Here is a 115,343-nt window from a genome sequence, read left to right on the forward strand (position 1 = left end):
CTACATTGGCATTTGCATTGTCACTTACTTATCTAACCAATGCCATAGCAGATACGCAGACAAAACTTGATAATCAAGATACTGCAAAAAACACATTACAAAATATTTCACTTAATCAACCAGCTAAAAGCACTAACAACGAGAATCAAGCAACCGTTTTTAATCAAATTATTGCAATTGTTAACAATGGCGTCATTACTTCTGAGCAATTAAATCAAGCCGTTGAACAAACCAAAGCTCAAATACAAGATCAAGGTTTATCACTACCTGGTGATTTAACATTAAAGCGCCAAGTACTACAACAATTAATCAATCAAGCGATTATTCTTGAATTAGCTAAAAGAAACCATATTACCGTGACAGGTGATGAAATTAATCAAATGATTAAAATGATTGCTGATCAAAACCATATTACCGTAGCACAATTAAAAGATAAATTAAAATCAAGTGGCCTTAATTATCAACAATATTATGATACGATGCATAAGCAGCTTATCGTTCAAAAAATGCAGCAAAAACTCGTTGCTGGCTCTATTTTTATCTCACCACAAGATATTAATCAATATGTAGAAAAACACCTTAAACAACCAGCAGTTAAACGTTATGATCTTTCCAATATCTTGATTCCTCTACCTAACGATAAAACACCTGATTCTATTGAAAAAGCCAAAGCCTCTGCTAGCAAATTAGTTAATGAAATCAAATCCGGTAAAACCACTTTCTTTGAAGCTGCTCGCAAATACTCTCAAAGTGGTAATGCTTTATCTGGTGGTGAGCTTGGCTTTAAAACGCTAGATGAGTTACCAACTATTTATGCAGGTAAAGTTACATCAATGAAAAAAGGTGAAATCATAGGCCCATTTGAAGCCAATGGTGCTTTACAAATTTTACAATTAAATAATATTCAGGTGAAGGACAACCAAAAGCACTGGATTGAACAGTATCATGTTGAACAAATATTACTTAAATTAACACCAATTCTTAATACACAACAAGCTAAAGCTCAATTAGAACGAATCATTATCGCATTGGATAATAATAAATCATTTTCAGAACTTGCCAAAGCCAATACACAAAACTATGATGTTGCATCAAAAGGAGGCGATCTTGGCTGGGTTAATTTAAACCAAGTAGCGCCAGAATTAGCTCATATGATTGAAACAACACCAATTGGTAAAGTAAGTCAACCATTTCAAGTTGGAGATACATGGCAAATTATTAAGGTTTTAGCCAAACGTAAAACAGATGACACTAAAAACTATTTACATATGCAAGCAGCTAATATTTTATTTCGCCAAAAAGCAGAGCAGATGGTAAAAAACTGGCAATTATCATTAAGAGGTGAAGCCTACGTTAAAATATTAATTCCTGAATTAAATATGCCGGAATTAGACAGTTAATGAAACACCAAGCTAAAAAACGTTTTGGACAAAACTTTTTAGTTGATCCATATATTATTAATCGAATCATTGATGCTGGTGAATTTAAACAAGATAATAACGTTACTGAAATTGGACCAGGGCTGGGTGCTTTAACTAAACTTTTATTAGCTAAGCTTAAGCATCTCAATGTAATTGAAATCGATAAAGATGTTATTCCTTACCTTCATGAAATTGATAACAATAATCAAATTAACATTTTGAATCAAGACGCACTAAAAACTGATTACAGTCAACTTATTAATACCACAGTGTCTACTCAAAATAAATTAATTGGTAATTTACCCTATAATATTTCAACACCATTATTAATTCACTTAATGCAGTATACCCACCTATTTGAATCAATGATTTTTATGCTGCAAAAGGAAGTTATCGATCGATTATGCGCATCACCAAATAATAAAACTTACGGCCGTTTAAGTGTTATTATCAGCTATTTTTGTCATATTGAGCACATAATCAATGTACCACCAAGTGCATTTAAGCCTCAGCCAAAAGTAGATTCTGCTGTTATTCGACTAAAACCTAAAAAAAATCGCCTAAAGTTAGAAGATTATCATATATTTGAGCGTGTTGTATTCCATGCATTTCAACAACGTAGAAAAACTATTAGTAATAGCTTAAAATTATTCTTAAATGCTGATGATTTTAAACAAGTCAATATTAACCCTAAATTAAGAGCAGAAAACCTAGAACTTGAGTCATTCGTAGCAATTAGTAATTATGTGGCAAATCTATGAGTGTATATGCAATTGGTGATATCCAAGGTTGTTATCGTGAATTTATGGCACTATTAGAGTTAATTGAATTTAACCCTAAGAACGATCAACTATTACTATCAGGTGATTTAGTTAATCGAGGCCCTCAATCACTTGAAGTTCTTCGTTTTGTTACTAAAAACCATCAAGCAATCCATTGTGTTTTAGGTAATCATGATTTACATCTCCTTGCAATTGCTTATGGATATGCCAATCATAAACCTTCTGATACATTAATGCCGATCTTAAACGCTAAAGATAAAATTGATCTAATTGAATATCTAAGACATTTACCACTTTATTTAAACCATGCAAACTATCATTTAACACATGCGGGCATTCCTGCCTTTTGGAGTACCTCTGATACTCAAGCATATGCCGATGAAGTAACCGAAGCGCTAACATCTGAAAATATTCATCAATTATTAAAGCATCTCTACGGAAATAAACCTGATTTATGGAATGACCAATTAGAAGGTGTTGACAGACTTCGATGCATTATTAATTATTTAACTCGCATGCGATTATGTGACCATGCAGCTCGACTTGATCTTAATTTTAAAGGTCCAATTGATTTAATTCCTAATCATTTAGTTCCTTGGTTTATAATTCCTAACTTTCAATTAGATGATTTAGATATTTTGTTATTTGGTCATTGGGCTGCACTGGAAGGTAAAACAGGCTTATTTAGTGTAATTGCTTTAGACTATGGATGTGTTTGGGGTGGTAAGCTTGCTGCCTATCACTTAGAAAAACAGCGATTTTTTTATATTAATTCAACTAATCGGGTATAGCATTCTAATCATTTATTGATTTCTTTAGCTGTATCTTTTGTAGCATCCCAAGTATTACCAGCTGCTTGTGAGGTTGCACTAGCAGCTTTTTTCGACGCTGACACCACATCATCTGATGCTGACTTAAATTTATTCGAAACAGATGAGTTATCATCGCTAGAACAAGCACTTAAAAGTAGCCCTAATATGGCTAAAAAAGTCAATCGACAAATCAATTTCTTCATTACAAACTCCACTTAACTGAATATTAGCTTAAATTATATTAATCATATATCAATTTCAGCTTAATTTAAGTATAATCACTGTTTATAAATTTAAACATTATATTGGCTAGAAAAACTAAAAGCTAAGAGTATTTATCATGAATTCTACTGTCAAATCAATTTTAACATTAATCGCAATTATTGTGCTTGCTGCTGTTTTCTTTGTTGTTTTTTTTCCGCTATTTTTAGCAATTGCCGTTGTTGGTGTTATTTATGTAATCATTTTACGCTATCGTATTATGAAGCATTTAAAGGCAATGCAAGAAAAGCAACAAGAATATAATCAGCAAAATAATGAAGAACATCATGGCAGGACAATTGATCATGATGAGATCAAATAAGCCTATAAAAAAGTTGCAAAAAGAAGATTTATCAACTATTTATAAATTATCAGCAATAAAAAAAGGGTTGACCTATGAGCAGTAACTATGTGACAAGATCTGAGATTATTAAAAAGCTCAGTCATCAAGTTCAAGTGCATAATGAACAAGCTGCAGAAGCAGTTAAAACAATCGTTAATGTTATGTCACAAGCTTTAGCTAGAAATCGTCGTATTGAGATTAGAGGATTTGGTAGTTTTGAAGTGCATGAACATAAAAATAAAGTTGTACGCAACCCTAAAACTGGACAAGTTATCCCTGGTGCTACACAATATGCCATCCATTTTAAGCCAGGTAAAAGTTTACGTGAAAAAGTACTTCATTTAAGATAGCATAGATAAACTTAACATTATCCTTTTTATTAATTCTCTAATTCGTTACAATTTCTCTAATCCTTTAACCATAATAGTTTTGAGTAGTTGTAATTTATGCTAAAACAAAAAGAAACCATTGTTGCTTTAGCAACCCCACCTGGAAGAGGAAGCATTGGCGTTATTCGCTTATCTGGCAATACTGCTTATACAATTGGTTGTCAATTAACTCAAACTAAGTTAGAAGCACGTCATGCTCATTACCTAAACTTTTATGATCATAACGAACAAGTCATTGACCAAGGTATTGCCATCTACTTTAAAGCACCTAATTCATTTACTGGTGAAGATATTGTCGAGCTTCAGGGCCATGGTGGTCCTGTTGTTATGGACTTAATCATTAAAACAGCCCTTAAACATGGCGCACTACTTGCTAAACCTGGTGAATTTTCAGAACGTGCTTTTTTAAATGAAAAGCTCGATCTTACTCAAGCTGAAGCAATTGCAGATTTAATTGCCGCTTCATCTGAAAATGCTGCCAAATCGGCAATGCGCTCCTTAGAAGGTGTTTTTTCTAAACAAATTAATCAATTAGTTGAGCAGTTAATCTATTTAAGAACTTACGTAGAAAGTGCGATTGATTTTCCCGATGAAGAAATTGACTTCTTATCTGATGGCCATATTGAAGGTAAGTTAAAAAATTTGCAAAAGCAAGTTGATGAAATTATTGATACTTCCCGCCAAGGCGCCATACTCAGAGAAGGTATGACGGTTGTTATTGCTGGAAAGCCAAATGCAGGCAAATCAAGTCTTTTAAATACATTATCTGGTAAAGAGTCAGCCATTGTTACAGACATTGCAGGCACAACACGTGATGTTTTAAAAGAACATATTCATATTAACGGTTTACCATTACATATTATTGACACTGCTGGCTTAAGAGAAAGTTATGACCTAGTTGAACAAGAAGGTATTAAACGTGCATTAACCGCAATAGAAGAAGCTGACTGTATTTTATTAGTTAATGATGTTAATGAAATGGCTGAACCAACTGCTAAATCTAAAATACCAACTAATCTAGCTAAATTTGACACATTAACTGATAACATCCCTACAATTAATATTTATAATAAAATTGATTTACTCAGTGAATTACCTAAAGACAGTGATAACAGCATCCATATCTCTGCTAAAACTGGCTATGGTATTGAAAAACTAAAGAATAAACTCTTAGAAATTATCGGATTTAAGGCAACCAATGAAAGCCTTTTTACTGCACGATCACGTCATATTCAAGCATTAGAATCTGCTTTAAACCATTTAAATAGTGGCTTTGAACACTTAACATATCATCATGGTGAATTATTAGCTGAAGAATTAAAATTAGCACAAAATGCTTTATCATCAATAACCGGTGCATTTACAGCAGATGACCTATTAGGTGAAATTTTTTCATCCTTCTGTATTGGCAAATAACTCTAACTTTAATGCAGTTTCAATCATTTTCTTAGCTGGTTTTGATAACACAATATCTTTTCGATAGATAATGCCTGCACTTATTTTTAATGGCTGATCTAAAACAGGAATTTCTTTTAGTCGATCATTAAGCATATAATCGTGTAAAATTGACCAACCTAACCCTGTTTCAACTAACTGCTTAATCGCTTCAATCATATTGATATTTGTAATCTCTGGTGGCTGAATGTTAATTTTTTCAATGAGTTGATGTAATTTACTATGGTATTGATTTTGCTTTTTAGGCGTAATTACTGGTACTTTAGCCAACCTGGATAAATAACTACCTTTTTCATTCCAAAATGGATGTGATACTGCTATTGCAACCAACATATTGGATGTTCTTATTTTTGTATATTCAATTTCCTCAGGCAGTTTATCTAATAATGTAATTAAGCCTATTTCTGCCTTATAATCAATTACTTCTTCAATAATTGAATATGAGTCATTAAAATCCATCTCTAAATTAACTTTGGGATAACATGCCATATACTCTTTCATAATCTTAGGAAATACATATAAGCCTAAATGATAGTTACAGCGCAAGACTAATGTTCCTATTACATCCTTATTATATTCAGCCATTAAATTAATCGTATCTGTCCAGTTTTGTTGAATTTTTCTTGCATAAGGTAAAAAAGCCTCACCTGCATCGGTTAAATATACTTTATGACCAACTCTCTTAAATAGTTCATTATTAAGCTTTTCTTCTAATTGAGCAATACGCTTTGTAATCGTTGGCTGAGTTAAAAATAAGCGTTCAGAGGCTTCGGTAAACGAACCATAATCAACAATAGCTAGAAATGTTTCAATATATTTCATATAGATACCTCTTATTATTCTATTTTGGAATGTTATATATAATTTTAATTCATTTGAGTAATTTATACAAACACAATAAACTGATCATCATCAATTAACAACAATAATAAACAATAATAAAATGAGGATTGTTAAAATGATTTTAATTACCTATATCATAGCTGGAATTATTGCAGGCATCCTAGCAGGCTGGATAGGTGCTGGTGGTGGTGTCATCATCATTCCATTAATGCTTTGGATCAGTCAATATCAACATATCCCGTTTCCAATTGCCATGCATTTGGCTGTTGCAACGTCACTAGCCTTTATTATGGTTAATGCTTTATATAGTTCTTATAAGCATCATCGTCAGAGAAATATCATCTATCCAATTGTAAAATTTGCTATTCCAACCATACTAATTGGAGCCATTGTTGGTGCTTTATTAGGAAAAATTATTCCAAGTGAAGCAATAAAAATTATATTTTTATTGGTTATTATTTCTGTATTTATCAAAACTTTTATTAACCTTGACAAGCATCATCATAACCCAATTATGCCATCTAAAGTATCTTGTGCAACCATGGGGGCTGCAACAGGTATGTTAGCTAGTTTAGTCGGCATTGGCGGCTCAGGTGTTGTTAACCCTTATATGCAACACTATCATTATCCTATGAAAAATGCAGCTGCTATGTCTGCAACGCTCGCATTTCCAATGGGATTTTTTGCAACTGTTGCCACTGTCGCTACTAGCTTACATGCTTCTAGTTTACCCGCTTACAGCTTAGGTTATCTTTATTTGCCAGCTTTTATTGGTTTATTAGTTGGCTCTTTAATCGGTACACCAATTGGTGTTAAAATCGTCAAGAAATGTCCAGAAAAAATATCAATTTGGGTCTTTCGTATCGTACTTATCTTCGTTATCATCGAAATGATTTAATTTATTTTTAAGTCTTAACTGATATACTAATAAGTAATTTATAATCATATCCTTATCCATCATGCCTAAAAGCAACCCTAAATCAGTTTATCAATCATATAATCAAATTGCTGACTGGTTCTCCAAACATCGCTCAAATGAATTATTTGAAAAACCTTATCTCGATTGGATTATTCAACATATTAAACCTTCTGCAAGGATTCTTGATCTTGGTTGTGGTAATGGTAAGCCTATCTTAGCGTATTTCTATGATCAAGGATTTGAAATTACAGGGGTAGATGCCAGTATAAAAATGATTGAAATTGCCAAAAAAGCGTTTCCAAAGTGCCAATTGATTTTAAAAGATATGCGAGTACTTAAACTAAATCAAAAATTTGATGTTATTCTTGCCTGGCATAGCTTTTTCCACTTGCCACCTGAAGATCAAAAGCTTATGTTTGGTGTTTTTGAACAACATATCAAAAAAGACGGTTATCTACTTTTTACTGCCGGACCAAGTGAAGGTGAAGTATACAGCGATAATGGCGGTATTGAACTGTATCATGCATCCCTTTCACCAAAGGCTTATGAAAGCTTACTTAAAAAGCATCATTTTAAAATTATTCAACATAAAAAAGAAGACCCTCAACTAAAAGGTGCTACGTTTTATTTAGCGCAGTATAATTAAAAAAGCTATTGATCTGGCGATAATGGAGTTCTCTGTTGTTGATTTTTAGCTAATTCAGCTGCTATTTCACCTTGCTTATGGAATGGTTTATTTGTTTCTTCTGATTTAAATTCTTGTTTTCCAATTGGTGTTTCAGCCTTTTGTGCTTGAGCACTTGATCCATTATATTTAACTTTTAATTCATCGTAAGTTAATATATTAAACTCTGAAAGGTAAGATTTATCATAATACATAATTGGTTTTTTTTCCTTATAATAGTCAATACCTAATATATCTTCAGCAACTTTTAAAAAATCCTGACAAGCAATATATGACGGTGCGCTTGCAGCCCACATATACCGATTGGAAGGACTGTGCGTTACTACACGTAATATTTGATAATAAGTTTCCTTAAGACTATCTAATGTTAATGTTTTTGAATTTTCCAACTCTAAAGCCGTTTCATCAATAAATTGGTTTAAAACATCATCAAGTGTGCCATTTGCTTGCTCACGAACATTATATAATGCTACTTTTAATGCATTAGCAACAAAGCCTACTTGTAAATCAGATACCTTAACCTGATTTTTATTTACATAATAATTTAATAAATTTTTAGCCGTTTGTATTTCCAAATTATGTAATGATTCAATCTTTGGACCAGCTTGATCAAACTGATGGTCTAACAGCTCAAGTTCGTCTAATTGAGACAATAATAAAAGTAGCTCATTTCTATCCAAACACTTTGAATTAATATCTTTAAATAATTGCTTATATAAATTAGTTTTGACATTATTAGCTTCACTATCTGGGCTGTCATAAGCTAATTTCCTTAGGCCAGTTTTAACTAAATTTTGTATAACAATTAACTTATCATAGTCATTTTCTTTTGGTTTATGTGCATCTTTTAAAGTTACATTTGCTGTACATGTTGGTATTTGAGCAAATAATGATTCTAAAAATTTCTGATTAATCGCGCCTTTTTCTGTTTTATAAGCATTAACAATGATAGTTCTTATCTCATCATTATTATCAAGTACCTCCTGCTGGCTTGGATGAAGCTTAGCACCTAACTGATGATTTATTATTAAATTAACAATCATTCTATCTATTAGAATAGTCATTTTTTGCTGACCCAACATTGATTGCTTTACTCTCAGTAAGCTATCAATGATTTCATCGATATTAATTTCCTGCTGTGAATTAGTTACGTTTATCGCACTATGTTTTTTATGCTTAAACAAAGTAGCAAATAGTGACTCTAAAAAAACTTGATTAATATTATTTTCATCTATTTGATACATGCTAATTATAAGCTCTCTAGCTATTGAAACTTTTTCTAATGCCATTTCTTGGTCTTTACTTAGATAAATACCAAATCTTGTATTGATTAAACCAATAATTACAAGGTCAATATGATTAGATAAACCAGCATTTTCAAAACCAAATATTTTAGCAATAGATATAATGTTCTGTTGTTGATCTTCTATTTTTTTACTTTTCTTTGCTTCTTCAAAATTAATAAAATGAATATCCCCTTTAGGGTCAATCATTATATTTTCTGAATTAATACCTTTGTGAAGAATACCCATATAGGCTAACTCTCTTAATTTAAGATATATATCAATAACTAACTTAGTTTCATCATCATCAGTCACTTCACTCTGTTGTTTTTTAGTTTTAAAACTTTCTAAATATTGATCCAATCGTTGACCATAGGGATATAAAAATCCAATCTGCTTCTCTTTTTTTTCTGGATCATTAATTTCAGTTGAAGGTGCAATACCAATTGATGCAGCATAATCTGTATGTACAACATAACTTTTCTCTACTGGTTGAGCCTTTAGCCAATAAAAATTTCCATCCTTTTTATCTTGTGCTAAACATATTTTTGTACTTTCACCTAAGCTGTGCTTTAAAGTAATTGACTCATCAACGACTAGACTTCTTTCTGCAAATTCTATTTCTTTAATATATTGTGTTTTTTTTGGATCAGATAATTGATCCCTAATTGACTTTGGTTTATTAACATTTGGTAATGGCATTTTATCTCTCCTTGTTTATTCTAAATCTAACGTCCCATCCGTTTTCACCAACTGACGTTCTTCATCCTTTTTCTGAAAAAAATTCAATGCTCCCCAATAGGAAGAATTTTCTTTTTCTTCTTGTGGGTGTGTTTGATCCCATTGTTGATAAGTCATTAAATTCATTTCTGAATGTCGTTGTTTTAATTCATCCAGCTTGCCACTTTGCGCATTTTGCCAATCTTCATCTGAGAGCTTAATACCAATAGAAGCACCATTAATCGTATTCTTTAAAGCAGTAAACATTCTTTTTGATTCTTTATATGCAGTTGTCTCATCTGAACTAACCCAGCCAACTTGATGATTAAAAATAATAAGCGCCTGTAAAATTACTTCCTTTATTTTAGAAATAGACTCTACTGTATTAGGTAATTCTTTCACTTGTTTTAAAGTCATATTAGCGTAATGCTTTTTAACTTTATCTGATGTGAATTCTAATACTTCTTCTAAAGCTGTTTGCATAAACCCTTTTAAGAGATTAACTAAATCAGCTACTTTATGATTAACTATTTCTAATAAGTTTTGATCTATATGACTTTCTTCCTCTAAATGAGATGGGCCTAATACATGTTTAACTTCTTTTTCATTTACTCCAGTCATATAACGTGGCATATATTCTTGCATAAATAAATCAAACTGTTGGCCATATATTTCAGACATATTGGATAAAGCACTTGGTATTTGATTGATAAACTTTTGCGCTTCACTTGAAAATGTTGCCTCCAGCCAATAATTTTGCAATAACATCATATCTTTAATTACATCATCTATTGTATCACCAACAGGTAATGTTAATTGCATTCCTTTAGCATAACTTACAACAGCACTAGCTTCATTATAGCGAAATATTGTCCCAACATGATCTGACTGATTGCGATGAAAATTGATATCAATACTAATATCATTAACTATTTTTTCTATATGAAATTTTTCAGGCAACCCTATCATTCTTAAAATGCTATATAAATGAGATTTCCATATATTTTCAGCATCATAATTAGATCTTGCATAGAAAATTGGCTTTTCATCCCAGTTAGGACTATATTCTTGACCCTGATCCTTTAAACTAATTTTTCCTTGTGCATTTATTTTAAAACTACCAGGGCAAACTATTCTTAATCTAGCATTAGCTCCCTCTCTTTTATGTAAATCTCTAACAATAAATAGTAATTGAAATGCTAAATTAAATTGATGTTCTCGAGTAAGCTTTCCTTTATTTTCTTTTAAATAAGTTCCAAAGTCTTGAAAACTATCTTCCTGCTCTTTTTCCTCTTTCTTTGTTTCTGTCTTTTCTACTCGACTTTCTAATAGCATTAACTTAGCTTTTAACGCCTCTATTTCTCTAGCTTGTCGCTCTATAATACTTTCATGACGCTCATTTTGTATACCTTTATCTTTACTGTCATTTTCTAATCCCATTAGATTAATCCTCCTTTATTAATTAATGAAAATTGATATAAAAATTAGACTTTCAGTGATAAATCTTCTTTCAATTCAGTATTTATCTCTTCAGTAAAAAAAATTAAATTAGCTGTTTTACATTCCATCAATGTTTTAATTTCAGCAAACCGTTTAACTCCCAGTCTTTCTAGTGCTACAAAATCATTACCTTTTGCTATTTCTATCTCTTTAGCATCGATATTTAATAGTTGACTTGCTAAGTTAAAATATGGATCTGACTCTTGTGAAGAGTTTGTTATTGTTGAGAATGACCTACCAAAACTAAACATACCATCTTGATGACTAGCTACTCGATATGATGTTAAAAGTATCAAACGTAAGGTTTCTCTAGTTAAGTTTTTAAGGTTTTTTAATTGTGAAATCGTTTCATTAGCATAGTCTTTCTTATCATCACCTTGTGCTGTTGTTCTTATTTTTTTTAAACCATTAATGATTAAATCAGCAATAATTTTTAAATCATTCTGAATAAAAAATATATTTTTTTCAGTATCTACAAAAGCACACTCAAGTAACTTTTTCGTTGAAACTAGAGTGCTTATTCCTGCACGTTCACTTGCAGAGCTAATTTTTGTTGAAAACTCATCTTCATCAATTCTTTGCCCACTTTTTAGCGCTTCTTTCATATACTGTGTCAACAATACACCATAAGGGTGGATAATAGGCTCGCCTTGACAGCCACTAAAATCAATTAAATAAGGATTACCTTCTTCATCCTCTGCTAGTTTAATTGATCTTTCTAAGTCTTTATATTCCCCTGTAATATCATAATAATCACTAATTAAATATCGCCTAGTATTAATGATTTCAAAATAATAAAATTGACTTTGTAATTGATCTTTATCTTCACTCTTATAACAAAGCTTATATTTTTTTTCATTTAGATTTCTTTCAAAGTAAAGATTGGCATCTTGCCAAGCATCATTTCGCTTTTGTTCACCCCAAATTACTCGCCTTACAAATATATCAGGCAACCCTTTAACCCAATTTTCTTGTAACTGAGGCATTTTAAATGAATTTTCACTATTATCACTTAAACCCATAAAATATCCTTGTCAATAATTATAATGAAATTCCATTTTCATTAAGTATTAAATAAGAATAGCTTGACAGCTATAAAAAATAAATATTGAAATTATTTCAAAAATATTAAAAATAAAATGACCATTTCAATGGCTAAAATGGCAATAAGTAATCAAAAATTTAAGAACTGTATTACAATTACCCATACTTAAACCTTAAACTAAAAACGCCCAACACCCTATGACTATATTGGTATATTTGGCCCTCTGACATTAAGATTAACCCATAAAACTATCTTTAAGATGAATATTTAACTACAATAATTAACAAATTAAAAGGGATTAAAGATAAAAAACGATGCTAAATTCACTAAGTATTGATCATTTCGCTATTATTGAATCGGGACATATTCATTTTAATCATGGTATGACTGTCATTACCGGGGAAACGGGTGCTGGTAAATCCATTTTACTTGATGCATTAGAATTAGCGCTTGGTGCTCGATGTGATAAAGCACTTTTAAATGAAAAAGAGAAAACAACCATTACTGCGGTCTTTGATATACAATCAATACAAAACGCCAAAAAATGGCTTAAAAATAATGAGCTTAATACTAATAATGATGAATGTATTTTAAGGCGCGTATTAAAAAAAGATGGTTTATCCAAAGCCTATATTAATGGATTTCCTGTAACACTATCTCAAGTTAAAAATTTATCAAGGCTGTTAATTGGTATTTATGGTCAGCATGCACATTATGATTTATTAAGTCCGAAAGAGCAGCTAATTAAATTAGATACTTATATGAATGAACCTAAGTTAGTTGATTCAGTTAAATCGAATTTTCATGCAATTGGATTAATCAACAAAGAACTTAATAAACTCTATTTAAAACAAAAACAGGCAGAAACTGAACAATCATTATTAGCTTATCAATTAAATGAACTAGATGAACTATCACTTAATGCTGATGAAATTGAAACACTTAATCAACGCCAAAATGAGTTAGCACATGCTACAGAGCAACTCGATAAGCTACATCATATCTGTACTAATTTATATGAAAATGATGAAAATTTAATTGGCCAACTAGATGAAATTATTTATTCACTTTCTCAAGCAAATTTCAATCAAAAAGCCATTGAAAGCCCGCTACAAATGCTTGAACAAGCAAATTTACTCACTAAAGAAGCTTATGCTGAACTCAATCAATTAAAAAATAATATTGAGATTAATCCTGAAGCATTAGAAACCATCAATGAACGCCTTTCACAAATCCATAATATTGCCAGAAAACATAAAATAGATATTCATCAACTTTACGATCATCAAAATCAGTTACAAAATCGTCTCAATCAACTAAATACCATTGATAATGAAATTAAACAGTTACTAGATAAAAAAACACAAGCAGAAAATGAATATGACAAGGCTGCTAAAGTACTTTCTGATAAACGTAGAAATGCTGCCAAATCATTTGCAAAACGAACGAAAGATCATATACGCAAGTTAAATATCCCAAAAGCAGAATTTGAAATTATCTTTACACCATTAAGTGACCGAAATGAAACTGGTATAGAAAACTGTGAGTTTATGATCTCATTTAATCAAGGGCAGCCTTTAATGCCAATTCAAAAAATTGCATCAGGTGGTGAGCTATCACGCATTGGATTAACTATTAATGTCATTGCTTGTGAAAAAGTAGCCCCACCTACTTTAATATTTGATGAAGTTGATGTTGGTATTAGTGGTGCAACTGCTGAAATCGTTGGTCAATTACTATCAATTTTATCTAAAAAAGCGCAAATTTTATGTATTACACATCAAGCACAGGTTGCATCACAAGGCCATCAACATTTGCATGTTTATAAAAAACAAACAAATAATAAAACACGCTCCTTTATTAAAGAACTAGATAAAGATGAACGCATTAAAGCCATAGCTAATATTATTGGTGGTATTGATTTAACAAGCCAAACCATTGCCCATGCTAAAGAGATGATTGATAAATTTTCAGATCAAACCAACCCACAATGAATCACTCTGTGCTACAATACGCCGATAGAATACAAATAAAAATTTATCTTAAACTTAATACTATATAAGGTTTATCTATGCATTATGATACCATTGTTATCGGAAGTGGCCCAGCTGGTGAAGGTGCTGCACTGAAATTGGCAAAATCTGGTAAAAATGTTGCAATCATTGAAGAGAAACGCTCCGTTGGTGGCAACTGTATCCACCGTGGCACCATTCCTTCAAAAGCATTACGCCATGCAGTAAAAGAATATGCATTTCACTCTAAATACCATGACTTTAGCTACACACAAATGCTTGAAAGCGCAAAAGAAGTTATCAAACAACAAGTTGAATTACGAGTTGGCTTTTATAAACGTAATGATGTGACCATGCACCATGGTCATGCACAGTTTATTGATGCCAATACAATTCTAGTTACTGCCGATGATCATCAGACTGAGACATTAACAGCTGATAGCTTTGTTATTGCAACTGGCTCGCGTCCTTATCGACCTGAGGGTGTTGATTTTGATCATCCAAGAATATTAGACAGTGATAAAGTACTTAACTTAAAAGAAAGCCCTAAGAGTATTACTATTTATGGTGCTGGTGTAATTGGCTGTGAATATGCTTCTATTTTTAGAACGCTAAAAATGCGTGTCAATCTAATTAATACACGCAGTCAATTATTATCTTTTTTAGATGATGAGATTATTGATGCTTTAAGTTACCACTTAAGAGAGCAAGGCGTTAGAATTCGTCATAATGAGTCTTATAAATCTATTGTTGCTGATGATCATGGCATTACTCTAACTTTAAAGTCCAATAAAGTAATCCACTCAGACTACTTTTTATTTGCTCAAGGTAGAACAGGTAATACAGATCGTATGGGATTAGAAAAAATTCATATCAAAACTGACTCTCGGGGCTCTGTAGAAATTAATGAAAACTATCAAACATTAAATCATTCACATATTTACGCTGTTGGTGATGTGGTTGGTTATCCATCTCTAGCATCTGCTGCTTTTGATCAAGGTCGTTTTGCAGCAACGCATATTTTAGAAGGTCATTGCGACGCACATTTAGTTAAAGATATACCAACAGGTATTTACACACTGCCAGAAATATCTTCAGTTGGTAAAACTGAAAAAGAATTAACCGCTGAAAAAATACCCTATGAAATTGGTCACTCTTTTTTTAAAGATTTAGCCAGAGCACAAATTGCTGGTAGAAAAACAGGTATGTTAAAGATTTTATTTCACAGAGAGAGTTTAAAAATTCTTGGTATTCATTGCTTTGGCAATCAAGCATCTGAAATTATTCATATTGGCCAAGCAATTATGTCACAAAAAGGTAAGGCTAATACATTAATGTACTTTGTTAATACTACCTTTAACTATCCAACAATGGCTGAAGCCTATCGCGTTGCCGCGTTAAATGGTTTAAATCGGTTGTATTAGATCCTATTGATCTTTCAATTAATACTGATTATCTAACAAGAAAAACCTCACGCAAATTTATACCATTTGTAGAGACGTCGATTTGATTGAATGATTTGTTCAATCTTATCACTATCTAATGCATCAATATATTCATCCAATGTCACAATATCTAAACATGGAAAAGCACCTGTCTTTATTGTATTGCCACGTACTAGTTTTTTAGCACAAATAATTGCTGGTGTAGTAGGTATTTTTATTATCAAACAAATTAATTATAGAAATATCAAGACAATCCTAAAGCCATTTCGATATTATACTTTATTTCACCTATTAAATATTATTGTTATAGTCAGCTTATTAATTGTCATTTATATGATGGTAACAAAACTTCAAATGCAGTATCCTCAATTAAAATGATGAATTGGAAATTTAAATGCATTTATTAGACTATGAGATTTGGATTCGCTTAGGCGCATTTTTTAGTATTTTTGTTATTATGGGCATGTTAGAGATCATTATTCCAAAGCGTCAATTAGCAATTAAAAAACCAACACGCTGGTTTAATAATATTACGATTGTCATTTTAAATAGTATTATCTTAAAAATTCTCTTTCCCACTGCAGCTATAGGGGTTGCATTATGGGCAAATTCACAACAATTTGGTTTATTTTATTATCTAAATCCACCCTTTTATCTATCAGTTATTCTATCTATTATTTTTTTAGATTTTGTCATTTATTTACAACATGTTATCTTTCATGCTTTACCGATTCTATGGCGCTTTCATCGTGTACACCATATTGATCAAGATATTGATGTAACCACAGGTTTACGATTTCATCCAGGTGAGATTATTCTGTCATTATTAATTAAATTTGCAGCAATTATATTTATTGGTGCGCCAGCTGTTAGTGTGCTTTTATTTGAAGTAATCTTAAATGCAACTTCAATGTTTAATCATAGTAATATTCATTTAAATCGCTTATTTGATAAATTACTACGTAGTTTTATTGTAACACCTGATATGCATCGCATTCATCACTCGGTCATTACCAAAGAGACGAATAGTAATTATGGTTTTAATCTATCGATATGGGATCGCCTATTTGGCACTTATCGCAAACAACCTAAAAAAGGCCATCAACAAATGCAAATTGGTCTAGCACCTTATAGAAACCCACATCAAACACAAAGAATACTATCAATGCTTTGGTTTCCGTTTGTGAAATAAGTTCTATACTCTCTAAGGCGCGATGAATCGCACCTCTACAACCCTAACTATGCAAGACCACACTTTAGATTTAATGGTACTGCAATATCCATATACTTTGGATTTGCTAAATTTAGATTGTTCATAATTTCAGCATATTCATCAGCTGAATTCACTTGAAGCCTTGGATTAAAGTTTTTCTCTTCCCATATTGTACTTGAAGTACTTCCATTATAATCATGTGCGGGATAGACAAGCGTATTTTCATCTAATCTAAATAATTTATTAGTAATGCTATCATACTGAACATAGGGGCAACCATTTTGAAAATCCGTTCTTCCAGAGCCTCTAATCAATAATGTATCTCCCGTAAATACTTTATTATCAATTAAATAACTATATGAATCATCAGTATTCCAGGTGTATAAATTGACTCTAATACAATGCCATCAAAATTGATTTTTTCAGCATCTTTTAATTTCAAAGAAACCAGTTCTACTTGAGCTTTTTCGCCCATATAATATTATGTTAATTTCAAAATTAATATGAACTTGAAGTTAACATATTGCAAGTGGTATGTCTTTGAAAAACAATTTGACAAATGATACGCATCACCGTATCGTCAACTTAATTTAATTATTTCATCAGAAAGGAATTTAACCGATGAAATGCTTTAAAAATTATACCTCTATCATACAAATAGCGCTAATTAGCATTACGTTTATTCCGCTTAATATCAATGCATCCCCCTTATCTGGTACATTTGATGTCACAGCTGAATCTTGTCCCGCCTACGTATCAAAAAATAAACAAACAAATCCAGGAGATATCACTATCTCAAAAGGTGAAACATATGATATTACTGAAGGTAATACTGACGAAAACCCATCCTGGTATCGCTTATATATTGTTAATGCACCTGAAAATACTTTACGCTGGGTTAGTCAATCTTGTGGTATTGCACATGTTGATCCAACTTCAAGCTGTGTACAACAACCTGGTAAAGCAGATAGCTATGTACTCGCTTTAAGCTGGCAAAGTGGTTTTTGTCAAACTTATGGTTATAAACAAGGTAAACCTGAATGTTTAGATTTTCCAAAAGATAATTATAATGCAACACATTTTAGTCTGCATGGCTTATGGCCCAATCAAAATGCTTGTGGTACTAATTATGGTTTTTGCAATACAAAAAAAGAAAGTAGTTTTTGTGACTACAACCCATTACAACTTGATAATGATACCTCAACTAATCTATTACGGTTAATGCCAAGCTATGCACATGGTTCATGCCTTGAACGTTATGAATGGAATAAACATGGTAGCTGCCAATTACTCAATCAAAATGACTATTATGATCAAGCTATCGAACTAATTGATGAAATCAACAATTCAAAAAACTTAATGCTATTTATTGATAGTCATATCGGTAAATCTATGACAATTTCTGAATTTAACAATGAGTTTGATCAAGCATTTGGAAAAGGTGCCAGTGACAAAGTCTATCTTGGTTGTCAGAATAATATGTTAGTTGATGTCTATGTCAACCTACCATTACTCAATGGTATTAATTTACCACATCTAGCTGAATTATTACCATTAGCTAATCATGCAAAAAATGATAATTGCCCTGAAACATTCATGATTTCTGACTTTCATACAAGCTAGCTTCAATACTTTTAAAAAGGAATAAATATCAATATGAAATATCTATATAGCATTGTATTTGCTTTAGTATTTTTTAAACCATTATTTGCACAAACCATTGATTTACAGATACTAGAGACAACTGATTTACACAGCTACTTCGATAATTATGATTATTATCAAGATAAATCATCAAATCAGTTTGGCTTAGCATTAACCGCCAGTTTAATTAAACAACAACAAGCTAAAAACAAAAATACCATCCTAGTTGATAATGGCGATATTCTACAAGGTAATCCTATGGGCGATTATGTTTACCATAAAGGCCTAGATACAGAGGGGTTACATCCAGCTTATAAAGCACTGAATCAACTGAATTATAGTGTTGCAAACTTAGGTAATCATGATTTTAATTTTGGGCTTGACTATTTAAATAAGGCAATATCTGGCGCTAATTTTCCCTATATTAATGCTAATGTCTACTATGATGATGGTCACAGAAAACCATTAAAACCTTATTTCCGACAATATTTAATTAAATCTATACAGCTGATAGATACAAAAGGCAAAAAGCATACGCTTAAAATTGGTTTTATTGGTTTTGTACCGCCACAGATTATGCTTTGGGATAAACAAAATTTACAAGGAAAAGTTGTTGTTCGTGATATAATTGAAGTAGCTAAAGAATTAGTACCTAAGATGAAACAACAAGGTGCAGATTTAATTATTGCAATCCCTCACTCTGGCTTATCCAATGAGCCTTATCATAAAGGTATTGAAAACGCCGTATACTACTTATCTCAAATTAAAGGCATTAATATCATCCTATTTGGTCATAGTCATGGCGTATTTCCATCTAATGACTTTAAAAATATACCTAATGTGAATCTTAAAAACGGAACAATTAATGGTGTTTATGCAACCATGCCAGGCTATTGGGGTAGTCATCTTGGCGTTATTAATCTTATCTTATCAAATAAAGATGGTAAATGGGTAATTCAATCAGGCAAAGCTCAGTCTATTTCTGTTGCTAAAAGTAAACTTAAACCCAACAAAGCCATTCTTTTAGCATTACAATCTGATCATAATGGCACTGTCAAGTATATGAATCAAGCCGTTGGTTATAGTCATATTCCTTTAAATTCATTTTTAGCATTAATACAGTTTTCGCCTTCAATTCGCATCATTAATGATGCTCAAATTAGCTATATCAAATCAATCATTAAAAAAGATAAGCAATATAAAAATCTACCAATATTAGCTGCAATGGCACCTTTTAAAGCAGGTAATCGCCATAATGATCCTAATGGCTATGTTAATGTTGCTCAAGGTCAGTTATCACTTAAAAACATCTCAGATTTATATGCATACCCTAATACATTAGTTGCGCTTAAAATTAATGGCCAACAATTAAAAGAATGGCTTGAGTGTGCAAGTGGTCAATTTAACCAAATTAACCCTAATATAACCAAAAAGCAAAACCTGATTAATTGGCAATATCGAACTTATAATTTTGATATTATCGATGGTATCAATTATCAAATTAACGTTACTAAAGCACCTCGCTATGATAATGAGTGTCATGTAATCAATCCAAATAGCAGCGAATTGAAAAGCTAAGCTATCATGGCAAACCAATTAAAAATGATCAATTATTTATTTTATCAACGAATAATTATCGTGCATTTGGCAAATCGTTTGCTGGCACTAAAAAACCTATTATCGTTTATCAATCTGCTGATAGTCTACGTGAAATAGTAAGTCATTACATTACTGAAAAATCTAAAAAACACCAAAGCCTAGTATCATCATTAAAACCCAATTGGTCTATTGCACCTATTTATAGTCAAGCTAACTTAGATATTATATTTGAAAGTGCACCAACTAAAGAAGCCAAAAATTATATTCTCAAACATGCTCAATACCCAGTTACTGCTCAAGGTATTAACCAATTAGGCTTTGAGGTTTATAAAATTGATTTAACTAAGCCTATCTAAAGAGCTATTAGCATAAGCATCGAGGCACAATAAATTAATGCCTCTACACTTAAAATGTATAAATTTTTTCTTTTGACTGCTCATCAGGCATTAAGTTTATTTGCTTTATTTCACTATCATTTTTAGTTTGATAGGTTCTTTTAGCTGCAACTTTGCGTAAATATTGGTTTGGGTCACGTATCGAAAATGTACACGTGACTGTATCATCTATATATTTTTCAATAAATGGGTAGTATTGAGCCAAAACTGTAATAACTTTATCATATTTTTCTGGATGCAAAATTTCGTTTAAAGAGTTCATTTTATGATCTAATTGAATTTCAAACTGGTAATCAGCCCATGGATCAGAAATAATCACAGACTGCTTATCTAAGCCTAAAACAATTGTCACATCATGATAATTTGTAATACCAAAAAGCCTTGTTTCTAAACCTGCTTGTTCTAATAAATGGCATAAACACATTGCTTGAGATGTACAATTTGCATAGCTAAGTTCTACCACTTGATTATAAAATTCAGCTAAGCTTAAACAATTTAGCTGTAGATACTTTATCCTTGCATCTAATTGATGGAAATCAAAACATAGATCACTTGCTTTACGCATCCTATCTTTAGCAATTATTTTTTCTAATAAATAGTCTACTTTATCATCAGAAATCAAAATTTTTGCTTGCTTAATTGTTTGCTTTAATTGCTTTTGATAAGCTATTTGATAACTATTTTGACGCTCAGCTGTTAAACAAGTTTGTTCACTTAAACCATTAATATAACCTATTCGACTTAACTGAATATTATAAATTACTTCATCTTTTTTACGAAGAACAAATTGATTTAAGTCTCTGTAATCCTTTGGCATTTTACAACCCAACCTATTGTTATATAAAACTCACACACCTACACAAAATACAGCCACACACTGTATAAATTTGATTTCAAAATGTACTAATTATTTTTAGTTACGTCAATTTTTATTTAGCAATAATTAATTTATCTAAGTTTTTACAGTTACATTATAACTTAAAGTTGATACAATCAAAGCGCTTAACTAAATGATTAAAAAATGGATTTTCAACAATGGCAATTAGTATCTGGTGTATTGTTATCGCCTGTTTATTACCGTATCTATGGATTGTAATAGCAAAATGCAAAAAAGGTTATCTTGCACACAATCATGCACCGAGGTTATTTTTACAAAAGTTACACGGTTATAGACAAAGAGCGCATTGGGCAAGTCAAAATAGTTTTGAAGCATTACCTATTTTTGTAGCTGCGATTTTATCAGCTCACATACTGGGTAATATAAATCTATCAACCCTTAATATGCTCGCGATCAGTTATCTTATATTTCGAGTAATTTATGGTGTTTTATATCTACTTAATTTAGCCACATTAAGATCTTTAGCTTGGACGATCGCCTTGGTAATTAATATTGTGATTTTTTTGATACCGCTTATATAAAAATTTAAAATTAATTAATACTATTTTCTCGAGCTTGGTCAGACAGGCCCTGATTCAAACTAGCTACAGAAGAAAAGGGTTGATCAAGTGTTTTAACGTAATTATAAATTTCAGTTTTTGCAACCTCATATTTATCAGACTTGTTATATGTTACCTCAAAATATCAAACATTATTTTTATTGTGCATCTTAGTACCATAAATTTTCTCGTCAAATTAGACAAAATCCGTTATTATTGAGCAAGAATTTTTATCATAAATAAGCTTAAAACTACTTTTTTGAATTAAATGAAAATTACAGCGAAAGAAATTGACCAATTATTACCACAAACACAGTGCACCCAATGTGGTTATAAAGACTGTATGGACTATGCTCATGCGATTAGTGAAGGTACATTGCATAACCAATGCCCACCAGGAGGAAAAGTTGGTATTGAAAAACTATCCAAATTACTTAATCGTGAAGTTTTAGAATTAAATCCTGATAATGGCATTGAAGAACCAAGGCATGTTGCTGTAATTAACGAAGATTTATGTATTGGTTGCACTAAATGTATCCAAGTATGCCCTGTTGATGCAATAAGTGGTGCTAATCGCCTAATGCATACTGTCATTGAGGCAGAATGCACTGGCTGTGAACTATGCATCGAGCCTTGCCCAATGGATTGTATTGATTTAATCGAGTTAGCTAATTACAAACAACCAACGAATTTAGCCTATGATGAACAAGAAAAGCTAAAAAATCACTATCGTAGTCGCCATGATGCTAGAATCAAACGTTTAAACTTAGAAGAACAATATCAGCGTCAAAAGCATATTCAAAATAAAATATCTGTAACTTCAGAAAAAAATAAGCTTGATGATAAACAATCAAAACAAGATTATATTCAACAAGCACTGGCACAATTTCGCGCAAAAAAGAAGCAGCTAAAAAAGTAAACTTTATGAATAAAACTAAAATTAAACGTATTTTTGAGCTATTTAAAGCAAATAATGAAAAGCCAACAACCGAGTTAACTTACCAATCAACATTTGAACTATTAATTTCTGTGATCTTATCAGCTCAAGCAACTGATGTTAGCGTTAATAAAGCAACGGATAAACTTTATCCTATTGCTAATACACCGGAAAAGATTTTAGCCTTAGGCGAAGATGGTTTAATCAAATATATAAAAAGTATTGGCTTATATCGCTCTAAAGCTAAAAATATTATTAAAACTTGTCAAATGCTCATTGAAACGCATAACTCACAAGTGCCTGATAATCGAAAAGCACTTGAAAGCTTACCAGGTGTCGGTAGAAAAACAGCTAATGTCATTCTAAATACTGCATTTAACCAACCTACTATGGCGGTTGATACACATATTTTCAGATTATCCAATCGTTTAAATCTAGCACCAGGCAAAACAGTTAATCAAGTTGAAGATAATCTATTAAAAGTAATCCCTAAAGCATATCTTCAAGATGCCCATCACTGGCTAATACTTCATGGCCGCTATATCTGTAAAGCTCGAAAACCATTGTGTGATCATTGTATTATTTATAAAGAATGTGAATTTAAAGATAAAATTTTATATAAAGGTGATCAATAATGTTTTATGGCAATAATCGCCAATCATTAAGAGCTCAATTTTTTGATGCTTGGAAGAAATATCAAAATCATTTGCCCCTAACACCACTTGAGAATGAAATTGTTCAAGTAATTAGTGAACACCCTGAATATCAAGCAGTTATTGAAAACCCATCTAAATATGAAGATTATGATTACACACCTGAAAAAGGACAAACAAATCCATTTTTACATTTAAGCCTGCATTTAGCGATTCGTGATCAAATTAAAACTGACCGTCCGAAAGGTATTCAACATTTTTTCAATGAACAATTAAGCAAAAAACAGTCACAAGAACAAATTGAGCATCAAATGATGGAAATTTTAGCAGAGATGATCTGGCAATCTCAAAAAACAGCGCAAATGCCAGATGAATTAAGTTACTTACAATTGCTAAAACATCATTTTAAATAAAATATAAATCAATAATCATATTTTGTCTCAAAGTCTTATTTGTTAAACTTAGAATAAATCAACTAGCTATAATTCATAAAATTTTATGAAAATTAAAACATCATACCTTTTAACCCTGTTTATCACTATTTTAGTGATTTTTATTGCTATTTTTTTCTATGTAACTTTTTTTGGCCATTTTACTCGTGATGCTTATCTTTATAGCCGTTTTTCCAGAGTTAATGCCCTTCAAAGCAATCAGGTTGAAAAAATTTTTATTCATGATAATACCATCGTTAAAAAAGGCGATATTTTATTTAAGTTGGATGATAGTTCATTAATTTTAGAAAAAAATATTCTACAAGCTCAAAAACAACAATTAGAGCTACAAAAAATAGACATTCAAAGACAATTAAAATTAGCTAAAGCACAAATGGCTGTAGGCAAAAAACTATTTGAAATACAGAAACGAAAAACAAGTCGCTATACTGAACTATCCAAAGCAAATGAAATTTCACAAAATCAATATGATCAAAGTTTAGAATCACTAGAGCAAGAACACTCAAAATATATTACAACTCAAACACAAGTAGCCAATATCACGGCTAATTTAAATAATACCATCTCACAAATTAAAGTAATTACAGCCAAAATTAACCAAGTGTTACACAATATTGAACAGTGTCAAGTCAAAGCTAGATTATCAGGTATCGCTTCTAACTTTCATCTAGAGCCTGGTGATTACATAACCAAAGGTGAGCCACTTTTTTCAATTATCAATACTGATGAATGGGTTGTCATTGCTAATGTAAAAGAATCAGATTTAAGTGATATTAAAGTTGGTCAGTCAGTCACAATAATGACTAGTGTAACAGGCTTTCATCTATTAAAAGGCACTGTACTATCAGTAGGCAAAGGCGTTAATCGACCTGAATATTCAGCCTATAAAGCCTTACCTGATATTAGCCCGCTAGTTGATTGGATTAGACTTGATTATCGCTTTCCTGTCATTATTAAGCTTGATCCCACAGAGCTTAGCAAAGAATTTAGATTAGGCTCTGATGCAAATGTCTGGTTTTAAAGAACTTTTATTCAAAGAACACTCATTTGTAAATTTAATTGTTGCCTATCGAACTGCTTTTGCTGCTTTAGTAGCTATTATTATCACTTTTTATCTACATATCGGTTTATCCTTTTGGGCACCTATTGCTGCATTTGCCATTGCAGCGAATGTACAAGAAGGTATTGTTTATAAAAGCTGGCGTCGAATTTTAGGTACACTTACTGGATGCTTCGCAGCTTTAGGCTTCGTTTTAATTGTTCCTCCCCTTGTCTGGGGGTCTGTTATTATTCTGATTTTAATAAGCTTTATGGGGTTTTATTTATCAAAAAAAACAACTGAATTTTATTTTTTACTATTTATAGTCGTACATATGATTATCATTGGCACTTCCTTTATCCTCTCTCCTGGTGATGGATTAATGATTGCAAAAGATCGTATTTTCACCAATATCATCGGTGTACTATGTATTGTCATCATACAGCTAGCATTTTTTCCAATTAAAAAAGCTAATAAAAAACCACAATTTAAAATTCAATCAACTTATCATGCATTACGTTATGCTTTATTTATTAGTATTTCTATTATACTAGCAATCTATCTGTGGCAGTTATTTGATATTCCAGGCGGTATTTTGAATATGGCAATTACTATTTTAGCAATTACTCAGCTTGATTCAGGGGAAACCGTATTAAAAGGCTCACAACGATTGATTGGCTGCTTAATTGGCATTTTATTTGGTAGTTTACTAATTTTTATTGCTACTTATGGTTTATTTTATCTATTATTAGGATTCTTTCTAATTAGTGGTTTTTTTATTTACTATCATTTTCAACATCATAAGCATGGCTATGGTGGCTTACAAGCTGCGATTGCTTTATCAATTACAGCGTTTCCTAGTTTAGGTCCAACAACAGTTATCACTGATGGCTTGTTAAGAGCACTTGGTATTTTAATTGGTATCTTAATTACTTCTCTCATGCATTTTATTTTTAACAATATAGAGAATTTATTTAAACTGAGACCACAAGAGACTGTATAAATTAATCAGTTTATTTAGATGTTTTTTTTAAAAAATATAGATTAATAATAAATAATATCAAGGCAACTGAAATAATTATCACTTGTTGAAAAGAAATCTGTTTCATTAATTGATAACCACTAAAATGGCTAATCAAATAACTCGCTAAGCCTGCTATAGCAAACTTAATTAAATTATTAATGGCATTACCTGCCCCAAACGCATGCGTTAATGCATTTAATGACCTTGAAGTTAATAAACTACTGACTAGTGCAAAGCCAAAAGTTAAACACATAATACCCAACATAAAGCCAAATAAATTTGTTATAACATAAGTAAATAGCATGCTAATAGCCACACCAATGTAACACATAATAAAACCTATGCCTATTAAGTATTGATCTGAAATATCATCCACTTTTTTCTTAATCAAAAACTGCCCTGAAATAATACCAATAAAATTGATACCAAATATCGTACAATAAATCACATAACCATAGCCAAAATAGCCAATAATTAAAACTGAAGATGAGCTAATATAGGTAAAAAAAGCAGCAAAGCTTAAGCCTGAAGATAGAGAGTACAGAATAAAGCGATAATTTTTCAAATGCTCGAAATAAGAAATAACCGTTTTAAATAAATGGCTTGTTTTTTCCTCATCTTTTAATGTCTCTGGTATAAAAAAAGCAAGAAAAAACAGTATCACACCATAAATGGTTAAAAAATGAAAAATATCCTGCCAGCGTCCAAAAAATGTAATAATTAAACTACCAACAATTGGTGCAATAATAGGGGCTGCCATCATTATAATAACCATTGATGCAATCACTTTTGCTAGTTTCTTACCACTATAACAATCTCTTGCTACTGCCATCGCAATTACAGCACCAGAAGAATCGCCTAAACCTTGAATCAATCGCATAATTGTCAATGTTTTAAAATCTGGGCTTAGTGCACACAGTATGGTACTAACCATATAAATAAACATACCTACAATGATTGCTTTCTTTCTACCCACTCGATCAGATATTGCCCCCCAAATTAACATGCCCACACTAAAGCCAATAAAATAAGTTGTAATCGATACAATAACTTTTTCTATTGGCATATCAAAGTAATGTGCTATCTGGTGAAAAGCTGGCATATAAGTATCAATTGCAAAGGGCGGCAATGCAGCATACATCGCAAGTATTACGATTAAATATTTAGGATTTTTGACTTCGGGCATGGGTATGTTTTAGCCATTTAAACTAGAGTTACATTATATTAAAGGCTATTGATGAGAAAATAAAGACAAGTTTAAGCCTCTAGCATTTGTCGTTTAATATCTTTTCTGTTAGCTTGTGCAATATCTGCAAAAAGTATCTCTGGCTGCTGAATTAAAAGGCCAGAATCATGACAATAGCTTATCCTCGATTTATCTTCTAAATTAGAAGAACAACCAAAAAGGCCATAACCTCTAATCCAATTTTGCATCTCTTGTTTAATTTTATTACTAGTTTTTTCATCTAGTTGCATTAACTTTATAATAAATTTAATCGCTTGCTCTCTACCATGCGCCCCATGCTTAGTCCCTTCTCCAAAAGCGCCAGATGTCATATAATCATAAAAGGCTGTGACTGCTTTTTGCATATTTTCATTATCTTTTACCTGCAACCAAACATCTTCAAGACCTATACCAGTTTCATTAAATGCAACAATAACTTCGTTTAAATAAAAAATTGAAATTGCTTTTTGTAAATTATTACTACTTTTTAAAATATCCCATCGATCTTTAAAATCTATTGAATTAAAATACAACATTGAAACACTATCACGTAATAATTCACTATTTTTTAATTCATCTGCTTGAGGGTCATTAATTCCTAGTTCATTTAAAATAGCTATTAACAATAACCCACTCTTAATTTGACTCGATATAACTTGATTTAATCTTGCCTTAGCATTAAAGTCCAATAAATCAACATACCTGTCATCTATATATTTTCCTCGGTTACTCATATGAACTTGCATAGAGTAATCCATAGGTTTTTGCACCAAGTATGAAAGATCACTGGGTATTTCAGCTCTTATGCCAAAGTCATTGATAGGTGAATTTTGCCAGTAAACTCTTTCAATATAGCCTTGATAGTTAAATAAATCATCTCGACAAGTTGGATCTGTTTCTATCCTTAGCGCATAAGATATAATTAACTGATCCTCTTGTGGATGCAGTTCACCATTTTCTCTTTTTAAGGCTACTTTAAATAAAAAGCGCATATAATAATCTTTAGTTAAATTATGTTGAAATTTAGAGCCATTACCATTATAACCCAAACTTATCGCTTCACCTTGAGAGACTAACGTTATCCCTGGTATCAGTATATTATCTTGAAAAGACTTCATGCTCTCTGGCATCATAAACTCATTTAACTGCATTTGTATATTAGCAACATATTTTTTACTATCATCAACTGTTTTAAGATTTACCACGTCAAAACATTGTGTAACGTTACTATATTCTAATGCAAACTGGTTTAAATGACCTTTACTACCATCAAGTGAATTTATAAAATTTGTATATTTTTCCATACTACTATTAGGCAAACCACAGAACTGTGCCAGCTGTTTAAGGCTTTCTATATTTAGAATATCATCTATCTTATTAATAGCATCTTTATGATTTACTTCTGAAAAATTGTTCAATATTAGATCAAGCTCTGGAATAACCAAAGCTTCATGAATATAACCTGCATTGCGTTTAGGGTCAAATTCGCAGCCTTTCATTATTGCACCTTTTCTTCGTAAACCACAAAATGCTCGCCAATGTGATTCGCTGTTAGATTTATAAAATCCTCTTAATACAAATTGTCCTTGCATATCTTTTGTTATAGCAAACACCATCGGATAATCCCCCCATTGTAAATTCGCCACAGGAATAAACGCTTGTATAGTTGATGGGCTTATTTGAATAGTTATTTTTGTACTATGAAACATTCTGAACGTCATTATTAGCAAACCGTCATTAAAATTCCAAAAAAGAAATTATAATGAAATAAAAGTTACAAATAATATAATTTTAATAAAAATAACGCTATTCAATTAAATGAGAAATAAATAATTTGAAAAAGATATTCCCAAAAGTTAATAATATTCCCCTTGCATTTTAAAAGTTTGCCCTAATATTTACCTTATAAGCGGTTTTCTGGTATACTTTATAGCAGGTAAGCTGTATATTTAATAATCATCATAACAGGAGAAGCGTCGATGTTTAATAAGCCTAACAACGGTTGGGATCCAAATAAGAACCAGTGGAATCAGAATCAAGCACAGGTTAAAACAGATTTTCATACTGCTGGCCGTGGTCAGTCTGTACTTTCACAAAATCGTATACTTAGAAGTACGTATATGATGCTATCTGCTACACTGATATTTAGTGCTTTAATGTCGTTTATTGCTATGGCAACACAAGCTGCACCAATTAACCCGATATTTACGTTAATTGTTTATTTTGCATTATTATTTGGTATTAGTGCAACTCGTCGCAGTGTTATGGGTATTGTCTTAACTTTCGCATTAACAGGCTTTTTAGGTTGGACACTAGGCCCGATCCTTAACTTCTACATTGCTGCGTTCAGTAATGGTGCTGAGTTAATTATGATGGCTTTAGGTGGCACTGGGTTAATTTTCTTTGGACTTTCTGCACTTGCGTTAAACCCAAATAGAAACTTCACCGGTATTGGCTCATTTTTAGCCATTGGTGCTATTGTCGCATTGGTTGGTATTGTGGTTAATTTATTTTTACAAATGCCTGCTATTTATATGGCATTATCAATATTAATCGCATTTATCTCTGGTGGCTATATCTTATGGCAAACTAACATGATTGTACGCGGTGGTGAGACTAACTATATCATGGCAACTGTGACACTTTATATTTCAATTTTAAATATATTCTTAACACTATTACAGTTCCTTGGCATGTTTATGGGCAACCGTAACTAATCTTTTTTTATATTTCTTTATATAATTTATTCATTCTAAAATGGAACTTTGGTCTTTAAATTATGATTTTTACACTAATTATTCGATCTCATCCTTTAACAGACCAAGGTAGCCAATCTGCTTATCACTTTGCAAAAGCACTTTATAGCCAAGGTCATAGGATTCAGTGCGTATTTTTCTACCAAAATGGCATCTATCATGCACAAAATTACAGTTTACCTGCAGATGAACCAAATATTACCCAACTATGGCTACAATTAGCTAAAGAATATGACTTTGAGCTAACCGCATGTACGACAGCCTGTCAAAAGCGTGGTATTACAAATGAGCACTTTCCAGTTGCAGGTCTTGGTCAATTATCATCGAGTATGTTAGCCTCAGAGCGTGTTATAGAGTTTTAATGATTATGAAAGTATTAAGCGTTATTATTCGATCTACCCCTTATCAAAATTATCTTGCTGAGATACAAGATCTTATTCTTGCGCAGTCAGCTTTTTTTGATCATTTAAACATCCTATTTATCCATCAAGGTGTATTACAACTGATTAATCAGCAAAACCCACCTAAATTAACACATAAGAACTTCTCCAATATCTATAAGACTTTTAGATTATATGATATTGACTCAATCTATGTGGATGAGCAATCTCTAAAGCAATTTAATCTTCAAAGTAATCAACTTTTACTTGATAGTAAAATAATTGCAAATGCAGAAGTTAAACAAATTCTCGACCAAAGCAATTTTATTCTAAACTATTGATCAATTGAACAAGAAAACACCGTTAAGAATAAACGATGAATCTTACTTACTGACTCTATTAACATCACTTCTGATTGCTGATTTTCATCATATACAAGTGAGTCAACATCAATAATTTCTTTTAGCGGCTGCCCTGTTACAGATTCTGTTTGATAGCAATGAATTAAACTTTGAAAAATTTGAATATTTTTATTATATAATCTCTTTAATTGATCATGATAAAATTTAGCTAAATAATGTATCACTGATAATTCAACCCTAATCTCATGAAGTGAGTTTTGAATTTTATCTAGCTTTCTCTGACTAAAACTTGCTTTATAAAATCGATATTTAGACAAGTCAATTTGCTTTTGAAACTGCATAATTGACTCATTAAATCGATTAACATGTTCAAATGAAATTTGTTCATCCTTTGCTAAAGATTCCAAAAGATGTGCTAAATGAGCACTATAGGCTTTTAGTAAATCTTCTATTGAAATCTTAATGGTTTGTGCAGTTAATTTTGCCGGGCGAAACATTACTTCAAAACCAACACAAATGATGCCCGCAATAACCGTATCAATCATACGATCAAAGCCAAATTGTAATGGTGAAGTATCTTGCGGATTAATCATCGCAAAAATAAAAATCACCATAATGGTAACAAAGGCGCAAGCAATGACATAATTACTGATAATAAAGTAAGCAACAAAAAATATAATCAACGGTAATACATACAATAACAACTCACTAAACTGTAAAAGAGAAACAAGTAAGATGCCAAATAAAAGCCCAATTAATGTCCCAAGCATTCGCTCTTTAACGCGTATAGCTACAGTACCTTCTTCAAATGGGCCAAACATAATCATTACTGTCATTGGAATCCAATAACTTCTCTCAAGATTAAAAAATAATGAAATCCAAATGGCAAATGCAAAAGCAAGTGAAATCTGTATATATCGAATTAAGGTATAGTATTTTAATTCAGACATGAATTGACTTCCCCACATTATGCTTAATTAATTCATAATCTGAAAAGAATGCTTCAAAGTTCTCTTGTATATTGACCATAGCATCAATTAGAATGGGTGAGTATACACCTTTTTTAGTTTCAATATGAGGCGAATCTTGCTGTTTAAGACAATCATTAATTAGATGATGTAATAATACGATTAATTGTTGATTGTTTTCACATTTTGCATAAACCATATGAATGGATAACATGGCAAGACGTAAATAATAAAATGCACTTTCTAAATCTACTCTTAATTGATCATTTTCAGGTAATTTTTTAACTAAATTGCTAACGGTTAGCGTATGCTGTGATAATTGATAAAAGTGTTCTTTACAAATACTTAATTCATCAAACTGTGTTAAATTTTCTATACCTTCTAATACATGCTGTAATCCCAAACAAACCCGTTGTACTTCACGCTCTGGATAAAACCGTGTTAATAAAAAGGCGATAACTGTTACTAGTGTTACGTTAATAATCACCGTATTAACTTGATAAAAACTACCATCAGCTAAATGGGTTAATACTGCAGATAACGTTAGAACTAGTGAAACATGTAATCGATATAATGGTTTTTTTAAGGTTCCCAAATACATAAAAAATGCTAGAAATAAAAAAAAGCTAACCGTACCAATATAGCTAATTGCAAATAAAGTACTGCCAGAAAAACCTAGCAAACTCATCGCATACATCATAATCAAAGCTTGATATTTCTCAGTCTTATTCTGATAAAAAGGAATATTACAAAGTAATACCATTAAACAGCCCAAAAGCATAGGCATAAAAAAATTATCTAACTGAAAATAAAGATAGATAAAACCATTAATTATAACGGCTAAAACCGTTGCTGAAGCCACATGCAAAATTTCTAAATATGGATCACGTTTAGCTTGAAATTGATGAAACCATTGCCTTAGCTTAAGTATCAATTGAAACATAGGCACTCGCCCCCATATGCAATGGATAGTTTTTATCTGGTTGATCAATTTTAATTAACACAGGAAAGCGTTGTGGTAATAAAATCCACTGATTCTCATTCGGTACTTCTTGTAAATAATTCGTTGGATTAATATATTGACGTGAAACAGCCCAATTGGTAGAGACTACTTGCCCATAATAAATTTTACTACCTAAGTACATCCGCAATCGAATAGCAACTTTTTGACCGACCTTGACATGCGCCAAATCTGTTTCTTTAAAGTTTGCTTGAACCCACCAATGATCTGTATCGATAAATGAGAAAATTGGTTTTAATGCGGTGACTGGATAGCCTTTTGAAATGAATAAGTTAGTAACAATACCATCTGTTTTAGCATAAACTTTTGTCTCTTTTAGGTGATATTGAGCTAGTTGTAACTCTGCTTGTGCTTGGTCTTTCTTCTGCTGTAGCTGCTGTAATTTTATTTTAAATAAATCAAGTGCGTTTTTACTAATTTCTAACTTAGATAATTCTGATTGATAACTTAATGATAAATCATCGTACTTGGTTTTTGTCACAGCACCCGATTTAACTAATACTTGAGCATGTACATAATCTTCTCTGATTTTGGCAACAATATTTTGCTGTATTTTAATACGCTCTTTTAAATCTCGTAACTTTAATTGTCCCTCTTGTAGCTCAAACCCTGCAATTGCTAATGCATGTTTTTTGCTATTGACTGCTAATTGATAAGGTGTTGGGTCAAGTTCAAATAAAAGATCACCAACTTTAACTTTCTGGGCATTTTTGACATAAACCTTCTCAACAACACCAGAGACTTCAGAGGCAATAGGCCTTACATTAGCAACAACAAAAGCATTATCTGTTATCGGTGAAAAATAAAAATAAAAATAAATACAATAACCAATTAAAAGCGTTAACAATACACCAATAACAAATCGATATTTATTGATAAAACGAACGAATGACTGCATAAGAATCTCCGTATAGTACACTTGTGTTTAATCATACAATGTCGTGAAAATTAACTAAAGCATTGCCAATGGCATAAGTAAATTATTTTATTTAGCTTTGAAAAATAGCAATACTATTTATTTAAGCTATCCAATTTGCAACATCAATTGCCGCATAAGTAATAATAAGTTTTGCCCCTGCACGCTTTAATCCATAAAGTGTTTCAAGCATAATGGCTTTTTCATCCACCCAACCTTTTTCAGCTGCAGCTTTAACAAGCGCATACTCTCCACTGATATGGTAAGCAACCATAGGTAAATTGGTTACTTCGCTAACTCGATAAATAATATCCATATAAGCTAATGCTGGTTTTACCATTAAAAAGTCCGCACCTTCAATCTCATCAAGAGATGCTTCACGTAATGCTTCTTTAGCGTTTCTAAAGTCCATTTGATAGGTTTTTCTGTCACCTTTAGGCGAAGAATCACAGGCAGCACGAAATGGGCCATAAAAAGCTGATGCATATTTTACTGCATAGGACATAATTGCAGTATCAACGAAACCTACCTTGTCTAGGCCTTCACGCATCGCTTGAATCATACCATCGATCATACCACTGGGCGCAACAATATCAGCACCAGCTTGTGCATGTGATATGGCTGTTTTTGCTAATAGCGGTAACGTTTCATCATTTAACACAACATCATGATGATGATCATAAATACCACAGTGACCTTCTTCGGTATAGGCACATAAACACACATCGGTAATCACAACTAAATTAGGTGCTTGTTTTTTTATTGCCTTAATTGCCTGTTGAACAATTCCATCATCACTATAGTTTTCAGATGCATTTTTATCTTTAATTTTTGGAATACCAAATAAAATTACAGCTGGAACTTTAGCACTAACAACTTGAGCAATAATCTCATCTAGGCGATCAACAGACCAATGATACTGACCCGGCATTGGTTTGATTTCATTTTTTACATTATTACCATGAACGACAAAAATTGGATAAATTAAGTCATTAACTGAAAGCACAGTCTCTGAAACCATATTGCGTAATGTATGACTACTACGTAGCCGTCTTGGCCGCTCTAGTGGAAATACCATGATTTTTATTAATCCTTTTTATTCTTTTTCTTCTCTTTTCTTTTGCGGTATAAAACAACAATACGACCAATTTGTTGAACTAATTGGCAATGTAGTTTCCCTGTTATTTCCGTAGCAATTAGTTTTCTATCATCACGTTCAGCGGCTATTTTTACCTTAATTAACTCATGATGTTCTAGGGCTTGGTCGATTTCTAATAATACATTCTCAGTTAAACCTTTATCACCAATCCAGATAATTGCATCTAAATGATGTGCTTTTGCTTTTAGTTCTTGTCTTTGTTTTGGGGTTAATATCATTAATATTTCCTTTAATTTTCTTAAATAGTGTTAATATTATTTCTAGTGCGTTTTTAATTCATAATTAAACCAATCTTCAAGCCAAAGGGTTTTATTTAAATGAAATCCTTTATAAATTGCTTCATTAAGTTGGTTAAGTTTTTGATAACAGCTCATTAACACATCATACGAATAAAATTTTGATGCCATCTCAATTTGTTCTATACAATCTTTATGGATAATTGCATCAAACGCACTTAATTTGAGTTTTATTATATCAGTAATCAGTGTATATAACCAAAAAACAATTATCTCAAACTGATCATCTTTTATTGACTGAATAAAATCAAATAACTGCTTGCGTGATAATAATAAACTAATTAACTGATCTCTTAATTGTAATTGACTTGTATCTTCAATTAGTTTTCTAATAACTAAAGGCTTACCATAAGCCATTAACCAAAGTGCTGAAACATCTATATCCGTATTAATCAATTGGCCCTGTGACTGTAGCCATTTAACTGTATCATCAAGTGTAATATGAACAACTATTTTTTCACATCGACTGGCTATCGTTGGTAGTAATTGATCTATATAATCTGTCTCAAGTAAAAAGAATGTATTCTCTGGTGGCTCTTCAAGTAACTTTAATAAGGCATTTGCAGAAGCTTCATTTAAGCGTTGTAGTTTTTCTATGATAATAATGCGCTTACCTTTTTGATTAACACCGACTTTACTATACGATGTTAAATAAACCCGTGACTTAAGCGCTCTTATCGCATCAACACGAATCACCGCATCATCTTTTGCAATCTCAAATACATCAGGATGTACTTGCTGAGAATTCCATAATTGACAGTCTCTACAGTTATTACAAGCAACTAAACTATCATTAGCATTACAGGTTAACCCTTTCGCTAACTCAACTAATAATGCCTCAATTCCACTACCTGATTTAGCTTGAAATAATAAAGCATGTGACAAGCGGTTTGCTTTTAGTGCTTTATCTAAGTTTGTGATAACTGATTCAAACCATGGATAAATCATAATTCAGGCTGCTTCATTAACCATGACTGTGTTTTTGAGGTTATTTTTTTCATTGCTGATTGTTTTTGTTTATAAGTGACTTCATAAACTGATTTACCTTCTGTATTAAATAAACCAAATAAATAATCGTCACTCGTTGAGATATGATCAACTAAGCCCAATTGATAAGCATCATCACCCAGCCAATATTCGCCAGTTGCTACTTTGTCAACATCCAACTGCGCCCTAAAGGTTTGAATATGTTTTTTAAATAAACGATGAATTTCTTCTAATTCAGCTTTAAATTTTTCACGACCTTCTTGAGTATTTTTACCAAATACAGTTAATGTTCTTTTAAACTGGCCTGCTGTATGCTGTTCAAAATCAATACCACGACTCTCAAGCCAACGATGAAAGTTAGGTAATTGACTAATAACACCAATTGAACCAATAATTGCAAATGGTGCAGCTAAAATCTTATCAGCAACAGATGCCATCATATAACCACCGCTAGCTGCTACTTTATCAATGATAATCGTTAAAGGTATATTTGCTTTACGAATACGTTCAAGTTGAGATGCTGCTAAACCATAACCATGTACCGTACCACCTGGTGAAGTTAATTTAATAACCACTTCATCGTCACTTGTTGCAATACTTAAAATAGCCGTGATTTCTTCTCGTAGTGATTCAACTTGAGAGGCATGAATATCTCCATCAAACTGCAATACAAATACACGTAGCTTTTGCTCATCTTTTTTAGATTGTGCTTTCTTTTGACGTTTATCTTCTTTCAGTAATGCTTTAATTTCTGATTTAGGTAATACTTCAGTGACTATTTTTTTCTTAGTTTCTTTATATTGCTCATCTAATGACTTAATATGTAACTGACCTTTTTTGCGTACTTTATTCTTAGCTGCAATTGCAACAATACCTGCAAAGACAATTAAAATTGCAATAACAAGGGTTATCACTTCTGCTAAGAAAAAGACATAGTCTGTTAAATGTGCTAACCACATAAACGTTCATCCTTTATTTTTTTCGATAAATACTTCTTATATCATCACCTAAGGGCGATACCGACTCAAGTGTGAACTGACATTTTTCAGCCATTGTATTATAACTTAAATCAAATAATGGCTTCGCTGTTTTACCCATCACACATGGTGCTATATAATACCAGAATTCATCAATTAAACCAGCTTGTAAAAAGCTTGCTGCAAGCTTATGCCCTGTTTCAACTAATACATCATAAATAGCATATTTTTCTTTTAAAATAAAAAGTAAGTTTACTAATAAACTTTCATCAAATGCTAATTTTACAATGTCTACATTTTTATTTTCTAACATTGCTATTTTTTCTGCATCTTCAGATGCACTGACGATGGCACATTGCCCCTGAGCATGGATAATATTAGCATCAACTGGTATCTTCAATTTACGATCAATTACAACCCTTAAAGGTTGATCTATCGCTATATCTTCAGTTAACTTTCTGACTGTTAATGATGGATTATCTGCTAGTACGGTACCAATGCCTGTAATAATTGCACCACTTCTTGCTCTAAGCTTTTGAACATCATTCCGTGACTTTTCAGAAGTAATCCATTTACTTTCACCTGAGGCCATTGCTGTACGCCCATCAAGGCTTGCAGCAAGTTTTAAACGCACATAAGGTTCAGATGTAGTCATCACCTTTAAAAAACCTTTATTTAAATTATCAGCTTGATCGGTTAAACAACCGCTAATAACTTCAATACCTGCATCTTTTAGTATCTTAATACCATTAACCTCTGGATTAGGATCAACCGAGGCAATAATAACACGTTTAATGCGAGCTTTAATCAGTGCATTGACACAAGGTGGTGTTTTACCATAATGAGAACAAGGTTCTAGGGTCACATAAACTGTTGCATTTTCAGGACTAAAGCCTAACGCTTTACAATGATTTAATGCATTAATTTCTGCATGAGCAAAACCTGCCTTTTGATGATAGCCTTGGCCAATAATCTGATTATCTTTAACGATAATACAACCAACAGCAGGATTTGGCCGTGCCGTATAAATTCCTTTTTCAGCCAGTGTAATTGCTTTTTGCATCACCCATTGATCAAAAGCATTTAAAACATAGGTACTCAAAAATTACTCTTCTTCTAAAACAAAAGGTATTTGTTTTTCCGCTTTAGATAATGATTTTTTAAATGAATCACGTGAGAATAAACGCTCTGCATAAGTTTTCACTGCACCAAAGTTACCATTAAGCTGAATTCCTAATAAAGGTAAGCGCCATAATAAAGGCACTAAAGTACAATCAGCTAACGATAGCTCATCAGCCATAAAATACTCACTTGATGCAAAAATAGGCTCAATGGCTTTAAAGCTATCAATCAGTGCTTTTTTAGCAACATCCGCATCTTTATCGGCATTTAAAATCATATGCATCATTGCATACCAATCTCGTTCAATCCTTAAAATTGCAAGCCTTGTTTTAGAGCGCATAACAGGATAGCCCGGCATTAAGGCAGGCATTGGATAACGCTCATCTAAATAATACATAATCACATCAGCATCATAAAAAGTCTGATCACGCTCTTGTAAAACAGGCAGACTACCATATGGGTTTAATGCTTTAATTTTCTGCGCATCTTTTTTAGGATTTAATTCCACTAGTTGAAAAGGAATCTTTTTTTCAGCTAGAATATAACGAATTCTGTGACAATAAACACATTCGCTATTAGAATATAAAATCAACGACATAATAGCTCCAATTTCTTCAATAAAAAGTAAGATTAACTTTTACCATCTCAATAATAAAGCAATCTTAATCACTTTAATGGCAGCGGTCAACTGAATATGATTATGCATATCATTTAAACTAACATGCTTAATTGTGATTTATATGATCTCTGTTATAATCTTGTCACTTTTATTGTAATTGATTTTTTGTAAATGTAATTGCCAAAATTGGGAACCAACCATGATTGAGGTCATTGGAGCATATAGTTTAAATATTTCACTTATACTCTATTGTGTTTATTTTATTCCACAGATTGTTTATAACCAAATCATAAAAAAAACCGATCAAATTAGTCTTGTGACACAAGGTTTAATGGTTATAGCAAATTTATGTGATTTTATTTATGGATTTTATTTATTTATGCCGTGGCAGTATAAATTAGTAACGATTCTTTCATTAAGCTTTTTAGCCATTCAACAAATTCAAATTGGGCTAAAACAATATAAAAACTTTAACTTTATTGCTCTAAGTATCCTACTTGTTATATTTTTAGGAATCGTTATCAATACCATTGATAAAATGAATCTTCCGCCTAGTTCAATTAATTTATTTGGTCTTATAACTGATATTATTTATTGGGTATATTGGATACCACAAATCCTATTTAACTGGAGACATAAAAAAGCCGATGGATTTAGCCAAGTTTTTCTTTATTTAACCTTATTTGCCAGTATTTGTGATGAAATTTCTGCATTAACCTTAGGTTGGAACTATCCAAGTATCATTGGGCCATTGGTTATTATTGCGATGATTGTTACTATTTTATTCCAACATAAACTATATAACAAGCATATTTTTGGATAAAAAACCTAATAAAATTGAATAATTTATAACCGATCAAATCGAAAACAGCGATATCGCAACAATCCTGCAATACTGATAAAAATAACACCGACAATCAACCCCCATAGCAAATGAGTATTCATTAATACTTCTTTAAATGAACCAGACTGTATATTAACAATTTGGTCATGATAATTTATTGATTCAAACAAACTACCCCAAACCATTACTGCATCAGTAAAGCACATACTAATTGCATTGGATAAATAGGCTGTATGAAAAAATAAACTCTCGATGATCATAATTAAAATGACCGGTAATATCGCAGTTAAAAATGGTGAGCGTTTTGCAAAAGCTGAAGCTAACATACACCAAGCAAATAATGGAAATAACCAAATACCTTGTATATAAAATGCAAAGAGCATTTTTACCCAAACAAGTACAATACTACCGACTGGCCATAAGTGACTAATCGGTCCAATACCTAATATCAAAGCCACAATAGTTAATAAAACCAAACAAATAAATTCAGTAATAATAATACAAACCCAAGTAAAAATAGGTGCAATAAAAATCCCAGCAATAATTTTAGCGATAATACTTTCTGTGTGTGTAATTGGCATTGATAACCAAAATAATAAACTACGATCTTTGCGATCATTGTATAACGAACCTAAAAAGAAATTAAATACCACAAGCCACATAATCAGCATTAGAGGTGATGCAATGACATAAAATACATTTTGTACGAACCCATCTGAAAGTGTTGATAAATCAGATACGTTTCCCTGATTCATGCCATTAATTACTTCATCACCATTATATAGAAATAAAGAAAATGAACAAAACGCTATAAAAAGAATTATAAATGCCAAAACTAAAGGTGCTTTTAAAAAGGCAACTTTATTTTCCCAATACTCACGCTTAATTAAAGTATAAAGCTTATTTAATATCGCCATAATTGCCCTCCTCACTTAGAACTTTTGCCTGGAAGATATCACTAATCGATGGGCAATATACTTCTCCATAAGGTATTAAAGTTTCTTTTACAATACCTTCAAATATATACTCGACTTCATTGAATTTTTTCTGCGTATATAATGGGTTTAAAGCCATTAATTCTTTCTGATTATTCACTGATTTAACTGCATAAAACTTTGTCTCTAATTCATTAACAGGTGAGTTTAACAAAATTTTACCACTATTTAACATCATAATATGACTTAATAAACCTTCGACTTCTTCTATCTGGTGTGTTGTTACAATAATGGTTCTATTTTCATTAAAATAATCATTTAATAAGCTTTGATAAAAACGTTTACGATAAATAATATCTAAGCCTAAAGTCGGCTCATCTAAAATTAATAACTCAACATCAATTGCCATAACTAGGGCTAAATGCAATTGAACAATCATACCCTTTGATAATTCACGTACCTTTTGCTTTGGTTTAATATCGGTTTTCTTTAGAAATTCACGCGCCCTTTCTTCATTAAACTTTGGGTGCACCCCTTTAACAAATTCAACAGCATCATCACAAATTAACCACTTAGGTAATATTGCCACATCGGCGATAAAGCACATTCTTTGCATTAGTTGATGGCGTTTATAAGCTGGATTTAATCCTAAAACATTTAAACTTCCCTCATAATGCGTCAAACCTAATAAGGTTTTTAAAAGTGTTGTTTTACCAGCGCCATTAGGGCCAATTAAACCAACAATCTGCCCTTTAGCAATTTCAAAATTTACACAGTTCAATGCTTTATGATTGCCATAAGCTTTGGTTAAGTTATCTGCTTTAATTAAAGCGCTCATTATTCAAGCTCCTTAAAACTAATGTTAAGCCTTTGGATTTCTTTTTTAATCTTAGGCCACTTTTCTTCTAAAAAATGTTGTTTTTCTGTAATTAATAATTGTGCTTTTGCATTTGCTTTAACCTGCATACCAAGTCCACGTTGCTTTTCAACAATATTATCTTCTACTAAACGTTGATAGGCTTTAGAGACTGTTAGTGGGTTAATTTGATAATCCAAGCTTAATTGACGTACTGAAGGTAAAAAATCATTTTCTTTAATTTTATCATCTAAGATATTAGCAATGATGATCTCTTTAATTTGTAAATAAATTGGTTTATCGTTTTGCCAATTCATGATTAAGCTTAAGCCTTATAATATTTAGACATTTTAATTGTTCAATTGCAACTATAGACAATATTGGTGTATTAGTCAAGTAATACAGTGATCATATATTAATAGAAATCATAGATGTATTTGAAGTCCATTTTTTTATAATTTATTATTAGTTTAATATTCATAATCTGAATCATCAGAAAACTCATTACCATCAACAAAATTATTTAAACAAATAGCTGGAGGGCTTTGAGGTATAATTGTTTTAGATACTTTTGATACCTTTTCAGATAGTTCAGAGTCATAATATTTATCTTGATTTTTTCTTTTATTACCACTAACTGGCAACTTATTTTCAACACTATAGTCAGAATCATTTAAGGCAATATCAAACTCAATTTCATTATACGGGGGATTATCTATTTTAAAATCATAGCCTTGAAGTAATACAGCTAGCTTACAAAACTGATCAAATGAAGTTATTCGATCTTGTCGATCATTTTTTATATACCCTATTAATGCTAAATTATGATCATTCGCATAACTTGACTCAGCAAAGTTTAATAAAATATTTTCTTTCATCCATTGATCAAAATCATCAGCTACTAATTTTATCCTTATATCTTCAGATATATGTGGCTTAATCTTGCTTCCATAATGATATGGATGAGCACTTAATACTTCTCGAGCATAGTTAACTTCATCACAAGGTGGATTTGTTGTTTTATATTGATAACTGATATTTAGCATCTTAGCAACTTGGCAAAGTTCTTCAAAAGATCTTATATATTTAAAACCTCTATCTTTTTTTAAAAAGTCAACCAATGCCTTATTATGATCATAAAAGTAAGGAGAATCATCATTATATCGTTTTATATGCTCCATCCATTGATGAAATTTTGCTGCTGCTAGCTCTACTCTAGTAATATTTGGCATTGTTGGTCTTTGAGCGCCAAAAGCAATATTAGAAGAATTAATAATCGTTGCACCAAAATCAGCTGCGCTACATGGAGGGTTTGTTATTTCATAGCCATAGCCTTTAAGACTCTTAGCTACTTCACAAAGTGCTTCATAACTTTTAATATCTTCAAACCCTTTACCAAATTTTAAAAATTCAACCAATGCTTTATTATAATTTTTGGCATATTCTAACCAAATTGATGGTTGATACTTTTTAGTATCTTCAAGCCACTGATTAAATTTATAAAGTATTTTTTCTAAGTCTTCTTGTCCAAACATATGTTTACCCCATCTTATTAAATAAGAAACCATTATATTAGATTCATTTATTTCTTTTATTTTAAAAATAAAAAATATGAAATGCTAAGAATTTTTTATATCAAAATATACTACTTAGTATTTATTCTAAAACTTTTAAAACTCTATTACTTAAAAAACTAAAAATGAACAATGTGACTCATTTGCAATCAGTCTGCTTGTAATAAATTTTATTTAATATTTTTGATAAATGTTTAAATAAATTCTTCTAAATTAACCTATTTACTCTATAAACATCTTTAAATTTTGGACATTTTGCTTTAATTTGTTGTTATCAAATGAAACTTAACATAAGTGAATGAAAATGAGTTTTATTCCACTAACTGAGGTCGTTGATCTCTCACGTGTACAATTTGCATTTACGGCAATGTATCACTTTATCTTTGTCCCTTTAACACTTGGCCTTGCCTGGCTTTTAGTTATTATGGAGACAAAGTACTTAACCACAGGGAAACCAATTTATAAATCGATGACCCAATTCTGGGGTAAGCTTTTAGGCATTAACTTCGCCCTCGGTGTTGTCTCAGGCATGACCATGGAATTTGAATTTGGCCAAAATTGGTCTTACTTTTCACGGTTTATTGGTGGCAGCTTTGGACCTATTTTGGCCATTGAGGGCATTACGGCATTTATGCTTGAAGCAACGATGATTGGTTTATTCTTTTTTGGTTGGGATAAATTATCAAGAAAAATGCACTGGTTTGTTACATTACTATTAGCCATTGGCTCTTCACTATCAATTGTTAATATCTTAGCTGCAAATAGTTGGATGCGACATCCAATTTTTACTAACTTTGACATTGCACATATGAATTTAGGACTAACATCATTAGCCGGCCTATATTTAAGTGAATTAGCCCAAATATCCGTTGGTCATGTTGCTTTTGCTGCATTTACCTTAGCAAGTATGTTTGTCATTGGTATCTCAGCATTTTATCTGAAACATAACCAACATCGTGAATTTGCAATTAAATCTATGTCAATTGCTGCAGGGTTTGGCTTTATTTGCGTTTTAGCCGTCGGCTTTTATGGTGATCAAAATGGCCTAGAAGTTGCAAAAGACCAACCTGAAAAAATGGCTGCAATTGAAGCACAATGGGAAACTCAAAAACCACCTGCAAGCTGGTATATGGTTGGCATTCCACACCAACAACAAGAAGATAATAGCTATGTATTATCCATACCTTATGCATTAAGCTTAATTGCCGATCATAACTTAACGGGTACTGTTGAAGGCTTAAAGCCAATTATGGCAAGCTATTACCAACCCATTAAATCTGGCTATGTTGCTTTAGAAAAACTTATTAAAATTAGATCTGGTAAGGCAACCAAAGAAGATGAAGCAATCTTTGAAGCTAACAAAGAAAACCTTGGCTTTGGCTTTTTATATCATAGTGTTAATGGCATGGATGCAAAACTTACTCACAAAGGGATTGTCAAAACACAAAAAGCGTCAATTCCTGAAGTATGGATTTCATTCTGGTCATTTAGACTAATGCTTGGTATGTGGGGTATTATGCTACTTGTTTTACTATTCGCAGTTATACGAATCTATTATCATAAAATACAATTTAAAAAGTATATGCTATGGATTTTTATGCTTGTCATTCCAGCACCTTATATTGCTGTTGAATGTGGTTGGATACTCTGTGAAAACGGCCGTCAACCGTGGATGGTTTATAAAATAATTCCAACAGGCATTGGTAGCTCAAACCATTATGTAAGTACTTTAATTATTACTATCTGTGGTTTCGCATTGATCTATGCCACCTTATTTATACTCGAATTATTCTTAATGTTTAAATATGCACGTCTAGGCCCTGGAAAATACATTGCGGAGAATGCCAAATGATTAGTTATGAATTTTTACAAGTTTTTTGGTGGTTAGTGCTAGGGATTATGTTTTGTATTTATGCATCCACTGCAGGTTATGATCTTGCTGTTACAATGATTTTTCCATGGCTTAAATCAGAAGAAGATAGACGCATTGTACTTAATACCTCAGCACCTGTTTGGGATGGTAATAATACTTGGATTATCTTTATTGGTGGTTTAATGTTTGTGGTTTTTCCACCCTTATATGCGATTTCATTCTCAGGTCTTCTTGCCGCTATTTACTGTATATTATGGAGCTTTTTTCTAAGACCCGTTGGTTATGATTACCGAGGAAAAATTGACTCACATAAATGGAGAAGAATGTGGGACTATCTATTATTTATCAGTGCTTTTATTCCAGTACTTGTTTTTGGTGTAGCTGCTTCTAATGCATTTATTGGTTTTGGTTATCAAACAGATCCTATTTTTTTAAGAACTGACTTTAATGAAACCTTTTGGGAATTATTATCTGTTTGCGGGATTTTAGGTGGACTTAGTTCATTATTGATGCTGTTAGCTCACGGTGGCATTTATATTGCCAGAAGAACGGAAGATCATTTGCGTGCCTTAGGTAAGAAAATTCATTTTGTATGTACCATTTTATTTATCATTGCATTTATCTTAATGGCGCTTTTCATTGTCTTTATTTATGGCTTTGACTATAAAGTTGTAGCTAATTCTTATGATATTGTTGCCATCTACAAGCCTCATGGCTGGTGGACTAACTTAATCGCCCATCCTTGGAAATTTCTAGGGCCTATCGGTATTGTCATCTTTATTATATTAAGCTTAATACTTAATTATAAAAATAAATTTGCTTTAGCCTTCTGGGCAAATACAGGCGTTATCTTTTCAACCATTGGTTCAACTGGATTAATCTTATATCCTTATATTTTTCCATCCTATGAAAAACCCCAACAAAGCTTAACACTTTGGAATGCAACACCTAGCCATTATACATTACAAAGCCTTTTCTATATTGCTATTGTCTGTTTTGTAATTGTTACAATCTACAGATTATTTGGCTATTACACACTGTGGCATAAAGAAAAAACAATTACTAAAAAAATCTATGAAGAAAACAAAAATCATTTTTATTGATGGAGTTTAATGATGAAAAAAGCAAAATTAACCTACCTATTATCACTTTTAATTTTAATCGTATTGATTGTATTAGAGTACACAATCACTCTACCCTTTAATAGCTATATTCTAACCCTTATTTTTCTATTTTTAGCTTTAATTTCAGGCTTTTCCCTATGCACTATTTCTGAAAAATATTTTGAGAAAAATAAAGACAAGCAATCTAATGACTCTGATAATTTAACTTCTTAAATAATCAACAATCATATAGCCACCTAAAAAATCCTTAATTATCAACTAAAATAATAAATAGAATTTATTTTAAACAAAATAATATTTACATTATAAAAAAGGGAATTTATACCCACTTATATAGTATTACTAATTCCCTTTTATTTAGATAATCATAAAAGGTGGTACATGGCTGATACGCATTATAGAAGTTTATTAAAAGCCATTAGTTGGCGTATTATTTCTGTTATATTTACAACGCTAATAAGTTGGATTATTACAGGTAGTTTCAAGATAGCCATTTCAATTGGCATTATTGATGTAGCTGTTAAAATTTTTCTATTTTATTTTCATGAGCGGATATGGCAACGTATTAAACTAGGTAAAATGAAACGCAAACCATATCCACCGCCTTAAACAGCTTTCAAATGCTTATTGACTAAATGGACAAAGCCTGCTGGATCTTCCAATTGACCACCTTCAGAAAGAACCGCTTGTTGATGTAGTAGATTTGTCCAGTCAGCAAAAACAGCTTCATCTTGCTCTTCTTTAAGGTGCTTAACTAAATCATGACTTGGGTTAATCTCCAAAATTGGTTTAGACATACCAAAACCTGGTTGACCTGCTTCTGCCATAACTTTTTGCAAATGCAAACTCATACCGTGATCACCAATAACAAGACAGCTTGGTGAATCAGTTAAACGTTTTGAAATACGTACCTCTTCAATTTTTTCACCAAGTACTTCTTTCATCTGTTTAATGACAGACTCAAAGTCTTCTTTGGCTTTTTCTTGTTCTTTTTTATCATCTTCATTATCTAACTCACCTAAATCTAAATCACCTTTAGCAATTGACTTAAGTGCTTTGCCATCAAACTCTGTTAAATGAGATGCTAACCATTCATCAACACGGTCAGATAATAATAACACTTCAATACCTTTTTTATTGAAAATTTCTAACTGCGGATTATTTTTAGCTGCCGTATAACTTTCACCTGTTACATAATAGATATCTTTCTGCTCTGGTTTCATACGTGCGATGTATTCTTTTAATGAAATATCTTGAGCATCAGTGCCATTATGTGTTGATGCAAAGCGCAATAAATCAGCAATTTTTTCTTTATTATCCTGATCTTCAATCACACCTTCTTTTAAGACTTGACCAAATGCAGCATAGAATTTTTCATATTGTTCTAAATCATTTTTAGCCATTTTAGCTAACATATCCAAAACTTTTTTAACGCTGGCTTTTTTGATTTTATCTAAAATACGGTTATGTTGAAGAATCTCACGTGAGATATTCAGTGGTAAGTCACTTGAATCAATAACACCTTTTACAAATCGTAAATATTGAGGCATTAACTCTGTACTTTCCATAATAAAGACACGCTGAACATATAAATGAATACCGCTTTTACGATCACGTTCCCATAAATCAAATGGTGCTTTTTCAGGTAAATAAAGTAATGTTGTATACTCTTGATTACCTTCAACTTTATTATGCGTCCAAGTCAATGGATCAGCAAAGTCATGTGAAATATGCTTATAAAATTCTTTATATTCTTCATCGCTAATTTCATTTTTAGATCTCTGCCATAAAGCTTTAGCTTTATTGACCGTCTCCCACTCATCTAAAACAGTCTCATTACCTTTATCATCATGTTCACGCTTTTTCATTTGAATTGGAAACGCGATATGATCTGAATACTTAGTAATAATGCTACGCAGGCGCCAATTATCCAAAAATTCTGCTTCTTCGTCTTTCAAATGCAAAATAACTTCTGTACCACGTGTTGCTTTAGTAATTGTCTCAAGTGAGAACTCTCCATCACCCTTAGACTGCCAACGTATACCTTCATCTGAACTTAAACCTGCTCTACGTGTATTAACTGTTACTTCATCAGCAACGATAAAAGCAGCATAAAAACCAACACCAAATTGACCGATTAACTGTGAATCTTTTGCTTTATCACCAGATAAAGCTTCTAAAAACTGCTTTGTACCTGATTTAGCAATTGTTCCTAGGTTTTCAATTGCTTCTTCACGTGACATACCAATACCATTATCACGAACAGTTACTGTTTTATTTTCTTTATCAAAATCAACCTGGATGGTTAATTCTGAGTTATCTTCCATTAATTCAGGTTTAGCGATCGCTTCAAATCTAAGCTTCTCTGATGCATCTGATGCATTTGAAATTAATTCTCTTAAAAAGATCTCTTTATTTGAATACAAAGAATGAATCACTAAATGTAATAATTGCTTTACTTCAGTTTGAAAACCAAATGTTTCTTTATTCTCTGCCATTGTCATTAATCACTCCATCTTTTTTATCAACATAATTAATCTAACAAAGCTAAATATTGGGTTTAATTTTCATAATTCAAGTATTTTTAGCGTTTTAAATGATTTAATATCTTTTGAGCTAATGCTTGACTAATTCCAGGTATTTTTTCTAATTCATATACGGATGCTTTTGATAATTCCTGCCAACCACCAAAATGATCTAATAAAGCCTGTCTACGTTTAGGGCCAACACCTGGAACTGCTTCAATTAATGATTGCCGTCTACCTTTCGCTACTTTTTTCCTTTGGTGTGTAATTGCAAAACGATGAGCTTCATCACGAATTCGTCTTAATAATAAAAACGCTGGATCATAGGCTTTTAAATTTACAGGTGGCTGATCAGAATATAAGTAAATATCTTCTTTACCTGAAATACGTTCTTTACCCTTAGCTAATGATAGTAGTTTAACCTTATTCTTTAGCTTAAATTCTCTAAGTACTTTTTCAGCCTCTTTAAGCTGCCCCTTGCCACCATCAATAATTAAAACATCAGGTAAATTATCTTTTTCTATACCCGATAGCGTTCTTCTTTTTACTGTTTGGGCAATTGCGGCATAATCATCGCCTGAACGTACACCTTCTATGTTATATTGTCGATACTGACTTTTATCCATACCTTTATCAGAGAAGACAACACAAGAAGCCACTGTTGCTTCTCCTTGAAAGTGACTAATATCAATACACTCAATTCTTTGTGGCACTGCTTTTAGTTTTAACCAACTAGTTAAAGCTATCAGATAATCTAAAATTTGTTGTTGGCTAATACTTTCTATTTTTAATTTTTGCTCTGCATTAATTTTTGCTAGATTCTGCCACTTTTTCTTTAAAGCTTTAGGTTGCTTTAACCATTGTATTTTGCGATTGGATAACCGAGAAATCGCAAGCACTAATTGTTGGTTAATTAAATGATTTTCAGGCACGATAATTTCATGGGGATAAAAATTACTTTGAAATTCCTTCAAATAATGTTGTGCAAGAAAGTTTTCAATCACTTCACTTTCTGAACGCTCAAGTGATAAGTTAATCATCCAATTACGATCACCGATTAAACTACCATGGCGTACGCTTAAAAGTGTTATACAAGCAAATTCATCTTTTATTGCAATACCAATAATATCAATATGTTGATTTTTAAATTGCTCTATATGCTGTTGTTCTTGAAGACGCCTTAATAACATTAATTGATCACGTAATCGTATTGCCAATTCATATGCTTCATTATCAGAAGCTTGATGCATTTTTTCTGACACAAAAGCTAATACTTCTGTTAATTTACCATCTAAAAATTGTTTTAGCATATTAACTTGTTGCTGATAGTCTTCATCTGTTGTTAATCCAACACAAGGTGCTAAACAACGCTTAATTTGGTATTGTAAACAAGGTCTTGTTCTTACTTTATAGTAACTATTTTGACATTGCCTAATTGGAAAAAGCTTTTGCAATAAACTTAAGGTATCTTTAACTGAAGATAGTGATGGATAAGGCCCAAAATAGTCATTTTTTTTATCTACTTTACCTCTAAAGCCAAATACTCGAGGAAAACGATCTTTACTAATAACAATATAAGGGTAACTCTTATCATCTTTGAAAAAAATATTATAATGTGGCTTATGTTTTTTGATTAAATTACTTTCTAAGATAAATGCGTCATAATCACTTGATGTAATTGTAAATTCAATACGCTTTATTTTTGTAACCATATACATGGTTTTTGTATCATGTGCTTTTTTTTGAAAGTAGCTATTAACCCTTTTATAAAGATTTTTTGCTTTACCAACATAAATTAGTTGGTCATCATTATTATAGAAACGGTAAATACCTGATAGTTTTGGAATTTTTTTTAGAAAAGAGGTTAATTCAGTCAAAGACTAATTATCCATTTCAATCAATTTATGCTTAAATGCAAGATGTGTTAATTCAACATCAGTTTCTACATCAAGCTTTTCAAAAAGACGATAGCGGTAACTATTAACAGTCTTTGGACTTAAATATAACTGATCAGCAATTTCTTGAACTTTCTGACCACTGGTTAGCATAATTAACACCTGTAATTCACGTTCTGATAAGTTATCAAATGGCGACTCATCATCATATGATAAATGTTTGAGCGCTAATTGTTGTGCAACTTCTGGTGAAATATAACGCTGGCCTGCATAAACTGTTTTGATCGCTTTGATAATTTCATCAACACCAGCACCTTTAGTCATATAACCTGCTGCACCGGCTTGCAATACACGTGATGGATAAGGCTCATCACCATAGACAGTGACGACAAGAACTTTTGTATTGACTTGGCCTTGTACAATACGTCTGGTTGCTTCTAAGCCACCAATACCTGGCATTTTCACATCCATTAAAACGACATCTGGTTTTAAGCTATTAACCAATTTAATTGCTTCTTCACCACTTTTCGCTTCACCAACAATTTTAATACCAGGAATATCACCTAATAACTTTTTAATGCCTAACCTTACCAAATCATGATCATCAACTAGCAATACTCTGATCAACTCAACCTCCAATGATAATCAATCTCTAAAATTATTTGTTAAAATAATACCATAGAGTAACAAATCGGTCACGATAATAGTCTACTTAAATATAACCAACACTCAAATAAAACGGTTATATTTATTTACACAAAAAAAATGCCTTAAAATTAAATAACTTTAAGGCATTCTCTCTACAAATAAATTTGATTATATCACTAAATTTCTATGGTACTAATAAAGTAACCTGATAGATTTTAGCTCCCTCTTTAAAGCTTGCAGGCATTGTCTCTTCAGAATCAACTTCACGAGCACTAAAGCCTTCATAACGATAGGTTAAATACATTAAACGGCCATCAACACAACATAACGTATCATTTAGCATACGAGGATCTTTGACTTCAATACCTACGCATTTAGAAAAGATACTTTTACCGGTTATTGTTTGCACATCACCATCATTTAAAATACGAGCAACCAATTCAAGCATGGTTTGCTTATCTTCAAAAGCTTTTTTATCGCCAATTACTGGTGATAAGTATTTACCTAATAACAACCACTCTGGTGTTGCAAATATACCATGCTTTTGAAATTCATCTGTTAAATCATTACCTGCAACAACATGAACTCCGCCATATTTACCATGACGCCAAGCTTGAATGGCTTTATCTCCATATTGTGTACCAATTTCTTTATCTGTTACACGAGCTAATGTTTGTAAATAACGTAATCGATCACCGCGAGATTCTGGAGCATATAATTCATATTCATTTTTTGTCGCTCTTGGTGGTTCTCCCTCATTAAACAACAACCAATTTGCAGAGCACTCAATTCCAAGATTCCTTGCTCGCTTACAAACTTTTTCTGCAACATATTTAGTTAAATCACGTTTATTTGATTCCACTAGGCGTAATGTTGCTACACCAATCATATCATCAAATCCAGCTTCTTCACAAAAGTTCTTCTGTGATAACTTAGTTAAACGACGTAAATAAATTACTCTATCTTTTGCATTTGAAAAGTCCAGTGCCATTTTTTTCTCTCTCTTAAGTTAATTGTCCATCCTGGCGTCCCTCAACAATATTCATCCCATTACACAACAATGCAATTTTGGAAATATTGCTTGATGCATTTATATCATACTTCAAAAGCATATGTCCAACCACTTCACAAAAAAAATTCATAATTTTCTTATAAATCATTCTTATTAAACAAGTTATACAAACTTTTTCTTATGAAATTTAATTTTTATATGAATATTTCATTTATCTTTTGCGCAGTATTTGTCTATCTATAAATTAATATTATGACTAATTAAATATATTCATTTCTAAATGGGCTAAATAGCACCTAATTAGCTATCGAATTTAGCTAATTCTTGTTATGATATTTTTTAGATTTTAAATGAAAACATACTTAGGTTTATATATGAAAATCACTCTTTATCATAACCCTAAATGCAGCAAAAGCCGCGATGCATTAGATTATTTAACTAAAAATGTTTCAGAGTTTGAAGTAATTGAATATTTAAAAACCCCACTTTCTTCAGATGAAATTTTGATTATCTGTGAAAAGCTTAATATAGCACCAAAACAATTAATTCGCACAAAAGAAAAACTTTTTTCTGAACTAGGGCTGTCGACTGATGATGATTTAAGCCATTATCAATGGGCTGAGATATTAGCAAACCACCCTTCTCTGATTGAGCGCCCCATTGTCCTTACATCAAATAATGCTGCCATCGGACGACCATTAGAAAACATTATTGATTTATTCAAACATTCAAATAAATCGCATGGATAAATCAATTGCTTGAATGTGTTTAGTAATACCACCTATTGAAATAAAATCAACACCTGTCTCTGCAATATCAACAATTGTATTTAAGTCAACATTTCCCGATGCTTCAAGTAATACTCTACCATTGGTTATATCAACAGCTTTTGTCATTTGTTCTAAATTAAAATTATCTAACATCACCACATCAGCACCCGCTAAAATAGCCTCATCAAGTTCTGAAAAATTTTCAATCTCAACTTCAATTGATTTGTCTTTGGCAATATAACGTGCATTTTGAACGGCTTGGGTAATTGAACCACAAGCTAGAATATGATTTTCTTTAATCAAAAAAGCATCAAATAATCCAATTCTATGGTTCATACCACCGCCACAATGTACTGCATACTTTTGTGCATAGCGAAACCCTGGAATCGTTTTTCTTGTATCTAAAACTTGTGCTTTTGTATGTGCTATTTTTTTTACAAATTCATTTGTTCTTGTCGCAACACCAGAGAGCATTTGCAGAAAATTCATCGCTGTTCTCTCTGCTGATAAAATAGATTTAGCATGACCATAAGCTTCAAACAAAACGGCATTTTTTGAAACTTTTTCACCATCATTAACATAACTTGTTAATTTAATATCAGGATTAACTTGTCTAAAAACTTCATAGACCCATGGCATGGCACAAACAACCATATCTTCTCTAGTAATTACTTGTGCTTTTCTATTGGTATTATCTTTAACTAACTCTGCTGTAATATCACCTGTATTAATATCTTCATCTAAGGCAGAAGCCACCATAGATTGAATTAATTTATCTTCTACTTTATCTATTTGTTTTATATTTAAATGTAATTGATTATTCTTTGTTACTTCAAACATATTAGTTTTACCAATTGATTATCTGACCATCATAATTATAAAATGAACCACTATTATCGATATTCAATTGCTCTATAATTGATGCAATACCTGTTACACTTGTTTTAGCATCGATTAACGCATTTGGGCCACCCATATCTGTTTTAACCCAACCTGGATGTATAATAGCAACTGATATATCTTGATCCTTTAAATCAATACTTAAGCTTTTTGCTGCTGCATTTAAAGCGGCTTTTGACATACGGTAACCATAACACCCACCTGACTGGTTATCGGAAATGGATCCCATCTTACTTGTCATCATAATGATTTTGCTATTTTCATTTATTAAAGGTAATAACGCATAGGTAACAGCTAATGAACCAAACGCATTCACTTTCATATTATTAAGCATCTGCTCTAAATTAAAATCATTTAAAGAATCATTACACCATTGACCTGCATTATTAATTAAAATATCAATTTTTTGCGGCTGAATTTCATTCACTAGGTAATTTATTGAGTTTTGATCTGTAATATCAATTCCATCAACAACTTGTAAACTTGCAGTATTTGTTTTTTTTATTTGCGCCAAACTGTCAGAGATATTTCTACAAACAGCAATTACATGATAACCTTTATCAAGGTAATGTTTAACCATACAAAGCCCAACACCACGATTAGTTCCTGTAATTAAAACTGTTTTTTTATGATTATGAATTGCCATATTATATTGCCTCTGTTTGTTCCATCAGCCAAGATTTTATCTGTTGATCTTTAATTAAAGGTGTGATTTCATCACGAATGCGTTGGTGATAGGCATTTACTTGTTTAATTTCTTCTGCTGAAAGCAGGTCTTTATTAATCAATTTTAAGTTATAAGGTACCAGTGTTAAATCTTGAAACTGATAAAACTCTCCATATTCTGTTGTCTCTTTATCAGTAACTAAGCATAAATTTTCAATTCTAATTCCATAATCACCATCTTGATAATAACCCGGCTCATTACTAACAACCATACCTGGTTTTAATGGTACTTTGGTAATCATTTTTGATATTTTTTGAGGGCCTTCATGAACACACAAGAAACACCCAACACCATGACCTGTACCATGACGATAATCTAAACCTTCCTTCCATAAAGGCATACGCGCTAAAAGATCTAGTGTTTCACCACAAGTACCATTAGAAAAGACTGCATTGCCTAAAGCTAAATGCCCTTTTAAAACCAATGTGTAATTTCTTTTTTGTTCATCCGTTGGACTACCTAAATGCACAACACGTGTAATATCTGTAGTACCTTCAAAATATTGTCCGCCAGAGTCAACCAAATAAAGATTAGTATCATTAATTGCGATATCAGTTTCTTTAGATACCGCATAATGAATAATCGCACCATGAGGGCCAAAACCACTAATTGTATTAAAGCTAGGTCCCTGACAACCTTCTTGCTCTAATCTAAACTGGTATAACTTTTCAGCTACAGATAATTCACTAACACCACCTTGCCAGTTATTCTCTAGCCAATGTAAAAAGCTTATTACCGCAACTGCATCTTTTTTATGTGCAATTTTCATCCCCTTTTGCTCAACTGCATTTTTAATTGCTTTTAATCGAACAACCGGAGACTGATGATAATAAGGTGTTATTATGTCATTTAAGGTATTCATTACCCATTGATTAACAGTTACATCATCTAAATAAACACCACCTTCAAGAGATGCTAAATCTTCTTTAAATTCAATTTGTGGTTTTATACTTACACCTTGTGCGATTAATACATCGCTAACCTTTTGATCAACTTTCTCAAGATTAATATATAATACAGCATGATCTAAACCTATGATTGCATAACAAATAGCTACAGGATTAAAATTAACATCATTGCCTCTAATATTAAATATCCAAGCAATTTCATCTAATGCTGATAATATTAAATACTGGCAATTAGCTTGTTTAATTTCTTCTTGAACTTGAAGTATTTTTTCTTTTGCTAATAAGCCTGTATAATTCTCATTCACAACAAAAATTGGATCTTTAGGTAATTGAGGTAGTGATTCTAGCTGGTTTCTTGCTTGATCAACTAGATTTTCTTCTACAAAAACAAGTTCACCTTCATGTGCATTAAGGGCGCAACGTAATTGATGTGCTCGTTTAACATTAATTACTTTAGGGTCAACACCTAAACGAATACCTTTAGGTTGACTAACTACCCAACTTTCAATTTCAGGGCTAAAACCAGATTGCCTCATCAGTTCAAATTCTTGTGCATCTAACTCATTTTCCGCTTGTAAAAAATATCGGCCATCAGTCCATAAATAAGCTTTATGATTACCAATTAATGCATCACCTGCACTTCCTGTAAAATGACTAATCCAGCTACGCCTTTGCCAACAATCTGGCACATACTCACTATTATGCTCATCACTAGAAGGCACTAAATAATAATCTAATTGGTTTTCTTGCATCTTTTCACGAAGCACACTTAAGCGTTGGTCAGACATTTTGGCCTACTCCTTTTAGTATTAATTATCAAAATAAGGAATTTAGATATAATGCCTGATAATATGCCAGTATCGTTGTCAAACATCAAGCAATCATTATGTTGATAGTAACTTTATCACAAGCAACTTATTTAAAATAATCTTAATATGAAGTCTTGATTTATAGCAACCTTAATGAAACAATGTTTTATTATAGAAATACAAAGCTATTTATAATTGACGGGGGGAAAGCAAAATGCAAAATACATTAAATAGTTCAATTACACTGCTAAAAGAAAATTTAGCCAATTTAACCTTAAAAAATCATGAATTCAAGCAATTTGCCACAGGCTTTTATGACCATGTTATTAATACACTGCCTGATGATGAAAAAGCAAATATAGAAATTATTAAGCAGCAGTTATATCAACAATTACAAAAAGAAATTAACTTAGCTCAATATTACATGCAATTTAATGACTTAAGAAAGTTAATCAACAACTGGTACTGTCATGATAATGAACAATTAGAAAATATTTTTAAAATTATTGCTGTTCAAAAAGCCTTGGTACAGCTAATAGATACTGAAATTCTCAATTATCATATTCCAATATTACTGCCAGAGTACCTAAGTTTACAAGCAGTTAATTAACAACCGTAACTCGGTACGTATTAGCTTTTTGATCTTTCATCATGACGATGACTTGACCAGGATAGTCTAATTCCAGCAATTGATTACCTGCTGTCATACTATTTGGCTTACCTAAAGCTGCCAATACTGAACATAAACTCATGCCTTTTTTCACTTGGCGTGAATTAATATCATCCCATGTCCATACAGTACTAGCTGAATCTTCTGAAATAAGGCCTCTACGCTCAATTTCTTTTTTAACTTGTGGTGGCTTATTCTGATAATAAGCAACACATAAATTATTATTGCTAACACCTAATAATTGCTGAGAAGACATCGTTTGAATATTAGAGATACTCTGATCAGTATCTAAACTAAGTTTTGAATTGACATCAACAGCATTATAGACTGAGCATGCTGATAACGTTAATGAAATCATCATTAAAAAAAGTATTTTTTTCATTACTAACTTCCACTAGATTTTAATTTTTGTTAATACTAGCATTAACCATTGCTATAAACCAATACCGTTATATGTTAGTTAATTCTAAGTAATATCTAAATTTGCTTAAAGGCATTATATAACTTTTTCCTTTTCATCAATTAAGTTTTAAGTTATGGTAGTAATCGTACGACCTTAAATAACGAAAGAGGCTTGATTATGTACAAACAATACTATAAAAGCGCATTTATGTCGCAAATTTGGAATGATTAATATAAATTAATAAAGCAAAATAGAGAGAACAAATCATGCTAAACTTAAATCAAAGTTTTTCCATAATTCCCTTTTTATCTAAACTTCCCATTACACTTCTTATTGATAAAGCAGCCAAACGCAGGGTGTAAATTTTTTGTTCAATAACAACTAAAGTTTACACCTTAAATTTATTGGTATGTTTTTTAAGCATATCAGTTGCCAAATCCTTATATAGACTATTTACTTAAAACATAAGTTAGGAGCTTTATCAATGAACCCAAGTACAAGAAATGCCATTGCAAAACTCAGTGTATTTTCTGTTGCAATGATTACAATTACATCGGTTGACAGTATTAGAAACTTACCTGGAAGTGCTTTATTTGGCAGCCATACTGTCTTTTTCTTTCTATTAGCAGGCATCTGCTACTTTATACCAACAGCCTTAGTTTGTGCTGAACTAAGTACAACTTACCCAGAGCAAGGTGGTGTCTACCTTTGGGGTAAAAAAACGCTTGGCAAACCATTTGGCTTTGTTACTTTGTGGTATCAATATGCTGAAAATTTAGTCTTTTACCCACCATTACTAAGTTTTATTATTGCAACTGCAGTCTATCCCTTTGCAAGTCACTTAACTGATAGTAACTTATTTATCTTTTTTGCAATTAATATTGTCTTTTGGACAATCACATTAATTAATATTCGCGGACTTCAAATATCTGCTATTTTTACTAATATTTGTGGTATCTTAGGTCTTGTGATTCCAATGCTTTTAATTTGTAGTGCCGGTATTTACTGGTTTAGTAATCCAAGTTTACCTTCTCAAATTCAATTTAATCAATTAAGCGACTGGATTCCTGATTTTTCTAACTTGCACTTAGGTGCTGCTTTCACAGCGGTTGTCTTATCATTAACCGGTATGGAGATTACAACTGCTTATGCAAATGAAGTTAAAAATCCTCAAAAAAATTACCCTCGCGCATTATTAATTGCAACTTTCTTTATTCTTTTAACATTAACGATTGGTTCTCTCTCAATTGCTACAATCATTGCACCAACAGATTCAACCTTATCGAGTGGTATTATGGTTGCTTTCAGTGCATTTTTTAATCAATTACATCTAAGTTGGGTGATACCATTAATTGCAATTGGCATTGTATTAGGCGGTTTAGCTGGCTTAAATAATTGGATTATTGCTCCAACTAAAGGCTTACATGCCGCTGCAAAAGATGGCTTTCTTCCAAAAGTATTTACTTATGAAAATAAGAAAAAAGCACCAACTGTTTTATTAATTACTCAAGGCATTATTACTTCTTTATTGTCATTAATCTTTATATTTGTACCAAATGTAAATGCTGGTATGTGGGTGCTTAATATACTAATGACTCAGCTTTATATGATTATGTATATTTGTGTATTTATCTCATTTATTGCATCAAGAGTCCGCCATCGTCATCTTCACCGCCCTTTTAGAGTGCCTGGTGGTATTTTCGGAGTCATATTAATTGCAGGTTTAGGTATTATAAGCTCAACGATTACAATTATCGTTAGTTTTGATTTTCCAGCATCAGTTTCCATTAGCACAGGTAGTTATTATTTATTCTTTGGGTTATTTATCTTCACACTTCCTGCTATTGCTGGTATTTATTATTTTAGTCGTCACAGTCGGAATCATTCCAACCAATCTGATCTTTTAATTCCTGAAAGCCATAATGCTACAAAATAAACAACTATAGCAATTAGCATATAAAATAACAAATGGTAAACACGTTGATAAACATTCCATTCAATCCAATGCGTCAAATTGCCTTTTAATGACATAATTGCTACAACCATCATTAATACACTACCTAATACACGCAATAAAAATAGCCAACGACTAAAACCAACAGGTTGATAATAGCCATGTTTTTTTAAATATAGGTATAGTAAAGCCGCGTTAATAAATGAAGCAAGACTTGTTGATAAGGCTAATCCAACATGGCCTAAACCATAGCGCATTAACCATAAAACTAAAATCACGTTTAAAATCATATTACAAAATAAAGCAAAAATAGCAATTTTTACCGGTGTTTTCATATTTTGACGCGAATAAAACGCTGAGACCAATACTTTGACTAAAATAAAAGAAAATAAGCCAAATGCAAAAGCAATTAAACTTTTTTGCGACTCATAAACATCAATAACGTTAAATTTTCCATAATGAAATAAAGTCACTAATAATGGCCCTGATAAACAAATCAAACCTAATGCTGCAGGTAAAGCTAATAATAACACAATCCGAAAAGACCACCTGACAGAGCGTTGATAAGCAACTTCATCCTTTGAAGCATAAGAGCGGGATAAATGCGGTAATACAACCGTTGATAAGGCTACTCCAAAAACGCCCAAAGGAAATTGATTTAGGCGATCTGAGTAATAAAGCCATGAAATACTGCCACTGGGTAAAAATGAAGCAAATATCGTATCTAATAATAAACTAATCTGTGCAACAGATGCACCAAAGAGTGCTGGAACCATTAATTTAATAATTTTTTTCACGCCCTTATGAGACCATCCCCAGGCTGGCATTGCTAATACACCTAGCTGTTTTAAAAAAGGCAGCATAAAAAGTAGCTGAATAATACCTGCTACAAAAACCCCCCAAGCCAGTGCATATACTGGTGGTTGGAAATAATAAGGCGCGGCCCAAGAAAAGCCAATTAAGGAAATATTTAAAAATACAGGTGCAATGGCAGGAATTGCAAAACGCTCGAAGCAATTCATGATGCTACCAGCTAGAGCAGTCAATGATACCAATAATATATAAGGAAAAGTAATTGATAGCATATGCTCTGCCATTTGAAATTTTGCAGGATCATTACCAAATCCAGGCGCAAAAACCCACACCCAAAGACTGGAAAATAGCATACCAAATGCAGATAAAACTAATAATATTGCACCAAGTGTGCCAACCACATGGCGAATAAAATCAACCAGTTCATCCTGTGTATTTTGAGAACGATACTCTGACAATACAGGCACAAATGCCTGAGTAAATGAACCTTCTGCAAACAATCGACGCATAAAATTTGGGATTTTAAATGCAACTAAAAAGGCTTCCATACCACCTGTGGCACCAAAAAAACGTGCCCAAACAATATCTCGAATAAACCCTAAAATCCGTGATAGAAGGGTAAAAAAACTAATTACAAATGTTGATTTTAATAACTTTTTACTCAAACTCTTTTGCCTTATGCCATAATTTATCCATTTCATCAATTGAAGCATCTTCTAAGGATTGCCCACATTTATGTAATGTCTCTTCAATATAACGAAACCTTCTTTCAAATTTATGATTTGCTTTACGCATTACCTGTTCTGGATCAGCTCTTAAATGACGAATTAAATTAACACAAGCAAACATGATATCACCAATTTCTGCTAAAATTTCATCATCACTTTCATTATCTAATGCAAAATTTAATTCATCTACTTCAGAATGTAATTGCTTAAATACTTCTTTTCTTGAGCGCCAATCAAACCCTACCTGTGATGCACGTGTTTGTAATTTATTTGCTACAGATAGTGATGGCATTGATTGAGTAATCTCATCTAAAATACTATGTTTTTCTTGTAACTTTAGTTTTCGTTCTTGTTTTTTTATCTCTTCCCATTTACGTTCTAACTGAATTACATCATCTTCTAGCTCATCAGCAAATACATTTGGGTGTCTACGAATTAATTTATCAGTCAAATAATTAACCACATCATAGAAATCAAATCCACCTTCTTCTTTTGCAATCTGTGCATAAAAAATAATTTGATTTAATAAATCAGCTAATTCTGTCTTTAAATCATTTGCATTTCCCCTTTCAACTGCATCAGCAACCTCATAAGCTTCTTCAATGGTATGGCGAACTAGTGATTGCCAGCTTTGTGCTTTTGTCCATTGGCAAGGGCGTTTGGAATTTCTCATAATATCCATTATTTCTAACAAATTAGCGACTGGATCATTCGCATTATTTATTTTACTCATCTTTATATTTACTTAATATTTATCTCTTAATTGACGCAGATGGTTAAACACCTCTATAGGTGATTGATGATTAAATTGTTCAATATCATTTAAACGTAAAAAAGGATTAATTTTAGCTTCTAGCGCTAAATCAGTTATTTGGCGTGTCTCTGGTGTTTGTTTTTGAACTATTTCCATTAATTCACTTATCTTTTGATTATTTGAATCGACTGTTTTAGCAAAAGCTAAATTTTTCAAAATATAATCATGGCCTGGATAGATAAGAGTGGCTTGAGGCAATTGTTTAATTCTATCAATTGAACGAAATAATGCGTTAATATCTGCTGAATGGTGGCGGCAATTTCCAACACCTGCATTAAATAAGGTGTCACCACAGATTATTCGTGATATATCATCAGGTGTTTTTGGCATAAAAAATGAAATATGACCTTTAATATGCCCTGGTGTCTCCAATACATCAAACGTTAAAATCTCACTTAAATTGACTTGATCCCCTTCTTTTAAGGCAATATCAACCTGTGGCAAATAACCCACATTCAAATGATGAGCGTATATTGGTGCACTGGTTAAATCTGCCAGTGGCTTTGCACCTTGATAGTGATCTGCATGCTCATGGGTGATAAAAATAGCAGCTAAATTTAAACCTTGCTCTTGAATAACAGAATATACTTTTTTAACATCTAAAGGATCAATTGCAACAGCTAAATTAAGCTTACGATCAACAATAATATAATTATAATTTTCAAGCGGATTATTAAGATAAAGACGAATAATCTCTAACATATGAATTCTTTAATTTGATAAATAGCTTATGATCATTAGGCTATCTTAACGAGCATTTTAGAAAATGAAAAGGACTTTTAAGCAGCCTCAGCCATAAATGACTTTAATTTAGCTAATGCATTTGCTTCTAGCTGCCTAATACGCTCTGCTGAAACATTATATTTATCCGCTAAATCATGTAATGTGGCTTTATCATCAACCAACCAACGTTGTGTAATGATATCACGACTACGCTCATCAAGCTGGTCAACAGCTGCAAATAAGCTATGATGTAGTTGAATCGCAGTATCTTCTTTTTCAACGATAGATTCAAGCTCACTATTTGGATCTTCCAAATACATCGAAGGTGATAATTGTGGTCCTTCTTCTTCATCATTGGATAAGTCAAATGCCATATCATAAGCATTCATACGTTTTTCCATCTCGATAACTGTTGCTTTATCAACGTTTAAATCTTTAGCAACTGCTTCAATTTCTTCTTGGGTAAACCAACCTAAACGCTCTTTATTACTTCTTAAATTAAAAAATAATTTTCTTTGTGCTTTGGTTGTGGCAATTTTAACAATACGCCAGTTTTTAAGGATATATTCATGCATTTCTGCTTTTACCCAGTGTACGGCAAATGATACTAAGCGCACACCAACGGTAGGATCAAAACGACGTACCGCCTTCATCAAACCAATATTACCTTCCTGAATTAAATCAGTTAGTGGTAAACCATAACCTGAAAAACCACGTGCAATACGTACAACAAAGCGTAAATGTGACATAATTAAGCGTTGTGCAGCAGCTAAGTCGTTTTGTGATCTTAGGCGCTGTGCTAATTCTTTTTCTTCTTTTTCAGACAGCATTGGGATATTATTAACATACTGAATATAACGATCCAAGCCGCCTGTGTCGGTAAGTGCCGGCACCGGCAATGTATTTTGTCTTACTACAAGCGATTTGCTCATTTAAATCTCCCCGATATAATGATTGCGTATATTATATCAGAAGCAAAGGGTAAAAAACAACCTTTAAGATGACTGTTTTTTGTTCAATAAATTACATTTATAGTATATGATAAAAATTTATTTTTTAATTATTGTTCTCTATCGTTTTTTTAGCAACAATCATATAACGAACACCATCTTTTTGGCCTTCAGTTATTTTAATCGTGCCATCGGCAGTTTTCTTTGTTTCTACGATTTGATAGTTTTTATTCAACTGTGCTTTCCAAATCTCATGTGCTTTTTTGTACTGTGCTAGATTAACCCAGCCAATTTGACCATTTGCTGTATTACCTACTTTTACCCAGCCATCATCTTTGTAAATTTTTACAAATGGCGTTGAAAGGTCAATCTTTGTATAAGATGACTCTTTAGATGGGCTTTGATAAAGATAGATTTTAGATAAATTATGATTATATACCTTCGCTTGATCATTATAAACAACTTTACCAGCATAGCTTCCGCCAATTAAACTTCCAATGACAATAACCATTAAACCAATTGACAGCATTACTTTTGTTAAGCTTAACATGTTTTAACTCTCCATATTTTATTCATGCTACATTGAATAATTAGCTAATCAGCCAATCAAAATCAAGAGCATTCTTTCTAATTTTACAAATTTATTTAAAATATTACTTATATTTTACTTTGTGAGGCGTAATTTTGCACCTTTTATTAATTCATACATCAAAGGTACAATAAATAAAGAAAATAAAGTTCCTAGAACCAGTCCCAATAATAACTATTGCTAAAACATACCAAATTTTATGCCATTTAAATAATTACTAAACGTTAATTTCAACGTATAATATTCACAAAATATTAAAAATTTTTAGGTTTTATTATGAATAGACCAACTGCACTTATCACAGGTGCTAATGCGGGTATTGGCAAAGCTGTTGCAAACTACTTTGCACATAAATCATATAATCTTGTATTAATTGCTAGAGATTCTCAACGATTAGAGACAGTTAAACAGTCCCTTCAAACTATTAACGCTGATATCAACATCAAAGCCTTCTCTATTGACTTGGGAGACATGCATCAAGCTTATCAACAATTAACCGAAATTATAAAAAATATCGACAATTTAAGTGTTGTATTTAACAGTGCAGGTATCGCACGTTATGGCACAAGTGAAACAACATTAGAAGATTTTGATGATTTAATCGACATTAACACCAAAGGTGCGTTTGCTGTTGCTAAAGCTGCTGCAGCTAAAATGAAACAACAACAAAGTGGCTATATTTTTAATCTTGCTTCTTATGCTGCTAAACGCCAAGTTCCAAGAACTGGCAGCTATTCAGCTAGCAAATGTGCTTTAGTTGGCTTCTCTGAAGCTTTATTAATTGAAATGGCTGCTTTTAATGTTAAAGTTACAAGCCTTTGTCCAAGTGTTATCAATACAGATATGACTAAAGATTTTAGTATTGATAATACCGATAAATTAACTACAGATGATATTACATCAACTATTGATTATTTGCTTAACTTAAGCCCTAATGCTATTATTCCAAGCATCGATATTCAATTAAAAGGCTTTGTTACTGGTCAATTTACAGCAAATAAAACCTTTGATTAGACAACATAAATAAAAAGATAACATAATGACTCATATCAACTATATAGAAGTTGATGAACGCCAAGGCCAGCGCATTGACAACTTTCTTTTAAGTTATTTCCATTATAAAGCACCTAAAAGCTTAATTTATCGTTTGATTCGTAAAGGCGTCATTCGAGTAAATAAGAAGCGCACCACACCTTCTTATAAGCTACAATTAGGCGATATTGTGAAAATCCCTAATATTGAAATTAATAAAACAGAGAAACAACCAATTTCAATTGAAAAAGCTGAATTTCTTGAGCATTGCATTTTATTTGAAGATGAATATTTAATCGTTTTGAATAAACCCTATGGCCTAGCTGTCCATGGTGGTAGTGGCATTGATGCAGCATTAATTGAGCGCTTACGTGTTATTCGCCCTAATGAAAAACGCCTAGAATTAGTGCATCGACTTGATAAAGCAACATCCGGTTGTATTATTATTGCTAAAAAACACCATATTTTAACTTATTTTCATGAATTATTAATTACAAAAAAAATGAAAAAGATCTATCATGCTTTGGTTCATGGGCAATGGCCTAAAAAATTAAATAAAATTGATTTAGCTTTATATAAATACAAACGCCCATCTGGTGAACACGCAGTTAAAGTAAGTCCTGAAGGTAAACCATCATTGACAACGGTAAATATTATAAAGTCATTTAACAATGCTGCAACACTTGTTGAGACACGACCTCTCACTGGTAGAACACATCAATTACGTGTCCATTTAGCCCATAATAAACATCCAATTATTGGTGATGAAAAATACGGCGATCATCATAAAGATAAATATTTCTACCAAAATAATCATAAACGCCTTTTTTTACATGCTCATGAACTACGCTTTATCCACCCTGTTAGTGAAAAGCCAATGACAATACAAGCACCTTATGATGATGCTTTCATTGCATGTCTTGAAGATTTATCGAATTCAACTGATTGATGTAGATATTCCTTTGACTGCATTTCATGTAAACGACTGACCGTGCGTTGAAATTCAAATTCAAAATGTTTACCTTGATAAAGCTCTTTCATAGACACATCTGCAGATATAAATAATAAAACTCTGGAATCATAAAATTCATCAACTAATGCTATAAAGCGTCTTGTTTCGTCATTTAATTTATCAGTTAAAAGAGGAATTTCACTAATTAAGACTGCTTTATATTTAGCTGCCATTTCAATATAATCATGTACACCTCGCCCATAGCCACAAATACTATTAAATTCAAACCAAGCAACTTCATCACTTAATCGTACTGCATCAATTTCTCGCCCTTCCATTAATAAGCTTTGTGATTCTAAATAATCCCCTTGGCATAATTCTTGAAAAATATCATCCATCTTCTTCAATGCTTTCTCCTTTGTTAATCCATTATAATAACGGCTTGCTTCTGCTATTTGAGAGAAACGATAATCAATACCACTATCTAAATTATAAACACTAACATTGGCTAACAATTTATTAATCGCTGGTATAAAAAGCTCTCTTTGTAATCCACCTTGATACAATTTTTCAGGCGCTACATTTGATGTTGCCACAAGAGCTAAACCCCGGTCAAATAATTTAGTAAATAATCCACCTAAAATCATTGCATCGGCTATATCTTCAACAAAAAATTCATCAAAACAAATGATATGCATTTCAGATACTAATTCATCCGCTAACTTATCTAAAGGTGACTTTTGGCCTTTAAACGCTTTTAATCGCTGATGCACCATTTTCATAAAATGGTTAAAGTGAATTCTTTTTTTATATTCTGTCTGTAATTGACTATAAAATAAATCCATTAAAAATGTCTTACCTCTGCCAACACTTCCCCAAATATATGCCCCTTTAATTGGCTTGATTCTATGAATCATTTTCCCTGGCAACCAACGTAACCTTAACTTATGTTTCTTTTTTTCATTTTCATTTACTTTAAGCAATATTTCTTGTAATGCTTTAATAACTTCAAGTTGATTAGCATCTTGCGCATAACCTTTTTTTGATATTTCTTTTTTATATAATTCAATAAGATCCATAATAAATAGCATGTTAAGTTGATTTTTAATTATATTTTACAATTATACAATAAAAAATTAAATTCATATAAATATTAGTTTAATACTTTCTTCGGCTCTTTAATAAAAAAAAGTAAAAATGTAGCGATAAGAACACTAATCGGTAAAATAATAAATGCTAAATGAAAGCTATGTAATTTATAATTCATACCGATAACGTTTGGCTCAAGCATATCTAAAAATTTACCAATTAAGCCATCAAATAGACCACCTAAAACAGGCTCACCTGAATTAATCAATGCAACGGCTGTTGCTACCGCCCAAATTGGATTAACACGTCTGCCAACGACAAAAGCCAACATAAAACAGCTCATAAAAAATCCAAATAAAAAGCAAGATAAAACTAACAACCAATAGTTCATATGTATGTATAAAGCAAAAAACAAACAGACAGATGATATCGTATTACAAATAATCATAATACTTAATCGACGGTCTATTATCTCAGATAATTTCCCCATACAAGGCGCACCAATTGCCATACCAAAGAAAATACTCGAAATAACAAACGCTGCACTTTCTTTATCTAAGCCCTCATAAAAAGTTCTTAAATAAACATTGCCCCAAAGCCCTGCAAATGCATCTATAGAAGTAAATGCAAGACCTGAATAAATTGTTAATAACCAATTATTTGGATTTTTAAAAACCGCTAATATATCTTTAACTGATAGCTTTCCTGTTGCTTTTGCATCTTTTTCATATTCTTCAGATGAAATTTGATTTGGATTATCATCACGCACAATGATCCAATATAGCACAGCCATAACAATACCAACACCGCCACAGATCACTAAGCCATCACGCCAACCAACGTTAGCAAATAAATAAGCTAAAGGCGCTTGACCAAAAATAGCTCCGGCCATTGCAGCTGTAGCTAGTAGACTACTAACAAAGGCAAACCGTCTTGCATCAAACCAGATAGACGCTGCTTTCAAATAACTGACTGTCGCAAATGCAACACCTACGCCCATTAATATTCTTGCAATTACAGCAACATAAAATACTTTAGTCACTGCAAACAATATAACACCAAAAGCTGAAATCAGTATCGATAGACTACTTAAATTTCGAACACCAAATCGATCTAGTAAAACACCTGAAAATAATTGAACAACTAAAATTGTATAGAGCATAATACCTGCAAAGAAACCAGTCTCAGCAGAGGTTAAATGAAATTGTAATTTTAAATCACTGACAATCAGTGATGGAAAAACCTGCATCACATATTTATAAAATAAAAGAAAAGCACTTAATAAAATGACTAGCCAAGCGTAACCTTTTAACCTACATATTTTTGTCATCATATTTGTTGAGCGATCACTACTTAGGGAAACTGAACCCATATAATCTCCCGCTTTAGGTTTATATTAATTTTTATGCGCAAGCCACTAGGTTATCATAGGAAAATCAACCAAAGCAATAATAAATTTTGCATTTGCACAGAATCTGGATAAATCAAAATTCAAAATAATCAGTTATAAATTAATATTGATTATTATTAATATGTAGTTTTTAAAAAAACTTTATCCATTATAATTTATCGATTTAAAATCGTTAAAAATGTATTTTAAAATTCACCTAGAAATTTTACGCTGTACACTCAGCCCCGGGTTGATTTTTATCATCAGCTGTGGAATAAAATGGGCTACTCGGATCACTACAATGTTGTGCATCACATTTTTTAAGAAATTGAGTATAAGTCTTATTTTTTTCTGAGCCATCCAACTTTTCTCGAGCAATATCTATAGGTGTTTTACCCTGATTATCCCTTATCGTTAAACTTTCATTTATGCCTTTTAGACTCATAATATAATTAATCAATTTATCACTGCCAGATTCTATAGCTAGATGTAATGGTGTTTGGCCATTTTTATCTGTTTGATTAAAGTTAAATCCATGTTTTATTTGCTGTAGTTTACTTAATACCGTTGTACTGTCGGATTCTACAGCAATATGAGCAAGCGTTTTACCATCCATATTAACCTGAGTAGAATCAATTTTATTTTGTCTCATTAAATGATCAAACAATGTATAATTCTTCCCATTTATCACTTTATGTATAGGTGTTTCACCTAGCTGATTTTCTTGGTTAAATTCACATCCATTTCGGATTAAAAAATCTATTAATTTAGAATCATTTTTCTCCATAGCAATATGAGCAGGTGTATTACCATTAATATCTGGTTGATTAAAATCAATGCCCATCTTATTTAAGATATTACACATCTCTACATTGCCATTTTCTACTGCAAAATGTGCCAATGTATCCCCAGTTTCGCTAACTTCATTAAAATTTATACCAAAATCATTTAATGCTTCTAGAATACTAATTTGACCATTTTCAACTGCATAGGCAGCATATTGCCAATTATTTTGCTGATAGTTGTCATTACCCACTGAGTTTATTATTGGATAAAGTGCTTTAAACACATCAACTTTTCCAAGACATATAGCAAGCCCAATTGGGTTAAAGTCTTGAGAGTCTACTGTATTAATATTGATTCCAAGCTGACTTAATTTTGTTAAAATTTCAGGCTTATCTAAACTTACCGCAATGTGTGCATAACTGAGTTCTTCAACTCCCTCATCTGATTGAAACGTCATATTAAAGTCAGCACCTAGTTTATGCAATGTCTCAAGCGTGGATAAATCATTATTTTCAATGGCCAAATAAATGGGTGTTTTATGAGACTTAATATTTAAATAATTTAAATTAGCTCCAGTTCTAGCTAAAACCTCTAAAGCTTCTTTACTTGCTTGTTCAACCGCAATATGAACAGGTGTATTACCACTTCTATCAGCAATATTAGCATGATTAATCATTCTAGTATTCAAATATTCAATCACTTGAGGCTGATTATATCTTGCTGCAATATGAGTATATGTTTCACCATTAGCATAAGTTCTATTCAAATCATATTTAGCACCACCTGATGTTATCAGGTGATCAATAACATTCACCAAACCGTGCTGAACTGCTAAAGCCATAGGATCAGGTTTATTATAGTTAGCACCATGCAATAATAATAATTCAATTGCTTTAATATTCTCTATTTTGACAGCGTAATCAATCGGTCTTATTGTGCCATGCCTAAAAATATGATTAGCATATGAAGCATCTGCTTTTAGCATTGCTTCTAATAACTCATTATTATTGCTTTTAATTGCATGGTGAACAGCTGAAAAACCATTTTGTGCACTGACATTAGGTTTTGCATGATTATTTAGTAAATCTAAAGAAAGTTGGTTTTGATCTATGTGTTTAGCAGTATAAAATAAAGCATGGCTATAATCTGCTTTATCATTTGCATTTGGGTATCCAGTTTTTATAATTTTATCAACACAGCTCCAATAACCTCTTTCAGTGGCTAAACCAATTAATGTTTTACCATCTTTTTTATAACACAATATTTTTTCTAATAAACTATCATTCTGAGTAGCAACTATTTTATCTAATAAATTTTCAACCAACTGTGGATTTTTTTTATTAATTAAACGATGGAGTAAATTAGCTAGCTGATTAACATTAGACACATTAATATAGTCATTAAAATTATTTAATAATATTTCAATCGTAGGTTGAAATTTAAAGTTGTCATTTAATAATAAAAAAGTATCTTCCAAGTGAGTTTTACAAGCATCGATTAAAAATGAATTGACATTTCCTTTGGAATTATGCAGAAATGATTCGAAAACAAAGCCTTGAGTCGCTTTACCCAAAGTACGTAACAAAGGTAGTATTTCAAGAAATTCTTTAGGATTATTTAAATTTTGAAAATTGGTATCTGCATGTTTAAAAAAAGCGATGTAAGATCTGTATGCTGATTGTTTTGTTGCTTCTCTTAAATCATCTTTAAATTGAGATGGCAAGTAATATTCAAGGACATTCTTATTTCTGTGCGTAAGGTGTTTTTCAAGCACAGATTTATCTTTACTATAAAACGAAACAGGAACTGGAGGAATGGGCCTATCTAAACGTAATGATAAATTGTATGCTAAATCAAATGCTCTAGCCTGTGCCAATAAACGAGATTCAATATTATCATTAAAAATAACTATTTGCAGGGAGCTATCATTTGGGTTTGCATGTAAACGTGCCATCACTTCATTGTGTTTATTTGGATTTCTAAGCCCTTCTTTAACCAAACTAGGTAAGTTCGTAACATAAATTTTTCTTTTTAATTTATCATCAACATATGCTTTTGCCTGTTCAGGCGTATCAGCATCATAAGGTCTACCAAAAGTTCCTCCATCATAAACCATAATTCTAGATACATAGGCATCGACTATTGCACAACGAACACCCACTAAACAATCACGGCTATTAGTGCCAAAAGGTCTCGGGTAATAACCCTGATTAGGTGAAGCCAAGCTTAATGACTGAGCCTTAGTTAATATTAACTTTCTTTTTTCATTTTCAAAAAGTGGTGCGTTATTATGTGTTGCTGTATCAACCACTTCATATTGACGTTTAAGATCTAAATGATAAGGAGCTTCAGGTTGAGACAAGCGGCTGGTGTATGCTTTCCGTGCTCCTTCACGCCTTAATGCTGCCCCATCTTCATTACCCCAAACAAAGCCATCAATAAATTTAGCCCAAAAATCTTGTTCATCATGGCGTATCGTTTTAAAGAAAAAATCATTTTCTAAGTTATATGCAACATTACCAGCCTTCGCAGTTGAGTATTTTAATCGAGGAATATCATTAACTTGAAGTTGAAAAAAATCATCATCCTCAACACCAGCTACAGGCACATTACTTGTAGCTGTCATTGTTGTATTTATCGCTTTTTGTAGCAAATCATCTAAAGAAAGGTTATCTTGCTTTTCTAAGCTCCCACCTTGAACACCATCAGCCTCATTTTCATTGTACATTGCAACCACCTATTATATTCAACATAAATGCCGAAAAAACAGGATACTGAATAATCAGTCATAAAACAATATTAATTATCCACACCATTTCTAAGTCATTATTCACGTAGACATAAATCTGCATCTAAATTATCATCTTTAGCTAAAATACGTAGTTTTTTTAATGCATCCATCTGAATTTGGCGTACACGCTCACGTGTAAGTCCAATAAAGTGGCCTGTTTCTTCCAGTGTTCTTGGCTCATAACCTCTTAAACCAAAACGCATCGATAAAACTGTGCGTTGCTTTTCAGTTAACTGATCTAACCAACGCTCAATAAATGTTTTCGTTGCCTGATCATTATACTCTTCTTCTGGAGTTGTTGAATTTTCATCAGAGACTGTTTCTATCACTGGACGATTAGAGTCATCATAAACTTTATCTAATGACTCAACATATTTAGTCGAAGATAATATTTTTTTGATATCATCTACTGGACGATCTAAAAACTCTGCAATCTCTTCTACAGTTGCTTCATGATCTAATTGTTTAGTTAATTCATTAGCTGCTCTTAAATAAACATTAAGCTCTTTTAATACATGAATTGGCACTCGAATAGTACGCTGTAAATTTAAAAGTGCACGCTCAATATTTTGTCTAATCCACCAAGTTGCATAGGTTGAAAATCGCCAACCTAATTCTGGATTAAATTTCTCAACAGCGCGAATTAAGCCTAAATTGCCTTCAGCAATTAAATCAAGAAATGTTAAACCACCTCTTGGACGGTAACGTTTAGCCATTTTCACAACCAAGCGTAAATTACTTTGAATCATGATCTTTTTACTTTCTGCGCAACCACGACGCGATTTAGTTGCATAATGTAATTCTTCTTCCTTACTTAATAATGGTTGATAGCCAATCTCTTGTAAATAAAGTTTTGTAGCATCTACTTCATCTTGAGAAAAATCACGCTCCCACTCTAATGCTGAAGCCTCTTCTGTACTATTATTTTGATCATCTACCTCTGCCTCATCTTGCTCAAATTCATCATTGAACTGTGATTGATCACTATCAATACTTTCAAATGCTTCAGACCCCGAACACTGTTTCACTTTTTTCTCAGCCATTATTTAAGCCCTCCAGTCATTTGTAAAAAAAACCTTGAATATCTTCATTCTTACAAATGTACATGAAAATGGTACATAGATGAAAGAGGAACATATATTAAGCATATACGCATATTTGATTGAGATAATCGTTATCCTATGATGAGTATTTAGCCAATTTCACTTGAGATAGCCTGTTATACTGGTGATTTTGATAGTAACGTCGCATCAGTAAATAAATGATACTAGATAACAATAGTGTAATAATAAATGCAGCGAATGAAAAGTAAGTTAACTGTGAAAAGGCACTTGCATAATCTGATTTAATTTGTATGAGGTCTGTTTGGTTTGGGTTAATTGCCGTTAGGCTTGCTAACTTTCCTGCTAAGTAACCGCCAGCACCTAATGAAACAAAGAAAACGCCCATCATTGTGCTGACAACTTTTGGATTAGCTAGGTGTGTTACGGCTGCCAAACCAACGGGTGAAAGCATAAGTTCTGCTATTGAAATCGTTAAATAGGCAATTAAAATCAAACTTGGATTAATTAGCCCTGATAAATGATGCTCTTGATGGAACATAGACCACCATATCAATAAATAAGCCAAAAACATAAATGCCATTGAAATAACAAATTTTATCGCTGCAGCTAATGCAATATTGGCTTGCTTAATTTTCCCCCACAAACTTGCTAACAATATGCCAAATACAATCATTCCTACACTTTCAACCGCTACATAATAAGGCGGTGGAAATTGAATACCCAATACTGTTGGTTCAACCGCTCTTCTTATGAATAAAGTTAATGACATAAACATTTGAAAATAAAATGACCAAAACATCACAGAGATAATGCATAATAATAAAAATGCCAAGGTCTTTCTTCTTTGTAACCCTTCCTCTTTATAAGCCACTGATAAAACAAAGCCTATAGCAATCATAATAATGACCACAAAAAATAACGTTGCAAGGTCAGTATTAATCATAATGCCATAAAAAATACCCCACATGAGCATAATACTAATTAATGCATAAATAAAATTAACTATGCTTTGCCCTTCAATTTGAGCATAATCAATTAATTTGAATTTTTTTGAACCAATAAGAAAAACCAAAAACGCAATGACTAAACCAAATGCCGCACTCAAAAAGCTTAATTTCCAACCAAAATACTCGCTTAACTTAATCGGTATTGTTGTCCCTAAAATAATACCTGAGGTAATGCCCATATAAAATATGGTAAAACCACTATCACGTTTGGGATCACCTGGTTGATATTGTCTGCCTAAAATAGATGACACATTTGGTTTTAATAAACCTGTACCAACTGCAATACCTCCTAGTGCAAACATAAGCCAATGAATGGAACTATCTATCGTTAATATTAGATAACTAATAAATAAAACACTCGCACCAACCAATACAGCTTTTTTCTGACCCAAAAATCGATCAGCTATCCAGCCACCTGCAATTGGTGAGATATAGGTTAATGCAGTAAATGAGCCAACCAGAGTATAAGTATAACGATCACTTAAACTTAAATGAGAAGTCAAATATAACGCTAATAAGCTTTGAATCACATAAAACCCATAGCGCTCCCACATCTCAGTTAAAAAACAAACCACAAGCGCAACAGGATGATTTAGAAATCTTTTTATCATCACTATTCTCAACAAAAATTTAATTAATATTATTCTAAGTATTGATTATTGGGAGACAAGTCTATATGAAATCGCTTAAATAATAAACTAATATTTACAAGTAAAATCTTTATCAATCATTAATTTAGTTATAAAAAATTTGATTATTATATTCTATCTGACAATAATCTGAAAAAGTCTTCATTTATTATTGTTTCTACGGCCAAATACCAATTATTATCATCTGCAATTTCTTTACATTTAACCGCATCCTTTGCTGTCATAATAACCGGCAATTTAGAAGAAAACATTAAATCTTCTTTTTTATATTGGTAATGATCAGGGTACGGCTTTTGTATTACTTTATATCCTATATCTTCTAATGTATTAAAAAATCGTTGTGGATTACCAATACCAGCTACTGCATAAATGGTATCTGCAATTACCTCAGAAGCTAAACGCTTTTCAGCCGTTTTGATATTTATAAGATAGCTTGGTTTAAGCATCATAATGAAATAATTATCTACTAATTGTTTGCAAGGTTTGCCATTATAAATCACAAAATCAATTTGCTCTAATCTTGATTTACCTTCTCGTAAAGGACCTGCTGGAAAAATTAAACCATTGCCTAGTTGACGTTTAGCATCGATAACTACAATTTCAACATCACGCTTTAATTTATAATGCTGTAGCCCATCATCACTAATTACTATATTAACCTCAGGATGACACTGATAAATTAAATCTAAAGCATCTGTACGTTTTGCTGCCACTGCAATTGGGCATTGCAACATTTGATATAACATTAATGGCTCATCACCAACAAGTCTACTTGTAGCACTATCTGTAACAAGCCTATCTTTTTTAGATTTTCTACCATAACCACGTGATATGATTGCTGGTTTATAACCTTTTTTGACTAAATTTTTATAAATCGCTGCCACTAAAGGCGTTTTTCCCACACCACCTAACGTAATATTACCTACAACGATAACAGGCACTCGCACATCTTTAGGTTTAATCATGTGTGTATAATAATAATGGCGCAATTTGCTAATAAGCCAAAAAAAACAAGCAATTGGCAATAATAATAAACTTAAGAAACTAACTTTTTTTCGATACCAAAGCTTGAGAAAAAAAGACTCCATTTATACCACCTTATTTTTATATTAATTAATAAGGTCACCACTATGTTCAGCTTGAGCATGTAGTTGAGCATATAATCCATTTTTAGCTAATAGATTTTGATGCGTTCCTTGTTCAATAATTTTTCCCTCATTAATCACTATAATTTCATCTGCAGTTTCAATCGTTGATAAACGGTGAGCAATCACAAATGTTGTTCTACCTGATTTTAACTCATCCAGCGCTTTTTGTACCAAACGCTCTGATTCATTATCTAATGCTGAAGTTGCTTCATCTAAAATTAATATCGGTGCATCTTTTAAAATAGCTCTAGCAATTGCTACGCGTTGGCGTTGACCACCCGATAAATTCATGCCATTTTCACCAACAACTGTACCTAATTTAGCCGGCAAACGTTGGATAAACTCATAGGCTTGTGCTGCTTTTGCAGCATGAATAACTTCATCTTCAGTTGCGTTCATATTTTTACCATAAGCAATATTATGAAATAAAGTATCATCAAATAAGCAAACATGTTGAGAAACAAATGAAATATGCGAACGTAAATTTTCAAGTGTTAAGTCATTAATATCAACACCATCAACTAAAATCTTACCTGAAGAAGGATTATAAAACCTTGGAATTAAGCTTACTAATGTTGACTTACCACCACCTGAAGGACCAACCAGTGCAACCGTCTTACCTTCCTCTACTGAAAAACTAATACGGTTTAATACTTGTTTTTTCTCTTCTGTTTCATAACTGAAAGAAACATTATCAAATACAACTTGACCTTTAACTTTAGAAACTGTTTTAGTTCCTTTATCAGTCTCATCTTCAGTATCCATTAACTCATATAAATCCTCAACTGCAGCTAATGCTTTTTGAATGGTTGAATTCACATTGGTTAAATTTTTGACTGGTTTCAATAATGCTAGCATAGCAGAGATAAAAGCAGCAAAAGAACCAGCTGATAGCCATTGATGTGACGTATCTACATCCAGCGCCAAATAGATAACTAACGCTAAAATAACAGCACCAACCATTTGAATTAATGGTGATGATATAGAATCAATTAAGCGTACTTTAAGTTGTTGTGTAAATGTATAATAGGCATGCTTATAAAAATGGCGTGACTGATATTGCTGACCACCAAATATACGAATCTCTCGATAACTTTTAATTGTTTCTTCAGCAACATGAGTCACAGAACCCATCGCTTTTTGCGTATTTTTACTAAGTCTTCGAAATTGCTTAGATACCCAAGTAATAAAAATGGCTAAAAATGGTGCTGCAATAAAGATAAACAAAGACAATTTCCAGCTAGTTACAAACAAAACAACCAATAAGCCAATTGCAAACGCACCATCCTGGAAAATAGTAATTAAGGCACTACTTGTCGCTGATGTAATTTGATCAACATTATACAACATTTTTGATAATAATTGCCCAGTTGTTCTTTTATCATAATAGGATGCTGGCAGTGTCAAAAACTTATTAAAAACTTTCACACGATAATTCATCACAATCATTGCACTTAAACGCCCCATATAATAGCTCGAAAGAAAAGCGCCTGAGCCTCTAACTGCCAAAAGACCAATAATAATTAGAGGTAAATACTGAAATATCGAATCAGTTGTATCGACACCACCTTTTGGCCATTGATCTAAAATCGGTTTTAATAAATAAATACTATAAGAGTCAGCTGCAGAATACATAATACTACCGATGACAGAAATCACCAATAATCCCATCATACCTCTGACATCCCATAAGAGTCGTCGATACAATGCCCAGCCACTTGGTTTTATTGGCTCGTTTTTTTTATGTTTTTTCTTTATATGTTTAGCTTTTTTTTCCAATTTAGATGTTTTATCTGACATTTGTAGCCTTAAATTTATACAAATTACAATTCATCAATAGTTTAATGAGTCGAGTTTAAACCTAAGTTGTCGATAACTCAAGTTATTGCACGCGCTCTGCAAAGGTTTATACTATGCTTTCTAAAGAAGCAAAATTTAATTAGATCATTATGAAAATATACTTAGTTGGTGGTGCAGTAAGGGATAAATATCTGCAATTAGAAATTACAGATAAAGACTGGGTGGTTGTTGGTGCAACACCCAATATTATGCGAAAAGAAGGCTTTATCTCTGTTGGTAAAAGCTTTCCCGTATTTTTACACCCGCAAACAAAAGAAGAATATGCACTTGCTCGAACAGAAAAAAAATCTGGCCGAGGCTATCATGGGTTTACTTTTAAAGCAAATCAAGATATCTCAATAGAAGAAGACTTAAAGCGCCGCGACTTAACCATTAATGCCATGGCAGAAGATGAAAATGGTAAGCTCATTGATCCATACAATGGTATTAATGATATTAATCATAAAGTACTTCGTCATGTCAGTGATGCATTTAGCGAAGACCCATTAAGAGTTTTACGTGTTGCACGTTTTTATGCTTTATTTAAACATTTAGGTTTTTCAATTGCTGATGAAACAATTACCTTAATGACAGCCATTACTTCATCTGATGAGTTACGCTATCTATCAGCTGAACGGATATGGCAAGAAACACTGAAAGCGCTTAATAGCCCAACACCATCTGCTTATTTTGAAATATTAAGACAAGTTGGTGCTTTAAAACAATTATTTCCTGAAATTGATCAATTATTTGGTATCCCACAGCCTAAAATACACCACCCTGAAATTGATTGCGGTATTCATACAGTGATGGTGCTTGATCAAGCTGCTAAACTTAATTTATCTGAAGAAGCACGATTTGCATCATTGGTTCATGATCTAGGAAAAGGTACAACACCAGAGTCACTTTGGCCAAAACATATTGGCCATGAAAAACGTGGTATTGAATTGGTTATGCAGCTATGCTATCGCCTACGCATTCCAAAACGCTTTGAACAATTAGGTATGCTTGTTGCTAAATATCATACCCATTGCCATAAAGCATTTGAATTAAGACCTAAGAGTATTGTTGATTTATTTTATCATTTATCTGCGCTTAAACATCCAAATCGCTTTGAAGATTTTTTAATGGCTTGTTTTGCCGACAGCCGTGGGCGCACAGGGTTTGAAAATTATCCTTACCCACAAATGGATTTCTTAAGAGGAGCTAAAAATGCCATTATGAAGGTTTCAACCCAACCTCTCATTGAAAGAGGTTTTAAAGGTAAGGCACTAGGTGACGCCTTAATTAAAGAGCAAATTAACCAAGTTAGACTATTTAAAGATCAATTTAAGCAATAATATACCAAGTTAGTATCTGCTATTTATGTTTTTAATTTTTTTATTTTAATAGTTGACAGCTTAGCTTCATTTATGTATCATTGCTTCATAAATGGGCAGTTACACAACCTTACTCTCTATTGCATCTATGCAATACCTACACACAAAACCCAGTAATTGCTCATTTAATAAATACTTAAAGCAAAGTACAAGAGCTATTTTTTTCATTCTTATTAGAACTAGCCGTTTCAAAAATTCTAACTGGCTGTATAGTTGGAGTATCGAACCTTTCTTTTTCAGCAATAATGCAGTTTTGACAAATCGTATTTACTGCCCTAAATTCCTCAAATGTCTCTATGGCATTTTGCTTTAATGCCACTGTAAATGCTTGATACAACCGATTCATAAATTCAGCATATTCAGATTTTTCATTAATCATTTCAATAGCTTGATCAAATTGCTCGCCTGCTGAATAGGTATCTTCATATCGCTCACTATTTATTTCAATCCAATCCATCGCTTTAATGACGAATTCTTCATCACGTGCTCGCATAAGAACTTTACCAATCATATGCTTTGTTTCATATTCACGATAGGTACTAATTAAGCTACTTTCATTATCATGCTCACTATACATTTTGCTATCTCCTAAATATTACGTTTAACTAAGTATTACTAAACACAAATAATCAAATACATAAGTATCATACATTTTACAGGAGAGTATTTTGAACATTAAAAAATCAAAATAGAAATAATTTAATACTTTTTATAGCATCAATAGCTTACTTAATAATCAGATTTATAATTGGTTATTAAGTATGATTTCTTGCAATATAAATCGTATCAATAACTGTTTATTTGATGACATTTAGAAAATATGCTATACAAAACTTTTATCCAAACACTTCAATAAATATAAAAATAAAAACACGTCATGATGACGTAATTCAAAAAATTTGATAGTATGCTCATTTAGCTTTATAACAGATAGTAAGAATAAATTCTAAAAAGGTATATAAATTATGATTATAGTAACCGGTGGTGCAGGCTTCATTGGTAGTAATATTGTAAAAGGATTAAATGCTAGAGGCGTTACTGATATTTTAGTGGTTGATGACTTAAAAGATGGGCATAAATTTCGTAATTTAGCAGACTGTGATTTCAATGATTATTTAGATAAAGATGATTTCTTAAATGATTTATTAGATGGTATGTATGATGATATTGAAATTGAAGCAATTTTTCATCAAGGCGCTTGTTCTGCTACTACTGAGTGGGATGGCCGTTATATGATGCAAAATAACTTTGAATATTCAAAAGTCTTACTTCATTTTGCATTGAGTCGTAGCATTCCTTTTCTATATGCTTCAAGTGCGGCAACTTATGGTAATAGCGAATCATTTAAAGAAGAGCGTGCAAATGAACTACCTGTTAATGTGTATGGTTTTTCAAAATTTCAATTTGATCAATACGTTCGTTATAATGTGCTTGGTGAAACAACAAGTTTAGTTGTTGGCTTCCGTTATTTTAATGTTTATGGTCCTAGAGAATCACATAAAGGATCAATGGCTTCTGTGGCTTTTCATCATTATAATCAAATTAAAGATACCGATAAAGTCAAATTATTCGGTGCTTATGATGGTTATAACGCAGGTGAGCAATCGCGTGACTTTGTTTATGTTGGCGATGTTGTCGATGTCAACCTATGGTTTTATGATCAGGCTAAAAAAGCTAAAATGCTTGAAGATATTCAAGTATTATCTGGCGTATATAACCTTGGAACAGGCAGAAGTCAGCCATTTAACGATATTGCAAATTCGGTTATTAAATATTTTGGTCACGGTGAAATTGAATATATTGATTTTCCTGAGCATTTAAAAGGCCATTACCAATCATTTACTCAAGCAGATATTTCAAAATTAAGAGCTGTTGGCTATAAAGCACCTTTTAAGCGTGTTGAAGAAGGTGTCAAACTTTATCTAGATTGGTTAACTAAATAATAGATACTTATATGCTTTATTACTTTATACGATTGATTTATAATCTTTTATTTATCATTGCACTGCCATTTGTTTTTTTAAAAAATCTATGGCGAAGTCGCTTAAGCCCAGGATACCGTAAACGTAATTTAGAACGTTTAGGGTTCTGCTCATTACAACTTGATAAGCCAATTTGGATTCATTCCGTTTCAATGGGCGAAACACTTGCCATTGCGCCATTGGTAAAAAAACTCCTCCATAAATACCCTAATAAACAGTTTTTAATCACAACAATGTCAGTAACAGGCAGCGAGCAAGTTACTAAAATCTATCATGACTTTCCACAAGTTAACCATTGCTATTTACCTTATGATATCAGCTTTTGTTTAAATATTTTCTTAAAACGTACTAAACCTCAATGCCTTATTATCATGGAAACAGAATTATGGCCAAACTTACTTTATCTATGTGATAAACACAATATCTATGTTATGTTAACCAATGCTCGCCTATCTGAAAAATCAGCTACTGGTTATCAAAAAATTTCAAAGTTAACTAAAAAAATGCTAAATCAATTAAGCATTGTTGCCGTCCAAAACAAAACCGATGGTGCAAGATTTTTAAAGCTTGGGCTTGAGGATAAAAAATTACAGATTACTGGCAGCTTAAAATATGACATACAAATTTCACAGGAAATGGAGTCGCAGGGTTTAGCATTAAAGCATACTTTTAATAATAGACCTGTTTGGATTGCTGCTTCAACTCACCCTGGGGAAGATGAAGTTATCATTCAAGCACATAAAAATATTTTAAATAAAATTCCTAATGCTTTGTTAATTCATGTACCTCGACACCCTGAACGCTTTGATACTGTCTATGACTTATTAAATAAGGCGTTTAAGACAGCTAAACGCAGTAAAAATGAGCCCGTTTTAGAACAAAATCAAGCTTATCTTGGTGATACGATGGGAGAAATGATGTGCTTATTAAAAGTAAGTGATATTGCTTTTATTGGTGGTAGCTTAATTAAGCGAGGGGGTCATAACACACTTGAACCTGCTGCTTTAGCACTACCTGTATTAAGTGGCCCTCATACCTTCAATTTCGCTGAGATCACACAAACACTGCTTGATGCAAATGCATTAATTATTGTTAAAGATATCCAGTCTTTAACCAATCACTTATTAGATCTTTTTCAAAATCAATCACAACGTAATACACTTGGCGAAAATGCTTATCACGTTGTCAAGTCTAACCAAGGCGCACTTCAACATCAATTTGATTTAGCTTGCCAATTAATCGATGCTTAAAATACTTATGGAAGACTTTATAAAACCTTATATTAAACGCATAAATCAATTTTTAAGTGAATGTCTTAACCATCAAGAAATTCATGCCACTTATTTAAAAGAAGCACTTTTATATTCAGCATTAAATGGAGGCAAACGCATTCGTGCTATCTTAGTTTATTTTTCAGGTGAAATTTTTAATGCTAATATTCAGGCATTAGATTATGCTGCAAGTGCAATAGAATTAATTCATGCCTACTCTCTAGTACACGATGACTTGCCAGCTATGGATGATGATGCATTAAGACGTGGCAAACCAACTTGCCATCTTCAGTTTGATGAAGCCACTGCAATACTTGCTGGTGATCTCATGCAATCACTAACCTTTAGTATTTTAACTAACCCAGTTATCAAAAACTATGATATCTCATCAGAACAAATACTCTTTGCCATCCGTTCATTAAGCTTAGCTGCAAATGATATGGTCTCAGGCCAAGTATTAGATTTACAATCTGAAAATAAAAAAATAGACTTTAAAACACTAAAACATATTCATACACTTAAAACAGCTAGGTTAATTACAGCAGCGTTAGAGCTTGGATTAATATTCTCTAGGGAATTTAACAATGAATCTTACAAACACTCACTTAAAACTATTGGCTTATCACTAGGACTAGCGTTTCAAATTCAAGATGATATTTTAGATATTACATCAACAACTGAAATATTAGGAAAACCACAAGGCAGTGACTTTTCTCATAATAAAGCAACCTACCCAAATTTACTTGGCCTTGAACAAAGCCAAACCCTACTAAGAGAAACATTTAAAGAAGCTTATCTTGCTACAAGCCTCTTGCCTAAAAGCCAGATATTAGCTGACCTGATTCAATGGATTGAAAATAGATCTTTTTAATTAAAACAAACTAACAATATATAAAATAATATTCTATGCTTATATAAATAGATATTAAATTATTTTTTTAAATTTAAAGATATAACCATGAATACATCACAGCTTGAAATTCAAAAGAAAATGCAGGGAGTCTTATTTAAAAACTCTGTCCATACTAGCTTTTATAATCTAGCGTTAGCAATTGCTTTTATTTATTTGCTGCCTAATGTTCATCTTTTGACTGTATCAACATCTATTTGGTTTTTATTGATGATTTTAGCTGTATTAAGTCGCTTTTTATCTGGCTATTATTCAAAACAGCTAAACTACAAATATGCTTATTATATTCAATTAGTTAGTATATTTATGACTGGTATTTTATGGGCTTGGGTCTATTGGTTTTTTTATGATGCTAATAATCAATTTCAACAAATGTTGATACTCTTATTATTAATAGGTATCTCAGCTGCAAGCATTGTATCGATGGCGCCTTCTAAAATGTGCTATCTAGCTTTTAGCTTGCCAGTGATACTTTCCGTATTAATAACAAACCTTTTAATTACTAGTCCTAATAGTATCGCAGTGATTACTTTAGCACTAATTTACTACTTATTTTTAGTTACACTTCATAGGCAAAACCACCAATTATTACTTAGTAATTATAATCTTGAAATTAAACGTGGAAGACTTATTTCAATTTTAAATAAGAAAAACCAAACAGACCATTTAACTGGCTTATTAAATAGAAAATCATTTAAGTTTATAGCTGAAAAAGAGTTACTTAAAGCTAAACATTCCAAACAGTATTTATCAATTATTCTTTGTGATATTGACTACTTTAAACAAATTAACGATAAATATGGCCATCATATGGGAGATGAAGTTCTCAAGTATATCTCAATAATTTTTAAAGAAAAATTTAAACAATATCCTATTGCACGAATCGGTGGTGATGAATTTGCTATTTTAGTTACAGGTTTATATACAAGTAATGAAATAGAATTAGTAGCAAGAAATATTTTAAATTCAATTGCATCTGAAATATCAATCAAACACTATCAAATTAGAATAGGTCTAAGTCTTGGTATCGCATCCTACCCTAGCTCTGGAAGTTCTATTGAAAAATTAGAACGCAGTGCCGACATCTCGCTTTATAAAGCAAAAGAATTAGGCAGAAATCAATATGTTATCTTTTCCGATGAACTATACCAAGATTATATAAAAAATGAAATAATTTATGATGCTATACTACAACCCTTTGAGCAAAGCTTCACATTCCACTATCAACCTATTTATCAAATAGCTAATGAAACTCAATTAATTAAAGGGGTGGAATTATTAATTAGATCAAAAATAGATTTTGATAAACCAATCCATGCAAATGATATTCTTTCAGTGGCAGATAGACGAGGCTTAGTCATTCAGTTTGGGTTTTATACATTTAAGATGGCTTTAAATGAAATTAGAAGTTTAATCAAACGATACAAAAATTATTTCTTTTCTATTAATATATCAACTAAGTTGATAGAAGATACATCAAACCGTAAAAAAATGCTTAGTTTAATAGAGTATTATGGCATTAACCCCCAGAAAATTATATTAGAGATTACTGAAACATCTCTCTTTTCATGCCATCAAACCACATTATATGCTTTAAATGAATTAAAAAATTATGGCTTTAGAATTGCTATTGATGATTTTGGTAAAGGCCACTCTTCACTGAGTCGTTTAAGTAATTTACCTGCAGATATACTCAAACTAGATATGGAGTTTATCAAAAAAATAACAGATGATTTTAATGTCTATATAATTGTTAAATGGATTATACAACTCACTCACAATTTAAATATGCAAATCATAGCTGAGGGTATAGAAACAATAGAACAATATAATATGCTACAGTCATTAGAATGTAATTTAATGCAAGGTTATTTACTAGCAAAACCACTTACAAAAAATCAACTGATCACTCATAGCACAACATCTAGTGATACCACACCCAACTAAAACTATACAAATACTGGTGCTACTTGAAAACGTTTTTCTATCGTTGGAATATCTCGAGTATTGGCAACAAAGACAATCAAGTGATCGCCTGATTGAATTTCCACATCATCGTGAGCCACAATCACTTCATTATCACGATATAAAGCACCACAACGAACAGAGGCAGGTAAGTCTAATTGACCAATATTTTTACCAATAACACCTGATGTTTCTTTGCTTCCATGAGCAACAATTTCAATTGCTTCACAACTTCCACCAAGCATAGAGTAAACACTGACCATATCTCCTTTACGTAAATGCGTTAGAATCACACCAATGGTAATACGTTGAGGAGATAACGCTCTATCAATTGAATGACCATCATCAATTAATTCGGCATAACTCATATGATTGACTAAAGCAATAGTACTTTTAGCACCTAAACGTTTGGCAAGCATTGCTGACATAATATTTGCCTCATCATCATTAGTCACTGCGCAAAAAAGATCGGTATCTTCAATATTTTCATTCTGTAGTAATTCTGCATCTGCTGCATCGCCAGCTAAAACAATAGTTTCATTTAAATATTCAGCCGCTTTGTAACATCGTTTTGCATCACGCTCAATTAGTTTACAACTATAATGCTCTTCTAACTGTTTTGCAAAATACATACCAATATTACCACCACCTGCGACAAATATACGTTTAATTTTATTTTGCTGGGGTTGAAATAGTACTAATATTTTCTGTGTTTTTGAAGCTTCACAAACAAAAAAAACGGTATCAAAAGCCCTTAATATCGTATCAGCATCAAACTCAATCATCGAGCCACTGCGAAAAATTGCAACGACTCTCGCATCAACATTTAATGGTAAATCTTGACGAAATTCACGAATACTAATGCCATTTAGACTCGACCCAATATTAATGGCAGCTTCAACCATATGGATTTGGCTATTAGCAAAATCTAATACTTGAAAGGAACCTGGATGCTCTACTAAACGTACCATACGCCGTGTAACTAAGTCTGCTGGATTGATAATTAAATCAATTGGAATATGATCATTATCAAATAATTGCGGGTAACGCCCAAAATTTTTATTTCTTAATCTTGCAATTTTCATTGGTGTTTTATACAGACTATAAGCTACCTGACAGGCAACAATATTCACTTCATCATTATTCGTTACCGCAATCAGCATATCTGCATCCATAGCGCCTGCATCATCAAGTATATGAGGGTGTGCACCAGAGCCACAAATTGTTTTGATATCAAACTTATTTTGTAAATGCTGTAGTTTATCCATATCAACATCAACAAGGCTAATATCATGATCATATTGAAGGTTTTTTGCTAATGATGTACCAACTTGACCTGCACCTAGAATAATTATTTTCATTTACTTTCTTGTTTTATTTATACTTATTTTATTTAGTGAATTATAGCATATATCTATTATGACTTCATTTTATTTCATTGTTCTGTGACTCTGCCAATATATCTCTGGCTGGTCTTTTGATACATTTAAGTATCTAGCCAACACAAATAACAAATCAGATAAACGATTCAAATAAATTAATAAATATTCACTTAATTTTTCATACCTAGATAAACTGACAAGATGTCGTTCACAACGTCGAGATACAGCTCGAGCTATATGACAGAATGATGCAGCCTGATTTCCTCCAGGTAAAATAAATTCTTTTAAAGGTGGCAGTTGATCATTAAACTGATCAATTTTATTTTCTATATAATTTATTGTCTCTTGAGTAATTTTTTGATATTCAGGTAATGTAATTTCTCCACCAAAGTCAAATAATTGATGTTGCAGAGTAAGTAGTAAGTCACAAACTATTTTCTGATCGGATTGAAGAAAGCTTTGGATTAAACCCAACCATGAATTTAACTCATCTAATTCACCATTGAGCGTGATTTTTGGATGATCTTTAATCAATACTTGGTTGGTTGCTGTTTTTGTTTTTTTCTTATCACCAGTTTTTGTATATAGCTTAGATAAACGATAGCCCATAAATATAATAACCTAAATAAATAGTAATTTTGCAAATAAAATACCGAAAAAACAGCCAATGACAGGCCCTATAATAGGAACCCAAGCATATGACCACTCAGATGAGCCTTTATTAGCAATCGGTAAAATGCTATGCGCAATTCTTGGTCCAAAATCACGTGCGGGGTTAATTGCATAACCTGTTGGCCCACCTAAAGATAAGCCAATTGCCCATACTGCAAAACCAAAAACATAAGGAATATCTACGGTTACCCACTGATGGTTATAATATTTTAAAAGTGCTGCTACAAATACGATTAATGAAAAACTAGCTATCACTTCACATAATAGATTAGAAAAAGGAGACTTTATCTCAGGAGAAGTTGAAAATACTAACAATTTAAACCTTTGGTTATCAGTCGCTTTCCAATGTGGTAGATAAGAAAGCCAAACAAGTACACCACCAATTATTGCACCAACGATTTGTGCAATAATTAACATTATCACATGGCCAATATTAGAATAAATTCCAAAAAAATACTTTGCAATTGAAACAATTGGATTAATATCAGCCTGGGCTGAGCCACCAGCCTGTGCCATATAGACACCAATCATAACTGCAAAGCCCCACCCTGCTGTTATCACAATCCAACCTGAATTCTCTGCTTTAGAATGTTTTAATAAAACACCTGCAACAACCCCACCTCCAAAAAGAATCAGAAACATTGTACCAACTAACTCTCCAATAAACGCATGATCCATTCAATCAATTCCCTATTCTATTTAGCTCGTTTTTTCCAATTCTTAACTCCTTGTAAGTAAACAGGCTGCAACATCTCAATTTCACTAAGCGTCTGCTTTGAAGCAATTTGATCTAATAAAGTTGGCATAATAAAGCGTAATGACAATGGGCCTGCAACATGCTGTTGATAATGGTCATCATTAATTTTAAATCCATCACCAACTAAATCCTTTGTTTGATAGTCAAGTTCTAATGCACTTGTATGAATACCTTTTTCAACCACTGTTTCAACAATTCCACTTACTTTTTTACGATAATGGCCATAATAAATATCATCCATTCTTGCATCAAGACCAACTTGAATTTGACTCAGTTTTTCCTTTTCCATCACCATAATCGCAATGGCACTCATAGATGAAAAAGCAATGACTGGTTTATCTATTGCATAGGCTAAGCCTTGTATTACAGAGACACCTAACCTTACTCCAACAAAGCTTCCTGGGCCAATGCCACAAGCAAAATAGTCAATATCTTCCATATTAACTTGCTGCTCTTTTAATAAATCATCAATCGTTGGAATCACTAACTCATTATGCTTACGAGCCTGTAAAATTGTCTTGCCATAAACAGATTGATCAACTAATAATGCAACACTACAACTATCTGTAGAAGTATCTAATGCCAATATTTTCATGCTATTCACGTTTTAACTATATTCTGCTGTTTATTATTATACGCTCTTTCAATTTCTTCCAGTGTTTTTCCTTTTGTTTTTGGTACAAATAGCACAACTAGGATAAAATAGATTGACGTAAAGCAAGAAAATAACCAGAAAGCACCACTATAGCCTAATTGATTTACCATAGGTAAAAACTCAGATGCCAAAATTGCTGAGGCTGCACTATTTAAAAATAATGCCACTGCCATCCCACGACTACGAATTCTTGATGGTAATAACTCAGATAAAAGTGTCCAGACTAAAGCACCAGGCCCAAATGCAAAGCTAATTATATAGCCAATTAAACCAACTAACACTAGATAGCCTTTTAGTTGGTTATCTGGCAATAACTGATACATCAATGCACAAAAAGCTAGTGAAATAACAATACCTGCTGTACCATATGCAACTAATGTTTTTCGCTCAAAACGATCAACAATCATAAATGTGATAATAGTGACAATAAAATTAACAACCGCAATGGTTGTTCCTCCTAATAAAGAAGCCTGATTACTTTCTAAGCCAGACCCTTTTAATATGGTTGCACTAAATTGTAAGAATACATTAATCCCAGTTAATTGGTTTAATATGCCAATTGCACAAACCAATAAAAGTGCAAAAATATACTTTTTCTGAAATAAGAGCTTAAACATTACAACATTATTTTTCTGACCTAATGTTTGCTTCATCTCTGCTAACTGTTTGTTAGCTTCATCTTGAGTATTACTAAAACATAACACGTTATAAGCTTCTGAAAACCGCCCCTTTAATGCTAACCAACGAGGTGATTCTTTAATAAAGAGAGATACTACCAATAATATAATCGCTGGAATCACTGCAGTTAGAAACATACCTCGCCAATTTCCATCGCCTAGAAATAAAAGACCTGATGCCGTTGCAATGGCAATACCAAATGTTAATAACAACTGAAAAGAAACAATACCGCGACCACGCAAATTTGTCGGCATGGATTCTGCTAAATATAAAGGCGTTACAATCGTAATAATACCCACTGAAACACCTTGAATTAACCTTCCCAATAATAATTCTTCATAGCTATTAGCAAATGTCACTAATAAAACACCAATAATAAAAATAACACCTGATATACGAACCATGACTCTTCGGCCTAGCCAGTCTGCTAAAAACCCTGCTATTAACGTTGCTAGTGCGCCACCACCTAAAACAGCTGCAGCAATAATTGATAACTGTTGATCCGTCATAGGAATATCTTTTTTTACAAATAAAAATACACCATTAATTACACCGATATCATATCCATATAACATACCCGCGATGGCGATTGAAAATAGCATTATTTTAGCACTCATATTAGAGTTTTGGTCATCCGACGGCATCTTATTGATTAACTCCTATATTCACCCATAAACCATGTACTTTTTACATTAATCTGTTCATCTAATACTGACAAACAAGCATAATATCCTTCTTTTATTTGGCCATAACAATGATCCACTTTAAGCTTTTTAGCTGGATTTAGCGTTGCCATTAAAATAGCATCTTCCAAAGTTACACCTGCTAATTGATGAATATTTTGCACTGCTTGATTCATTGTTAATATACTACCGGCTAAAACCCCATTATCAAGTCTTGCTTGATTTCCTTTAACCGTTACGCTTTGGCTACCTAGTTGAAACCTACCATCACCTGCTCTTTGAGCACTAATGGCATCGGTAATTAAAATAATCCTATCCTTTCCTAATAACTTAACACTCAACTTCATGATCTCTGGCGACAAATGCACACCATCAGCAATTAACTCTGCGCTGACTTTGTCATCTAGTAAAACAGCCATTGCAAGCCCTGGATTACGTTTATCTAAGCCACTCATTGCATTATAAAGATGTGTTGCATGTGTAATGCCAGATGTAAATGCATTTTGTGCTTGGCAGCATTTTGCCGATGAATGACCTGCAGATAAAATCACATTTGCATCACTTAATTTATGAATAACTTCCATCGCACCATCTATCTCTGGTGCTATTGTTAACTGGCGAATTAAGCCACCTGAAAGCTTCTGCCATTTAGAAAATAACTCATAATCTGCTTTTTGTATATATTGGGCTGGTTGCGCCCCCATATAGTCTGAATTAATAAAAGGCCCTTCTAAATGTACACCTAATAAATTTGGTAGCTCATTTGCTTTATAGGTCGCATCTACTGTAGTTAATACATTAGAGATCATTGACTCAGACGCCGTCATCGTTGTTGCTAAAAACCCACAAACACCTTGTTCTAGTAAAGACTGACTAATTGTTATTAAACTTTCTTTTGATGCATCCATTACATCAGCACCACAACTGCCATGAATATGCAAATCAATAAAACCTGGAATCAAGCTATCTGTTTTATCAAGCTTGATTTTAGCAATTGTATGAGAATAATCATCTACAGGCTTAACTGAGTGAATAAGCTTACCCTTTACCTCAACTGCCATATCTTCTACAAATTGACCATTAAGAAAGACCTTAGCACCTGTGATAATATAATGCTTAGGTGACATATCAGTACGTCTCAGTTACTTTCATTAAGTTTTCTGGTTTATCTGGATTAAGTCCCCGTGCTTTCGCTAATCTTGCTGCCATGATATAAAACGATTGAATGACTAATAATGGATCAAGAATAGGATGTAAGCTCTCTGGCATGGGTAGTCGCGTACTTGAAATAAGATGTTCGACTTTTCCAGGCATTGCAAATAAGGTTTTTGCTCCTAATTCTGTCATTTTTTTGGTCACATCCAAGGTACCTTTTAATGATGCATCATTCTGTGCAAATATAAGTACTGGAAAATGTCGTTTTACTAATGCAAATGGGCCATGTAATAATTCAGCCGAGCTAAAAGCTTCTGCATGTAAGTTAGAAGTTTCTTTTAATTTTAAAGCCGCCTCTTGAGCAATAGGAAGCCCATAACCACGAGCTGTAATATAGGTATTAGAACTTAAATAAAGTGCATCAATTGCTGCTGTCCAATTCATCTTAGTACAAGCTTCAAGATATTCAGGTAATCGATTTAATGCTTGAAGTAATTGTTTATTATTTTGATACATTGCAATAAACTGAATTAGTGCAACTAAAGTTGCTATAAAGCTTTTTGTTGCCGCAATTGCATGCTCTTTATCTGCCCAAACTGGAATTGGGTTTGTTGCAATTGACGCAAGTGGTGAATTTTTTCGATTAACCAAAGCAATGGTTTGTGCACCTGATTCAGTTGCTGTTTGGAAAAATTGGCAAATATCAGGTGACTGTCCTGATTGTGAAATAGCCACAACTAACGCATTTTGCATTTTCAATACTTGGTTATAAATTGTAACCGTTGAAGGTGCAGCAGAAGCTGTGACTAAATTTAAATTAATTTCAAATAAATATTTTGCAAATGTAGCAGCATGGTCAGATGAACCACGTGCAATAGTCACTGCAAATGATGGTTCATTAGCCTTCATTTTATCAACGACTTCCTGCCATAAATGAACATTTTTTGTTAATTGATTATGAATCTTTTCAGGCGTACTTAATGCCTCTTTTTCCATTACACTAATCATAGTTAACCCTTTTAAATTTATATCATATTATTTATTTTTTTTAATTGGTATAGTGCGCCATCTAGTGCATTACCCTTTCGTTGAACTAACCGACTTCGAACATCATCTGGTAGAAATGCTTCTATATATTCACTTAATCCACCGGCTAATGATAATGGTAAGTGTAGCTTAGTTTGTGCCTTATTTTCTAATGCTTTGATCACTTGATTAATTTCATTGGCTGCTTTTTGCATAATTTCACAGCTCGCTTGATCCTTTTTTAATGCTCCTTCAACAACAAATGCACAAAATTGGCCAAACTCATAGGGCGTTGCTTGAATTACCGTATCTAATAGCTGAAATGGATCGTGATTATACTTGGATAATATTAATTCACTTAATTGACTTTGCTTTACTCTACCATCGACTACTTGAAACGTATGACGAACTGCCTCTAGTCCTACCCAAGCACCACCTCCTTCATCAGAATAAGGAAAACCCCAACCAGCAACATCAATGAATTGTTCATTCTCAATCTGAAACCCTTTAACACCTGTTCCAACAATTACCAATGCACCATCACAACCACCATGTGCACCTAAACATGCGATATGTGCATCAGATAAAACATATAAATCTTTAATATAGCTTGGTTTAAGCGCTTTAAATTTTTCTAATGAATAAACGGATTCAAACCCTGCCATACCTAAAACAGCACTTAAGTGATTTAATTTATTTAATGGTAAAATCCCCTTAATTCCTGCTTCAATTGAAGCCCATGCTTTTTCAGGCGATGTTTTAATATTGCCTGGTGTTGATCTAGCATTACCAATTATATGATAGTCACAATCTAATAAACGAATGGTCGTTTTAGTACCACCGCCATCAGCCAGCAAATAATAAGATTTTGAATCACTCATTTAAGATTTTACAATTTATTGATTAGTTATTTACCATCTTAGTGAATCCATGCTTAAAAATAAATTACTATTGGCTAGTTTTTTGTGCATTATCATTGTGAGTGTAAATTCTACGCACTAGTTACAAAATAGATAAAGTGTTATACTTTGCTAACTAAAAATTTAGCATTTATATCCTATGAGTAACATCCTTCACTGGTTTCCAGGCCATATGCACAAAGCTAGAAAAGAATTAGCAAAACTACTACCTACAATAGATCTTGTTATTGAAGTCGTTGATTCACGCCTACCATTAGCCAGCAGTAACCCACTAATTGATGAATTAATTAAAGACCAAAAACGTCTTAGAATTCTATCTAAAAAAGACCTAGCTGACCCTAAAGTGACTAAACTATGGCTTGAGTACTTTGATTATGCAATCACTTTAAATATCAACCAAGATAAAAGGCTTGCTAATACACTTATTGATAAAGCTAAGCAAATCTTACCAAAACGAGGTACGATACTAAAACCAATCAGAGCGATTATTGTTGGTATTCCTAATGTAGGTAAATCATCTTTAATTAATACCTTAGCTGGCAAAAAAATCGCTAAAGTTGGAAATGAACCTGCCGTTACTCGTCAAATACAAAATATTAGTTTATCACGTGAGTTTTTTATTCGTGATACACCAGGCATTATGTCACCTAGTCCTAAAGATCACGCTAGTGGCTTTAAACTTGCAATATCCGGAGCAATTAGAGATACGGCAATGGATTACCCAAGTGCAAGCTACTTTCTAATTGATTATCTAAAACACTACTACCCTGATATATTATCGAAACGTTATCAAATAGATACAGCAGCCTTATCTAGTGAATTTATTTTAGAGGCAATCGCACAGAAAATTGGTGCGATTAAAAGTGATCAACAATCTAATTTACATCGTGCTGCTGAACGTCTCATCCTTGATTATCGTAATGGGCGCTTGGGTAAGTTATCACTTGAAACACCCAATAATAATGATAATGAACTATTCTGCGGTGAGTTTGATATTTAATTGATCAATATTATTTTTTAGCATTTTTTCATCGATCTTTTGTTTATTGACCATCATCACATGCGCATCTGGCTCTGACTGTTCTTGACTATTCATTTTCTGCTGTTGATACATCATATAATCAAGCATTGTTTGATAAAACTGTGCAATAGTAACTGGTGGTTTTGGATCAACCGATAATTTCAAGCGTTGCGGTTTATCAATAAATTGATCTATTTCTTTTTGATACGCTTTTACTGGTAGTAAATCGCCTTGAGATTGGGCAACACCATCAACAATAGCTTTGATCATTTCTTTAACTTGAGGCTCAGGTGTTTGTAAAATACCACTAGCTACCTTAGTCATATGCTCTAAAAAGTCATTATGATTTTCTAATGTGAATTGCCAATCAACTAACTGCATTTTTTCATTGATTACTTTCGATTGATTAAATGCATCAATCAAAGATTGCAGTGTATCTGTTTGACTGTCTTCTCCTTGTACAGTTTGATCTGCATTCTTTTGATTCTGTTCATCAAATGCCTTAGTTAGCATGTTTACATAATCAGAAACCATTAATTTAGAAGTTACTTTAGTTTTAGCAACTACATTCATATCTAATTTATCTTTAATACCAAAAGCAAGGGATGCGTCATCTAATTGAGATGTTTCATTATAAGCACCTTTACCTTTTAGATAAAAATCATAACGATCATAAGGTAATTGCGCTACAATGGCTTGAACGCCAATATTTGCAGCTTGGTTTAATACAAATGCTTTTGGAAAGTCAAAGCGCGCATCAACATCTATATTTGAACCATTAACATAGGCTTTCTCAAAACCAGCTAGCGGTTTATTCTGATTGAAAATATCATTTAACGTATATTGATTTAAAGTTAAACCAGCTAAAGATAATTGGCCATGATAATGTTGCTTACTTATATCAGCTTTAGCTAATGCATAGCTATTATCTAAATTTAACATCCAATTCATTGCTTGAGTACTGGGTTTATAGTCTAGTTTCATATCAAGAGAAGGATCAGCATCATGCAAATATGCCTTAACCGCTTCATTCGATGCTTTTGAATCACTTTGTAGCATATGATCAAAATTAAATTCAATAACTTGTTCTTGTGGCTTGGCATTACCTAAAATATCATCTATTTGATCAGTAGCAAAACTAACGTTATCTAAATCTGATTTGATATGTATTAGTGGCTTATCATGGTTATTTTTAAGCCATAAATTAAAATCAGTTGAAACTGTTTTTGCTGCACTATTATACGTAAAAGATATATCACCATAACTTGTTGCATATTTATTTGCCATCGCATCTAAGATTTCAAACCAACCAACATAAGCTTTAATATCTTCATTTGCTAAATGCTTTGGATTTTCTTTTTGATCTTTTTCTAAAATTGCTTTTAGTTGCGCTTTTCTAGTTTTTAAGATTTCAAGGTATTCTTTTGCTGGGCCTTTTTTATCTAAATCAAGCGCTATGTGATTAAACGATACATCAACTTTATTAAGCTTATTATTTTTATCTAAAACAAAGTCATCAACACTGATTGAGCCAATATTAATTGGTTGACTCCCAATTATCATACTAACATGATCAATACTAAAGTGATGCGTAAAGAAAGATAACGGCCCAACATTAATTGAATGATAGGTTATATCTTTAATATCAGGACTCTGTTGTTGTATTTTTTTAATTAACGCTTTTGCTTGAACATCCGCTTTTTCTTGTGCGTAATGATCGCCCCAAGCATAAAGTCCTCCTGCGATTGCGACAACAACAACCACTGAGATAATCGTTTTTACTGGCTTTGCCATAATAGATAACTCCAAACTATTTAAATACTATCTCGTCAAACGCTAGCAAAAGTCATGGTAGAAGTCAATTAGGGTAGAAGATAGATTCACCTTTAAATACTTAAACATTCTACTACGCAATACTATCTATATAAGCCTGTAGTGCCTCAGTATAATAACTTTCCGCTTGATTTTCATTCTGTACTGCTTGATATAATAGTTTTGTCGGTTCCTGTCTAACAAAATACGTTAAAATATTATCAGCATTATCAGCGTTTAATACCTCTCTGAGCCTCTCTAAAAATAACTTTTTAAATAGATCACAAGTAATATCTTTATTGTTATTATATGCTTCAATAATTGTTTCATTGTTTAAGGCCACTGCAATATTTTTTGGTACTAAACCAAAGTCTGAAACATGATAGACATCATTTACTTTATCCCCTCCTCCAAACATTGATAATCTCTCATTTGCGCTACTGACAAAAGATCTTAAAAAATTTGATTTTTCATGACTATTTGTGCTTTCCTTTAAATAAAGTATAACGTTAACTTCTATCAGCTGATCTATATCTTCATCTTCCAAAGAAAGATCATGATTTTCTCTCAGCATTTCATATATTCTAGTTCTCACAGTTTCAGAAATTGCATCTACGATATGCGCATCACTTAATAATCCTTTACTGAGGTTTTTCTGCTCACAAATTGTATTCACCTTCTCAGCTGTTAAAACTTCATCAACCAACTTTTGACTTCTTGCTTGTAGTCTAATATCTAATGCTTTTATGCTAAATTGCGTTGATAGCTTCTTAGTGAGTTTATCTTCAAGATCATCAAATTTGGATTCATATTCTGTTAATATTTCTTCTTGACTAGCGACATAACGTTCTTGTTCACTTCTGTTTATTTCTAGTTCTCTAATAGCTTTACATGAAGACAGATACTTTTCTTGATATCCACATCTATACTGATAGTCTACATTATTTCTAATATCACCTTGAGTTACTTCATATAACAATGCATCCTTATTATTATTTATTTCTGAATTTAAATAAGCTGCTAATTTACCACATTGTCTGTTATGAAGTCGTCGTTCAAATCTATTATCAGATCGATTTAGTTTACAATTTAGAAAAATATCTGATACAACTTCGTCAAATTTAAAGGACTGTATAACACCTTCTTTAAACCGAGGATCACCATTATTATAATTAAAATAGTTACCAAAAATAAGTTCAAAATCTTCTTCTCCATGAGCTGACATGCTATCATTTTCATTTGCAACCTCTCCACCTTCACAATAAAATTTTGCAATGTTTAGAAGAAAGTTTTGCCTTTTATTTACAACATTATCTAATCTGCTAGATATTTCATCAAAACTCGTATCTTCATTAAACCAGACATCATCTATCATTAGTCTAACTAATTGGTTTTTATTAATTTGAAGTTGCCTATCTATCTTCGAAAGTTTACGCTTCTCAATAGCTAAATTTGCTTTAGCTTCATCAATTGCTTTTTTTTCATTCTCTAACTCTATATAGCCACTATGAAACTCAGTATTCAATGTTAATTTTTCAATTGTTATAAGTTTTAGTAAACGCACATCTAAAGCATCATCTGTTGTTCGCTTTTTAAGATTATAAAAAAAATCATCCAATGAATTTTGAAGTTTACTACATTCTCTTTCAAATCTATTATCCTTCGTATGTTCTCTTATAGTAGGTTTAATGATCTGATAAATAGTTTTTAGAAGAAATAATTTCTCGATTAATGGCATTAACGGTTTGATACTTTGAGCATTCTTTATTTTAAATTTACCTAAAAGGGCATCATAGCTATCTTTCTTTTTTTTAGCTTGTTCATCTTGATAATGCTTATTTAGCATATCACCATCATATTGAGTAAAAGCTTTAAAGGGGCTCAATAATCTACTAATACTTTCGTTAAATTTTTCAGCACTTTCTAACAACCGATCTGGATTATCCATGTTTGAAATTAACTCATCAATTACTAGGGCCTCTTCGAGTAATTCCAAAAAAAAACTACGCTCGTTTTTCTTTAATGTATGTCTTTCATTAATAAATTCCCTGTCTAACAGTCTTTTCTGTAATTCTGCTTTACTTTTAATTCGCATACCAACCTCCCAAGATTATCTATTGACATATTCTTCAACATAAAATCTATCACAAAATAACCAATCAAATTAAATAATGAAATATTAGTTTTGAGATAAATGACGACTATCTCTAATTATTAATAATCAGAGAAAATTAAAAAATTGATTGAATAATAATCTAGATAATTTTTAAAAGAGACAAGTTTATGATGAAATATTTTACTTCAAGAAGTATTTTTTATTTATTTGATTTACAATAAAATTTAAACGAATGTTTGTATGTTTAGATAAAAAGTATATATTGTTAATGTTTATTATTTATTAAGATACTAATTCTAATTCTCCTTTCACTGTTGAACTCTGTTGCCCATAAGTAGAAAACGGCATACTTGAGCCAGTGGGATATAAATCAATTCCACATTTTTCAAGGTAATCCCTTGTTATTTCATCTTTACGAAATTCATTAAAAATAATTTTTTCTATTTCCGATACCTTTTTGTGCTTTGGACGGCGTTTAGTTAAATCGTCAAATAGTTGATCTAGTTTTTCATAAGTAAAAGAAGTCATATCCACAGCAACTCCTCCATCTTCAATATGTGCATAACCTTTTAATTTCTGATTAAACCTTGATTGTGGACTCTTTTTAAAAGCTGCAACAAATGCAGATGATTCTCCAACATCTTTTTTACATAACATCCAATAATCTTCAAAAGCATTAATTATCTTATTTGTCATGCCACCATGAAGTAAATCATTAGTACTATCAGTAAAACCTATAATAGGAGCAGTTAGTGTAGTTACTCTCTCCTGTTCTCTTTTTCTGCTATTAACTACTGCTTTATAATAACTATCAACTGCTTGCTCTATATCAATACCTTTATTAATCAGCTCTTGATAAAAGTTCTCTGTTGCATCTGATCTTGAATTTAATATAGAACCTTCTTTATAGTTTTTTTGAATCATTGTTGTTAAACGTGTTTTAAACTGTTTATAACTTATATTACTATCTTTTAAGATTGTTCTAATTATTTGGTCATTTAAAACCTTAGCAAGCGTAGATGGTAATTTAGTATCTTTTTCTTTTAATCCAAGTAACCCTATATACTCCAAATTTAAATCATCTCCACCACCTAAAACAACATTTGTTTTAGCAGCATTAATTAATTTAAATAATAACTCTGATTTTTTCTTTTGATCTTCATATTTAGCGATAATACCGCTAATTCGACTTTCTATTAATTTCTCTATTCTAAATTTATCAGTTTTATCAACAACATAGAATGTATGGTTTGGATAATCATGTTCTATTTGAATTTGAAACTCCTTTTTTAACTCTGCAATAGTAGAACTACTTAATTGATACTTAAATTGACGTAAAACACTCATAACCATTTCATCAATTACTGATTGAATACGCCCTCTACGTGCAAAGTTAAACGTTATATCTCGATCAAAACTATCCAATGTTCTATCTAATCTTTGATTTAACGATTGAAGTTTACGACTAATTGTTTGGTATTCTTGATGTCTTTCTCTTTGTTTCTGCTCTCTAGTATCAATAGCATTAACGAGACTGATGTATCGGTCATTATATTTAAAATCTTGTTTTGCTCTTACATCACCTTGAGTAATTTTAATACCCAAAGCATGCTGATCTACATTAACTTGATCTCTTAGAATATTCGCTATTAAACCACATTGCCTTCTTGTGAAAAAACGATTTCTAAATTTAAGACAACGATCAAATATATGGTTTAATATGTTCTTAAAATTTTCAAAATCTAGGCCTTCTTTGAATGTTGGTTTACCATTATTATAATTAAAATAATCACCAAATATGCGTTTAAAATAATACTCACTATGACTTTTTAGACCTAAAATTGAATCTCCTTTACAGTAAAGATCAGCAATTTTTAATAGAAAGCTTTCTCTCTTAATTAATATATCATCTTGATCTCCTTTTAAATTACTAATTTGTCTATTAACTTTATTATATTGACTATTTAATCGACTCAGATTTTCTTTATAATTTTTCTTTTTTAAATCTAACTTATTAAATTGACTACAATACGAAGACTCTTGTTCTCTACTTAACACATTATCTGCAATATTAAATCTTGTTTGACTTAATCTATTTACAGCTTCAAATTTATATTGATATACTTCTGAATGACTTAATACATCATAAGATAAAAGACAACTAATAAAATAATTTAAATTACTCTTAACTCTATCACATTTATGCTGAAAATCACCACCATGTTGATATTGAGGTAACTCTGGTAATAAAAATTGACAAACTGTTTGTAAAAAAATCAAGCGTTCAATTGTTTCTTTAAATTTCTCCCCCGAATGCCAACCTCTTAAAGTTTCAAAACTTCTATCAACCTTTTCTTTATTTGGCCCAAATAAACTATCATCTTTTCTAAATGGATTAAATAGCTTATTAAAATCATCATATTCAAAGTTTTGAATATATTGATATAGCTGATCTGGATAATTAACGCTTTCTTTTAAAGCATTAATATCTATCAGTAAATCTAGTTGCTCAGAAAAAAAACGATAATCGCGAGCAGATAATGCATAACCATTACGTCCTATATTCGTTTTAAATTGTTCTAAATTACGTGACATACCAACCTCCCTAAATTCAATTTATTTTAACTACCCTCAATATCGAAACTAACACAAAATAATCAAATAAGTTAAATACTATAAAGCGTCCTTTGATATAAACAAAGCTTCATAAAATTGGATTTATAAAAGAATTAATTTTAAAATCAATATTATATTTTTTCAATAATCAGTCTTAGATTGAAATATATTTAAAAAGCATATCGTTCTATTTTGGCGATTTATAAAGAAGGTTAATTTTAGTTTTTACTTAAATTCTTGTGCGGCTGAGAAGGAAGTTCTCTTTCCTTTTTGCTCCATTGCATGAAATAAATAGCTATCTTGTGGGCTTCCTTGTTGTATCGATTGCTTATGATTAAGCGCATTTAGAATAAAACTTTGATCTACATCGTTTTGCACTGCTTCATTGATAGTAAACTTTCCCTTACCTATTTGAAGCCTAGATACCATAAGTCCATTAATCATTTCCACTGCTGCCTGATTATTTCTATCTTTATTAAAAAATGGCGCGACCATTTTATCAGCTTCTTCTATCCATCTATTGACAGTCTTTATCAATTGACCATATTGCTGTGACCGCCCTTCATCTTGTAAACCAAGTTTTTTTAAAATGATCTCTTGACAATATTCAATACGCTTATCTTTATCATAAACTTCATAGTGACCTTCATTATTATCATAATGCTTATTAAGCAATATATTAGCGACTGAATTTTTATCCCAATCACTTAAACGATGCTGAGCATCACTTAAAATAAAGGTAATATCTGCACCTAATGAAGATGAAGTACCTGAAATTTCATTCAATAACCTTAAACTTTTTGATGTTGCTTTTGGATACTCTTTTTTTACCTCTTTTCCTTGCATTAAACTTAAACGCATTTGAGACTCGTCTAATTCTTTCTGTATCCTTTCATTTTCTAATTTAAGTTGAGCTAATTCTACTTCTAAAGCATCTGCTCTTTCTTTTTGAGTTTCTACTGATCTGGTTACCATTAGGTAGACACTTTGTTATGGGATGAATTATCATCTTATCAACAAACCAGGAGAACTTTATGACAACTAGAAAACGTCATTCTTATGATGCTGAATTTAAACGTAATGCAGCATCGTTATATGTTAATGGTAAAAAAAGCTTATCAGAATTAACAAAGCAATTAGGAGTAGCAGAATCTACTTTATACAACTGGGTTAGTGAGTATCGTCAACGAGGAGATGAAAGCTTTAAACCCAAAGAACTCTCGGCACAAGAAAAAGAATTACTTGCGCTTAAAAAGCAATTAGCTGATGTTAGCATGGAGCGTGATATATTAAAAAAGGCGTTAACCATTTTCTCAAAGAAAAAGTAAAAAGAGCCGAGCTTTATGAATTTATTAATTTGTATCGGCGAGATTTCTCAATTGAGAGAATGGCAAAGATTTTTGGTGTTAGTCGTAGCGCTTACTATCAGTACAGTCGTGGTAACTTGTCTAAGAAAGAGATAATAAATAGCCAGTTACGCCCTCTGTTAATCAAAGCATTCATAAACTCAAAGGGAGAATATGGCACAAGGCGGTTACAGCTTTTACTTAGACGACTAGATATCTATGTCGGTCGTAAACGTATTGCTAAGCTAATGAAAGAATTGGGGCTTTATGCTAAAGCAAGAAGAAAGTTTAAGGTAACCACCAATCAAAGTAAAAGACCTTATTATGTTGCACCTAATTTGTTAAAACAAAAATTCATGGTAGAAGCTCCTAATGAGGTATGGGTGAGTGATATCACTTATGTGCCAACTAATGAAGGATGGTTATATTTAGCAACTGTTGTTGACTTATTTTCAAGGAAAGTTGTTGGCTTGGCTATGAGTCAGCGTATTACAGCTGATTTAGTTTTAAGGGCAGTTAATCAAGCAGTTAAAAGGCGACAGCCTGATTCAGGGTTGATATTACACTCTGATAGGGGATCTCAATATACAAGCCGAGTTTATCATCAATTAACTAAAAAGCATCGAATTAGATTAAGCATGAGTAGTACGGGTAACTGCTATGACAATGCTGTAGCTGAAAGTTTTTTCCATACTTTGAAATTAGCAGTTGTACATGATCAGAAATACCAAACTAGGAATCAAGCAATGCGCTGTATCTTTGAATATGTTGAAGTTTTTTATAACCGCCAAAGGATGCACTCAACGTTAAACTATTTATCACCAGAGGAGTTTGAAAGAAATTATTTTAATCAACCACAATATCCCATAGCCAAGTGTCTAGTAAAAGGTTGACAGATCACTACTGCTTCATTTTTACTCTGCAACTCAGCTTTAGCATCGGATAGTTTTTGATCTAATTTTGTATTTTCCTCAATTAACTCTTGTTTTTCTTTCTTTAATTCTTCTACTTCAGCTTTCATCTCAGCATTTTCATTTTCTAACGTAGAAATCCTCTTATCTTTATCTTTTTCTTGGTCTTTCAATCGTTGAAAATCATGATCTTTGGATTCAATATCCGCTTCTAAGCGCTTTTTAGTTTCTGTAAGTTTTTCAACTTCAGTTTGCTCTTTTTCTTTTTCTAATCTTTTTGTTTCTTCTTTTGCTTTCTCAACTTGAGATTCAAAAGTTAATTTTAATAATTCCAACTGTTCATCATGCTTTTTAGACTGCTCTTCTATTTGCGATCTTAAATCTACAATCGTACCTTGTAGTTGCTGACTCTCTGCTTCTTTTTCTTTTAATTTTGCTTTTAACTCTTCACAAATCTTTCTTAAATTTTCAATTTCTAACACTTGCCTTTGAATAATTGAATCAGCTGCACCAATTTTTCTATTCGCCTCATCAATTGCTAAACCTGAATTTTTCAGTACTTCTTGATTCTCACTAATGAATTTTTCAAGCTTTTCCTTCTGTTGTTCGACAAATGCAATCCGCTTAGTAAAGTTTTCTTTAATTTCTTCAAATAATTGGTCTAAATCTCGATCCTTAATACCTGATGACTCTAATTGTATTTTTGCTAAAAATTGTGTATCTCTGGAAATAGATGCCTGACAGTCTGCAACCATTAGACCTAAACTTTCTATCATCTGTTTAAAATGACTTTCTAATGTTGTTTTTAATCCACTAATTTCCTCTTTAGCACCTGCAAGCTCTTTTTGTACTTTCTGGTTAGATTCATTTAAAGAATCAATTTGTTTCTCTTGAACATCAATTTGACTCTTCTGTAATCCAATCTGCTCACCTAAACTGTCAACTTGTTTTTCTAATGCAGTTTTTGATTTTTTAAGCGATTCATTTTCTTCTTTTTCTATTACTAACTCACCACCTAAACGCGTTACTTCTGCACCTTTAACTTGAAGTTGAATCTCTCTTTGTCTTAAGGATAATTGAAGTTCTTGTTCTTTATGACTAGTTAATTTACCAATAACTTGTACTAATTCTTCTAAATTTTCTCCTTTTCCAGAAAGTGTATTTACTTGTTCCTGTAAAAGACTAACTTTTCTTTTTTGAGCTTGCACTTGTTCTTCAAGATTACTAATTTCTCGCCCTTGAACAGAAATAAGACTCTCATCAACTTTAGCTACTTTAGTCTTAGCATCAACTAATTCTTCTTGAACAATAATCACATCATCTTGAGCCTGGCTTTTACTTGTCATTGCTGATAATTGACTTTTCACTGCACTAAGTACTGCTTGAGTTTTTTCTAAAGCATCTTTTTCTTTTTCAAGCTCTGCCTTCGTTTTATCTAGTGTTTCTTTAGTTTCAGTTAATTCAACTGCTGTTTCTTTTAATTTAGTTGCTAATTCTGCCTTTTCATGGCTCAGCCCAAAGACATCTTTTTTTCTAGCTTCAATAATATCATGATCTTTTTTAATAACATTGCTTAATTGAGACTCTCCAGCTAAATCTCTTGATCTTTCAATCAATAACAATTCATCTATTAATTTAGTATTAAAAAGTTCAACTCGTTGATTTACTGCAAGCTTATCCTCTTTTTCTTTGATTGTTTTGACATAAGCCATTAATTTATTATAAGTATTATCCTTAAAGCTTTTAAAAACAGCTTTAAAGTCATCAAAATCATGCTCATTTTCTAAAGTAAATCTAATTGAAATATCTTCCTTATTATGCACACATTGGAAATATGGTTTACCTTGAAAACTTTCATTTAATTGCTTTATAGTAATAGCCCGGGCTTCCGGATTTAACATTCTAAACTCATGACTTACAAATATTTCCTCAATATACTCTGAAATCAGACCATAAGTAGACTTATACTCGGATCTTGGTAATTCAACCATACTATGATCTCTAGCAATCACAGTAATACATTGATCTAAATCTCTTCTCGCTTCAAAATATTTTTTTACTACATCAGCATAATTATCTTCAATAATTGATTGTATCTGTATATATTGATGATTAATTGTTTGCCTTTGACTTTCAAATAAACTAAGCATTTGGCTAATATGTTTATTAGTCGGCACATGCTTATTAGCTTCTAAATATTTTTTTAATTCCCCAATCGCATCACTATCTATATTTTTCTGCTTTTTTTTAATATTGTCATATAATTGATTATAAGCTGTATAGACTCTTTCTAATTCTTGTTGATTATAAACTTTTAAACTACCAGCAAAGTCAGCCATAACTGACAATTTATGCGTTAAAATCGAAAACTGCTTATACATGCCGGCTAAATCTAATAAGCCATCGACACAAAAGCCAATATCAGAACGTCTCGTACCTCCTTGTAATTTCCAATCAGCAACATAAGATTTATTTGCTTCAGCAAATTCTTGTGCAGTTTTTTGTCGTTCCTGAAAATCTCTTTTAAATCCTGGTATTTCAGCTATCTCAGTTTGACTACAAAATCCTGCTATTACTTGAAATCTCTCAGCATATGGGTTCTTCTTTGACTCAGAAATATACCTAGCACCAAGCACTTCACTTTCATGTTGAATACCAAACGTTTTTGTAGGTTTAACAAATGCTTGCCTGATCAAACCTTTTGATAGATTACCCAAATCAGCACTTGCTAATAGCGGCTGTTTGTCATCACTTGTCATCAACATAGCAGCTAATTTCAAAGTAGCTTCTGCCATTAAATTTGAGTCAAATGACAATTTACCAAAACGATCTTTTGCCGATTGATTAATATTATATTGTTGTAAATGCTGTTTAGCTTTTTGTATGTTTTCTATTGCAACTCCAACAAATGGCACTCGATCGTTGCCAAACTCAATTTCTCCTGAAAAGTCAGTTAAAAAATTTTCAACACCCTCTAAAAACTCAATATCTTTTGGTTCACCATTTAAATAAGGCAAAACTTCTGTTAATAAATGATTTAAATAATTTAAAACACCAGAAGTTGCATCATTTTCAGAGCCTGAAAATACTCTACCTTCTATACGTAATTTATAATACTCATTCAGTGATCTTGCTGCTGATTGCAATGCCCTTTGATAATTAATGTCAACCTTACCAACATAATTAACTTGATCCATAGAAACACTAGATTCTCTAGCCTTTTTACCAAACTTATATTGGCCTTGATCTGCTTCAGGTGCATTAAATGGAGGCACATCATAATGTTTCAATAATGTTCCCTGATACATTTTTAAATATAATGCTGCTTTTTGATTATCAGCTTCTAAAATACTATGAACTAAATCAAATGTTGCCTTAGATGCACTAACTGCTGTAGAACCTAATGTATAGAAAACACCGCTACCCATTTTCACACTCCTGAATAATTACTAAGCTATTAATCATTAATAAACTTTATCAATTACCAAGCTATCAAAAATTTAAGAAATAAATAATATATAATTTAAATAAAATGCAATATTTATTATTTAAGTGAATGTTTATATAATTTTTTATTGAAATAAATAGATTGCAAATCAAATATATAATTATAATATAATTTTCGTAATAATTTAATAATATTTACAAATTACATGAAAATAACATTGAAATAAGCGATCACTTTTAAACGTTAGCTCGAATCTCTGAAAGCGTTTGATCTGATAAAATTTCACCATCTTCAAAAACAGGTTCTAAATAGTTAAAACGGCCATTTAAATTATCGAGGCGCACCGTTTGAAATACTTCGCCTTCTTTTATAAGGGCAAGCCGACCTCGTTTCGATTTTTTCTGATGATCAGTTACAGGATCTTTATAAATATCCTGCCATTTTTCATTAATACAAATAGCAGATGCTTTCATAGCAAAGCGTTGCGTATCACGATTAACTTTTTGTAGTAATTCTGCCCCCATACCAAAAGCAACATTCTCAGCTGAAAACCCTTGCTCCTTCATTGCCAATAATATCGTTTCAACTGACTCAAAAGAAATTCCATCACCTTGAATAATGCGTAAATAAGGTGGCAATACCTTATAGCCTTTTGAGTTAGTTTCAAAACCAAATTTTTCCATTAAAATGCTCAAGGTCTTACAAATGACTTCTACTGGGTTACCACTATCAGGTCTAATTACGATAGTACCGCCATTATTGACTATTTTTTCCTTTAAGGTATCGCCCCAAAGTGATTCTAGTGCATGCCAGAGATTGTAAGAGTCACTTACAACTGCAACTAATTTACCATCACCTGAAAATTGATTAATCATATTCTCATAAGCATCGACTTCGTTTGTTTTCCCCCATGCAGTAATCGTTGAGTGTTCAGCTGCTGGAATTGAAAAACCTGCCATTGGTTCATGATAATATTTTCTTGCCAAAGCTAAGGCAGGTGTCGTATCTGTACCTAAAAAATTAACCAAATGTGCTAAACCACCCAAAGCTGCACTTTCATAAGAGCTTGCACCTCGAGCACCAAAGTCATGCAGTTTAAATAAGATACTTTCTGTAGAATCAGCAGTCTCTTCTAAAAATTTAAGTATGATCTGCTTAATATGATAAGAAACTGTTGCAACTGTTGATGGATACCATATCGCTCTTAATAATGATGTCTCAAGATAGTTAGTTAGCCAAAAACATGCTGGATCTGTATTAACCATCTGTAGCATTACCTGACGTTTAGCAATTAAACTGCCTTCTTTAACCGCTTCAATTCTTACAGGCATAATACCATGATGTTTCTCTAAAATATGAAGCCAACCTTTTCGATTAAAAACCAAACCATGAGATAATAGAATATCTTCTGCTTCGTTAATATTTTCTATTGTAATAGGTTTGGATAAATAGGCTTTTAGATAGTACTGTAATCCAAAAAATAATGTTTGATCATAACGCCCACCTCTTGATTCAATATAACTGGACATATATTGCGCACCTTTGGGGTATTGTAAATAATGTGACGCTTTATATGAGTCTGTATTTAAAATCAAATTTTGGCTATTAAACATGAAAAAGACCTTTTTATCTATCATATCCTAAGCATTCTAACAAAATATTCTTAATTTATAACCCATGCATTAAAGTAATTTTTGCTTAAGCACAAAATAAAATAAGTTCACTTTTTTCTTTTTAATCGATAGGTTAACTGTGGCATACTAAAAAATTATTTATGGTCTATCTATTACTACTATAAATGATAAAAAATAAATACAATTGGAGATATTATGCATAAAGCATCTATTCAACGTCAATTTGGTAGCACAATGATTGTTATCGGTACACAAATTGGCGCAGGCATATTAGCTATTCCTATTATTACAGCCGAGTTAGGTTTTCCTCTTGCTATGCTATTAATGCTTATCTCATGGATACTTATGACTTATACTGCTATTTTAGTCTCAGATATTGCACTTCATATGCCAAAGGGTACAAGTTTTGGGCGTATGGCAAAAATGACTTTAGGTGTGCCAGGCGCTGTTATTTCATGGCTAAGCTTTATTTTATTGTTATATACAATCTCTGTCGCTTATATCTCTGCTGCATCTTCTGCATTTCACCACTTAGTGACAACCATCCCACAATCAATCTGGGCAATTTTATTTGTCATAGTCTTTGCCTGTATTACGCTTTTAGGTACAGGCTCTGTCGATTGGGTTAATCGTTTATTATTAACCATTAAATTACTATTTTTAATTATTGTTTGTCTTATATTATCTCGCTATGTTGAAGTAGCCAATCTAGGCGATCATGCTTTTAGTACAATGACACTGTTACTAGCTATCCCTGTTTTAATTACCTCATTTACTTCACATATTATTGTACCCCCTCTAGTTGACTACCTTCATCGTGATAAAAAAGCAATCTTTCGCGTGATGATTATTGGCAGTACCATACCATTTATCTTATATATTTTATGGGAAATTGCTGTTCTAGGTACTTTACCTTTAAATGGTTCAATTAGTTTTATGCAATCTATTTTTTCACATAAGGCTGTTGCAGATACTAATATTGGTGATATTTTAACCGCTTTATCAGCTAAAATTGGCCAAGCACATATTGCCAAATTTAGTATTAACGTATTTACTGATATTTCTGTAATGACTTCTTATCTTGGTGTAAGCCTTGCCCTTTATCATTTTGTCAAAGATAGCTTTAAACTTGACCATATTCGCCAACCAATATTAAGACGAAGTATTGCAACACTCTTGTGCTTTGCAATACCTTTAGTTATTGTACTTTTTTATCCGAATCTATTTGTCATTGCTATTAGTTATGTTGGCGTATTTGTTTGTATTATGTTTTTATTATTACCTGTTTTAATGGGCATTCGACTAAGATGCCAAAAGCTAACATTTAATTACAAGCTCTCACGTCAATACTATTTATGGTTTATAGTATTTGTTGCAGGAATAGGTGTGATTATTTGTCAAATATTAAGTTAAATCTCTCTGTTTTTTAAGCTTTTTTTTACTTTTGAAAATCATAATAACTTATCATCATAGACCATTTTATATTTCAATTTATTTGATTTTTCTATTGCTGAATAATTGTTTAAAAAATATGATAAATTTTAACTTTGTATAATAATTAAACTTTATATTTTAATATATAAGAGCGCTTTTAATGGAGTAAAGGCAATGACTGAGTTAGAAATCGTCTTAGCTGCAATAGATCAATATATTGAACAGTCCAATGCTAGCTCTACTAAAACAGTAAAAAATTTCTTAACATACTGGACAGGTGGAACATCTGGAGTTGCTCGTGCAAAAGAGTTAAAAGAGTTACTCGAAAGAATCGGCTATGAAACAGTTGAAGAGGAATCTATTAAGGAAGATAGTAAAGGTAAAATTGATCAAGAAGATCAAGATGAATTTGAAGTTATTGACTCTAACGTCATTAAGAAAAAAGCAATTAACAGAGAACATATTCATTCATTTATCCTAGCTTACATACATAAACAAAAAAGTGAAATGAAAGATGCTATTTTAGCATGTGGTTTAACAACCGTAGATAAAATTAACTTTGATGCTTTTGTTAATGGCAACGATCAAACCGATAGTTTAAGAGCAATTATTCAATACTGGCTGACTTTAAAAAGAACACTTCATATAGATCAAGCACCACCTAGCTCTTTTAAGGGCAAACTTAAACAAAATAAAGTTAAAAGAATTATCGCAACTTCTGATACACCTATGCCGGAAGTGTTACCCACAGAAGGTGGTAAACAGAAAGTTTTTGATAAAGATACAGGCAGGGTTATTGCAAGAACAGAGGAAGTTCAGCAAGAATTTGTAAAAGAGGCTAAATTAAAAGAATATGTAACAGAAAATTACCCTTCTCTGCTAAAACATATGTCCTTTCAAACGCAAGATAAATTGAACCCTAATAGTGCTTTTGTATCAACATATGGCTTCGATAATGAAGATTTTTTTGGATTTGAAACACTTGATAAATTTATTTCTCAAGCAGAAACACGAAACTACACACCCAGACAAATACTACAAATTATTGAACAAATTTTTGATATTACTCATCAATTTTGGTTAGCTGGGATTTCACATCAAGACCTTCATTCTGGCAATATCAAAATTATCCCTGATGGGCCTTATGATAGTGATAAAACGTTTTTTAAAGTTAAAATTTTTGACTATGGTAATGCTAAATTTAATCCACAATTACAAAAAAATGATTTATTAGTTGATTGGTCTTATTTATTGCGGGGTCGCTCTGCAACCGTCTCTGATGAAATTGGCAGAAGTATCGTTTCTTACATGCCTGTTGATACAGAAGTTAACAAAAAGCATTATCCAATTATTAAACTAATGCAACTATTAGATCCAACAGCTCAGTTAAAACCAGTATTTAATGAACATACCGAATACTTTCTTAATTCACTGAGATATGCTAGAACAGATGATATTGACACCTTAGATTATCTCTATAACAATTTTAAATATGCATTTTTTACAAAAATAGCAGAAAATAGTCATATTTATGATAAATCAAGCCATACTAAACTTGAACCAAAAGAACAAATTGACCTATCTACATCTACTCAAGTATCTGAAAAAGTAGAACTAACTAGCCAAAATAGTCAAAAAGATAAAACACTGCCACTAAAAGAAAAGTTAGAAACGCAACAACAATCTAGCATAGAGCCAAAAGTAACCGTTAATCTTGATATGCAGTCACTTGTAATTCAAGAAGAATATAGAGGACCATCACAGCATAATTCATTATCAATCGAACGAATACAGCCAATTGAGACTGGTTTACGTAAACGAAATAAATCACAATCATTATCACAATCTAACCCTGATAATATGTTTTTTGATCATGAAATAGACACTCAAAAGATAACTAATTCTCTACCAGAATTTCCAAGATTAAAAACAGACTAAGATGCCTTAAAAATTTTATTTGGTGAAATTAAGTCACCCTGGTAACGTATTTCAAAGTCTAGCTGTGTATCGCCTTTAAATTTGCCTAATTGGCCAACGACCTGTCCTTGATTGATTGATTGTCCTTCTTTGACATCTATCGACGCTAAATTACCATAAGCTGATAAATATTGATTACCATGATCAACAATTACCATTCTACCATAGCCATTAATACCAACACCTGAATAAATCACCTTCCCTTTTGCGACAGAACGTATCGGATCATCTACTTCACCATCAATTAACCAAATATTATCTTGGTCACTAACCTTGCCTTTTAAAGGTAATTGCCAATTAATACCAGCATAATTAATCGAGTTAGAAGCTATGTTTTTTATACTTTCATCATGACTGGTTTGAGTACTTAGATCTATTTTAGTTGTTTCAGTTGAGGTATTTTTGACAGTAACCGCTTTGACCGGCTCTTTTTTAGTCTCTTCTTTTTTTGCCACTTTTTGAGTATTTGAATCTAATGGTTTTAATGTAGTAACTGCTGGTTGATTATTCACTTGAGGTTTAGGCTGATTAGATACGGTCTTATTAACATGGTATAAATCTGGATTAACCAATAATTTTTCGCCAACAAAAATATCATACGGTGGCTTTATTTGGTTAATCATCGCAATCTGATTTAAGTTTAAATTAAAATCTCGAGCAATGCCTAATAAGGTATCTCCACGTTTAACGGTATAGTAATCAGTTTGAAGCGTTTCTTTTTCTACGTTATTGTTCGCAGTGACTACTGGTTGTGGCTTTTCATTCTCTATCGATTTAGCTACAACTACTTTATCTTCTTTCTTGGGAGGTATTTTATTTGAGTTATTTACTTGAGTATTGATATTATCATCTGATTTAGTTTGCGTTTTAACCACTGGTGTATCAGGTTGAATTAATGCATCCTGATTATCATTAAATTGATTTTGTGCAATTTGATCATCGTTTAGATTTGCTGTATTTGAATCATTATCTATATTATGCGTATTATCTTGACTCGCTTTCATTGACTCAGGTGCAAAAAATTGTAGTTTTTGGCCTACTTCAACCCGATATGGTGATTGAAGGTTATTCCACAATATAATAGCCCGCTCACTAATACCATAGGCTCTTGATATACTCGGCAAGGTATCACCTTGCTTAACTGTATAGTATTTTGGCATTTGTCCTAAACTTGTAACTTCAGCAGCACCACCTTGACGCGGCGCATCAAAAAAATTTGTAATTGATGCACAAGCAGTTAGAAGCCCTGTTAATAGTAGGATTACACCTCGCAACAACCAGTTTAAACCCATGATACTAGCTATCCTCTTTTAATCCTTTAATATACTGCATGATATCATAAATTAAACGCTGCGTTCCATCATTTGTCAATGCCGATATATGATAGATTGGGCCTTGCCAATCTAGTGCTTCAATAATTTCATTAGCAATACTTTCTGCTTGATCACCTAAGATATCTGTTTTATTTAATACAAGCCATCTTGGCTTAGATGCTAAATCTTGATTATATTTCTCAAGCTCTAATGTTACTTTTTTAATTGAATCCACTGCGCTTGTACCATCAACAGGCGCAATATCTACTACATGTAATATTAATAAAGTACGTGAAAGATGCTTTAAAAAGCGTAATCCAAGGCCAGCACCTTCACTTGCACCTTCAATAACACCTGGAATGTCCGCCATTACGAAGCTTTCAAGTGGATTAACGCGGACTACACCTAAACCTGGATACATTGTTGTAAATGGATAATCTGCTACTTTAGGTGTTGCAGCAGAAACAGAGCGAATTAAAGTTGATTTACCTGCATTTGGAAAACCTAATAAACCAACATCAGCCAATAATTTTAATTCAAAACGAATATCTCTAGCTTCACCCTCTTCACCCGGTGTAGTCTTTCTTGGCGCTTGGTTAATACTACTTTTAAAATTAATATTACCAAGGCCGTGACGCCCACCTTTGGCAATGCACAAAACTTGATCGTGATGAAGGATTTCCCCCATTAAATCACCACTTTGGACATCATAAATTGCAGTACCTACTGGTACTGTCAAATATAAATCATCTCCCATTTTTCCAGTACAATTACTACCTGCACCAGGCTGACCACTTTTGGCTCTATAGCTACGTACATAGCGATAATCAACTAACGTGTTGACATTACGATTACCTTTAACATAAACACTGCCACCATCACCTCCATTACCCCCATCAGGGCCACCTTTGGGGACATATTTTTCACGTCTAAAGCTCAAACAGCCATTACCACCTTTACCTGCTTCAACGTGAATACGTACTTCATCAACAAATTTCATTTATTTTTCACACACTGTCTTTACATTAAACATAATACAATTCTATATAAGTAGGCTATCTTAGCCGAAACTCACCTTGGATGCCAGCACCTTGTTTTATGTTATATTGTAAATCTTTTTAATATTTTTTTAATATAAATTGCGCAAATTAATTTTTAATTGGTTAAACTTAATTATGTAAACAAACAAAATAAAAGAAACATTACTATGATTACATATACTAACAAACTACTTATCGCAATGCCTGACATGAAGGGATTACCATTTGAGACTTCTGTTGTTTATTTAATGCATCACAATGAAGATGGTGCAATGGGATTTATTATTAATATCCCACTATCCCCTAATTTATCAGATTTATTTTCACAAATGGAAATTATCACTAAAGAACCTTCAAGTAATTCCTTATTAAATCAGAAATTATTACTTGGCGGACCGGTTCAACAAGAACATGGTTATATCTTACATACAAAAAGTGAAATAAAATTTGACGCAATTAAACAACTCAACGATAATCTATTCTTAACGACATCCCGCGATATTTTAGAAAACTTAGGTAAAGATAATTCTCCAGAGAAAGTACTCATTACATTAGGATACTCTGGCTGGGGACCAGGACAATTAGAAGAAGAAATTATGGCAAATTCTTGGTTAGTTGCGCCATTTTCTGAAGATATTGTCTTTGACATACCACTTGAATTACGTTGGCAAGCTGCCTTAGAAAGTATTGGTATCAGGGATATCCATCAACTTTCAGGCTTAAGTGGACATGACTAGTAATAAAAGACTTTTAGGGTTTGACTTTGGTTTAAAACGTATTGGTGTTGCTTCAGGACAGCTAATCACCAAAACGGCAACCCCGATAGGCACAATTAATTGCCCTGATAAAACCCCTAATTGGCATGAAATCTCTAAACTAATTGAAAAATGGCGCCCAACCGATATTATCGTTGGTTTACCCATTGATGCGCACGGGGAAGAAACTGAAATAACAAAATTAAGCCGATTATTCTCCGATGAGTTATCTAAACGTTATCAAAAACCCATTCATTTAGTTGAAGAAGCTTATTCTACCCGTGAAGCACGCTGGAAATTAGAAGAAGTAAAGGGCAAAAAAATTAATCATTTAAAAGTTGATGCGCTTGCAGCTTGTGTGATTCTTGAAACTTGGATGCGAGAATATCGCTAAATATGCGTAGCAAAAGCACCCTCTATCCAATAATGCTGATCTTTTTCAAAGGCAATAACATCAAAACGTAATTGATATTGATTAAACTTAGGATATCGAAGTAGAAAAAATTGAGCAGTTTTAATTAGTTTTTTTCTTTTTGTTATAGTTATTGTCTCTAATACATGACCAAAGTCACGGCTATGACGATATTTTACCTCAAC

104 protein-coding genes and 1 pseudogene (2 of these 105 cut by a window edge) are annotated in these 115,343 nt (G+C 32.1%); 45 read left to right on the forward strand and 60 right to left on the reverse strand.

Annotated elements, in window-relative coordinates; all coding sequences use genetic code 11:
- The 3 genes in view from KFE69_10510 to KFE69_10520 are tightly spaced (each overlapping or abutting the next) and all read left to right on the forward strand, a layout consistent with a single transcriptional unit that may run on beyond the window.
- Positions 1 to 1,400 carry the 3' portion of a peptidylprolyl isomerase gene (locus tag KFE69_10510; GenBank protein UTW41930.1) on the forward strand. 19 nt of this gene lie to the left of the window's left edge, so the window shows 1,400 of its 1,419 coding nt (coding positions 20–1,419); its start codon lies off the left edge, out of view; it ends in the stop codon at positions 1,398 to 1,400.
- A complete protein-coding gene (rsmA, locus tag KFE69_10515; GenBank protein ID UTW41931.1) occupies positions 1,400 to 2,182 on the forward strand; it encodes a 16S rRNA (adenine(1518)-N(6)/adenine(1519)-N(6))-dimethyltransferase RsmA in 783 nt (260 codons plus the stop codon). The genes KFE69_10510 and rsmA overlap by 1 nt, the downstream gene beginning before the upstream one ends.
- Positions 2,179 to 2,994, forward strand: a complete 816-nt coding sequence (locus tag KFE69_10520; GenBank protein UTW41932.1) for a symmetrical bis(5'-nucleosyl)-tetraphosphatase — start codon at positions 2,179 to 2,181, stop codon at positions 2,992 to 2,994. Before rsmA ends, KFE69_10520 begins: the two co-directional genes overlap by 4 nt.
- A gap of 8 nt (positions 2,995 to 3,002) precedes the next feature.
- Here the strand turns inward: KFE69_10520 and KFE69_10525 are convergent, their stop codons facing one another.
- Positions 3,003 to 3,218: a hypothetical protein gene (locus KFE69_10525; protein ID UTW41933.1), complete on the reverse strand. Its 216-nt coding sequence runs from the start codon at positions 3,216 to 3,218 to the stop codon at positions 3,003 to 3,005.
- 137 nt (positions 3,219 to 3,355) lie between these two features.
- On the opposite strand from KFE69_10525, the gene KFE69_10530 reads away from it, so the two are divergent.
- The 3 genes from KFE69_10530 to mnmE all read left to right on the forward strand — a co-directional run bounded on the left by KFE69_10530 (position 3,356) and on the right by mnmE (position 5,424).
- Positions 3,356 to 3,598, forward strand: coding sequence for a hypothetical protein (locus KFE69_10530; protein UTW41934.1), 243 nt, complete (start codon positions 3,356 to 3,358; stop codon positions 3,596 to 3,598).
- A gap of 89 nt (positions 3,599 to 3,687) precedes the next feature.
- A complete protein-coding gene (locus KFE69_10535) occupies positions 3,688 to 3,969 on the forward strand; it encodes an integration host factor subunit beta (GenBank protein ID UTW44054.1) in 282 nt (93 codons plus the stop codon).
- 96 nt (positions 3,970 to 4,065) lie between these two features.
- A complete protein-coding gene (gene mnmE, locus KFE69_10540; protein ID UTW41935.1) occupies positions 4,066 to 5,424 on the forward strand; it encodes a tRNA uridine-5-carboxymethylaminomethyl(34) synthesis GTPase MnmE in 1,359 nt (452 codons plus the stop codon).
- Here the strand turns inward: mnmE and KFE69_10545 are convergent.
- Entirely contained in the window at positions 5,401 to 6,285 is an 885-nt protein-coding gene (locus KFE69_10545) for a LysR family transcriptional regulator (GenBank protein ID UTW41936.1), read from the reverse strand. The genes mnmE and KFE69_10545 overlap by 24 nt on opposite strands.
- A 136-nt stretch (positions 6,286 to 6,421) precedes the next feature.
- On the opposite strand from KFE69_10545, the gene KFE69_10550 reads away from it, so the two are divergent.
- Positions 6,422 to 7,204 (forward strand): sulfite exporter TauE/SafE family protein, encoded by a 783-nt coding sequence (locus KFE69_10550; GenBank protein ID UTW41937.1) that lies wholly within the window; start codon positions 6,422 to 6,424, stop codon positions 7,202 to 7,204.
- A 61-nt stretch (positions 7,205 to 7,265) separates the two neighbouring features.
- On the forward strand, positions 7,266 to 7,871 hold the full coding sequence (locus KFE69_10555; protein UTW41938.1) for a class I SAM-dependent methyltransferase: 606 nt from the start codon (positions 7,266 to 7,268) through the stop codon (positions 7,869 to 7,871).
- 5 nt (positions 7,872 to 7,876) lie between these two features.
- Here the strand turns inward: KFE69_10555 and KFE69_10560 are convergent, their stop codons facing one another.
- The 3 genes from KFE69_10560 to KFE69_10570 are packed head-to-tail and all read right to left on the reverse strand — an operon-like array spanning position 7,877 to position 12,435.
- Positions 7,877 to 9,895, reverse strand: coding sequence for a hypothetical protein (locus KFE69_10560; GenBank protein ID UTW41939.1), 2,019 nt, complete (start codon positions 9,893 to 9,895; stop codon positions 7,877 to 7,879).
- A 15-nt stretch (positions 9,896 to 9,910) separates the two neighbouring features.
- Positions 9,911 to 11,353: a hypothetical protein gene (locus tag KFE69_10565; GenBank protein UTW41940.1), complete on the reverse strand. Its 1,443-nt coding sequence runs from the start codon at positions 11,351 to 11,353 to the stop codon at positions 9,911 to 9,913.
- A 44-nt stretch (positions 11,354 to 11,397) separates the two neighbouring features.
- On the reverse strand, positions 11,398 to 12,435 hold the full coding sequence (locus KFE69_10570) for a hypothetical protein (GenBank protein UTW41941.1): 1,038 nt from the start codon (positions 12,433 to 12,435) through the stop codon (positions 11,398 to 11,400).
- Between the two features lie 337 nt (positions 12,436 to 12,772).
- On the opposite strand from KFE69_10570, the gene recN reads away from it, so the two are divergent.
- From recN to KFE69_10590, 4 genes are all read left to right on the forward strand, one after another.
- Entirely contained in the window at positions 12,773 to 14,452 is a 1,680-nt protein-coding gene (recN, locus tag KFE69_10575; GenBank protein ID UTW41942.1) for a DNA repair protein RecN, read from the forward strand.
- Between the two features lie 77 nt (positions 14,453 to 14,529).
- Positions 14,530 to 15,894 (forward strand): Si-specific NAD(P)(+) transhydrogenase, encoded by a 1,365-nt coding sequence (gene sthA, locus KFE69_10580; protein UTW41943.1) that lies wholly within the window; start codon positions 14,530 to 14,532, stop codon positions 15,892 to 15,894.
- Between the two features lie 90 nt (positions 15,895 to 15,984).
- The gene (locus KFE69_10585) at positions 15,985 to 16,293 is read left to right on the forward strand and encodes a hypothetical protein (GenBank protein ID UTW41944.1); all 309 of its coding nucleotides are present in this window, start codon (positions 15,985 to 15,987) and stop codon (positions 16,291 to 16,293) included.
- A gap of 16 nt (positions 16,294 to 16,309) precedes the next feature.
- The gene (locus KFE69_10590; GenBank protein UTW41945.1) at positions 16,310 to 17,107 is read left to right on the forward strand and encodes a sterol desaturase family protein; all 798 of its coding nucleotides are present in this window, start codon (positions 16,310 to 16,312) and stop codon (positions 17,105 to 17,107) included.
- 47 nt (positions 17,108 to 17,154) lie between these two features.
- On the opposite strand, the gene KFE69_10595 is transcribed toward KFE69_10590, so the two are convergent.
- Positions 17,155 to 17,442 carry a hypothetical protein gene (locus tag KFE69_10595; GenBank protein ID UTW41946.1) on the reverse strand — a complete coding sequence of 96 codons (288 nt, stop codon included), beginning with the start codon at positions 17,440 to 17,442 and terminating at the stop codon, positions 17,155 to 17,157.
- A gap of 307 nt (positions 17,443 to 17,749) precedes the next feature.
- Here KFE69_10595 and KFE69_10600 point away from each other — a divergent pair, with 307 nt between their 5' ends.
- The gene (locus KFE69_10600; protein ID UTW41947.1) at positions 17,750 to 18,751 is read left to right on the forward strand and encodes a ribonuclease I; all 1,002 of its coding nucleotides are present in this window, start codon (positions 17,750 to 17,752) and stop codon (positions 18,749 to 18,751) included.
- A 33-nt stretch (positions 18,752 to 18,784) separates the two neighbouring features.
- A pseudogene (locus KFE69_10605) lies at positions 18,785 to 20,727 on the forward strand (bifunctional 2',3'-cyclic-nucleotide 2'-phosphodiesterase/3'-nucleotidase).
- A 49-nt stretch (positions 20,728 to 20,776) separates the two neighbouring features.
- Here KFE69_10605 and KFE69_10610 read toward each other — a convergent pair.
- Entirely contained in the window at positions 20,777 to 21,583 is an 807-nt protein-coding gene (locus KFE69_10610; protein UTW41948.1) for a hypothetical protein, read from the reverse strand.
- A gap of 218 nt (positions 21,584 to 21,801) precedes the next feature.
- Between KFE69_10610 and KFE69_10615 the strand changes: the two genes are divergently transcribed.
- From KFE69_10615 to KFE69_10640, 6 genes are all read left to right on the forward strand, one after another.
- On the forward strand, positions 21,802 to 22,185 hold the full coding sequence (locus tag KFE69_10615) for an MAPEG family protein (GenBank protein UTW41949.1): 384 nt from the start codon (positions 21,802 to 21,804) through the stop codon (positions 22,183 to 22,185).
- A gap of 286 nt (positions 22,186 to 22,471) precedes the next feature.
- A complete protein-coding gene (locus KFE69_10620; protein ID UTW41950.1) occupies positions 22,472 to 23,122 on the forward strand; it encodes an RnfABCDGE type electron transport complex subunit B in 651 nt (216 codons plus the stop codon).
- Between the two features lie 5 nt (positions 23,123 to 23,127).
- Entirely contained in the window at positions 23,128 to 23,775 is a 648-nt protein-coding gene (gene nth, locus KFE69_10625) for an endonuclease III (protein ID UTW41951.1), read from the forward strand.
- Positions 23,775 to 24,206, forward strand: a complete 432-nt coding sequence (locus tag KFE69_10630; GenBank protein UTW41952.1) for a DUF1841 family protein — start codon at positions 23,775 to 23,777, stop codon at positions 24,204 to 24,206. The genes nth and KFE69_10630 overlap by 1 nt, the downstream gene beginning before the upstream one ends.
- A gap of 85 nt (positions 24,207 to 24,291) precedes the next feature.
- The gene (locus KFE69_10635) at positions 24,292 to 25,266 is read left to right on the forward strand and encodes an HlyD family secretion protein (protein UTW41953.1); all 975 of its coding nucleotides are present in this window, start codon (positions 24,292 to 24,294) and stop codon (positions 25,264 to 25,266) included.
- Entirely contained in the window at positions 25,253 to 26,287 is a 1,035-nt protein-coding gene (locus tag KFE69_10640) for an FUSC family protein (GenBank protein UTW41954.1), read from the forward strand. Before KFE69_10635 ends, KFE69_10640 begins: the two co-directional genes overlap by 14 nt.
- Positions 26,288 to 26,297: 10 nt before the next feature.
- On the opposite strand, the gene KFE69_10645 is transcribed toward KFE69_10640, so the two are convergent.
- Together KFE69_10645 and KFE69_10650 are read right to left on the reverse strand one after the other, a co-directional pair.
- The gene (locus tag KFE69_10645; GenBank protein UTW41955.1) at positions 26,298 to 27,494 is read right to left on the reverse strand and encodes a multidrug effflux MFS transporter; all 1,197 of its coding nucleotides are present in this window, start codon (positions 27,492 to 27,494) and stop codon (positions 26,298 to 26,300) included.
- A gap of 71 nt (positions 27,495 to 27,565) precedes the next feature.
- Complete coding sequence (locus KFE69_10650; GenBank protein UTW41956.1) at positions 27,566 to 29,242, reverse strand: hypothetical protein; 1,677 nt, start codon at positions 29,240 to 29,242, stop codon at positions 27,566 to 27,568.
- Positions 29,243 to 29,512: 270 nt separating this feature from the next.
- Here KFE69_10650 and KFE69_10655 point away from each other — a divergent pair, with 270 nt between their 5' ends.
- The 3 genes from KFE69_10655 to tusC all read left to right on the forward strand — a co-directional run bounded on the left by KFE69_10655 (position 29,513) and on the right by tusC (position 31,010).
- On the forward strand, positions 29,513 to 30,250 hold the full coding sequence (locus KFE69_10655) for a Bax inhibitor-1/YccA family protein (protein ID UTW41957.1): 738 nt from the start codon (positions 29,513 to 29,515) through the stop codon (positions 30,248 to 30,250).
- A 62-nt stretch (positions 30,251 to 30,312) separates the two neighbouring features.
- Positions 30,313 to 30,651: a sulfurtransferase complex subunit TusD gene (tusD, locus tag KFE69_10660; protein ID UTW41958.1), complete on the forward strand. Its 339-nt coding sequence runs from the start codon at positions 30,313 to 30,315 to the stop codon at positions 30,649 to 30,651.
- Between the two features lie 5 nt (positions 30,652 to 30,656).
- Positions 30,657 to 31,010, forward strand: coding sequence for a sulfurtransferase complex subunit TusC (gene tusC / locus KFE69_10665; protein ID UTW41959.1), 354 nt, complete (start codon positions 30,657 to 30,659; stop codon positions 31,008 to 31,010).
- Here tusC and KFE69_10670 read toward each other — a convergent pair.
- The 9 genes from KFE69_10670 to KFE69_10710 form a co-directional block, all read right to left on the reverse strand.
- On the reverse strand, positions 31,004 to 31,981 hold the full coding sequence (locus KFE69_10670) for an FUSC family protein (protein ID UTW41960.1): 978 nt from the start codon (positions 31,979 to 31,981) through the stop codon (positions 31,004 to 31,006). The two genes, tusC and KFE69_10670, sit on opposite strands and share 7 nt — an antisense overlap.
- Positions 31,974 to 32,942: a hypothetical protein gene (locus tag KFE69_10675; protein ID UTW41961.1), complete on the reverse strand. Its 969-nt coding sequence runs from the start codon at positions 32,940 to 32,942 to the stop codon at positions 31,974 to 31,976. The genes KFE69_10670 and KFE69_10675 overlap by 8 nt, the downstream gene beginning before the upstream one ends.
- Positions 32,923 to 33,918, reverse strand: coding sequence for an HlyD family secretion protein (locus tag KFE69_10680; protein UTW41962.1), 996 nt, complete (start codon positions 33,916 to 33,918; stop codon positions 32,923 to 32,925). Before KFE69_10680 ends, KFE69_10675 begins: the two co-directional genes overlap by 20 nt.
- Before the next feature lie 121 nt (positions 33,919 to 34,039).
- The gene (gene hemB / locus KFE69_10685) at positions 34,040 to 35,014 is read right to left on the reverse strand and encodes a porphobilinogen synthase (GenBank protein UTW41963.1); all 975 of its coding nucleotides are present in this window, start codon (positions 35,012 to 35,014) and stop codon (positions 34,040 to 34,042) included.
- A gap of 8 nt (positions 35,015 to 35,022) precedes the next feature.
- Positions 35,023 to 35,313 carry a ribosome assembly RNA-binding protein YhbY gene (yhbY, locus tag KFE69_10690; protein ID UTW41964.1) on the reverse strand — a complete coding sequence of 97 codons (291 nt, stop codon included), beginning with the start codon at positions 35,311 to 35,313 and terminating at the stop codon, positions 35,023 to 35,025.
- A 42-nt stretch (positions 35,314 to 35,355) separates the two neighbouring features.
- Complete coding sequence (locus KFE69_10695; GenBank protein ID UTW41965.1) at positions 35,356 to 36,339, reverse strand: hypothetical protein; 984 nt, start codon at positions 36,337 to 36,339, stop codon at positions 35,356 to 35,358.
- A complete protein-coding gene (gene sohB, locus KFE69_10700) occupies positions 36,336 to 37,337 on the reverse strand; it encodes a protease SohB (GenBank protein UTW41966.1) in 1,002 nt (333 codons plus the stop codon). The genes KFE69_10695 and sohB overlap by 4 nt, the downstream gene beginning before the upstream one ends.
- Positions 37,338 to 37,350: 13 nt before the next feature.
- Complete coding sequence (gene ribD, locus KFE69_10705; protein UTW44055.1) at positions 37,351 to 38,418, reverse strand: bifunctional diaminohydroxyphosphoribosylaminopyrimidine deaminase/5-amino-6-(5-phosphoribosylamino)uracil reductase RibD; 1,068 nt, start codon at positions 38,416 to 38,418, stop codon at positions 37,351 to 37,353.
- A gap of 42 nt (positions 38,419 to 38,460) precedes the next feature.
- Complete coding sequence (locus KFE69_10710; protein ID UTW41967.1) at positions 38,461 to 39,075, reverse strand: glutathione S-transferase N-terminal domain-containing protein; 615 nt, start codon at positions 39,073 to 39,075, stop codon at positions 38,461 to 38,463.
- Positions 39,076 to 39,295: 220 nt separating this feature from the next.
- Between KFE69_10710 and KFE69_10715 the strand changes: the two genes are divergently transcribed.
- Positions 39,296 to 39,919, forward strand: a complete 624-nt coding sequence (locus KFE69_10715) for a PQ-loop repeat-containing protein (protein UTW41968.1) — start codon at positions 39,296 to 39,298, stop codon at positions 39,917 to 39,919.
- 23 nt (positions 39,920 to 39,942) lie between these two features.
- On the opposite strand, the gene KFE69_10720 is transcribed toward KFE69_10715, so the two are convergent.
- The 4 genes from KFE69_10720 to KFE69_10735 all read right to left on the reverse strand — a co-directional run bounded on the left by KFE69_10720 (position 39,943) and on the right by KFE69_10735 (position 43,266).
- On the reverse strand, positions 39,943 to 40,857 hold the full coding sequence (locus tag KFE69_10720; GenBank protein ID UTW41969.1) for a hypothetical protein: 915 nt from the start codon (positions 40,855 to 40,857) through the stop codon (positions 39,943 to 39,945).
- A complete protein-coding gene (locus KFE69_10725) occupies positions 40,841 to 41,713 on the reverse strand; it encodes an ABC transporter ATP-binding protein (GenBank protein ID UTW41970.1) in 873 nt (290 codons plus the stop codon). Before KFE69_10725 ends, KFE69_10720 begins: the two co-directional genes overlap by 17 nt.
- Positions 41,713 to 42,048, reverse strand: coding sequence for a GntR family transcriptional regulator (locus KFE69_10730; protein ID UTW41971.1), 336 nt, complete (start codon positions 42,046 to 42,048; stop codon positions 41,713 to 41,715). The genes KFE69_10725 and KFE69_10730 overlap by 1 nt, the downstream gene beginning before the upstream one ends.
- A gap of 153 nt (positions 42,049 to 42,201) precedes the next feature.
- Complete coding sequence (locus tag KFE69_10735; protein UTW41972.1) at positions 42,202 to 43,266, reverse strand: hypothetical protein; 1,065 nt, start codon at positions 43,264 to 43,266, stop codon at positions 42,202 to 42,204.
- A 337-nt stretch (positions 43,267 to 43,603) separates the two neighbouring features.
- Between KFE69_10735 and KFE69_10740 the strand changes: the two genes are divergently transcribed.
- The 4 genes from KFE69_10740 to KFE69_10755 all read left to right on the forward strand — a co-directional run bounded on the left by KFE69_10740 (position 43,604) and on the right by KFE69_10755 (position 46,911).
- A complete protein-coding gene (locus tag KFE69_10740) occupies positions 43,604 to 45,157 on the forward strand; it encodes a cytochrome ubiquinol oxidase subunit I (protein ID UTW41973.1) in 1,554 nt (517 codons plus the stop codon).
- Positions 45,154 to 46,281, forward strand: a complete 1,128-nt coding sequence (cydB, locus tag KFE69_10745) for a cytochrome d ubiquinol oxidase subunit II (protein ID UTW41974.1) — start codon at positions 45,154 to 45,156, stop codon at positions 46,279 to 46,281. The genes KFE69_10740 and cydB overlap by 4 nt, the downstream gene beginning before the upstream one ends.
- Before the next feature lie 12 nt (positions 46,282 to 46,293).
- The gene (locus tag KFE69_10750) at positions 46,294 to 46,515 is read left to right on the forward strand and encodes a hypothetical protein (GenBank protein ID UTW41975.1); all 222 of its coding nucleotides are present in this window, start codon (positions 46,294 to 46,296) and stop codon (positions 46,513 to 46,515) included.
- 168 nt (positions 46,516 to 46,683) lie between these two features.
- Positions 46,684 to 46,911, forward strand: coding sequence for a DUF2061 domain-containing protein (locus KFE69_10755; protein UTW41976.1), 228 nt, complete (start codon positions 46,684 to 46,686; stop codon positions 46,909 to 46,911).
- Here the strand turns inward: KFE69_10755 and htpG are convergent.
- The 4 genes from htpG to KFE69_10775 all read right to left on the reverse strand — a co-directional run bounded on the left by htpG (position 46,908) and on the right by KFE69_10775 (position 52,361).
- Positions 46,908 to 48,806 (reverse strand): molecular chaperone HtpG, encoded by a 1,899-nt coding sequence (gene htpG, locus KFE69_10760; protein UTW41977.1) that lies wholly within the window; start codon positions 48,804 to 48,806, stop codon positions 46,908 to 46,910. The genes KFE69_10755 and htpG overlap by 4 nt on opposite strands.
- 80 nt (positions 48,807 to 48,886) lie before the next feature.
- Positions 48,887 to 50,704, reverse strand: a complete 1,818-nt coding sequence (gene uvrC / locus KFE69_10765) for an excinuclease ABC subunit UvrC (protein UTW41978.1) — start codon at positions 50,702 to 50,704, stop codon at positions 48,887 to 48,889.
- A gap of 3 nt (positions 50,705 to 50,707) precedes the next feature.
- On the reverse strand, positions 50,708 to 51,349 hold the full coding sequence (uvrY, locus tag KFE69_10770; GenBank protein UTW41979.1) for a UvrY/SirA/GacA family response regulator transcription factor: 642 nt from the start codon (positions 51,347 to 51,349) through the stop codon (positions 50,708 to 50,710).
- Between the two features lie 205 nt (positions 51,350 to 51,554).
- A complete protein-coding gene (locus tag KFE69_10775) occupies positions 51,555 to 52,361 on the reverse strand; it encodes a hypothetical protein (GenBank protein UTW41980.1) in 807 nt (268 codons plus the stop codon).
- Between the two features lie 395 nt (positions 52,362 to 52,756).
- Between KFE69_10775 and arsC the strand changes: the two genes are divergently transcribed.
- Entirely contained in the window at positions 52,757 to 53,131 is a 375-nt protein-coding gene (gene arsC / locus KFE69_10780) for an arsenate reductase (glutaredoxin) (protein UTW44056.1), read from the forward strand.
- Here arsC and nadC read toward each other — a convergent pair.
- The 3 genes from nadC to KFE69_10795 are packed head-to-tail and all read right to left on the reverse strand — an operon-like array spanning position 53,111 to position 56,475.
- Entirely contained in the window at positions 53,111 to 53,992 is an 882-nt protein-coding gene (gene nadC, locus KFE69_10785; protein UTW41981.1) for a carboxylating nicotinate-nucleotide diphosphorylase, read from the reverse strand. The genes arsC and nadC overlap by 21 nt on opposite strands.
- A 7-nt stretch (positions 53,993 to 53,999) precedes the next feature.
- The gene (locus KFE69_10790; GenBank protein UTW41982.1) at positions 54,000 to 54,698 is read right to left on the reverse strand and encodes an SDR family oxidoreductase; all 699 of its coding nucleotides are present in this window, start codon (positions 54,696 to 54,698) and stop codon (positions 54,000 to 54,002) included.
- 1 nt (position 54,699) lies between these two features.
- Entirely contained in the window at positions 54,700 to 56,475 is a 1,776-nt protein-coding gene (locus KFE69_10795; protein ID UTW41983.1) for an aminopeptidase P family protein, read from the reverse strand.
- A gap of 235 nt (positions 56,476 to 56,710) precedes the next feature.
- Between KFE69_10795 and KFE69_10800 the strand changes: the two genes are divergently transcribed.
- The gene (locus tag KFE69_10800) at positions 56,711 to 57,106 is read left to right on the forward strand and encodes a hypothetical protein (GenBank protein UTW41984.1); all 396 of its coding nucleotides are present in this window, start codon (positions 56,711 to 56,713) and stop codon (positions 57,104 to 57,106) included.
- Here the strand turns inward: KFE69_10800 and KFE69_10805 are convergent.
- Positions 57,099 to 57,548: a hypothetical protein gene (locus KFE69_10805; GenBank protein ID UTW41985.1), complete on the reverse strand. Its 450-nt coding sequence runs from the start codon at positions 57,546 to 57,548 to the stop codon at positions 57,099 to 57,101. The genes KFE69_10800 and KFE69_10805 overlap by 8 nt on opposite strands.
- Positions 57,549 to 58,053: 505 nt before the next feature.
- Here KFE69_10805 and KFE69_10810 point away from each other — a divergent pair.
- Positions 58,054 to 59,505 carry an amino acid permease gene (locus KFE69_10810; protein ID UTW41986.1) on the forward strand — a complete coding sequence of 484 codons (1,452 nt, stop codon included), beginning with the start codon at positions 58,054 to 58,056 and terminating at the stop codon, positions 59,503 to 59,505.
- On the opposite strand, the gene murJ is transcribed toward KFE69_10810, so the two are convergent.
- The 5 genes from murJ to KFE69_10835 all read right to left on the reverse strand — a co-directional run bounded on the left by murJ (position 59,451) and on the right by KFE69_10835 (position 64,101).
- The gene (gene murJ / locus KFE69_10815) at positions 59,451 to 61,001 is read right to left on the reverse strand and encodes a murein biosynthesis integral membrane protein MurJ (protein UTW41987.1); all 1,551 of its coding nucleotides are present in this window, start codon (positions 60,999 to 61,001) and stop codon (positions 59,451 to 59,453) included. The two genes, KFE69_10810 and murJ, sit on opposite strands and share 55 nt — an antisense overlap.
- On the reverse strand, positions 60,994 to 61,797 hold the full coding sequence (gene mazG / locus KFE69_10820) for a nucleoside triphosphate pyrophosphohydrolase (protein UTW41988.1): 804 nt from the start codon (positions 61,795 to 61,797) through the stop codon (positions 60,994 to 60,996). The genes murJ and mazG overlap by 8 nt, the downstream gene beginning before the upstream one ends.
- A 12-nt stretch (positions 61,798 to 61,809) precedes the next feature.
- Positions 61,810 to 62,580 (reverse strand): MBL fold metallo-hydrolase, encoded by a 771-nt coding sequence (locus KFE69_10825; GenBank protein UTW41989.1) that lies wholly within the window; start codon positions 62,578 to 62,580, stop codon positions 61,810 to 61,812.
- Positions 62,581 to 62,657: 77 nt separating this feature from the next.
- Complete coding sequence (rpoH, locus tag KFE69_10830) at positions 62,658 to 63,533, reverse strand: RNA polymerase sigma factor RpoH (GenBank protein ID UTW41990.1); 876 nt, start codon at positions 63,531 to 63,533, stop codon at positions 62,658 to 62,660.
- A gap of 124 nt (positions 63,534 to 63,657) precedes the next feature.
- Entirely contained in the window at positions 63,658 to 64,101 is a 444-nt protein-coding gene (locus KFE69_10835) for a hypothetical protein (protein ID UTW41991.1), read from the reverse strand.
- A gap of 315 nt (positions 64,102 to 64,416) precedes the next feature.
- On the opposite strand from KFE69_10835, the gene KFE69_10840 reads away from it, so the two are divergent.
- Complete coding sequence (locus tag KFE69_10840) at positions 64,417 to 65,154, forward strand: SDR family NAD(P)-dependent oxidoreductase (protein ID UTW41992.1); 738 nt, start codon at positions 64,417 to 64,419, stop codon at positions 65,152 to 65,154.
- A gap of 25 nt (positions 65,155 to 65,179) precedes the next feature.
- Positions 65,180 to 66,121 (forward strand): RluA family pseudouridine synthase, encoded by a 942-nt coding sequence (locus tag KFE69_10845; GenBank protein ID UTW41993.1) that lies wholly within the window; start codon positions 65,180 to 65,182, stop codon positions 66,119 to 66,121.
- Here the strand turns inward: KFE69_10845 and KFE69_10850 are convergent.
- From KFE69_10850 to msbA, 7 genes are all read right to left on the reverse strand, one after another.
- On the reverse strand, positions 66,067 to 67,215 hold the full coding sequence (locus tag KFE69_10850; protein ID UTW41994.1) for an AFG1 family ATPase: 1,149 nt from the start codon (positions 67,213 to 67,215) through the stop codon (positions 66,067 to 66,069). The genes KFE69_10845 and KFE69_10850 overlap by 55 nt on opposite strands.
- A gap of 62 nt (positions 67,216 to 67,277) precedes the next feature.
- A complete protein-coding gene (locus KFE69_10855) occupies positions 67,278 to 68,585 on the reverse strand; it encodes an MFS transporter (GenBank protein ID UTW41995.1) in 1,308 nt (435 codons plus the stop codon).
- A 244-nt stretch (positions 68,586 to 68,829) separates the two neighbouring features.
- Entirely contained in the window at positions 68,830 to 72,117 is a 3,288-nt protein-coding gene (locus KFE69_10860; GenBank protein UTW41996.1) for an ankyrin repeat domain-containing protein, read from the reverse strand.
- Positions 72,118 to 72,215: 98 nt separating this feature from the next.
- Positions 72,216 to 73,223: a sigma-70 family RNA polymerase sigma factor gene (locus KFE69_10865; GenBank protein ID UTW41997.1), complete on the reverse strand. Its 1,008-nt coding sequence runs from the start codon at positions 73,221 to 73,223 to the stop codon at positions 72,216 to 72,218.
- Positions 73,224 to 73,359: 136 nt separating this feature from the next.
- The gene (locus tag KFE69_10870; GenBank protein ID UTW41998.1) at positions 73,360 to 74,862 is read right to left on the reverse strand and encodes a peptide MFS transporter; all 1,503 of its coding nucleotides are present in this window, start codon (positions 74,860 to 74,862) and stop codon (positions 73,360 to 73,362) included.
- 146 nt (positions 74,863 to 75,008) lie between these two features.
- Positions 75,009 to 75,989, reverse strand: coding sequence for a tetraacyldisaccharide 4'-kinase (locus KFE69_10875; GenBank protein UTW41999.1), 981 nt, complete (start codon positions 75,987 to 75,989; stop codon positions 75,009 to 75,011).
- 21 nt (positions 75,990 to 76,010) lie between these two features.
- Positions 76,011 to 77,849, reverse strand: coding sequence for a lipid A export permease/ATP-binding protein MsbA (msbA, locus tag KFE69_10880; protein UTW42000.1), 1,839 nt, complete (start codon positions 77,847 to 77,849; stop codon positions 76,011 to 76,013).
- 149 nt (positions 77,850 to 77,998) lie between these two features.
- On the opposite strand from msbA, the gene KFE69_10885 reads away from it, so the two are divergent.
- Positions 77,999 to 79,228: a multifunctional CCA addition/repair protein gene (locus tag KFE69_10885; GenBank protein ID UTW42001.1), complete on the forward strand. Its 1,230-nt coding sequence runs from the start codon at positions 77,999 to 78,001 to the stop codon at positions 79,226 to 79,228.
- A gap of 175 nt (positions 79,229 to 79,403) precedes the next feature.
- Here KFE69_10885 and KFE69_10890 read toward each other — a convergent pair whose 3' ends face one another.
- Positions 79,404 to 79,844, reverse strand: coding sequence for a hypothetical protein (locus KFE69_10890; protein ID UTW42002.1), 441 nt, complete (start codon positions 79,842 to 79,844; stop codon positions 79,404 to 79,406).
- Between the two features lie 388 nt (positions 79,845 to 80,232).
- Here KFE69_10890 and rfaD point away from each other — a divergent pair, with 388 nt between their 5' ends.
- The 4 genes from rfaD to KFE69_10910 all read left to right on the forward strand — a co-directional run bounded on the left by rfaD (position 80,233) and on the right by KFE69_10910 (position 85,377).
- Positions 80,233 to 81,210, forward strand: a complete 978-nt coding sequence (gene rfaD, locus KFE69_10895; GenBank protein ID UTW42003.1) for an ADP-glyceromanno-heptose 6-epimerase — start codon at positions 80,233 to 80,235, stop codon at positions 81,208 to 81,210.
- A gap of 11 nt (positions 81,211 to 81,221) precedes the next feature.
- Positions 81,222 to 82,499 (forward strand): lipid IV(A) 3-deoxy-D-manno-octulosonic acid transferase, encoded by a 1,278-nt coding sequence (waaA, locus tag KFE69_10900; GenBank protein UTW42004.1) that lies wholly within the window; start codon positions 81,222 to 81,224, stop codon positions 82,497 to 82,499.
- A 7-nt stretch (positions 82,500 to 82,506) separates the two neighbouring features.
- On the forward strand, positions 82,507 to 83,391 hold the full coding sequence (locus KFE69_10905) for a polyprenyl synthetase family protein (protein UTW42005.1): 885 nt from the start codon (positions 82,507 to 82,509) through the stop codon (positions 83,389 to 83,391).
- 87 nt (positions 83,392 to 83,478) lie between these two features.
- Positions 83,479 to 85,377 carry an EAL domain-containing protein gene (locus KFE69_10910; protein ID UTW42006.1) on the forward strand — a complete coding sequence of 633 codons (1,899 nt, stop codon included), beginning with the start codon at positions 83,479 to 83,481 and terminating at the stop codon, positions 85,375 to 85,377.
- A gap of 2 nt (positions 85,378 to 85,379) precedes the next feature.
- On the opposite strand, the gene trkA is transcribed toward KFE69_10910, so the two are convergent.
- The 8 genes from trkA to KFE69_10950 all read right to left on the reverse strand — a co-directional run bounded on the left by trkA (position 85,380) and on the right by KFE69_10950 (position 93,284).
- Positions 85,380 to 86,756 (reverse strand): Trk system potassium transporter TrkA, encoded by a 1,377-nt coding sequence (trkA, locus tag KFE69_10915; protein UTW42007.1) that lies wholly within the window; start codon positions 86,754 to 86,756, stop codon positions 85,380 to 85,382.
- 69 nt (positions 86,757 to 86,825) lie between these two features.
- Positions 86,826 to 87,386: a cob(I)yrinic acid a,c-diamide adenosyltransferase gene (locus tag KFE69_10920; protein ID UTW42008.1), complete on the reverse strand. Its 561-nt coding sequence runs from the start codon at positions 87,384 to 87,386 to the stop codon at positions 86,826 to 86,828.
- A 12-nt stretch (positions 87,387 to 87,398) separates the two neighbouring features.
- A complete protein-coding gene (locus KFE69_10925; protein UTW42009.1) occupies positions 87,399 to 88,127 on the reverse strand; it encodes an aquaporin family protein in 729 nt (242 codons plus the stop codon).
- Positions 88,128 to 88,144: 17 nt separating this feature from the next.
- Complete coding sequence (tsaB, locus tag KFE69_10930; protein UTW42010.1) at positions 88,145 to 88,801, reverse strand: tRNA (adenosine(37)-N6)-threonylcarbamoyltransferase complex dimerization subunit type 1 TsaB; 657 nt, start codon at positions 88,799 to 88,801, stop codon at positions 88,145 to 88,147.
- Between the two features lie 5 nt (positions 88,802 to 88,806).
- Positions 88,807 to 90,183, reverse strand: coding sequence for a sugar porter family MFS transporter (locus KFE69_10935; GenBank protein ID UTW42011.1), 1,377 nt, complete (start codon positions 90,181 to 90,183; stop codon positions 88,807 to 88,809).
- 8 nt (positions 90,184 to 90,191) lie between these two features.
- Entirely contained in the window at positions 90,192 to 91,349 is a 1,158-nt protein-coding gene (gene nagA, locus KFE69_10940; GenBank protein ID UTW42012.1) for an N-acetylglucosamine-6-phosphate deacetylase, read from the reverse strand.
- A 1-nt stretch (position 91,350) separates the two neighbouring features.
- The gene (locus tag KFE69_10945) at positions 91,351 to 92,385 is read right to left on the reverse strand and encodes an SIS domain-containing protein (GenBank protein UTW42013.1); all 1,035 of its coding nucleotides are present in this window, start codon (positions 92,383 to 92,385) and stop codon (positions 91,351 to 91,353) included.
- A 17-nt stretch (positions 92,386 to 92,402) separates the two neighbouring features.
- Positions 92,403 to 93,284 carry a hypothetical protein gene (locus KFE69_10950; GenBank protein UTW42014.1) on the reverse strand — a complete coding sequence of 294 codons (882 nt, stop codon included), beginning with the start codon at positions 93,282 to 93,284 and terminating at the stop codon, positions 92,403 to 92,405.
- A gap of 187 nt (positions 93,285 to 93,471) precedes the next feature.
- On the opposite strand from KFE69_10950, the gene ylqF reads away from it, so the two are divergent.
- Complete coding sequence (gene ylqF, locus KFE69_10955) at positions 93,472 to 94,323, forward strand: ribosome biogenesis GTPase YlqF (protein UTW44057.1); 852 nt, start codon at positions 93,472 to 93,474, stop codon at positions 94,321 to 94,323.
- Here ylqF and KFE69_10960 read toward each other — a convergent pair.
- The 4 genes from KFE69_10960 to KFE69_10975 form a co-directional block, all read right to left on the reverse strand.
- Positions 94,297 to 96,138, reverse strand: coding sequence for a hypothetical protein (locus KFE69_10960; GenBank protein ID UTW42015.1), 1,842 nt, complete (start codon positions 96,136 to 96,138; stop codon positions 94,297 to 94,299). The genes ylqF and KFE69_10960 overlap by 27 nt on opposite strands.
- 112 nt (positions 96,139 to 96,250) lie before the next feature.
- A complete protein-coding gene (locus KFE69_10965) occupies positions 96,251 to 98,251 on the reverse strand; it encodes a hypothetical protein (protein UTW42016.1) in 2,001 nt (666 codons plus the stop codon).
- 303 nt (positions 98,252 to 98,554) lie between these two features.
- Positions 98,555 to 100,867 carry a hypothetical protein gene (locus tag KFE69_10970; protein ID UTW42017.1) on the reverse strand — a complete coding sequence of 771 codons (2,313 nt, stop codon included), beginning with the start codon at positions 100,865 to 100,867 and terminating at the stop codon, positions 98,555 to 98,557.
- 246 nt (positions 100,868 to 101,113) lie between these two features.
- Positions 101,114 to 101,863, reverse strand: a complete 750-nt coding sequence (locus tag KFE69_10975; GenBank protein UTW42018.1) for a hypothetical protein — start codon at positions 101,861 to 101,863, stop codon at positions 101,114 to 101,116.
- 59 nt (positions 101,864 to 101,922) lie between these two features.
- On the opposite strand from KFE69_10975, the gene KFE69_10980 reads away from it, so the two are divergent.
- Complete coding sequence (locus tag KFE69_10980) at positions 101,923 to 102,216, forward strand: transposase (protein UTW42019.1); 294 nt, start codon at positions 101,923 to 101,925, stop codon at positions 102,214 to 102,216.
- The gene (locus KFE69_10985) at positions 102,177 to 103,127 is read left to right on the forward strand and encodes an IS3 family transposase (protein UTW44058.1); all 951 of its coding nucleotides are present in this window, start codon (positions 102,177 to 102,179) and stop codon (positions 103,125 to 103,127) included. The genes KFE69_10980 and KFE69_10985 overlap by 40 nt, the downstream gene beginning before the upstream one ends.
- Here the strand turns inward: KFE69_10985 and KFE69_10990 are convergent.
- Positions 103,085 to 106,573: a hypothetical protein gene (locus KFE69_10990; GenBank protein UTW42020.1), complete on the reverse strand. Its 3,489-nt coding sequence runs from the start codon at positions 106,571 to 106,573 to the stop codon at positions 103,085 to 103,087. The two genes, KFE69_10985 and KFE69_10990, sit on opposite strands and share 43 nt — an antisense overlap.
- 256 nt (positions 106,574 to 106,829) lie before the next feature.
- On the reverse strand, positions 106,830 to 108,206 hold the full coding sequence (locus KFE69_10995) for a nicotinate phosphoribosyltransferase (protein UTW42021.1): 1,377 nt from the start codon (positions 108,204 to 108,206) through the stop codon (positions 106,830 to 106,832).
- Between the two features lie 216 nt (positions 108,207 to 108,422).
- On the opposite strand from KFE69_10995, the gene KFE69_11000 reads away from it, so the two are divergent.
- Positions 108,423 to 109,640, forward strand: coding sequence for an amino acid permease (locus KFE69_11000; protein UTW42022.1), 1,218 nt, complete (start codon positions 108,423 to 108,425; stop codon positions 109,638 to 109,640).
- A gap of 195 nt (positions 109,641 to 109,835) precedes the next feature.
- Entirely contained in the window at positions 109,836 to 111,599 is a 1,764-nt protein-coding gene (locus KFE69_11005) for a hypothetical protein (GenBank protein UTW42023.1), read from the forward strand.
- On the opposite strand, the gene KFE69_11010 is transcribed toward KFE69_11005, so the two are convergent.
- Both KFE69_11010 and obgE read right to left on the reverse strand, forming a co-directional pair.
- A complete protein-coding gene (locus tag KFE69_11010) occupies positions 111,596 to 112,930 on the reverse strand; it encodes a LysM peptidoglycan-binding domain-containing protein (protein ID UTW42024.1) in 1,335 nt (444 codons plus the stop codon). The genes KFE69_11005 and KFE69_11010 overlap by 4 nt on opposite strands.
- A 4-nt stretch (positions 112,931 to 112,934) precedes the next feature.
- Positions 112,935 to 113,951 (reverse strand): GTPase ObgE, encoded by a 1,017-nt coding sequence (obgE, locus tag KFE69_11015; GenBank protein UTW42025.1) that lies wholly within the window; start codon positions 113,949 to 113,951, stop codon positions 112,935 to 112,937.
- 207 nt (positions 113,952 to 114,158) lie between these two features.
- Here obgE and KFE69_11020 point away from each other — a divergent pair, with 207 nt between their 5' ends.
- Both KFE69_11020 and ruvX read left to right on the forward strand, forming a co-directional pair.
- Positions 114,159 to 114,728: a YqgE/AlgH family protein gene (locus KFE69_11020; GenBank protein ID UTW42026.1), complete on the forward strand. Its 570-nt coding sequence runs from the start codon at positions 114,159 to 114,161 to the stop codon at positions 114,726 to 114,728.
- Positions 114,721 to 115,140, forward strand: a complete 420-nt coding sequence (gene ruvX, locus KFE69_11025) for a Holliday junction resolvase RuvX (GenBank protein UTW42027.1) — start codon at positions 114,721 to 114,723, stop codon at positions 115,138 to 115,140. The genes KFE69_11020 and ruvX overlap by 8 nt, the downstream gene beginning before the upstream one ends.
- On the opposite strand, the gene KFE69_11030 is transcribed toward ruvX, so the two are convergent.
- Positions 115,137 to 115,343, reverse strand: the 3' portion of a protein-coding gene (locus tag KFE69_11030) for a YraN family protein (protein ID UTW42028.1). Its footprint extends 144 nt past the window's final position; only the last 207 of its 351 coding nucleotides appear in the window; its start codon lies beyond the right edge, outside the window — the gene reads right to left on this strand; the stop codon is at positions 115,137 to 115,139. The two genes, ruvX and KFE69_11030, sit on opposite strands and share 4 nt — an antisense overlap.

The organism is bacterium SCSIO 12844 (assembly GCA_024397935.1).
Taxonomy (GTDB): Bacteria; Pseudomonadota; Gammaproteobacteria; order Francisellales; family Francisellaceae; genus M0027.

Coding starts and splice junctions, on each gene's coding strand:
- rsmA (UTW41931.1), top strand. CDS start 1,400: ATGAAACACCAAGCTAAAAAACGTTTTGGACAAAACTTTTTAGTTGAT.
- KFE69_10520 (UTW41932.1), top strand. CDS start 2,179: ATGAGTGTATATGCAATTGGTGATATCCAAGGTTGTTATCGTGAATTT.
- KFE69_10525 (UTW41933.1), bottom strand. CDS start 3,218: ATGAAGAAATTGATTTGTCGATTGACTTTTTTAGCCATATTAGGGCTA.
- KFE69_10530 (UTW41934.1), top strand. CDS start 3,356: ATGAATTCTACTGTCAAATCAATTTTAACATTAATCGCAATTATTGTG.
- mnmE (UTW41935.1), top strand. CDS start 4,066: ATGCTAAAACAAAAAGAAACCATTGTTGCTTTAGCAACCCCACCTGGA.
- KFE69_10545 (UTW41936.1), bottom strand. CDS start 6,285: ATGAAATATATTGAAACATTTCTAGCTATTGTTGATTATGGTTCGTTT.
- KFE69_10550 (UTW41937.1), top strand. CDS start 6,422: ATGATTTTAATTACCTATATCATAGCTGGAATTATTGCAGGCATCCTA.
- KFE69_10555 (UTW41938.1), top strand. CDS start 7,266: ATGCCTAAAAGCAACCCTAAATCAGTTTATCAATCATATAATCAAATT.
- KFE69_10560 (UTW41939.1), bottom strand. CDS start 9,895: ATGCCATTACCAAATGTTAATAAACCAAAGTCAATTAGGGATCAATTA.
- KFE69_10565 (UTW41940.1), bottom strand. CDS start 11,353: ATGGGATTAGAAAATGACAGTAAAGATAAAGGTATACAAAATGAGCGT.
- KFE69_10570 (UTW41941.1), bottom strand. CDS start 12,435: ATGGGTTTAAGTGATAATAGTGAAAATTCATTTAAAATGCCTCAGTTA.
- recN (UTW41942.1), top strand. CDS start 12,773: ATGCTAAATTCACTAAGTATTGATCATTTCGCTATTATTGAATCGGGA.
- sthA (UTW41943.1), top strand. CDS start 14,530: ATGCATTATGATACCATTGTTATCGGAAGTGGCCCAGCTGGTGAAGGT.
- KFE69_10585 (UTW41944.1), top strand. CDS start 15,985: ATGATTTGTTCAATCTTATCACTATCTAATGCATCAATATATTCATCC.
- KFE69_10590 (UTW41945.1), top strand. CDS start 16,310: ATGCATTTATTAGACTATGAGATTTGGATTCGCTTAGGCGCATTTTTT.
- KFE69_10600 (UTW41947.1), top strand. CDS start 17,750: ATGAAATGCTTTAAAAATTATACCTCTATCATACAAATAGCGCTAATT.
- KFE69_10610 (UTW41948.1), bottom strand. CDS start 21,583: ATGCCAAAGGATTACAGAGACTTAAATCAATTTGTTCTTCGTAAAAAA.
- KFE69_10615 (UTW41949.1), top strand. CDS start 21,802: ATGGCAATTAGTATCTGGTGTATTGTTATCGCCTGTTTATTACCGTAT.
- KFE69_10620 (UTW41950.1), top strand. CDS start 22,472: ATGAAAATTACAGCGAAAGAAATTGACCAATTATTACCACAAACACAG.
- nth (UTW41951.1), top strand. CDS start 23,128: ATGAATAAAACTAAAATTAAACGTATTTTTGAGCTATTTAAAGCAAAT.
- KFE69_10630 (UTW41952.1), top strand. CDS start 23,775: ATGTTTTATGGCAATAATCGCCAATCATTAAGAGCTCAATTTTTTGAT.
- KFE69_10635 (UTW41953.1), top strand. CDS start 24,292: ATGAAAATTAAAACATCATACCTTTTAACCCTGTTTATCACTATTTTA.
- KFE69_10640 (UTW41954.1), top strand. CDS start 25,253: ATGTCTGGTTTTAAAGAACTTTTATTCAAAGAACACTCATTTGTAAAT.
- KFE69_10645 (UTW41955.1), bottom strand. CDS start 27,494: ATGCCCGAAGTCAAAAATCCTAAATATTTAATCGTAATACTTGCGATG.
- KFE69_10650 (UTW41956.1), bottom strand. CDS start 29,242: ATGTTTCATAGTACAAAAATAACTATTCAAATAAGCCCATCAACTATA.
- KFE69_10655 (UTW41957.1), top strand. CDS start 29,513: ATGTTTAATAAGCCTAACAACGGTTGGGATCCAAATAAGAACCAGTGG.
- tusD (UTW41958.1), top strand. CDS start 30,313: ATGATTTTTACACTAATTATTCGATCTCATCCTTTAACAGACCAAGGT.
- tusC (UTW41959.1), top strand. CDS start 30,657: ATGAAAGTATTAAGCGTTATTATTCGATCTACCCCTTATCAAAATTAT.
- KFE69_10670 (UTW41960.1), bottom strand. CDS start 31,981: ATGTCTGAATTAAAATACTATACCTTAATTCGATATATACAGATTTCA.
- KFE69_10675 (UTW41961.1), bottom strand. CDS start 32,942: ATGTTTCAATTGATACTTAAGCTAAGGCAATGGTTTCATCAATTTCAA.
- KFE69_10680 (UTW41962.1), bottom strand. CDS start 33,918: ATGCAGTCATTCGTTCGTTTTATCAATAAATATCGATTTGTTATTGGT.
- hemB (UTW41963.1), bottom strand. CDS start 35,014: ATGGTATTTCCACTAGAGCGGCCAAGACGGCTACGTAGTAGTCATACA.
- yhbY (UTW41964.1), bottom strand. CDS start 35,313: ATGATATTAACCCCAAAACAAAGACAAGAACTAAAAGCAAAAGCACAT.
- KFE69_10695 (UTW41965.1), bottom strand. CDS start 36,339: ATGATTTATCCATGGTTTGAATCAGTTATCACAAACTTAGATAAAGCA.
- sohB (UTW41966.1), bottom strand. CDS start 37,337: ATGTGGTTAGCACATTTAACAGACTATGTCTTTTTCTTAGCAGAAGTG.
- ribD (UTW44055.1), bottom strand. CDS start 38,418: ATGCAAAAAGCAATTACACTGGCTGAAAAAGGAATTTATACGGCACGG.
- KFE69_10710 (UTW41967.1), bottom strand. CDS start 39,075: ATGTCGTTGATTTTATATTCTAATAGCGAATGTGTTTATTGTCACAGA.
- KFE69_10715 (UTW41968.1), top strand. CDS start 39,296: ATGATTGAGGTCATTGGAGCATATAGTTTAAATATTTCACTTATACTC.
- KFE69_10720 (UTW41969.1), bottom strand. CDS start 40,857: ATGGCGATATTAAATAAGCTTTATACTTTAATTAAGCGTGAGTATTGG.
- KFE69_10725 (UTW41970.1), bottom strand. CDS start 41,713: ATGAGCGCTTTAATTAAAGCAGATAACTTAACCAAAGCTTATGGCAAT.
- KFE69_10730 (UTW41971.1), bottom strand. CDS start 42,048: ATGAATTGGCAAAACGATAAACCAATTTATTTACAAATTAAAGAGATC.
- KFE69_10735 (UTW41972.1), bottom strand. CDS start 43,266: ATGTTTGGACAAGAAGACTTAGAAAAAATACTTTATAAATTTAATCAG.
- KFE69_10740 (UTW41973.1), top strand. CDS start 43,604: ATGAAAATGAGTTTTATTCCACTAACTGAGGTCGTTGATCTCTCACGT.
- cydB (UTW41974.1), top strand. CDS start 45,154: ATGATTAGTTATGAATTTTTACAAGTTTTTTGGTGGTTAGTGCTAGGG.
- KFE69_10750 (UTW41975.1), top strand. CDS start 46,294: ATGAAAAAAGCAAAATTAACCTACCTATTATCACTTTTAATTTTAATC.
- KFE69_10755 (UTW41976.1), top strand. CDS start 46,684: ATGGCTGATACGCATTATAGAAGTTTATTAAAAGCCATTAGTTGGCGT.
- htpG (UTW41977.1), bottom strand. CDS start 48,806: ATGACAATGGCAGAGAATAAAGAAACATTTGGTTTTCAAACTGAAGTA.
- KFE69_10775 (UTW41980.1), bottom strand. CDS start 52,361: ATGGCACTGGACTTTTCAAATGCAAAAGATAGAGTAATTTATTTACGT.
- arsC (UTW44056.1), top strand. CDS start 52,757: ATGAAAATCACTCTTTATCATAACCCTAAATGCAGCAAAAGCCGCGAT.
- nadC (UTW41981.1), bottom strand. CDS start 53,992: ATGTTTGAAGTAACAAAGAATAATCAATTACATTTAAATATAAAACAA.
- KFE69_10790 (UTW41982.1), bottom strand. CDS start 54,698: ATGGCAATTCATAATCATAAAAAAACAGTTTTAATTACAGGAACTAAT.
- KFE69_10795 (UTW41983.1), bottom strand. CDS start 56,475: ATGTCTGACCAACGCTTAAGTGTGCTTCGTGAAAAGATGCAAGAAAAC.
- KFE69_10800 (UTW41984.1), top strand. CDS start 56,711: ATGCAAAATACATTAAATAGTTCAATTACACTGCTAAAAGAAAATTTA.
- KFE69_10805 (UTW41985.1), bottom strand. CDS start 57,548: ATGAAAAAAATACTTTTTTTAATGATGATTTCATTAACGTTATCAGCA.
- KFE69_10810 (UTW41986.1), top strand. CDS start 58,054: ATGAACCCAAGTACAAGAAATGCCATTGCAAAACTCAGTGTATTTTCT.
- mazG (UTW41988.1), bottom strand. CDS start 61,797: ATGAGTAAAATAAATAATGCGAATGATCCAGTCGCTAATTTGTTAGAA.
- KFE69_10825 (UTW41989.1), bottom strand. CDS start 62,580: ATGTTAGAGATTATTCGTCTTTATCTTAATAATCCGCTTGAAAATTAT.
- rpoH (UTW41990.1), bottom strand. CDS start 63,533: ATGAGCAAATCGCTTGTAGTAAGACAAAATACATTGCCGGTGCCGGCA.
- KFE69_10835 (UTW41991.1), bottom strand. CDS start 64,101: ATGTTAAGCTTAACAAAAGTAATGCTGTCAATTGGTTTAATGGTTATT.
- KFE69_10840 (UTW41992.1), top strand. CDS start 64,417: ATGAATAGACCAACTGCACTTATCACAGGTGCTAATGCGGGTATTGGC.
- KFE69_10845 (UTW41993.1), top strand. CDS start 65,180: ATGACTCATATCAACTATATAGAAGTTGATGAACGCCAAGGCCAGCGC.
- KFE69_10850 (UTW41994.1), bottom strand. CDS start 67,215: ATGCTATTTATTATGGATCTTATTGAATTATATAAAAAAGAAATATCA.
- KFE69_10855 (UTW41995.1), bottom strand. CDS start 68,585: ATGGGTTCAGTTTCCCTAAGTAGTGATCGCTCAACAAATATGATGACA.
- KFE69_10860 (UTW41996.1), bottom strand. CDS start 72,117: ATGTACAATGAAAATGAGGCTGATGGTGTTCAAGGTGGGAGCTTAGAA.
- KFE69_10865 (UTW41997.1), bottom strand. CDS start 73,223: ATGGCTGAGAAAAAAGTGAAACAGTGTTCGGGGTCTGAAGCATTTGAA.
- KFE69_10870 (UTW41998.1), bottom strand. CDS start 74,862: ATGATAAAAAGATTTCTAAATCATCCTGTTGCGCTTGTGGTTTGTTTT.
- KFE69_10875 (UTW41999.1), bottom strand. CDS start 75,989: ATGGAGTCTTTTTTTCTCAAGCTTTGGTATCGAAAAAAAGTTAGTTTC.
- msbA (UTW42000.1), bottom strand. CDS start 77,849: ATGTCAGATAAAACATCTAAATTGGAAAAAAAAGCTAAACATATAAAG.
- KFE69_10885 (UTW42001.1), top strand. CDS start 77,999: ATGAAAATATACTTAGTTGGTGGTGCAGTAAGGGATAAATATCTGCAA.
- KFE69_10890 (UTW42002.1), bottom strand. CDS start 79,844: ATGTATAGTGAGCATGATAATGAAAGTAGCTTAATTAGTACCTATCGT.
- rfaD (UTW42003.1), top strand. CDS start 80,233: ATGATTATAGTAACCGGTGGTGCAGGCTTCATTGGTAGTAATATTGTA.
- waaA (UTW42004.1), top strand. CDS start 81,222: ATGCTTTATTACTTTATACGATTGATTTATAATCTTTTATTTATCATT.
- KFE69_10905 (UTW42005.1), top strand. CDS start 82,507: ATGGAAGACTTTATAAAACCTTATATTAAACGCATAAATCAATTTTTA.
- KFE69_10910 (UTW42006.1), top strand. CDS start 83,479: ATGAATACATCACAGCTTGAAATTCAAAAGAAAATGCAGGGAGTCTTA.
- trkA (UTW42007.1), bottom strand. CDS start 86,756: ATGAAAATAATTATTCTAGGTGCAGGTCAAGTTGGTACATCATTAGCA.
- KFE69_10920 (UTW42008.1), bottom strand. CDS start 87,386: ATGGGCTATCGTTTATCTAAGCTATATACAAAAACTGGTGATAAGAAA.
- KFE69_10925 (UTW42009.1), bottom strand. CDS start 88,127: ATGGATCATGCGTTTATTGGAGAGTTAGTTGGTACAATGTTTCTGATT.
- tsaB (UTW42010.1), bottom strand. CDS start 88,801: ATGAAAATATTGGCATTAGATACTTCTACAGATAGTTGTAGTGTTGCA.
- KFE69_10935 (UTW42011.1), bottom strand. CDS start 90,183: ATGCCGTCGGATGACCAAAACTCTAATATGAGTGCTAAAATAATGCTA.
- nagA (UTW42012.1), bottom strand. CDS start 91,349: ATGTCACCTAAGCATTATATTATCACAGGTGCTAAGGTCTTTCTTAAT.
- KFE69_10945 (UTW42013.1), bottom strand. CDS start 92,385: ATGATTAGTGTAATGGAAAAAGAGGCATTAAGTACGCCTGAAAAGATT.
- KFE69_10950 (UTW42014.1), bottom strand. CDS start 93,284: ATGAGTGATTCAAAATCTTATTATTTGCTGGCTGATGGCGGTGGTACT.
- KFE69_10960 (UTW42015.1), bottom strand. CDS start 96,138: ATGGCAAAGCCAGTAAAAACGATTATCTCAGTGGTTGTTGTTGTCGCA.
- KFE69_10965 (UTW42016.1), bottom strand. CDS start 98,251: ATGCGAATTAAAAGTAAAGCAGAATTACAGAAAAGACTGTTAGACAGG.
- KFE69_10970 (UTW42017.1), bottom strand. CDS start 100,867: ATGTCACGTAATTTAGAACAATTTAAAACGAATATAGGACGTAATGGT.
- KFE69_10975 (UTW42018.1), bottom strand. CDS start 101,863: ATGGTAACCAGATCAGTAGAAACTCAAAAAGAAAGAGCAGATGCTTTA.
- KFE69_10980 (UTW42019.1), top strand. CDS start 101,923: ATGACAACTAGAAAACGTCATTCTTATGATGCTGAATTTAAACGTAAT.
- KFE69_10990 (UTW42020.1), bottom strand. CDS start 106,573: ATGGGTAGCGGTGTTTTCTATACATTAGGTTCTACAGCAGTTAGTGCA.
- KFE69_10995 (UTW42021.1), bottom strand. CDS start 108,206: ATGTTTAATAGCCAAAATTTGATTTTAAATACAGACTCATATAAAGCG.
- KFE69_11000 (UTW42022.1), top strand. CDS start 108,423: ATGCATAAAGCATCTATTCAACGTCAATTTGGTAGCACAATGATTGTT.
- KFE69_11005 (UTW42023.1), top strand. CDS start 109,836: ATGACTGAGTTAGAAATCGTCTTAGCTGCAATAGATCAATATATTGAA.
- KFE69_11010 (UTW42024.1), bottom strand. CDS start 112,930: ATGGGTTTAAACTGGTTGTTGCGAGGTGTAATCCTACTATTAACAGGG.
- obgE (UTW42025.1), bottom strand. CDS start 113,951: ATGAAATTTGTTGATGAAGTACGTATTCACGTTGAAGCAGGTAAAGGT.
- KFE69_11020 (UTW42026.1), top strand. CDS start 114,159: ATGATTACATATACTAACAAACTACTTATCGCAATGCCTGACATGAAG.
- ruvX (UTW42027.1), top strand. CDS start 114,721: ATGACTAGTAATAAAAGACTTTTAGGGTTTGACTTTGGTTTAAAACGT.